Origin of the sequence: Paracoccus tibetensis (assembly GCF_900102505.1) — a bacterium.
GTDB lineage: Bacteria > Pseudomonadota > Alphaproteobacteria > Rhodobacterales > Rhodobacteraceae > Paracoccus > Paracoccus tibetensis.
The window spans coordinates 223,360-335,797 of the sequence record NZ_FMVT01000004.1; the positions used below are offsets into that span (position 1 = coordinate 223,360).

Annotated in this window: 103 protein-coding genes, 2 tRNA genes and 1 riboswitch (2 of these 106 running past the window's edge); of the genes, 45 read left to right on the forward strand and 60 right to left on the reverse strand. The window is 68.7% G+C overall.

What is annotated here, in order from left to right:
- From modB to BLP73_RS07325, 9 genes are all read right to left on the reverse strand, one after another.
- Positions 1-448 carry the 5' portion of a molybdate ABC transporter permease subunit gene (gene modB / locus BLP73_RS07285; RefSeq protein WP_090741849.1) on the reverse strand. The gene continues 221 nt to the left of window position 1, outside the view, so only the first 448 of its 669 coding nucleotides appear in the window; the start codon lies at positions 446-448; the stop codon falls past the left edge of the window.
- 3 nt (positions 449-451) lie between these two features.
- Complete coding sequence (gene modA, locus BLP73_RS07290) at positions 452-1,234, reverse strand: molybdate ABC transporter substrate-binding protein (protein WP_090741851.1); 783 nt, start codon at positions 1,232-1,234, stop codon at positions 452-454.
- Between the two features lie 86 nt (positions 1,235-1,320).
- A complete protein-coding gene (locus BLP73_RS07295) occupies positions 1,321-1,704 on the reverse strand; it encodes a GtrA family protein (RefSeq protein WP_175453271.1) in 384 nt (127 codons plus the stop codon).
- A gap of 7 nt (positions 1,705-1,711) precedes the next feature.
- Positions 1,712-2,827, reverse strand: a complete 1,116-nt coding sequence (locus tag BLP73_RS07300) for a glycosyltransferase family 2 protein (RefSeq protein WP_090741855.1) — start codon at positions 2,825-2,827, stop codon at positions 1,712-1,714.
- A gap of 14 nt (positions 2,828-2,841) precedes the next feature.
- The gene (locus BLP73_RS07305; RefSeq protein ID WP_090741858.1) at positions 2,842-4,047 is read right to left on the reverse strand and encodes a glycosyltransferase family 87 protein; all 1,206 of its coding nucleotides are present in this window, start codon (positions 4,045-4,047) and stop codon (positions 2,842-2,844) included.
- A gap of 81 nt (positions 4,048-4,128) precedes the next feature.
- Complete coding sequence (locus BLP73_RS07310; RefSeq protein WP_090741860.1) at positions 4,129-7,263, reverse strand: efflux RND transporter permease subunit; 3,135 nt, start codon at positions 7,261-7,263, stop codon at positions 4,129-4,131.
- 10 nt (positions 7,264-7,273) lie between these two features.
- Positions 7,274-8,473: an efflux RND transporter periplasmic adaptor subunit gene (locus BLP73_RS07315; protein ID WP_090741861.1), complete on the reverse strand. Its 1,200-nt coding sequence runs from the start codon at positions 8,471-8,473 to the stop codon at positions 7,274-7,276.
- A gap of 175 nt (positions 8,474-8,648) precedes the next feature.
- Positions 8,649-8,723: transfer RNA gene (locus BLP73_RS07320), tRNA-Val, on the reverse strand.
- 12 nt (positions 8,724-8,735) lie between these two features.
- Positions 8,736-9,326 carry a histidine phosphatase family protein gene (locus BLP73_RS07325; protein ID WP_090741862.1) on the reverse strand — a complete coding sequence of 197 codons (591 nt, stop codon included), beginning with the start codon at positions 9,324-9,326 and terminating at the stop codon, positions 8,736-8,738.
- A 209-nt stretch (positions 9,327-9,535) separates the two neighbouring features.
- On the opposite strand from BLP73_RS07325, the gene BLP73_RS07330 reads away from it, so the two are divergent.
- Together BLP73_RS07330 and BLP73_RS07335 are read left to right on the forward strand one after the other, a co-directional pair.
- Positions 9,536-10,546, forward strand: a complete 1,011-nt coding sequence (locus tag BLP73_RS07330) for a S8 family serine peptidase (RefSeq protein WP_090741864.1) — start codon at positions 9,536-9,538, stop codon at positions 10,544-10,546.
- Positions 10,547-10,562: 16 nt separating this feature from the next.
- Positions 10,563-11,153, forward strand: a complete 591-nt coding sequence (locus BLP73_RS07335) for a hypothetical protein (RefSeq protein ID WP_139165910.1) — start codon at positions 10,563-10,565, stop codon at positions 11,151-11,153.
- Between the two features lie 14 nt (positions 11,154-11,167).
- Here the strand turns inward: BLP73_RS07335 and BLP73_RS07340 are convergent.
- The 8 genes from BLP73_RS07340 to BLP73_RS07375 form a co-directional block, all read right to left on the reverse strand.
- Positions 11,168-11,241 (reverse strand) — tRNA-Gly (locus BLP73_RS07340).
- Positions 11,242-11,284: 43 nt separating this feature from the next.
- Positions 11,285-11,707 carry a DUF1489 family protein gene (locus BLP73_RS07345; protein ID WP_090741868.1) on the reverse strand — a complete coding sequence of 141 codons (423 nt, stop codon included), beginning with the start codon at positions 11,705-11,707 and terminating at the stop codon, positions 11,285-11,287.
- A gap of 96 nt (positions 11,708-11,803) precedes the next feature.
- Positions 11,804-13,138, reverse strand: a complete 1,335-nt coding sequence (tig, locus tag BLP73_RS07350; RefSeq protein WP_090742137.1) for a trigger factor — start codon at positions 13,136-13,138, stop codon at positions 11,804-11,806.
- A 113-nt stretch (positions 13,139-13,251) separates the two neighbouring features.
- Complete coding sequence (locus BLP73_RS07355; RefSeq protein ID WP_090741870.1) at positions 13,252-14,022, reverse strand: SDR family NAD(P)-dependent oxidoreductase; 771 nt, start codon at positions 14,020-14,022, stop codon at positions 13,252-13,254.
- A gap of 82 nt (positions 14,023-14,104) precedes the next feature.
- Positions 14,105-14,467 (reverse strand): HIRAN domain-containing protein, encoded by a 363-nt coding sequence (locus BLP73_RS07360; protein ID WP_245686583.1) that lies wholly within the window; start codon positions 14,465-14,467, stop codon positions 14,105-14,107.
- Positions 14,464-15,291: a manganese catalase family protein gene (locus BLP73_RS07365; protein WP_090741873.1), complete on the reverse strand. Its 828-nt coding sequence runs from the start codon at positions 15,289-15,291 to the stop codon at positions 14,464-14,466. The genes BLP73_RS07360 and BLP73_RS07365 overlap by 4 nt, the downstream gene beginning before the upstream one ends.
- 132 nt (positions 15,292-15,423) lie before the next feature.
- Complete coding sequence (locus tag BLP73_RS07370; protein ID WP_245686584.1) at positions 15,424-16,449, reverse strand: Gfo/Idh/MocA family protein; 1,026 nt, start codon at positions 16,447-16,449, stop codon at positions 15,424-15,426.
- Complete coding sequence (locus tag BLP73_RS07375; protein WP_090742144.1) at positions 16,440-17,408, reverse strand: MDR/zinc-dependent alcohol dehydrogenase-like family protein; 969 nt, start codon at positions 17,406-17,408, stop codon at positions 16,440-16,442. Before BLP73_RS07375 ends, BLP73_RS07370 begins: the two co-directional genes overlap by 10 nt.
- A 224-nt stretch (positions 17,409-17,632) precedes the next feature.
- On the opposite strand from BLP73_RS07375, the gene BLP73_RS07380 reads away from it, so the two are divergent.
- Genes BLP73_RS07380 through BLP73_RS07410 form a run of 7 tightly spaced genes read left to right on the forward strand, consistent with a single transcriptional unit; the run spans position 17,633 to position 26,153 of the window.
- Positions 17,633-18,739, forward strand: a complete 1,107-nt coding sequence (locus BLP73_RS07380) for an NAD-dependent epimerase/dehydratase family protein (protein ID WP_090741876.1) — start codon at positions 17,633-17,635, stop codon at positions 18,737-18,739.
- Positions 18,736-20,730 (forward strand): NAD-dependent epimerase/dehydratase family protein, encoded by a 1,995-nt coding sequence (locus tag BLP73_RS07385; RefSeq protein ID WP_090741878.1) that lies wholly within the window; start codon positions 18,736-18,738, stop codon positions 20,728-20,730. Before BLP73_RS07380 ends, BLP73_RS07385 begins: the two co-directional genes overlap by 4 nt.
- The gene (locus BLP73_RS07390; RefSeq protein WP_245686585.1) at positions 20,727-21,815 is read left to right on the forward strand and encodes a glycosyltransferase family 4 protein; all 1,089 of its coding nucleotides are present in this window, start codon (positions 20,727-20,729) and stop codon (positions 21,813-21,815) included. The genes BLP73_RS07385 and BLP73_RS07390 overlap by 4 nt, the downstream gene beginning before the upstream one ends.
- A gap of 5 nt (positions 21,816-21,820) precedes the next feature.
- Positions 21,821-22,930 carry a CgeB family protein gene (locus BLP73_RS07395; protein WP_090741880.1) on the forward strand — a complete coding sequence of 370 codons (1,110 nt, stop codon included), beginning with the start codon at positions 21,821-21,823 and terminating at the stop codon, positions 22,928-22,930.
- Complete coding sequence (locus BLP73_RS07400) at positions 22,927-24,042, forward strand: CgeB family protein (RefSeq protein ID WP_090741882.1); 1,116 nt, start codon at positions 22,927-22,929, stop codon at positions 24,040-24,042. The genes BLP73_RS07395 and BLP73_RS07400 overlap by 4 nt, the downstream gene beginning before the upstream one ends.
- Positions 24,039-25,133: a CgeB family protein gene (locus tag BLP73_RS07405; protein ID WP_090741884.1), complete on the forward strand. Its 1,095-nt coding sequence runs from the start codon at positions 24,039-24,041 to the stop codon at positions 25,131-25,133. Before BLP73_RS07400 ends, BLP73_RS07405 begins: the two co-directional genes overlap by 4 nt.
- Positions 25,134-25,142: 9 nt before the next feature.
- A complete protein-coding gene (locus BLP73_RS07410; protein WP_245686586.1) occupies positions 25,143-26,153 on the forward strand; it encodes a UDP-glucuronic acid decarboxylase family protein in 1,011 nt (336 codons plus the stop codon).
- Positions 26,154-26,240: 87 nt separating this feature from the next.
- Here the strand turns inward: BLP73_RS07410 and BLP73_RS07415 are convergent, their stop codons facing one another.
- Both BLP73_RS07415 and BLP73_RS07420 read right to left on the reverse strand, forming a co-directional pair.
- Complete coding sequence (locus BLP73_RS07415; RefSeq protein ID WP_090741887.1) at positions 26,241-26,474, reverse strand: SMc00767 family acetate metabolism repressor; 234 nt, start codon at positions 26,472-26,474, stop codon at positions 26,241-26,243.
- Positions 26,475-26,545: 71 nt separating this feature from the next.
- On the reverse strand, positions 26,546-28,165 hold the full coding sequence (locus BLP73_RS07420) for an isocitrate lyase (protein WP_090741889.1): 1,620 nt from the start codon (positions 28,163-28,165) through the stop codon (positions 26,546-26,548).
- Between the two features lie 250 nt (positions 28,166-28,415).
- On the opposite strand from BLP73_RS07420, the gene BLP73_RS07425 reads away from it, so the two are divergent.
- The gene (locus BLP73_RS07425; RefSeq protein ID WP_090741891.1) at positions 28,416-29,852 is read left to right on the forward strand and encodes a helix-turn-helix domain-containing protein; all 1,437 of its coding nucleotides are present in this window, start codon (positions 28,416-28,418) and stop codon (positions 29,850-29,852) included.
- A 174-nt stretch (positions 29,853-30,026) separates the two neighbouring features.
- Positions 30,027-30,836 (forward strand): hypothetical protein, encoded by an 810-nt coding sequence (locus BLP73_RS07430; RefSeq protein ID WP_090741893.1) that lies wholly within the window; start codon positions 30,027-30,029, stop codon positions 30,834-30,836.
- A gap of 57 nt (positions 30,837-30,893) precedes the next feature.
- On the opposite strand, the gene BLP73_RS07435 is transcribed toward BLP73_RS07430, so the two are convergent.
- The 12 genes from BLP73_RS07435 to BLP73_RS07490 all read right to left on the reverse strand — a co-directional run bounded on the left by BLP73_RS07435 (position 30,894) and on the right by BLP73_RS07490 (position 43,116).
- Entirely contained in the window at positions 30,894-31,529 is a 636-nt protein-coding gene (locus BLP73_RS07435; RefSeq protein WP_090741895.1) for a phosphoribosylanthranilate isomerase, read from the reverse strand.
- A 1-nt stretch (position 31,530) separates the two neighbouring features.
- Positions 31,531-31,956 carry a LapA family protein gene (locus BLP73_RS07440; RefSeq protein ID WP_090741898.1) on the reverse strand — a complete coding sequence of 142 codons (426 nt, stop codon included), beginning with the start codon at positions 31,954-31,956 and terminating at the stop codon, positions 31,531-31,533.
- Positions 31,957-32,014: 58 nt separating this feature from the next.
- Positions 32,015-32,299, reverse strand: a complete 285-nt coding sequence (ihfB, locus tag BLP73_RS07445; protein WP_090741900.1) for an integration host factor subunit beta — start codon at positions 32,297-32,299, stop codon at positions 32,015-32,017.
- A gap of 231 nt (positions 32,300-32,530) precedes the next feature.
- Positions 32,531-34,210 (reverse strand): 30S ribosomal protein S1, encoded by a 1,680-nt coding sequence (gene rpsA, locus BLP73_RS07450; RefSeq protein ID WP_090741902.1) that lies wholly within the window; start codon positions 34,208-34,210, stop codon positions 32,531-32,533.
- Positions 34,211-34,397: 187 nt separating this feature from the next.
- On the reverse strand, positions 34,398-35,189 hold the full coding sequence (locus BLP73_RS07455; RefSeq protein WP_090741904.1) for a metallophosphoesterase family protein: 792 nt from the start codon (positions 35,187-35,189) through the stop codon (positions 34,398-34,400).
- A 3-nt stretch (positions 35,190-35,192) separates the two neighbouring features.
- On the reverse strand, positions 35,193-36,143 hold the full coding sequence (locus BLP73_RS07460; protein ID WP_090741906.1) for a diacylglycerol/lipid kinase family protein: 951 nt from the start codon (positions 36,141-36,143) through the stop codon (positions 35,193-35,195).
- 60 nt (positions 36,144-36,203) lie between these two features.
- Positions 36,204-36,404 (reverse strand): formate dehydrogenase subunit delta, encoded by a 201-nt coding sequence (locus BLP73_RS07465; protein WP_090741908.1) that lies wholly within the window; start codon positions 36,402-36,404, stop codon positions 36,204-36,206.
- Positions 36,394-37,218, reverse strand: a complete 825-nt coding sequence (gene fdhD, locus BLP73_RS07470; RefSeq protein ID WP_090741910.1) for a formate dehydrogenase accessory sulfurtransferase FdhD — start codon at positions 37,216-37,218, stop codon at positions 36,394-36,396. The genes BLP73_RS07465 and fdhD overlap by 11 nt, the downstream gene beginning before the upstream one ends.
- Complete coding sequence (fdhF, locus tag BLP73_RS07475) at positions 37,215-40,169, reverse strand: formate dehydrogenase subunit alpha (RefSeq protein WP_090741912.1); 2,955 nt, start codon at positions 40,167-40,169, stop codon at positions 37,215-37,217. The genes fdhD and fdhF overlap by 4 nt, the downstream gene beginning before the upstream one ends.
- A complete protein-coding gene (locus tag BLP73_RS07480) occupies positions 40,166-41,683 on the reverse strand; it encodes a formate dehydrogenase beta subunit (protein WP_090741914.1) in 1,518 nt (505 codons plus the stop codon). Before BLP73_RS07480 ends, fdhF begins: the two co-directional genes overlap by 4 nt.
- A complete protein-coding gene (locus tag BLP73_RS07485) occupies positions 41,680-42,147 on the reverse strand; it encodes a formate dehydrogenase subunit gamma (protein ID WP_090741916.1) in 468 nt (155 codons plus the stop codon). The genes BLP73_RS07480 and BLP73_RS07485 overlap by 4 nt, the downstream gene beginning before the upstream one ends.
- Before the next feature lie 84 nt (positions 42,148-42,231).
- Positions 42,232-43,116 carry a LysR family transcriptional regulator gene (locus BLP73_RS07490; protein ID WP_090741918.1) on the reverse strand — a complete coding sequence of 295 codons (885 nt, stop codon included), beginning with the start codon at positions 43,114-43,116 and terminating at the stop codon, positions 42,232-42,234.
- A gap of 79 nt (positions 43,117-43,195) precedes the next feature.
- Between BLP73_RS07490 and BLP73_RS07495 the strand changes: the two genes are divergently transcribed.
- Together BLP73_RS07495 and BLP73_RS07500 are read left to right on the forward strand one after the other, a co-directional pair.
- Positions 43,196-43,879 carry a GntR family transcriptional regulator gene (locus tag BLP73_RS07495; RefSeq protein ID WP_090741920.1) on the forward strand — a complete coding sequence of 228 codons (684 nt, stop codon included), beginning with the start codon at positions 43,196-43,198 and terminating at the stop codon, positions 43,877-43,879.
- A gap of 17 nt (positions 43,880-43,896) precedes the next feature.
- A complete protein-coding gene (locus BLP73_RS07500) occupies positions 43,897-44,802 on the forward strand; it encodes a sugar kinase (RefSeq protein ID WP_090741923.1) in 906 nt (301 codons plus the stop codon).
- 15 nt (positions 44,803-44,817) lie between these two features.
- On the opposite strand, the gene BLP73_RS07505 is transcribed toward BLP73_RS07500, so the two are convergent.
- The 4 genes from BLP73_RS07505 to recA all read right to left on the reverse strand — a co-directional run bounded on the left by BLP73_RS07505 (position 44,818) and on the right by recA (position 49,919).
- A complete protein-coding gene (locus BLP73_RS07505) occupies positions 44,818-45,612 on the reverse strand; it encodes a class II glutamine amidotransferase (protein ID WP_090741925.1) in 795 nt (264 codons plus the stop codon).
- 63 nt (positions 45,613-45,675) lie between these two features.
- Positions 45,676-45,975, reverse strand: coding sequence for a DUF1330 domain-containing protein (locus tag BLP73_RS07510; RefSeq protein ID WP_090741927.1), 300 nt, complete (start codon positions 45,973-45,975; stop codon positions 45,676-45,678).
- Positions 45,972-48,629 (reverse strand): alanine--tRNA ligase, encoded by a 2,658-nt coding sequence (gene alaS / locus BLP73_RS07515; RefSeq protein ID WP_090741929.1) that lies wholly within the window; start codon positions 48,627-48,629, stop codon positions 45,972-45,974. Before alaS ends, BLP73_RS07510 begins: the two co-directional genes overlap by 4 nt.
- A 219-nt stretch (positions 48,630-48,848) precedes the next feature.
- The gene (recA, locus tag BLP73_RS07520; RefSeq protein ID WP_090741931.1) at positions 48,849-49,919 is read right to left on the reverse strand and encodes a recombinase RecA; all 1,071 of its coding nucleotides are present in this window, start codon (positions 49,917-49,919) and stop codon (positions 48,849-48,851) included.
- 234 nt (positions 49,920-50,153) lie between these two features.
- On the opposite strand from recA, the gene BLP73_RS07525 reads away from it, so the two are divergent.
- Positions 50,154-50,738 carry a hypothetical protein gene (locus BLP73_RS07525; protein WP_090741933.1) on the forward strand — a complete coding sequence of 195 codons (585 nt, stop codon included), beginning with the start codon at positions 50,154-50,156 and terminating at the stop codon, positions 50,736-50,738.
- A 92-nt stretch (positions 50,739-50,830) separates the two neighbouring features.
- Here the strand turns inward: BLP73_RS07525 and BLP73_RS07530 are convergent, their stop codons facing one another.
- The 5 genes from BLP73_RS07530 to BLP73_RS07550 all read right to left on the reverse strand — a co-directional run bounded on the left by BLP73_RS07530 (position 50,831) and on the right by BLP73_RS07550 (position 57,909).
- On the reverse strand, positions 50,831-52,969 hold the full coding sequence (locus tag BLP73_RS07530) for a hybrid sensor histidine kinase/response regulator (protein ID WP_245686587.1): 2,139 nt from the start codon (positions 52,967-52,969) through the stop codon (positions 50,831-50,833).
- Between the two features lie 80 nt (positions 52,970-53,049).
- Positions 53,050-54,201, reverse strand: coding sequence for an RsmB/NOP family class I SAM-dependent RNA methyltransferase (locus tag BLP73_RS07535; RefSeq protein WP_090741937.1), 1,152 nt, complete (start codon positions 54,199-54,201; stop codon positions 53,050-53,052).
- A gap of 77 nt (positions 54,202-54,278) precedes the next feature.
- Complete coding sequence (locus BLP73_RS07540) at positions 54,279-54,593, reverse strand: hypothetical protein (RefSeq protein WP_139165911.1); 315 nt, start codon at positions 54,591-54,593, stop codon at positions 54,279-54,281.
- Positions 54,590-57,175, reverse strand: coding sequence for a cytochrome c oxidase subunit I (gene ctaD / locus BLP73_RS07545; protein WP_175453272.1), 2,586 nt, complete (start codon positions 57,173-57,175; stop codon positions 54,590-54,592). Before ctaD ends, BLP73_RS07540 begins: the two co-directional genes overlap by 4 nt.
- Complete coding sequence (locus tag BLP73_RS07550) at positions 57,172-57,909, reverse strand: cytochrome c oxidase subunit II (RefSeq protein WP_217630651.1); 738 nt, start codon at positions 57,907-57,909, stop codon at positions 57,172-57,174. The genes ctaD and BLP73_RS07550 overlap by 4 nt, the downstream gene beginning before the upstream one ends.
- Here BLP73_RS07550 and BLP73_RS07555 point away from each other — a divergent pair.
- Positions 57,883-58,401 (forward strand): DUF2231 domain-containing protein, encoded by a 519-nt coding sequence (locus BLP73_RS07555; protein ID WP_090742161.1) that lies wholly within the window; start codon positions 57,883-57,885, stop codon positions 58,399-58,401. The genes BLP73_RS07550 and BLP73_RS07555 overlap by 27 nt on opposite strands.
- Positions 58,402-58,427: 26 nt before the next feature.
- On the opposite strand, the gene BLP73_RS07560 is transcribed toward BLP73_RS07555, so the two are convergent.
- Both BLP73_RS07560 and BLP73_RS07565 read right to left on the reverse strand, forming a co-directional pair.
- On the reverse strand, positions 58,428-58,928 hold the full coding sequence (locus BLP73_RS07560) for a CopD family protein (protein ID WP_090741941.1): 501 nt from the start codon (positions 58,926-58,928) through the stop codon (positions 58,428-58,430).
- Complete coding sequence (locus tag BLP73_RS07565; protein ID WP_245686588.1) at positions 58,925-59,650, reverse strand: cytochrome c oxidase assembly protein; 726 nt, start codon at positions 59,648-59,650, stop codon at positions 58,925-58,927. The genes BLP73_RS07560 and BLP73_RS07565 overlap by 4 nt, the downstream gene beginning before the upstream one ends.
- A 142-nt stretch (positions 59,651-59,792) precedes the next feature.
- Here BLP73_RS07565 and BLP73_RS07570 point away from each other — a divergent pair, with 142 nt between their 5' ends.
- Entirely contained in the window at positions 59,793-61,205 is a 1,413-nt protein-coding gene (locus BLP73_RS07570; RefSeq protein ID WP_175453273.1) for a ferredoxin reductase family protein, read from the forward strand.
- Positions 61,206-61,391: 186 nt separating this feature from the next.
- Here BLP73_RS07570 and BLP73_RS07575 read toward each other — a convergent pair whose 3' ends face one another.
- Positions 61,392-63,101, reverse strand: coding sequence for a catalase (locus BLP73_RS07575; protein ID WP_175453274.1), 1,710 nt, complete (start codon positions 63,099-63,101; stop codon positions 61,392-61,394).
- Positions 63,102-63,235: 134 nt separating this feature from the next.
- Here BLP73_RS07575 and BLP73_RS07580 point away from each other — a divergent pair, with 134 nt between their 5' ends.
- The 4 genes from BLP73_RS07580 to BLP73_RS07595 all read left to right on the forward strand — a co-directional run bounded on the left by BLP73_RS07580 (position 63,236) and on the right by BLP73_RS07595 (position 68,731).
- Entirely contained in the window at positions 63,236-63,565 is a 330-nt protein-coding gene (locus tag BLP73_RS07580) for a DUF3140 domain-containing protein (protein ID WP_090741948.1), read from the forward strand.
- A 201-nt stretch (positions 63,566-63,766) separates the two neighbouring features.
- Positions 63,767-67,018, forward strand: coding sequence for a Hint domain-containing protein (locus tag BLP73_RS19915; protein ID WP_217630652.1), 3,252 nt, complete (start codon positions 63,767-63,769; stop codon positions 67,016-67,018).
- Positions 67,019-67,178: 160 nt separating this feature from the next.
- A complete protein-coding gene (locus BLP73_RS07590) occupies positions 67,179-67,595 on the forward strand; it encodes a CopG family transcriptional regulator (protein WP_090741952.1) in 417 nt (138 codons plus the stop codon).
- Between the two features lie 26 nt (positions 67,596-67,621).
- On the forward strand, positions 67,622-68,731 hold the full coding sequence (locus BLP73_RS07595; RefSeq protein WP_090741954.1) for an extracellular catalytic domain type 1 short-chain-length polyhydroxyalkanoate depolymerase: 1,110 nt from the start codon (positions 67,622-67,624) through the stop codon (positions 68,729-68,731).
- A gap of 30 nt (positions 68,732-68,761) precedes the next feature.
- On the opposite strand, the gene BLP73_RS07600 is transcribed toward BLP73_RS07595, so the two are convergent.
- Positions 68,762-68,980 (reverse strand): hypothetical protein, encoded by a 219-nt coding sequence (locus BLP73_RS07600; protein ID WP_090741957.1) that lies wholly within the window; start codon positions 68,978-68,980, stop codon positions 68,762-68,764.
- Positions 68,981-69,125: 145 nt separating this feature from the next.
- Between BLP73_RS07600 and BLP73_RS07605 the strand changes: the two genes are divergently transcribed.
- A complete protein-coding gene (locus BLP73_RS07605; protein ID WP_245686589.1) occupies positions 69,126-70,433 on the forward strand; it encodes a DUF2254 domain-containing protein in 1,308 nt (435 codons plus the stop codon).
- 34 nt (positions 70,434-70,467) lie between these two features.
- Positions 70,468-70,650 carry a CsbD family protein gene (locus BLP73_RS07610; protein ID WP_090741959.1) on the forward strand — a complete coding sequence of 61 codons (183 nt, stop codon included), beginning with the start codon at positions 70,468-70,470 and terminating at the stop codon, positions 70,648-70,650.
- Positions 70,651-70,717: 67 nt separating this feature from the next.
- Here the strand turns inward: BLP73_RS07610 and BLP73_RS07615 are convergent, their stop codons facing one another.
- The 7 genes from BLP73_RS07615 to gntA all read right to left on the reverse strand — a co-directional run bounded on the left by BLP73_RS07615 (position 70,718) and on the right by gntA (position 77,766).
- Positions 70,718-71,713: an ABC transporter ATP-binding protein gene (locus BLP73_RS07615; RefSeq protein ID WP_090741961.1), complete on the reverse strand. Its 996-nt coding sequence runs from the start codon at positions 71,711-71,713 to the stop codon at positions 70,718-70,720.
- 2 nt (positions 71,714-71,715) lie between these two features.
- Complete coding sequence (locus BLP73_RS07620; RefSeq protein ID WP_090741963.1) at positions 71,716-72,690, reverse strand: ABC transporter ATP-binding protein; 975 nt, start codon at positions 72,688-72,690, stop codon at positions 71,716-71,718.
- A gap of 4 nt (positions 72,691-72,694) precedes the next feature.
- Entirely contained in the window at positions 72,695-73,672 is a 978-nt protein-coding gene (locus BLP73_RS07625) for an ABC transporter permease (protein ID WP_090741965.1), read from the reverse strand.
- 3 nt (positions 73,673-73,675) lie between these two features.
- Positions 73,676-74,656, reverse strand: a complete 981-nt coding sequence (locus tag BLP73_RS07630) for an ABC transporter permease (RefSeq protein ID WP_090741968.1) — start codon at positions 74,654-74,656, stop codon at positions 73,676-73,678.
- 76 nt (positions 74,657-74,732) lie between these two features.
- Positions 74,733-76,316, reverse strand: coding sequence for an ABC transporter substrate-binding protein (locus BLP73_RS07635; RefSeq protein WP_090741970.1), 1,584 nt, complete (start codon positions 76,314-76,316; stop codon positions 74,733-74,735).
- Between the two features lie 168 nt (positions 76,317-76,484).
- Positions 76,485-77,087: a DUF1989 domain-containing protein gene (locus BLP73_RS07640; protein WP_090741973.1), complete on the reverse strand. Its 603-nt coding sequence runs from the start codon at positions 77,085-77,087 to the stop codon at positions 76,485-76,487.
- Positions 77,074-77,766: a guanitoxin biosynthesis heme-dependent pre-guanitoxin N-hydroxylase GntA gene (gene gntA / locus BLP73_RS07645; RefSeq protein ID WP_090741976.1), complete on the reverse strand. Its 693-nt coding sequence runs from the start codon at positions 77,764-77,766 to the stop codon at positions 77,074-77,076. Before gntA ends, BLP73_RS07640 begins: the two co-directional genes overlap by 14 nt.
- Before the next feature lie 175 nt (positions 77,767-77,941).
- On the opposite strand from gntA, the gene BLP73_RS07650 reads away from it, so the two are divergent.
- The gene (locus tag BLP73_RS07650; protein WP_090741977.1) at positions 77,942-80,206 is read left to right on the forward strand and encodes an MHYT domain-containing protein; all 2,265 of its coding nucleotides are present in this window, start codon (positions 77,942-77,944) and stop codon (positions 80,204-80,206) included.
- A gap of 213 nt (positions 80,207-80,419) precedes the next feature.
- Here BLP73_RS07650 and BLP73_RS07655 read toward each other — a convergent pair whose 3' ends face one another.
- Positions 80,420-81,712, reverse strand: coding sequence for an NAD(P)H-dependent oxidoreductase (locus tag BLP73_RS07655; protein ID WP_090741980.1), 1,293 nt, complete (start codon positions 81,710-81,712; stop codon positions 80,420-80,422).
- A gap of 176 nt (positions 81,713-81,888) precedes the next feature.
- Between BLP73_RS07655 and BLP73_RS07660 the strand changes: the two genes are divergently transcribed.
- The gene (locus tag BLP73_RS07660; RefSeq protein WP_245686590.1) at positions 81,889-82,632 is read left to right on the forward strand and encodes an SDR family oxidoreductase; all 744 of its coding nucleotides are present in this window, start codon (positions 81,889-81,891) and stop codon (positions 82,630-82,632) included.
- 188 nt (positions 82,633-82,820) lie between these two features.
- Here the strand turns inward: BLP73_RS07660 and BLP73_RS19585 are convergent, their stop codons facing one another.
- Positions 82,821-83,126, reverse strand: a complete 306-nt coding sequence (locus BLP73_RS19585) for a hypothetical protein (protein WP_217630653.1) — start codon at positions 83,124-83,126, stop codon at positions 82,821-82,823.
- 151 nt (positions 83,127-83,277) lie between these two features.
- Here BLP73_RS19585 and sciP point away from each other — a divergent pair, with 151 nt between their 5' ends.
- The 3 genes from sciP to BLP73_RS07675 all read left to right on the forward strand — a co-directional run bounded on the left by sciP (position 83,278) and on the right by BLP73_RS07675 (position 85,306).
- Positions 83,278-83,586, forward strand: coding sequence for a CtrA inhibitor SciP (gene sciP / locus BLP73_RS07665; protein ID WP_090741987.1), 309 nt, complete (start codon positions 83,278-83,280; stop codon positions 83,584-83,586).
- A 199-nt stretch (positions 83,587-83,785) separates the two neighbouring features.
- Positions 83,786-84,808, forward strand: a complete 1,023-nt coding sequence (locus BLP73_RS07670) for a peptidoglycan-binding domain-containing protein (RefSeq protein WP_175453276.1) — start codon at positions 83,786-83,788, stop codon at positions 84,806-84,808.
- Positions 84,809-85,048: 240 nt separating this feature from the next.
- Entirely contained in the window at positions 85,049-85,306 is a 258-nt protein-coding gene (locus BLP73_RS07675; RefSeq protein WP_090741993.1) for a Rossmann-fold NAD(P)-binding domain-containing protein, read from the forward strand.
- An 84-nt stretch (positions 85,307-85,390) separates the two neighbouring features.
- Here BLP73_RS07675 and BLP73_RS07680 read toward each other — a convergent pair whose 3' ends face one another.
- Positions 85,391-86,056, reverse strand: coding sequence for a GntR family transcriptional regulator (locus BLP73_RS07680; RefSeq protein WP_090741997.1), 666 nt, complete (start codon positions 86,054-86,056; stop codon positions 85,391-85,393).
- Between the two features lie 72 nt (positions 86,057-86,128).
- Between BLP73_RS07680 and BLP73_RS07685 the strand changes: the two genes are divergently transcribed.
- On the forward strand, positions 86,129-87,205 hold the full coding sequence (locus BLP73_RS07685; RefSeq protein ID WP_090742000.1) for an AbrB family transcriptional regulator: 1,077 nt from the start codon (positions 86,129-86,131) through the stop codon (positions 87,203-87,205).
- Positions 87,206-87,525: 320 nt separating this feature from the next.
- Here the strand turns inward: BLP73_RS07685 and BLP73_RS07690 are convergent, their stop codons facing one another.
- Complete coding sequence (locus tag BLP73_RS07690) at positions 87,526-89,544, reverse strand: prolyl oligopeptidase family serine peptidase (protein ID WP_175453277.1); 2,019 nt, start codon at positions 89,542-89,544, stop codon at positions 87,526-87,528.
- 204 nt (positions 89,545-89,748) lie between these two features.
- Positions 89,749-89,963: riboswitch (cobalamin riboswitch) on the forward strand.
- Positions 89,964-90,112: 149 nt separating this feature from the next.
- Between BLP73_RS07690 and BLP73_RS19590 the strand changes: the two genes are divergently transcribed.
- The 4 genes from BLP73_RS19590 (at position 90,113) to BLP73_RS07705 (ending at position 95,312) form a co-directional block, all read left to right on the forward strand.
- The gene (locus tag BLP73_RS19590; RefSeq protein ID WP_217630654.1) at positions 90,113-91,114 is read left to right on the forward strand and encodes an ABC transporter substrate-binding protein; all 1,002 of its coding nucleotides are present in this window, start codon (positions 90,113-90,115) and stop codon (positions 91,112-91,114) included.
- Positions 91,111-92,166, forward strand: a complete 1,056-nt coding sequence (locus tag BLP73_RS07695) for a FecCD family ABC transporter permease (protein ID WP_217630655.1) — start codon at positions 91,111-91,113, stop codon at positions 92,164-92,166. The genes BLP73_RS19590 and BLP73_RS07695 overlap by 4 nt, the downstream gene beginning before the upstream one ends.
- The gene (locus tag BLP73_RS07700; RefSeq protein ID WP_090742009.1) at positions 92,163-92,924 is read left to right on the forward strand and encodes an ABC transporter ATP-binding protein; all 762 of its coding nucleotides are present in this window, start codon (positions 92,163-92,165) and stop codon (positions 92,922-92,924) included. Before BLP73_RS07695 ends, BLP73_RS07700 begins: the two co-directional genes overlap by 4 nt.
- A 234-nt stretch (positions 92,925-93,158) precedes the next feature.
- Positions 93,159-95,312: a TonB-dependent receptor gene (locus BLP73_RS07705; protein WP_217630656.1), complete on the forward strand. Its 2,154-nt coding sequence runs from the start codon at positions 93,159-93,161 to the stop codon at positions 95,310-95,312.
- A 67-nt stretch (positions 95,313-95,379) separates the two neighbouring features.
- Here BLP73_RS07705 and BLP73_RS07710 read toward each other — a convergent pair whose 3' ends face one another.
- The 4 genes from BLP73_RS07710 to BLP73_RS07725 are packed head-to-tail and all read right to left on the reverse strand — an operon-like array spanning position 95,380 to position 98,936.
- On the reverse strand, positions 95,380-96,138 hold the full coding sequence (locus tag BLP73_RS07710; RefSeq protein WP_090742016.1) for an iron ABC transporter ATP-binding protein: 759 nt from the start codon (positions 96,136-96,138) through the stop codon (positions 95,380-95,382).
- Complete coding sequence (locus BLP73_RS07715; protein WP_090742018.1) at positions 96,135-97,088, reverse strand: iron chelate uptake ABC transporter family permease subunit; 954 nt, start codon at positions 97,086-97,088, stop codon at positions 96,135-96,137. Before BLP73_RS07715 ends, BLP73_RS07710 begins: the two co-directional genes overlap by 4 nt.
- On the reverse strand, positions 97,081-98,034 hold the full coding sequence (locus BLP73_RS07720; protein WP_090742021.1) for an iron chelate uptake ABC transporter family permease subunit: 954 nt from the start codon (positions 98,032-98,034) through the stop codon (positions 97,081-97,083). The genes BLP73_RS07715 and BLP73_RS07720 overlap by 8 nt, the downstream gene beginning before the upstream one ends.
- Positions 98,034-98,936 (reverse strand): siderophore ABC transporter substrate-binding protein, encoded by a 903-nt coding sequence (locus tag BLP73_RS07725; RefSeq protein WP_090742024.1) that lies wholly within the window; start codon positions 98,934-98,936, stop codon positions 98,034-98,036. The genes BLP73_RS07720 and BLP73_RS07725 overlap by 1 nt, the downstream gene beginning before the upstream one ends.
- A gap of 155 nt (positions 98,937-99,091) precedes the next feature.
- Between BLP73_RS07725 and BLP73_RS07730 the strand changes: the two genes are divergently transcribed.
- The 4 genes from BLP73_RS07730 (at position 99,092) to BLP73_RS07745 (ending at position 102,244) form a co-directional block, all read left to right on the forward strand.
- Complete coding sequence (locus BLP73_RS07730) at positions 99,092-99,376, forward strand: DUF2218 domain-containing protein (RefSeq protein WP_090742170.1); 285 nt, start codon at positions 99,092-99,094, stop codon at positions 99,374-99,376.
- Positions 99,377-99,619: 243 nt separating this feature from the next.
- Positions 99,620-100,357 carry an acrylate utilization transcriptional regulator AcuR gene (gene acuR, locus BLP73_RS07735; protein ID WP_090742027.1) on the forward strand — a complete coding sequence of 246 codons (738 nt, stop codon included), beginning with the start codon at positions 99,620-99,622 and terminating at the stop codon, positions 100,355-100,357.
- Positions 100,290-101,282 carry an acrylyl-CoA reductase (NADPH) gene (acuI, locus tag BLP73_RS07740; protein ID WP_090742173.1) on the forward strand — a complete coding sequence of 331 codons (993 nt, stop codon included), beginning with the start codon at positions 100,290-100,292 and terminating at the stop codon, positions 101,280-101,282. Before acuR ends, acuI begins: the two co-directional genes overlap by 68 nt.
- Positions 101,279-102,244, forward strand: a complete 966-nt coding sequence (locus BLP73_RS07745; RefSeq protein WP_090742029.1) for an NAD(P)-dependent oxidoreductase — start codon at positions 101,279-101,281, stop codon at positions 102,242-102,244. Before acuI ends, BLP73_RS07745 begins: the two co-directional genes overlap by 4 nt.
- Here BLP73_RS07745 and BLP73_RS07750 read toward each other — a convergent pair.
- Positions 102,241-103,302, reverse strand: coding sequence for a LacI family DNA-binding transcriptional regulator (locus tag BLP73_RS07750; protein WP_090742032.1), 1,062 nt, complete (start codon positions 103,300-103,302; stop codon positions 102,241-102,243). The genes BLP73_RS07745 and BLP73_RS07750 overlap by 4 nt on opposite strands.
- 139 nt (positions 103,303-103,441) lie before the next feature.
- On the opposite strand from BLP73_RS07750, the gene BLP73_RS07755 reads away from it, so the two are divergent.
- The 9 genes in view from BLP73_RS07755 to BLP73_RS07795 are tightly spaced (at most 53 nt apart) and all read left to right on the forward strand, a layout consistent with a single transcriptional unit that may run on beyond the window.
- Entirely contained in the window at positions 103,442-104,515 is a 1,074-nt protein-coding gene (locus BLP73_RS07755) for a CoA transferase (protein WP_090742036.1), read from the forward strand.
- A complete protein-coding gene (locus tag BLP73_RS07760; protein ID WP_090742039.1) occupies positions 104,512-105,765 on the forward strand; it encodes a CaiB/BaiF CoA transferase family protein in 1,254 nt (417 codons plus the stop codon). Before BLP73_RS07755 ends, BLP73_RS07760 begins: the two co-directional genes overlap by 4 nt.
- Positions 105,762-106,589, forward strand: coding sequence for a hypothetical protein (locus tag BLP73_RS07765; RefSeq protein WP_139165912.1), 828 nt, complete (start codon positions 105,762-105,764; stop codon positions 106,587-106,589). The genes BLP73_RS07760 and BLP73_RS07765 overlap by 4 nt, the downstream gene beginning before the upstream one ends.
- Before the next feature lie 53 nt (positions 106,590-106,642).
- Positions 106,643-107,800 (forward strand): mandelate racemase/muconate lactonizing enzyme family protein, encoded by a 1,158-nt coding sequence (locus BLP73_RS07770; RefSeq protein ID WP_090742046.1) that lies wholly within the window; start codon positions 106,643-106,645, stop codon positions 107,798-107,800.
- A 27-nt stretch (positions 107,801-107,827) separates the two neighbouring features.
- A complete protein-coding gene (locus BLP73_RS07775) occupies positions 107,828-109,420 on the forward strand; it encodes an ABC transporter substrate-binding protein (protein ID WP_090742050.1) in 1,593 nt (530 codons plus the stop codon).
- Between the two features lie 11 nt (positions 109,421-109,431).
- Positions 109,432-110,367, forward strand: a complete 936-nt coding sequence (locus tag BLP73_RS07780; protein ID WP_090742053.1) for an ABC transporter permease — start codon at positions 109,432-109,434, stop codon at positions 110,365-110,367.
- Positions 110,367-111,239 (forward strand): ABC transporter permease, encoded by an 873-nt coding sequence (locus BLP73_RS07785; RefSeq protein WP_090742056.1) that lies wholly within the window; start codon positions 110,367-110,369, stop codon positions 111,237-111,239. Before BLP73_RS07780 ends, BLP73_RS07785 begins: the two co-directional genes overlap by 1 nt.
- Positions 111,239-112,231: an ABC transporter ATP-binding protein gene (locus BLP73_RS07790; protein ID WP_090742059.1), complete on the forward strand. Its 993-nt coding sequence runs from the start codon at positions 111,239-111,241 to the stop codon at positions 112,229-112,231. Before BLP73_RS07785 ends, BLP73_RS07790 begins: the two co-directional genes overlap by 1 nt.
- A protein-coding gene (locus BLP73_RS07795) for an ABC transporter ATP-binding protein (RefSeq protein ID WP_090742062.1) crosses the window boundary here: on the forward strand, positions 112,228-112,438 show its start. Its footprint extends 833 nt past the window's final position; the window shows 211 of its 1,044 coding nt (coding positions 1-211); the start codon lies at positions 112,228-112,230; the stop codon falls past the right edge of the window. Before BLP73_RS07790 ends, BLP73_RS07795 begins: the two co-directional genes overlap by 4 nt.

Sequence of the window (112,438 nt, forward strand, 5' to 3'; positions counted from 1 at the left end):
GGACCATCGCCGTCATCACTCCCGGCCAGGCCAGGGGCAGCTCGATGTGCCACAGCGCCCGCAGCGGGGACATGCCGCAGCAGGCGGCGGCCTCGCGCACCTCGGGCGGGATGGCCTGGAAGCCCCGCTGCGCGGGCTGGATGGCGAAGGGGAGGTTGAAGATCACCGAGGCGAGGACCAGCCCCTCGAAGCTGAACACCAGCGGCCGGCCGACCAGCCCCTGCCACAGATCGCCGAAGGGCGCGCCGCGGCCGAAGGCCAGCAGCAGGTAGAAGCCGAAGACCGTCGGCGGCAGCACCAGCGGCAGCATCACCAGCGCCTCGACCACTCCCTTGCCGGCGAAGCGGCGATAGGCCAGCAGGCGCCCCACCAGCACCGAGACCGGCAGCAGCAGCGCCACCGTCCAGCCCGCCAGACGCAGCGACAGCCCAAGCGCGGTCCAGTCCATGCCTCAGCCGCCCGCCGGCAGCGAGAAGCCGTAGCGGTCCATGATCTCGCGGGCGGCGGGGGTCAGTATGTAGGCGTAGAAGGCCTCGGCCACCTCGCCCGCGCCCTCCAGCAGGACCATACGCTGGCGCAGGGGCTGGTGCCACTCCTCGGGGATCAGCGCGAACTCACCTTGCGCCGCGATCTGGGGGGCGAGGGCCAGCGAATGGGCGATGATGCCGCCATCGGCATTGCCGGACAGCGCGAACTGCGCCGCCTGCGAGACATTCTCGCCCAGAACCAGATGCGGCTGGACCCCCTCCCACAGCCCCCGGTGCTGCAACGCTTCCTTCGCGCGCAGCCCGTAGGGGGCGTGTTCGGGATTGGCGATGGCGAAGCGGCCGAGCGTGCCCGCCTCAAGCGCCGCCGCGAGGCTGTCGAGACGGCCATCGGCGGCCAGAGGTCCGTCATGGGGCACCATCACGCCGATCCGCCCGATCCCGTAGAGCGTGCCCTCCGTCGGCACGATCCCGTCGCGGTGCAGGTCCAGGATGAACTGCTCGTCGGCGGCCATGAAGATCTGGAACGGCGCGCCCGCGCGGATCTGGCGGGCGAAGTTGCCCGTCGAGCCGAGCGACAGGCGCACGGACATGCCCGTCTCCTCGGTGAAGCGGGCGGCGATCTCCTCGATGGCGAATTGCAGGTCCGAGGCCGCGGCGACCACCGGGGCGTCCTCCTGCGCCTGCGCGCTGACGCCTGCGCTGCCCAAGGCAAGAAGCGCCGAAAAAAGGATCGCCGGCAACCGCATGGAGCCTCCTTCTGGAAAAGGTCCCGCCATAAGCGCCCAAGGGCGCGGATGGTGCAAGCGTTATCTCCGCCCGAAGATAACGCCGCCTAGCGGCCGTCGAAGACCCAGAAGCGGTTGACGACGAAGCTGAGCGCCGGGACCAGCAGCACCGCCAGCACGAAACCCGCCCGATAGCCGAGGCCCAGCAGGTCGAGGCTGACCGCCATGACCGCGACATTCGCGCCGAAGCCGAGCGCCAGCGAGGCCGCGAAGCGCAGCATCTGGCGCGGCCCGTGGCGGCTGCGCGCGGGAAAGACCCAGAGGGACTGGCCCAGATAGGTGACACTGAGCGCGCCGAGGAAGGCCGCGCCGTTGGCGGCGGTAGGCGGCAGGCCGCCGGCCTCGACCAGCAGCGTCAGCAGCGCGAAATGCACCATCGTCGCCGCAAGGCCGACGGCGCCGAAGCGCAGCAACTCGCGCCGCAGCGGCATGGGGGCGTCAGTCTGCCGTGGCCGACAGCCGCGGCGCCGTCTCATGTGCCGGAACGGCGCCGCCGAGGCCGAGGCGCTCGCGGACGAGGTAGATGGGGCGCTGCTTGGACTCGATGTAGAGCCGGCCCAGATACTCGCCGATGATGCCGAGCGAGATCAGCTGCACCGCCCCCAGCATCAGCACCACCGCCATCAGCGAGGCGTAGCCCGGCACGTCGCGCCCGAAGAGCAGCGTCTGCAGCACGATGGTCAGCGTGTAGAGCATCGAGATCAGCGCCACGATCCCGCCGGCATAGGTCCAGACCCTAAGCGGCATGGTCGAGAAGCTGGTGACCCCGTCCAGCGCGAAGTTCCACAGCTTCCAGTAGCTGAACTTGGTGCTGCCCACGGCGCGGCTTGGGCGGGCATAGGGCACGCCGATGCTGCGGAAGCCGACCCAGGCAAAGATGCCCTTCATGAAGCGGTTGCGCTCGCGCAGCTGCAAGGTAGCGTCCAGCGCAGGACGCGAGAGCAGGCGGAAATCGCCCACGTTCGGCTCGATCTTCATCGGCGAGAGGCGGTTGAAGAGCGCGTAGAACATGCCGGCCGAACCGCTTTTCGCGGCGGTGTCGGCGCCGCGATCGGTGCGGCGGCCGTAGACGACGTCGTAGCCCTCGCGCCAGAGGCGCACGAACTCGGCCAGCAGCTCGGGCGGGTCCTGCAGGTCCACGTCCATGGGCACCACCGCGTCCCCGCTGGCAGCCTCGAGCCCGGCGGTCAGCGCCGCCTCCTTGCCGAAGTTGCGCGTCAGGCGCAGCAGGCAGACGGCCGGATCGCGCAGATGCGCGGCCTCGATGACCCGCGCGGTGCCGTCGCTCGAGCCGTCGTCGACGAAGACGATCTCGTGCGTCAGCCCTTCGATGCCAGCCAGCACCGCGGCGGTGCGGGCGAGGAACGGGGCGATCGCGTCCTCCTCGTTCAGGACCGGCACGACCAGCGACAGCTTCTGCAGCGGCGGGCCGGCCGCGGCCGGCGAGGGCGGGGCGGCCACTGCATCGTGGCGCGCCAGCGGCTCGGCCCGGGCGGGGCGGCGCACCGCGGCGGCGAAGGCGGGGTCGCGGCGGACGGGAAGGTGATGACGCATTCCGAAACCTCCTGTCAGATGGGCGCGGCCGCGCGGGGCGCGCGCGCGGTCGCAGGCTTGCGGCAGAGCCGCAGGTAGAGGCCGAGCAGCGCCAGCAGCGCCAGTTCCCGGCTGCGCGCCGCCGGCGCAAGATCGAGCGCCTGCCACACGCGCTGCGGGAAGAAGATCACCGCCGCCAGCAGGCAGAGCAGCACCAGCACGCCCGGCCGCCCGCGCGCCACCGTCAGCAGGGGCGCCGCGATGACGGCGACCGGCGCCAGGTCGTAGTCATGCGCGAACAGCATCAGGAACGAGATGACGAGGACGGCATTCACCAGCCAGATCTCGTCATAGCGGCGGCGCATCAGATAGAGGCCGATGAGCGCCGCAACGCCCGCCGGCAGCAGCGAGGGCGCTGGCAGGCCCAGTCCGGCCAGCAGGCTCCGCAGGCCGAAGACGTGGCGGAAGGTCACAGTGTTGAAGCCGGTGCTCTGGTATTCGTGCAGCGTCGCGGCCCATGCGAGCCACGAGCCGGCAAGACCGCCCGTCGCGATGGGCCAGGCCGAGGCGGCCAGCGTCGCGCCGGCGGCGGCCGCCAGCAGAAGCCAGCGCCGATCCAGAAGGAACCACAGCCCGACGAGAAAGGCGATCTGCGGCTTGAAGGCGCTGAGGCCGAGAAGCACGCCCGCCAGAACGTCCATTCGCCGATGCGCGCAGAGCCAGGCGCCATAGACCAGCGCCGCCGCGATCAGCGTCGTCTGCCCCATCCAGAACACATGCGCGGTGAAGGGATTGCCGACCAGCACGGCGATGGTGACCAGGACGAGCAGCCGGTCCCGCCCGTCCCCCGCGGCCGCGACGGCCGCCCGGACGAAGAGCGCCAGGCCCGCCAGGGCCATCAGGTTCAGCAGCCCGATCAGCAGGTCGGCCCGCGCTGGCGACCCGCTGCCGAGGATGGCGGCCAGCGGGAAGGCGTTCGGCGGATAGGCGAAGCTGTCCGAGGCGACGCCCAGCAGCGCCAGCATCGCTGCCTTGAACGTCTCCAGATCGTAGGGGCTGGCCCCCTGCAGCCAGACGGCGCCAGCGCCGTAGAGATAGCGCATGTCATGGGCGAAGACCGAGCCGCCCCGGCCGACACCCAGGATCCCGAACAGCACCAGCGCGCCAAGCGCCGCCGTCAGGAACAGCAGCGCGAGGGGCAGGCCGGGGAACCGCGGGCTCCGGGTGACGGGCGCGTCCATGAACGCCTCACACTCAACTTCAGCGAGTGTACGACATTTCCCGGCCCCCGCGTAGCGATTCGCGCGGGGCGGCGTCCGGCCTCAGGCCGTGGCCGCGCCCGCCTGCTGCCGGCGCGCCGCCTTCTGCGCGCGCCGCTCGTCTCGGCGGATGCGGCGGCGGCCGTCCCAGGCCAGCAGCGTCGGGGTCAGCAGAAGCGTCACCGCCGTCGCGACGAAGAGGCCGCCGGCGATTCCCGTGGACAGCTGGATCCAGAACTGCCCCGACGGCGCGCCGAAGTAGAGGTCGCGCCCGGTGAAGTCGATGGTCATGCCCAGCACCATCGGCAGAAGACCGATGACGGTGGTTCCCGCCGTCAGGATCACCGGCCGGAAGCGCTCGCCCGCGGCGCGGCGCGCGGCCTTGTCGGGACCCAGCCCGTTGCCGCGATGCTCGTTGTAGGCGTCGATCAGCACGATGTTGTTGTTCACCACCACCCCGGCCAGCGCCATGATCCCGATGCCGCTCATCACGATCGAGAAGGGCTCCTGCCGGATCATCAGGCCCAGGAAGACACCGGCAATCGAGAAGATGATCGCGGTCAGGATCAGGAAGGCCTGGTAGAAGCTGTTCATCTGGATCAGCAGGATGGTGAACATCAGGAACAGCGCGACGAAGAAGGCGCCGACGAGGAAGGTCATCGCCTCCTGCTGGTCCTCGATCTCGCCGCCGAAGCTGACCTCGACCTCGTCGGGCAGCTCGAGCTGGGCGATGGCCTGCTCGACCCGCGTCAGCTCGGCCTGAAGGGTCGAGCCGGGCGCAAGCTCGGCCGACAGCGTCTGCGTCTCGCGCGCCGCGATGCGGGTGATGGCCGCGGGCGCCGGCGCCGGCACGATCTGCACCACGTTCGAGATCGGCACCTGGCCCTGCCGCACCGCGACGCGCAGGTTGCTGAGGTTCTCGAGGTTCCGCTGCTCGGGCGGGTAGCGCAGCGCGATGTCCACCTCCTCGTCGGCGAAATCGGGCAGGTAGGTGCCAAGGTTCACGCCGTTCGTCAGCAGCTGCACGGCCGTGCCGATGGTGTCCATGTCGACGCCGTAGCGGGCCGCCTCCTCGCGGTCGACCACCAGCCGGATCTCGGGGTTGGGGCGCGGCGTGTCGTTGGCGATGTCGACGAAGGTGCCCTGCTCGACCATCAGCCGCTCGATGGCCTCGGCCGCCGCCTGCAGCGTGGCCCGGTTGTTCGAGGACACCTCGATCTGCACCGGGCGCGAGGCTGCCGGCCCCTGCGCCGCCGCCTCGACCTGGATGCCGAGGCCCGGCACCTCGGCCGTCAGCGCGCGCATCTGGTCGATGATCTCGCCCGAGCGGGCGCGGGTCTGCCAGTCAGTGAACTCGACCTGGATCTGCCCGATCACGTCGCTCGAGAGGCTCGAGCGCACCCGCTCCTCGACCGAGCCGATGGTGCGGGCATAGACGCTGTCGATGCCGGGCAGGCCGATCAGCCGCTGCTCGACCAGCCGCACCAGCTGATCGGATTCCTGCACCGCGAGGTTGCCGTTGGCCGAGATCTGCACCTGCGCCCGCTCGGCATCCGTCGTCGGGAAGAAGTCGACCCCGCGGCCGAAGATCGAATAGGCGTAGAAGCAGGACAGCAGCCCCAGGATCGCCAGGCCGAGCGTGGCGCCCGGCCGCTGGATCGTCCAACCCGAGAAGCGGTTCATGACCGAGGGAACCTCGGCATCGCCGTCGTCGGTCACCATGCCGCCGCCGCCGCCGCCCAGCACGGTGCCGGTGACCGGCACGAAGATCAGCGCCATCGCCAGCGACATCAGCAGCGTCGCGATCATGGTGGCGGGCAGGTAGAACATGAACTGCCCCGCGAGGCCGGGCCAGAAGAGCAGCGGGAAGAACACGGCGAGCGTGGTCGCGGTGGAGGCGGTGATCGGCCAGGCCATGCGCTGCGCGGCCATGCGGAAGGCGTCGAACTTGCTGTGGCCCTTGGCGATCAGCCGCTCGCCCAGCTCGACCACGACGATGGCGCCGTCGACGAGCATTCCGACGACCAGGATCAGCGCGAAGAGGACGATGACGTTCAGCGTGAAGCCGAGCGCCCAGATGATGAGGATGCCGCCGAGGAACGAGCCGGGGATCGCGACCGCGACCAGCAGCGAGGCGCGCACGCCCAGAAAGAGGACCGTGACCAGCATCACCAGCACGACGGCGGCGATGACGTTGTTCTGCAGGTCCGACAGCAGGTCCTGCATCTCGATCGACTGGTCGTTCATGAAGTCGACCTGCACCTGCGCTGGCCAGTCGCGCGAGGCTGCCTGCACCTCGGAGCGGACGGCGGCGACCGTGTCGATGATGTTGGCGCCGGCCGACTTGCGCACGTCGATGGCCAGCGCGGGCTGGCCGTCGATGCGGGCGAAGCTGGTCGGGTCCTTGAAGGTCTGGCGCACCTCGGCCACGTCCTGCACGCGCAGGACCGTCGGCCCGCTGACGAGGACGGGGATCGACATCACCTCGTCCAGCCGCACGACGGTGCCCGGGATCGAGACGCCAAGCCGCCCTGCCCCGGTGTCGAAGCTGCCGACGGCGATCAGCTGGTTGTTGGCCTGCACCGCCTGCGCCAGCTGGTTGGGCGAGATGCCGTAGGTTTCCATCGCCAGCGGGTCGATCAGCACTTCCAGCTGGTCCGCGCGGTCGCCGGTCAGGTCGGCCTGCAGGACGCCGCTGACCGTCTCGATCCGGTCCGACAGCTGGCGGCCGAGGCGGATCAGCTCGCGCTCGGGCACCTGGCCCGACAGGGCGACGGTCAGGATCGGGAACATCGACATGTCGATCTCGCGCACGAACGGCCCGTCCGCGCCGGGCGGCAGGTCGGGCTGCGCGTCATCGACCGCGTCCTTGACCGATTGCAGCGCGCTGTCCTGGTCGAAGCCCGGCCGGAACTCGAGCTGGATCGAGGCGAAGCCCTCGCTGGCGCTCGTCTGCATCCGCCGCAGCCCGTCGAGCGAGTTGACCTGCCGCTCGATCGGCTCGGCCAGCAGCTTGCCGGCATCCTCGGCGCTGACGCCGCTATAGGTCACGTTGACGATGAAGATCGGGATGTCGACTTCGGGCATCGACTCCTTCGGGATGGTGACATAGGCGAAGAACCCCGAGAGGATCAGCGCCACCATCACCAGGACGACCGTCCTTGCCCGAGAGAATGCCGCCGCGATCATCCCGTTCATCACCCGCTCCTCAGTTCAGGTCCGCCGGCGTCGCGCCCTGCGCCACGCCGCCGGCCGTGGCCGCCCCCAGCATCTCGGCCGCCTCGGCCTCCAGCGGCACCGCGCCCGCGTCGGGCGATGGACTGCCGCCCAGCACGTTGCGGAACTCTTCGGGCGTCTCGCTGACCCGGGCCTTCTGCCCGTCGTTCAGCGCGCCCTGCGAGATGGTCACGATCCGCGCCTCCTCGGGTAGGCCGCTGGCCCAGATCGCCTCGGCGCGCGCCTGCACGATCTCGATGGGGGCGAAGCGCAGCGTCTCGCCGTCCGCATCGACAATGATCACCCCGATCCGGCCGGCGTCGTCCAGCCGCACCAGCGCGGGCGAGATGCGATGCGCCCGCTGCGGCTGCATCGCCAGCGAAATCTGCGCCGAAAGGCCGGCGGGGATCGCGTTGTCGGGGTTCGGGATCTCCAGCTCGACGCGGAAGGTGCGCGTCTCGGCCATCGCGACCGGAGAGATGAAGCGCACGACCGCCTCGGCCTCGCGCCCGCCCTGGAAAGTGACCTCGGCCGTCTGGCCCAGCTGGACCGAGGTGATCTCGGACTGCCGCACGTCCACCTCGGCGATCAGCGGGTCGTTGTTCACGATCTCCAGGATCTCGCCGCCGGCCTGCACGAAGCTGCCGATGTCGGCATGGATGGTGCTGACGGTGCCGGTGATCGGCGCGCCGAGCAAGGTGTTCTCCAGCTCCAGCTCGGCCGCGCGCAGTCCGGCGCGGGCCGCCTCGAGCGCGGCAAAGCGCGACTGCACCTCGGCCTCGGAGGTCACGCCCCGCTCGCGCAGCTGCCGCGCCGCCTCGTAGTCCCGCTCGGCCGAACGCAGCTCGGCCTCGGCCCGCGCGACGCCGGCCTGCCGGTCGTCGGCCGACAGCCGCGCCAGCTGCTCGCCCCGTTCGACCTCGGTGCCCTGCCGCACCACCTCCTCGACGATGCCGCTGATGCGCGCGCGCAGGACCGAGGTCTGGTTCGGCACGATGTTGCCATAGAGGACGACCCTCGGCTCGACCACCTCGGCCCGGCTGAGGCTGGCGGCGACATGGGGAATGGGGGCCGCGACCTGCTCGGGCTCCGCGGGGGGCTGGCGGTTCAGCATCCCGCCGCCGATCCAGAACACCAGAAGGCCCAGGATCGCCAGGAACACCAGCGTCGAAAGGGAGAAAAATCGTGACATCCAAATTCACATTCAGGTTCGGAACGGCACGGGACAGGCCGGCGGGACGGCCGGTCGCTGGCATCAATGCCTCGGGGTTGCGCCAGACATGGCAAGTCGCGAGGCAAAGTCAACGGGCCGCGCGCGCTGACGTGACTTCCACCTCGGCGCGCATGGCGCGTCGGACCCGGGGATATGGTGGCCCGTGAGAGATTCGAACTCCCGACCGGCCCGGTGTAAACGGGACGCTCTACCACTGAGCTAACGGGCCCCGGCCCACGCGTTAAAGCGCGAAACCGCCGCCATTGGCAAGCCCGTTCGGCGGCTCCAGCAGCAGGCTGCGACCGTCCCTGACGGCAAGCACCGCGCCTTGCGCCAACGGCGCCTCGTGCAGGCGCGCGACGCCCGCTTCGGTGGCAACTGCCCAGATCATTCGCAGCGTGATCCCGTGTCCGACCAGCAGCGCCGGGCCCTGCAGCTCGGAGAGGAAGCTGCGGCACCTGGCCGCAAGCGCTGCGAAGCCCTCGCCCCCGGGGCAGCGGTCGTACCAGCCAAGCCCGCGCTCCGCGAAGAGCGCGGGATGGGCGATGTGCAGATCGGACATCGCGCAGCCCGTGAAGGCGCCGACATCGACCTCGGCCAGGCGGGCGTCGGTACGAAAGCCCGCCGCGCCGAAGAGCAGCCGGGCGGTCGCGACCGCGCGCCCCTGCGGACTGCTGAACCGCGTCCCCGGCAGGGCCCGCACCAGGTCCGCAAGCGCAAGCGCCTGCGCCCGTCCCTGCGCGGTCAGCGGCGAATCCAGCCGGCCCTGCAGCCGCCCTTCGCGGTTCCACCGGGTCTCGCCGTGCCGTATCAGGTAGAGATCGGGCAGCACCGTGCCATCCTGTCGCCATTCGTCCCGCTGCCTGTTCGTGAATGTGAAGGGAAAAGGCAAGCATCGGCAGGTGACCGCCTACAACCTGATGTGGTAGAAGATGTGCGCGCCACACGTCATCCGGGATTCTGCTCGGAGGATGACATGCCCGGCGCAACGCCGTCCCGCCTGCGCCTGCCCCCATCGCCCCTCACCGCAAGCTCGCCCTCATGCTCCAGAAGACCCGCCCCTTCGCTGCACTCGCCGCCGCTGCGGCCCTTATCGCCGCCGTTGCCGGAGGCGCGCGCGCCGAAGGGCTGAGCTTCGCCCCGGCCCTGCGGGATGTTGCGACCGTCGTCCCGGCCAGCACCACCGCCCTGCGCCTGCCGGGCGCGGTGACGCTGCGGCCGGCCGTCACGCCGGTCTACCGGCGCTGGATGAGCCCCGAGATCCGCACCGCCTGGAACGCCGGCTTCCGGGGCCAGAACACGCGCATCGTGGTGGTGGACGATTTCACCAGCAGCGACCGCTTCTCGGGCAATTTCGGTGCGGGCGAGACCAACCGCCGCCACGGATACTGGGTGCGGCAGCAGGCCGGCATGATCGCCCCCGCGGCCGAGTTTCGCACGCTCGACTACTACTCGAACGAGCGGGTGACGGCGCGGAGCACCGGCCTCACCGTCGTCAATCTCAGCTACGGGATCTTCGGCCGCCCCGGCATGCCCATCATCGAGAGCGAGCTTCCGCCGCAGGAACGGTCGATCATCCGCCACGCGCGCCTCGGCACGGCGGTCGTGGTGCAGGCGGCCGGAAATGACGGCGTCGCGGTCGGGACGATGGAGCCGGGCGGAGATGTCGACTACCTCTCGCTCGCGCTGATCGGCAAGCAGTCCGCCATTTTCGTGGGCGCGCTGGACCGGAACGGGACCGTCACCAACAAGGCGCGAATCGAGAGCTATTCGAACCGCGCGGGCGGACGGCGCGCCGTGCAGGACCGATTCCTCATGGTGGGGGTGCGGGACGACGTGACGGGCCTCGCCGGAACCTCCTTCGCCGCGCCGATCGTCAGCGGCTACGCGGCCGTTCTGGGCAGCAAGTTCCGCGGGGCATCGGCCACGCAGATCAGCAACCGGCTGCTGAACACCGCCCGCACCGACACGATCCGCAACTACCGCCGGGACGTGCATGGGCGCGGCGAGGCCAGCATCGGCCGTGCCATCGCGCCCTCGCGCATCGACTGACGCGATGGGCCGGCGGATGCCGCGGCCGCTCGGCGCGCTGCCGGCCCGGCTGGTGCTGGGCGCGGTGCTGGCCGCGGCGCCGGCGGTCCTGCCGCATCCGGCTGCGGCCGAATTCCTCGACCACAGCCACCTTCTGGACCTCAGTGACGGCTCGGACCGGGCGGCCCGCGTCCGCACCGCCAGCCGCGGCGGCTACGCGCTGTCGGACGGCCGCCCGATCCGCCTGCGCGACTGGTACGAGCCCGGACTGCCCGACCTGACGCTGCGCCTGATGACCGAGATGTCGGATGGCGTCGGCATCACCTGGGGCGTCTCGACCGGCGAGACGGGCCGGAAATACCGCATCGCCCCGGCCCTGCATCTGGGTTTCGTGCTGCAGGACGAGCTGTTCGAGAACGCGCTGCTGACCTTCAGCGGCTCGGCCCTTCTGGGCGGCGATCTGACCGAACGCTCCTGCATGGGCGATTACGGCGAGTTCGGCGCGATGGCCGTCAACTGCCGCCTGGCCGCGACCATCCTGCCGCCGGAGGAGACGCTGGACTACCTGCTCGACCGCAGCGGCTGGCACAGCAGCTGGCTGGCGGTGCAATTCGAATACAAGTTCTGAAAGGGGGAAGATGCTGGAGCGGGTGAAGGGAATCGAACCCTCGTCGTAAGCTTGGGAAGCTTCTGCTCTACCATTGAGCTACACCCGCGTGCGTTCCGACCTAGCGGATGGCGCGCAGAGCGTCAAGCGGCTCAGCGCAGCCCCATCTGCGCCAGCGCGGCGGCCACGGCTGGGGGCAGCGACGCCTCGGCCTCGCGCCCCTTGGGCAGGTCGGGTGGCGCGTCGGCCTGGTCCAGATAGCGCCAGCCCTGGAAGGGGCGGCGCGGGACGGCGGCGACCCGCACCAGGTCGCGGTCGAGAACGAGGCCGCAGCGCAGGATGCCGTCGCCCCCCTCGACGCGGTCCAGTCCGAGGATGCGCTGCCGGGCCAGCATCACCCCCTTGAAGACCCAGTAGATCGAGCCGCCCTCCAGCAGCTCGGCCTCGCGCTTGGGCCACATCCGGGTGACGTGCAGCGCGGGGGCGGCGCCAAAGCGCTGCGCCTGCCAGGCGGCAAGGTCCTCGGGGCGCTCGGCGCCCACGCAGAGCTTCATCAGGTTCAGGATTTTCGTCATCGGCACCCACCTAATGCCGGGCCGGCCCGGCATCAAGCCGCGCATGAAAAAGGGGCCGCGATGTCGCGGCCCCTGTCGTCGATCGGAAGCGGGCGATCAGAGCTCGTCGAGCTTCTCGACCGCCTTCTCCAGCTCTTCCTTAGTCACGGTCTTTTCCTCGACCTTCGCCTGCGCGGCGATGTGGTCGATGACCTTGTCCTCGAAGATCGGCGCGCGGAGCTGCTGCTGGGCGCCCTGGTTCTGCTGGATGAACTCGAAGAACTGCCGCTCCTGGCCCGGATACTGGCGAGCGGCGCGCAGGACGGCCTGCGTCATCTCCTGGTCGGTCACCGTCACCTCGGCCTTCTGGCCGATCTCGGCCAGCAGCAGGCCAAGGCGCACGCGGCGCTCGGCCAGCTTCTTGTGCTCGTCCGTCGGCTCGATATTGCCGTGGTTGTGGTCGTGAACCTCGGGGTTCTCCTCGTGCCACAGCTGGTGCGCGATCTGGCTGGCCTCGGCCTCGACCAGGGCATCGGGCAGGTCGAACTTCACCTTCTCGTCCAGCTGGTCGAGGAGGCTGCGCTTCATCACCTGGCGCGCGGCGCCGGCATATTCCTGCTCGAGACGGTCCGAGATCTGCTTCTTCAGACCGTCCAGGTCCTCGGCGCCGAACTTCTTGGCCAGCTCGTCGTCAATCTCGGCGGCCTTCGGCGCCTTCACGGCCTTGACCTTGCACTCGAAGGTCGCGGCCTTGCCGGCCAGGTGCGGGGCGCCGTATTCCTCGGGGAAGTTCACCTCGACCTTGATCTCGTCATCGGCCTTGGCGCCGACCAGCTGGTCCTCGAAGCCGGGGATGAAGCTGTTCGAGCCCAGGACCAGCGGGTAGTCCTCTGCCTCGCCACCCTCGAAGGCCTCGCCGTCGACGAAGCCCTTGAAGTCGATCACGACCTGGTCACCGTCCTTGGCCTTGGAGCCCTTGCGGCGGTCTTCGAAGCTCTGCGCCGACTTCGCCAGGTTCTCCAGCGCCTCGGTCACGGCGGCTTCCTCGGCCGGGACGGTCAGTTTCTCGAGGCTCAGCTCGGACAGGTCGATCTCGGGGATCGGCGGCAGCGCCTCGTAGGAGACGTTGACGACGACGTCATCGCCCTCTTTCCAGGTCTCGCCGTTCTCCATCTCGACCTTGGGCTGCAGGGCCGGGCGATCGCCCGACTCCTCCAGATGCTTGCGCAGCGCGCCGTCGATGGCGTCCTGCATCGCATCGCCCATGATCCGCTGGCCGAACTGCTTCTTCAGCATCGCCATCGGGACCTTGCCCTTGCGGAAGCCCTTCATCTCGACCTCGGGCTGCGCCTCTTTCAGCTTGGCATCGACCGTGGCGGCCAGATCCGCGGCGGGCAGGGTGAACTGGTAGCCCCGCTTCAGACCTTCGTTCCGGGTTTCCTTGACCTGCATCATCGTCCTCATAGCAAGAAGGGCCGCCGATGGTCGGCGGCCTGAAAATTTCCCCGGTTCTAGTCGCCGGGCGCCCGCCCTGCAAGCAGATAGACGGCGCGCCCCTTGGCGGCTCAGTGCCGGGGTCGGGCCATGACGCGGTGCAGCTCTGCTGTCATGCCGTCGGTCATCAGATGCGTGCCGGCCTGCATCGCCTTGCCCTTCCAGCCGCTGACCACCTCGGCCTTGCCCTTCATCATGGCGCGGTAGCCGGCGCCGGCGACGGTCATGGGATCGTCCTTCGGTCCCTGCCCCATCAGCGTCTTGTCCATGCCCGAGCGCGGGAAGAAAGGCGTGTCCACCGGCCCCGGCGCGAGGTTGGTGACGGTGACGCCCGTGCCCATCACCTCGTGGTGCAGCGCGCGGGCGAGCATGTTCACATAGGCCTTGCTGGCGTTGTAGACCGCTTGGTTCGGCCCCGGCATCCGACCCGCGATCGAGCCTGTCATCAGGATGCGGCCATGCCCGCGCGCCAGCATCCGGCGCAGGATGCGGTGGACGAGGACCGTGGTGCCAACAACGTTGGTGCCGACAAGATTCACGATGTCCACCTCGTCCTGATCGGCGAAATGGCCGACGCGGCCGTGCCCGGCATTGGCAAAGAGGAGGTCCGGGCAGCGGCCGCCAAGAGCGGTCATCAGCTTGTCGATCCCGTCCTCGTCGGACAGGTCGGCGTGCAGCGTCTCGACCTGCACGCCGGTCATCTCCAGCGCCTCGGGATGCTCGATTTCGCTGCTCTGCGAGACCAGCAGCAGGTCATGCCCGTCCGAGGCCGCGATCTGCGCAAGGCAGCGGCCGATGCCGCTGGAAGCGCCGGTCACCAGCGCGAGCTTGTCATGGGCCATGCTGGCCTCCGTTCTTGGGAATGGGATGTGGGCGCCGCGCCGGGGAAGCCGGCGCGGCGCGAGGATCAGCCGCAGGCGCGGATCAGCCGAGGGTCAGGAAGACCCGCAGGCGGCCGCCGGGTGCGGCTTCGGCATGGGCCGGAGCGCCTTGGTCCATCAGCCGGGACAGCACAGCCGCGCGCGCCGGCGGCACGACGCCGACCCGCTGGCCGGCCTCGGTCTCGACGGCGATGGCGGCGGGATCGAAGGCGCGCGACGGATCGCGCCGCAGCACCAGGCGCTGGCCCGGCGTCGGGCGGAAGCTGCGGTCCGGGTTGGCGAGATGCGTGGTCAGCACCTCGACCGGCTCGGCCCGCCCCCGCGCGAGCGCGGCACTCGGCAGGACAGCGGCGGCGGGAACCCCCGCCAGCGCCAGCGTGCCGAGGACCTGCCGCCGCCCGATCATTCCATCTGCTCGGACTGGGCGCCGCTGTTGGGACGCGCGGAACCAAGGTCCGGCTCCTCACCCATCGGCTCATGCGCGCGGGTGGTGAACTCGCCCTTGCCGTCGATCGAGGTGCCTTCGGACCAGCGACCTGCGACCGGCTCGGAGCCGTCGGCCTGGAAGCCCAGGAAGGCGTAGTTGAAGTCCTGGTTCTCTTCCTCCTGCGGGAAGCTGTTGGGGATCGGGAAGACGCCCTCGGCGCCGCCCAGCTCTTCCAGCGCGGCCAGGAACTGGTTCTGGTGCATGGTGTCGCGGGCGATCAGGAAGGCCAGCATCTCGCGCATGCCGGGATCGGTCGTCATGTTGTAGAGCCGCACAGCCAGGATGCGGCCGGTCGACTCGGCGGTGACGTTGGCGTGCATGTCGGCGGCGATGTTGCCGCTGGCATAGATGTGGGACATGTTGAAGGGCACGCCGTCGCTGTCGATCGGCATGGCCGAGAGGCCGGCGGACAGCAGGTTCTTCAGGTTGATCCCGCCGAGGATCGCGCCCGCGACCGGATCGGCGGCAGCCTCTTCCTGCATGGACAGCGGCGCCCCTTCCAGGTTCATCGCGACGGCCGTGGCCAGCATCTCGATATGACCCAGTTCCTCGGCCGCGGTGTTCATCAGCAATTCGCGGAAGCGCGCGTCGCCCCGGGCGCCGCAGGCTTGGAAGAAGTACTGCATCGCGACGCGGATCTCGCCCTCGACGCCGCCGATGGCCTGCTGAAGGGCACGGGCGAAGAGCGGGTCGGGGGTCTCGACGCGCACGGGGAATTGCAGTCGGTTGTCGACATAGAACATGGAAGGATGCCTCCGGGGTTTGGCTGTGACCGAGTTGCCTCGTCGGCGCTCTGAACCGCGATAGACCTGCTATGTTCCCGACGCTTGACAGCAGGCGGATGTCCGGCGGTTGCCCGCCGGACATCCGCCTGCTCAGAGGCCGGCCTTGCGGTAGATCGCGTCCAGCACCTCGGCCAGCGCCGTCAGCCGCTCGGCCTCGGGGTCGAACCCGGCCCCGCCTGCAAGGCGGTGGGCCCAGTCCACGGCGGCGCGCCCGCCCCAATCGTCCGGCGGCGCGGCGATCTGGCGCCGGCTCGTGCCGTCATGGCGCCAGGCGCCGAAGTCGAAGAACGAGCCGTCGATATTGGCCACGCGCCCGCCGGCGGCAGTGCCATGCGCCTCCATCCCGATCACCGCGTCCTGCCCCGCCGGCAGGTTCCACGAGCAGGCGAGGCGGATCACCGTCCCGTCCGCGGTCTCGAGCGTGGCCGAGACGTAATCCTCGACCTCGTGGCGCGGGTCCTCCAGCGGGCGGCCGCCGCGGCGGGCATGGGCGGCGACGACCTCGATGCCGGTCGGCTCGAGGCACCAGAGCGCCATGTCCACCAGATGGATGCCGAGGTCGATCAGGCAGCCGCCCCCGGACAGGGCGCGGTCGCGGAACCACGGCTTGTCGGGGCCATAGGCATTGTGGAAGGTCAGGTCGAGCGCGTGGACAGCGCCCAGCTCGCCGCCGCGGATCTGCTCGCGCAGGGCGATGAAGGCCGCGGCATGGCGATAGCTGAGATCGGTGGCCAGCAGCCGGTCCGCCGTCCGCGCCGCCTCGACCACCGCCCCCGTCTCGGCGCCGCTGCGGCCAAGGGGCTTCTGGCAGAAGACCGCCGCCCCCGCCTGAAGCGCCGCGATCGATTGCCCGGCATGCAGGGCCGAGGGCGTGGCGATCACCACCCCGTCCGGCTGCGTCTCCAGCACCGCCTCCAGCGCGTGACCGGTCGCCGCGCCCGGCACGAGGCTGGCCGCCGCCTCGACCGAGGACGGGTCGGGATCGGCCAGCGCGACGATCTCGATCCCGCCGGCCTCGGCCATCGCCTGCATCCGGTGACGCCCAATCCAGCCGAGGCCAAGGAACCCGATGCGGGGGCGGTCCAGCGCCGCCTGCGGCTTCGCCATCAGCTGCATGAGATCAGCGCCTTCACGAAATTGCCCGGCTTGTCGCGGGTGGCGTCCAGCGCGGCGCCCAGCTCCTCTAGCGGGAAGACCTGAGAATAGAGCGGACTAGGGTCCAGTCGGCCCGCGGCGATGGCGGCGACCGCCTCGCGCATGCCGCGGCGCACGACCTCGGGGTCGCGCTCATGGGCGTTGATCACGTCCATGCCTTTCCAGTTCCACATCTGCATGTTGACCTGCCGCGGCCCGTCCTGGTGATAGCCGCCGATCACCAGCCGGCCCCCGTCGCGCACCAGCTCGGCGGCCAGGTCCAGCGGCCATTGCTTGCCGACGACCTCGATCACCACGTCGCAGAGCTTCTCGCCGGTCAGGCGCTTGACGTCCTCGATGATCCGCCAGTGATCGTCCATCACGACCGTCTCGGCCGCGCCCATGCGGCGCGCCAGCTCCAGCGAGCTCTCCCGACGCGAGATCGCGATGACCCGCGCCCCGGCATCCGCCGCCTGCCGCACCAGAAGCGCGCCCAGGAAACCGATGCCGATGACCGCCACCGTGTCGCCCGGCCGCACCGCGCTGCGGTGGAAGACGTTGATGGCGCAGCCCAAGGGCTCGGCCGGGACCGGCTGGCCGTCCAGCTCGCGCGGCAGCGGGATCACGTCGGCGGCGGGAACGCAGTCATGGGTGGCAAAGCCGTGCTGGCCCGCGAAGGCGACGCGCTGGCCGAGGCTGACGCCCTCGACACCCTCGCCGAGCGCGTCGATGCGGCCCCACCCCTCGTGGCCGAGCGCGCCGGGCGCCAGCGGGAATTCCAGCCAGTCCGGCCCGGCCCAAGGCCCCAGGTTCGAGGCGCAGACGCCGCAGCCCTCGAGCGCGATCCGCACCTGCCCCGGGCCGGGGCTGCAAGGGGCGGTCGGCACGATCTGCACCTTACCCGGCGCCACGATCCGGGCCGCGCGCGGCCCCTGTCGCATGGCAAGATCCTGCGGCCAAGCGGTCGGGCTGGCATCGTTCATCGACTGTCTCCGGCTGTTTTTTGCTAATGTTTCAGGCCCTGAACAAGAAGCTGGAACAAATGTTCCCGACGCAGGTTCAGCGGCCCGGATGATGTCAAAGATGACATTGAAGAAGCGGGACCGGCCGGGGCGCGGCACGGCCGCGCGGGCCGCGGGTCCATCATGAAGGGGAAAGGGGACAGATGACAAAGGTTCTTATCACGGGCGGCGGCGGCTTCATCGGGCGCCATGTGGCCGAGGAACTGCTGGAGGCCGGCCACGAGGTCGTGCTCTACGACGCGATGATCGACCAGGTCCATGCGGGGACCGAGGTGAAGCTGCCCGAGGGCGCGCGGCTGGTGCGCGGCGACATGCGCGAGGCCGAGAAGCTGGAAGGCGCGCTCAAGGGCTGCGAGGCGGTGCTGCATCTGGCGGCCGAGGTCGGGGTCGGGCAGTCCATGTACGAGATCGCGCGCTATGTTGGCGCGAATGATCTGGGCACCGCGGTCCTGCTGGAGGCCATCGCCAAGCACCCCGTGAAGAAGCTGGTCGTCGCCTCCTCGATGAGCGTCTATGGCGAGGGCTACTACCGCACCCCTTCGGGCCAAGTGAACGAGACCGTGCGCCGCAACGTGGCCGACCTGCGCGCCGGCCGGTGGGAGCCGGTGACCGAGAACGGCGTCGCGTTGATCCCGGTCGCGACGACCGAGAGCAAGCGGGTCGACCTCGCCTCGATCTACGCGCTGACGAAATACCAGCAGGAACAGGCCGTGCTGATCTTCGGCAAGGCCTATGACATCCCCTCGGTCGCGCTGCGCCTCTTCAACGTCTTCGGCGCCGGGCAGGCGCTGTCGAACCCCTACACGGGCGTTCTGGCGAACTTCGCCTCACGCATCGCCAACGGGCAGGCGCCGACGATCTTCGAGGATGGCGAGCAGAAGCGCGACTTCGTCCATGTGCGCGACGTCGCCCGCGCCTTCCGCCTGGCGCTGGAAAGCGACGCTGCGGCGGGTCATGTGATCAATGTCGGCTCCGGCAACGCCTATACGATCAGCGACGTCGCCCGGCTTCTGGCTAAGGCGATGGACGCCGAGCACCTGCAGCCCGAGATCCTGGGCAAGTTCCGCGCCGGCGACATCCGCAACTGCTTTGCCGACATCGGCAAGGCCCGCGCGCTGCTGAGCTTCGAGCCGCAGCACCGCCTGGAGGACAGCCTCGGGCCCTTCGTCGATTGGGTCCGGCAGTCGCCCTCGACCGACAATGGCAGCCGGATGCGCCAGCAGCTCGAAGAGCGGGGACTGGTCACATGAGCCGCGGCTTCGGCTTCGTCGAGTGGTTTCGCCCCGGCGACCATGACCGGGTCGAGGCGCTTCTGCCCGGCCTCGTCGCCTCGGGCGCGACCCATCTGCGCACGCATGTCAGCTGGGCTGAATACCACGCGACCGGCGGGCAGGAATGGTTCGACTGGCTGCTGCCGCGCCTTGCCCGCGACCTCGAGCTGCTGCCCTGCGTCCACTACACCCCGCCCTCGCTCTCGCGCACCGGCCGCAGCTCCGGTGCGCCGAAGGTGCTCAAGGACTACGCCGATTTCCTCGACATCCTGCTCACGCGGCACGGCCAGCACTTCACCCATGTCGAGCTGTGGAACGAGCCGAACAATCTGTTGGACTGGGATTGGCGCGAGGACCCCGAGTTCGATCTGTTCTGCGAAATGGTGGGCGGCGCCGCCTACTGGGTCCAGAAGCGCGGCTGGAAGACCGTCCTCGGCGGGCCGGCGCCCTTCGATCCCTACTGGCTGAACCTGATGGGCGAGCGCGGCGTGCTGGGCGTTTCCGACGTCGTCGGCTTCCACGGCTTTCCCGGCACCTGGGACAGCGAGGCCGCCAGCTGGCAGGGCTGGGACATGCACCTGGGCGAGATGCGCCGCATCCTCGATCGCCACAATGCCAAGGCCCGCATCTGGATCACCGAGACCGGCTATTCCACATGGCGCCGCGACGAGATGGAGCAGGCGCGCCGCTTCGTCCACTCGCTGCAAGCCCCGGCGGATCGCGTCTACTGGTACGCCTGGTCGGACGTGCCAGCGCATGTCGCCGTGCAGGAGGGGCTGTGGTTCGACCCGCGGCACTATCACCTCGGCGCAGTGACCGAGGACGGCCAGCCGAAGCTGCTGGGCCGCGTCCTCGCCGAAGGCGGGGTCGAGCGCCTGCGCGAACTGACCGCCCTCGCCGCCCCCGCACGGATCGGAACCGAGATCAGCACCCTCATCACCGGCGGGGCGGGGTTCATCGGCGCGAATCTGGCCGATGCGCTGATGAGCGAAGGGCAGCAGGTGACGGTGCTGGACAATCTCAGCCGGCCGGGGGTCGAGCGGAACCTGCGCTGGCTCGCCGGCCGCCACGGCGACAAGCTGCGCGCGATCCCCGCCGACCTGCGCGATCCGACCGCGCTGAAGGGCGCCGTGGCGGGGGCCGAGGCGGTCTTCCACCTTGCCGCGCAGACGGCCGTGACCACCAGCCTGACGGCCCCGGTCGAGGATTTCGAGGTGAACGCCCGCGGCACGCTGGACCTGCTGGAAGCCGTGCGGGCAACGGGCCGCAAGCTGCCGGTGATCTTCGCCTCGACCAACAAGGTCTACGGCGCCCTGGCCGATCTTCAGGTCGCCGAGACCGACACCCGCTGCGGCCCGACCGACAACCTGATCGCCGCGCATGGCGTCGACGAGACGCGGCCGCTGGACTTCTGCACGCCCTACGGCTGCTCGAAGGGCGTCGCGGATCAGTATGTGCTGGACTACGCCAAGAGCTACGGCATCCCGGCGGCGGTCCTGCGGATGAGCTGCATCTACGGCCCCCGCCAGTTCGGGACCGAGGATCAGGGCTGGGTCGCCCATTTCCTGATCCGCGCGCTGGAGGGCCGGCCGGTGACCGTCTTCGGCACCGGCCGCCAGGTCCGCGACGTGCTGCATGTCCATGACGCGGTCGCGGCCTATCGCGCGCTGCTGGGGCGCATCGACACGCTATCGGGCCGAGCCTTCAACCTTGGTGGCGGCCCAGACAATTCGGTCAGCCTCGGAGAGGTGCTGGACGAGATTTGGGACATCACCGGCAAGCCGGTGCAGATCGACCGCTCGGACTGGCGGCAGGGCGATCAGCCCTGGTTCGTCGCCGACACCCGCGCGCTGGAGGCCGCGACCGGCTGGAAGGCCAGCATCGGCTGGCGCGCCGGCCTGCGCGATCTGGCCGAATGGCTCGCGGCCGAGCGGAACCTGCCGCTGCGGGCGCAAAGGAAGCTGGCATGAAGGTGCTGATGACGCTCGACGCCGTCGGGGGGGTCTGGCGCTACGCGCTGGACCTGGCCTCGGGGCTGACGGCGCGCGGGGTGCGGGTGGTGCTGGCGGGTCTCGGGCCTCAGCCTTCGGCTGAGCAGTTGGCCGAGGCCCGCGCCATCGCGCCGCTGGAATGGGGCGAGGCGCCGCTGGACTGGATGGCGGGGGCGCCGGATGAACTGGCCAGTGTCGCGCCTTGGATCGACGGGCTTGCCACGAAGCACGGGGTGGATCTTCTGCACCTGAACCTGCCGACGCAGGCGGTGGGGCTGCGCTGCGGCCTGCCGGTGCTGACGGTCTCCCATTCCTGCCTTGCCACCTGGTTCGCCGCCGTCCGGGGCACCGCCGTGCCGCAGGACATGGCGTGGCAGGCCGCCCTGACCGCCGAAGGGCTCGCCGCCGCCGACCTGATCGTGGCGCCGACCCGCGCCCATGCCGAGGCCGTCACCGCCGCCTACGGCATGACCAGCCCCATCGAGGTCGTCCACAACAGCAGCCAGGTGCCCCTGCCCCGCAGCGCCCGCGCGGCCGAGATTGTCGCCGTCGGCCGCTGGTGGGACGACGGCAAGAACGGCGCCGCTCTGAATGCGGCCGCCGAGGGCTGCGCTTGGCCGGTCACCCTCCTCGGCGCCACCGACGGCCCGAACGGCGCCCGGATCGCGCTGAACCACGCCCGCGCCGGCGGCTCCCTGCCCCATCCGCAGGTCATGGCGCGCATCTGCCGCGCCGGCATCTTCTGCGCCCCCTCGCTCTACGAGCCCTTCGGCCTTTCGGTGCTGGAGGCCGCCCGCGCCGCCACGCCCCTCGTGCTGGCCGACATCCCCGTCTTCCGCGAGCTGTGGGACGGCGCGGCGGTCTTCATGGACCCGCGCAATCCCGCCGCCCTCCGAGCCGCGCTGAACGGTGTCGCGAAGGACGGCGCCCTGCGCGCCCGCCTCGGGGCCGCGGCCGAGCAGCGCGCGAACCGCTACCAGCCCCAGACCCAACATGCCGCGATGCTGCGGCTCTACCGCCAGCTCGCCTCTCAAGGCGCGCGAGCACTGACCCCGGCAGGATGACCCCCATGCGATTTCTCTTCTACACCCACTCGCTCGTCTCGGACTGGAACCATGGCAACGCCCATTTCCTGCGCGGCGTGATGCGGGCCCTGAACGCGAAGGGCCACGAGACGCTGGCGCTAGAGCCGGAAGACAGCTGGAGCCGCCAGAACCTGATCGCCGATGGCGGGCAGGCCGCGCTCAACGCCTTCGCCGCCGACTTTCCCGACCTGCGCTGGCAGAGCTACCCCGAGGATCACGACCACGACGCCGCGCTGGACGCTGCCGACGTCGTGATCGTCCACGAATGGACCCCGCCCGCGCTGGTCGCCCGCATCGGCCGCGCCCGACGCAGGGGCGGCCGCTTCACGCTGCTGTTCCACGACACCCACCACCGCGCCGTCAGCACGGCCGAAGACATCGCCGGCATGGACCTTGACGGCTATGACGGCGTGCTGGCCTTTGGCGAAGCGCTGCGGCAGCGTTACCTCGATGCGGGCTGGGGCCGGCAGGTCTTCACCTGGCACGAGGCCGCCGACACCTCGATCTTCCGCCCCCTGCCCCAGATCACGCCCGAGCGCGACCTCATCTGGGTCGGTAACTGGGGCGACGGCGAGCGCAGCGACGAGCTGGAGAGCTTCCTGATTCGCCCCGTCGAGGCGCTCGGCCTCTCCGCCACCGTCCACGGCGTGCGCTACCCGGACCATGCGCTGGACCGCCTGCGGCAGGCCGGCATCGACTATCGCGGCTGGTTGGCGAATGCCCGCGTGCCCGAGGTCTTCGCCCGTCACCGCGTCACCGTTCATGTCCCGCGCCGCCCCTATGTCACCGCCCTGCCCGGCATCCCGACCATCCGCCCCTTCGAGGCGCTCGCCTGCGGCATCCCGCTGATCAGCGCGCCGTGGGAGGATGCAGAAGGGTTGTTCCGTCCCGGTGACATCCGCTTCGTGTCGAGCGGCGACCAGATGCGCCAGGCCCTGCGCCTGATGCTGGACGACCGCGCCGCCGCCGCCGAACAGGCCGCACGCGGGCTGGAGACGATCCGCGCCCGCCACAGCTGCACCCACCGCGCCGAGGAACTGCTGGACATCCTCACCCGCCTCGCCGCCCCGGCCCTCAAGGAGGTCACCGCATGACCCGCGTCGCCTTCTACGGATCGAGCCTTCTTTCCTCCTACTGGAACGGCGCGGCGACCTATTACCGCGGCATCATCAAGGCGATGGCCGCACAGGGCTACCGCGTGACCTTCCACGAACCCGACGCCTTCGACCGCCAGTCCCATCGCGACATCGAGGTGCCGGACTGGGCCGAGGTGAACGTCTGGCCCGCCACGCCCGAGGGTCTTGCGGCCGCCGCGGCGCAGGCGGCGGATGCCGACATCGTCGTGAAAGCCTCGGGCGTCGGCTATGCCGACGACGAGATCCTGCGCCAAGTGATGGCCGCCGCCCGCCCCGACGCGCTGCGGATCTTCTGGGACGTGGACGCCCCGGCGACCCTTGCCGAGATGCGGCAGAACCCGAACGACGCGCTGCGCCGGATGCTGCCGGACCTGGACCTGATCCTGACCTATGGCGGCGGCGATCCGGTGATCCGCGCCTATCGCGAGCTGGGCGCGCGGGACTGCGTGCCGGTCTACAACGCGCTCGACCCCGCGACCCACCATCCCGCCCCGCCGCAGCCGCGCTTCCAGGCGGACCTCGGCTTTCTCGCCAACCGCCTGCCCGACCGCGAGGCGCGGGTGGCCGAGTTCTTCCTGCGCCCTGCGAGCGCCCTGCCGGGCCGGCAGTTCATCCTCGGCGGCTCGGGCTGGCAGCCCGAGCATCTGCCGGGCAACATCCGCTGCCTCGGCCATGTCCGCACAGGCGATCACAACGCCTTCAACTGCACACCCCGGGCGGTGCTGAACGTCGCCCGCGACTCGATGGCCGCGACCGGCTTTTCCCCCGCCACCCGCGTCTTCGAGGCGGCGGGCGCGGGCGGCTGCCTCATCACCGACTACTGGGAGGGCATCGAGCTGTTCCTGAAGCCGGACGAAGAGGTGCTCGTGGCCCGCGACGGCCAAGATGTGGCCGATTTCCTGACCAACCTGCCGCCCGAGCGCTTCGGCCAGATCGGCCAGGCCGCCCTGCGCCGCGTTCTGGCCGAGCACACCTACGACCGCCGCGCCGAGCAGTTGCACAGGGTCCTGACCGACGCCGCCGCCAAGGCCAAGGCCGCCGCGCCCCTCCGCAGCGAGGTGGCGCTGTGAGCGGCGAGATCGTGATCTTCGGCCTGTCGCTGAGCTCGTCTTGGGGCAACGGCCACGCCACCACCTTCCGCGCCCTGCTGCGCGGGCTCCATGCCGAAGGCCGGCGCGTCCTGTTCCTGGAACGGCGCCAGCCGTGGTATCAGGAGAACCAGGACCTCGCCGATCCCGACTTCTGCGAGCTGCGCTTCTACGACGAGATCCCCGAGGCGCTGGCCCGCTACCGGGACCGGCTGGAGGATGCCGAGGCGGTGATCGTCGGCTCCTACGTCCCCGAGGGCCAGCGCCTGATCGACGCACTGGACCGGCTGCCGCTGCGGCAGCTCTGCTTCTACGACATCGACACGCCGGTCACGATGGACCTGCTGGACAAGGGCGACGAGACCCATCTCGCCCGCCGCCAGATGCCGCGGTTCGATGCCTACTTCTCCTTCTCGGGCGGCAAGGTGCTGGACCGGCTGCGCGAGGTCTATGGAACCCCGAACCCGCAGCCCCTCTACTGCGCGGTGGACGAGGGCGCCTACCAGCCGATGGAGGTGCCGAGCCGGTGGGATCTCGGCTATCTGGGCACCTACAGCCCCGACCGCCAGCCCGGCCTTGAGGCCCTGCTGATCGAGCCGGCCCGCCGCCTGCCGCAGATGCGCTTCGTTGTCGCGGGCTCGATGTTCCCCGGCGACATCGAATGGCCCGAGAATGTCGAGCGGATCGAGCATCTGCCCCCGGCCCAACACGCCGAGTTCTACAACGCGCAGCGCTTCACCCTGAACATCACCCGCGCTGCGATGCGGCGCCTCGGCTGGTCGCCCTCGGTGCGCCTGTTCGAGGCGGCGGCCTGCGGCACCCCGATCATCTCGGACCGCTGGCAGGGGCTGGACGAACTGCTGCCCGAGGACCGCGCCGTCCTTATCGCCGACGGCCCCGATCAGGTGGTGGAGGCGCTGACCGCCCTGCCCGAAACGCGGCGGCAGGCCCTCGCGGCCGAGGCGCGGCGCATCGTTCTTTCGGGCCACACCGGCCGCGCCCGCGCGCGCGAGCTGGCGACGCAACTGGCGCTTGGCGCCCAATCCGCCCCGGCGGCAATCAGTGCAGGATAGGACCATCCCATGCAGCAGATGACGACGTTCAAGAACAGCATCCTCGTCGCGGGCGGCGCGGGCTTCATCGGCTCGCATCTCTGCGAGACGCTGCTCTACCAAGGCCACCGGGTGATCTGCGTGGACAGCTTCCTGTCCGGCCGCCGCGAAAACGTGGAGCCGCTGGAGAACCACCCCGGCTTCACCCTGATCGAGCAGGACATCACCAATCCTGTGACCATCCGCGGCCCGCTGGACCGGGTCTACAACCTCGCCTGCGCGGCCTCGCCCCCGCAATACCAGGCCGATCCGACGCATACGATGATGACCTGCGTGGTCGGGACCGGGCACCTGCTGAAACTGGCCGAGAAGACCGGGGCACGCTACCTGCAGGCCTCGACCTCCGAGGTCTATGGCGATCCCGAGGCCCATCCGCAGCGCGAGGACTACTGGGGCAACGTCAACTGCACCGGCCCCCGCGCCTGCTATGACGAGGGCAAGCGTGCCGCCGAAAGCATGTGCTTCGACTCGCTCCGGGCCGGCAACGCCGATGTGCGGGTGGCGCGGATCTTTAACACCTACGGCCCGCAGATGCGCCCCGACGACGGTCGGATCGTGTCTAACCTGATCTGCCAGGCCCTTGAGGACAAGCCGATGACCATCTACGGCGACGGGATGCAGACGCGGTCCTTCTGCTATGTCAGCGACCTCGTGCGCGGCCTCATGGCGCTGATGGAGGTGCGGGACGCGCCGGACGGGGCGGTGAACCTCGGCAATCCGGGCGAGTTCACCATCCTCGAGCTGGCCGAGCTGATCCGCGAGATGGTGCCGGGCACCGCGCGGCCGGTCTTCAAGCCGCTGCCGAAGGACGATCCCAAGCGCCGCCAGCCGGACATCACCCGCGCCGGAACGCTGCTGGGCTGGTCCCCCGAAGTGCCGCTGCGCGAGGGGCTGGCCAAGACCATCCCCTGGTTCGCGACGCAGGTGCAGGCGCCGGTTCCGCGCAAGCGTGCCGCCGTTCCGGCGCTGGCCGCCCGCTGAACACAAAAATCCGGCCCCGCGCATCGCGTCGGGGCCGGACTTCGTCTTGCCTTGCTCTGCCGTCCCGGCGCGCTGCCGGGCGCGGGCTCAGTCCTGCTTCGAGACATCCCGGATCGTCGGCACGATCTGGTCGCCCCAGGCACCGGCGCCGTTGTGATGGCGCGAGACCCGGATCAGCTCGACCGAGATCCCCTCGGCGACGGCGCGCTGGACCGCCTCGTTGACGCGGTGGACCGCATCGGCGACGCGGTGGATGGCGCGGGTCTGTGCATCCGTCTCAGGACGTTCGACGCGGGTGAACTCGGTGGCTTGGTCGTTCATGGTGTCCTCCTCGGGGGTTCTCGCTCAGGGCGTTGGGGTGCCCCTGCCGGCGGTCGGCAGGGGCGTCGTTATCATTCGGCGGCGAACTGGTTCATGGTGTTGGCATGACCGCCGGCCTTCAGCGCGCGCTCGCCGGCGACCATCTCCTTGAAGGTGTCGCCGAGGTCCGAGCCGACCTCGTGCTGGTGCTTGACCGCCGAGATGCCGCGGCGGATCTCCTGCCGCTGGACGGTGGCGACATAGGCCAGCATCTTGTCCTCTCCGAAGTAGCCATGCGACAGCTCGTCCACCGACTTCGCGGTCAGGTGGAAGGTCGGCAGCGTGATCAGGTTGTGGAACACGCCTGCCTTGGTCGAGATGTCGTGCTGGAAGCGGCGCAGACGGTCGTCGGCCTCGCGCCCCAGATCGGTCTCGTCATAGTCGGCCTTCATCAGCTCGTTGCCGGCCGGGTAGTCGGTCTCGGCGATCTTGCCCTCCTTGATCCACTGGTCGCGGACCTGTTTGCGAAGGTTCAGCGTCCAGTTGAAGCTGGGCGAGTTGTTGTAGGTGAGCTTCGCGTTCGGAACCTCGCGCTTGATCTCGTTCACCATGCCGGCGATCTCGTCGACATTGGGCGTGTCCGTCTCGATCCACAGCAGGTCGGCGCCGCCCTGGGTCAGCGAGGCGATGCAGTCCTCGATCACGCGCTGCCGGCCCGAGCCCTCCTGGAAGGGGAAGAGACCGTTCGGCAGGCGCGCCGGGCGGACGAACTGGCCGTCGCGATAGAGCGCCAGTTCGCCGTCCTTCATCGGGTTGGCGTCGGTGATGGCTTCCGTCTTCAGCCACTTGATGTATTCGGCGGCCAGATCGCCCGGATGCTGGCTGACCGGCACCTTCTGCGTCAGGCCCGCGCCGAGGCTGTCCGTGCGGGCGACGATGACGCCCTCATCGACGCCCAGCTCCTCGAAGGCCAGGCGGCAGGCGCGCAGCTTCTCGATGAAGTCTTCCCGCGGCACCGTGACCTTGCCGTCCTGGTGGCCGCACTGCTTGGCGTCCGAGACCTGGTTCTCGATCTGCAGGCAACAGGCGCCGGCCTTGATCAGCTCCTTCGCCAGAAGATAGGTTGCGTGCTCGTTGCCGAAGCCGGCGTCGATATCGGCGATGATCGGCACGACATGCGTCTCGAAATTGTCGATCGCCTCGATCGCGGCGCGTTCGGCGGCGCTGTCGCCGGCCTTGCGGGCGGCCTTGAGATCCTTGAACAGATCGTTCATCGCGACCTCGTCCGCTTGGCGCAGCGAGGTGTAGATCTCCTGGATCAGGTCGGCGACGGCGGTCTTCTCGTGCATGGACTGGTCGGGCAGATGGCCCCACCGGTTGCGAAGGCCGGCGACCATCCAGCCGGACAGGTAGACATAGGCGCGTTTGGTGGTGCCGCGCAGGCGCTTGACCGACTTGATCATCTGCTGGGCATGGAAGCCCGACCAGCAGCCGAGCGATTGCGTCGACAGCGTCGGGTCGGCGTCATAGGCGGCCATGTCCTCGCGCATGACCTTCGCCATGGCGCGGGCGATGTCCAGATGCGTGTCGAACGTGTTCTGCAGCTTCAGCTGGACGATGTCGTCCACGGTGACGCCGCCCGGCGTCTGGCCGGAGGGATAGCGCGCTTCGGCCTCGGAGCGGAGTTCGGCGTAGGTCTTGCGGTTTGCCATGTCGGTCCTCGTTCGTCAGGATATGGAAGGTCGGTCGGTAAGGCGCATGGCCCACCGGGAAAGGTGCCGGATTGTCGGAAAGGGTCAGGTCGGGCTGCTGTCTGGTGTCATCCGCGTCTCCCTGCGCTGCGGCTGCATCCGGTTCCTGATGTCACTCTAGTAATGTAATGCTGTGGGCGCATTATAAGTTTGAAATGAATGGGTGCGGCCGTAAGTATTGTCACATCCTAACAGGCGGATCTGTAACATCATGGCCAAGCGCATCCAGAAGCTGATGATCGGCCGGCGCCTCAAGGTGCTGCGCAAATCGCTTGGACTGACACAGGCGCAGCTGGCCGACCAGCTGGACGTCTCGGCCAGCTACATCACCCTGATCGAGGCCGACCAGCGTCCCGCCTCGGCGAACCTCCTGCTGCGGCTGGCGCAGGTCTACGACATGAACATCGGGGAACTCGCGCCTGAGATGGACGCGCAGCTTGCATCCGACTTCGAGGCGGCGCTGAAGGACCCGGCGCTGGAGCTGGCCGCCCTGCCCCGGTCCGAGATCGAGGCCGCGCTGCAGGCCTCGCCCCAGATCGCGGCGGCGGTCGTGCGCCTGCACGGCAAGCTGACCGAGGCGCGGATGCGCGATCAGGCGCCTGACAATCCCTTCACCGACCGCGCCAAGGTCGAGGCCATCGGAGAGGTCTCCCGCCCCGACGAGCGGGTGCGCGACTGGCTTTATGCCACCGACAATTACATGGATGCCGTGGACCGCGCGGCCGAGCAGCTGGCCTTCGACATGGCCCTGCACCGCGAGGAGCCGCATCTGGCGCTGACCGACCGCATGTCGCGCCACGGCATCCGCGTCCGCATCCTGCCGGCCGAGGTGATGGGCGGGGCGCTGCGCCGCTTCGATCCGCACCGCAAGGAGCTGATGCTGTCCGAGCTGCTGGGCCAGGCGAGCCGCCGCTTCCAGATCGGCGTGCTGATCGCGCGGCTGGAATACGAGGCGCTGATCGAGGCGCAGATCGACGCGGCGGGCTTCAAGGACGCCGACACCCGCAGCCTCGCCCGCGTCAGTCTGGCGAACTACTTCTCGGCGGCTCTCCAGATGCCCTATGCCCGCTTCCTCGCCGCCTGTGAGCAGGAGCGCTACGATGTCGAGCTGATATCACACCGCTTCGGCGCCTCCTACGAGCAGACCGCGCATCGGATGGCGACCCTCCAGCGCCCCAACGCGCGTGGCATCCCGTTCTTCTTCGTCCGCATCGACCGGGCGGGGAACGTGTCGAAGCGCTTCAGCGCCGGGCGCTTTCCCTTTTCGCGCTTCGGAGGGACCTGCCCGCTCTGGAACATCCATTCCGCCTTCGAGGCGCCCGAGCGCGTTCACACCCAGATCATCCGCATGCCCGAGGGCGCCAGCTACTTCTCGATCGCGCGCACGGTGATGCGGGCGGGCGGCACCCATGCCGCGCCGGCGCAGCGGCTGGCCATCGGGCTCGGCTGCGACGTCTCCTATGCCGCGCGGCTGGTCTATGCCGACCGCATCAACCTGGACCGGGCCGAGCCGACCGACATCGGGCTGAACTGCTATCTCTGCGAGCGGCAGAATTGCGGCTCGCGCGCGCAGCCGCCGATCAACCGCCGCCTTGCGATCAACGAGCGGGAGCGCAGCCTCGCCCTCTTCCGCTTCGAGGGGGAATAGCGGGAAATCGCGCGCGCGCAGACCGTTAGGTCCGGCTGCTCTCGAAGATGCTCCAGAAGGCTGACGCATCCGTGTCCGCGAGCGGGGAACATCGCCCGCCTCTCTCCGTTGTTCGGCCCAGACACCGGAGCCAAGCGCCCCGGCCGTCCGACCCGAAACAGGAGGAAACAGACGATGACTGACCGCAAGATCATGACGAGCGCCGCTGCCATCTTTGCCGCGACCTTCGCCACGGCCTCGCTGGCCCAGGACGCCCTGACCAATCCCGAGCCGGGCCTTGGCGCCGATGGCGGCCAAGTGCAGATGGACACCTCGCCCGAGGCCGGCGGCCTCGGCGGCGGCGAAATGGACACAACCGGCACCGGCACGGGCGTCGGAACGGGCGTTGACGCGACCACCGGCGCGGGCGTCGGCGGCGAGACGGGCGTCGGCACCACCGACATGACCGACGGCGCCGGCACGGGCACCGTGGGCGGGAATACCGGCACGATGACCGAAGGGCAGACGACGCCTCCGGCCGGTGACATGGGCACGACCGGCGCGGCCGGAGAGATGGGCACCACCGGCGCGGCCGGTGCGGGCATGGATGCGGGCGCGACGGGCGCGGGCGCGACCGGAACGGCCGGCGCCGCGGGCGACATGGGTGCCGGCGGCCAGGGCGACTGGACCTATGGCTCGCTGATCTCGGGCATGCGCACCGGCGCCGACTTCTCGGCCGAGCTGGAGGGCATCGACGAAACGGCCGACATCCAGATCGTCCGCCTCAGCTCATTCCAGGGTGCGGCGGCCGAGAACGCGCAGGGTTTCGACCAGGCGCTGACGGACAATGAAGCGGCGCTGACCACCGGCCGCGACGCTGTGCGCGGGAACACGCAGATCACCGAGGCGCTGGAAGCCGAGGAGTTCGACGCCGACGACGTCGTGATGGTGCGTCGCAGTGCGGAAGGCGCGGTCGAGGTGATCGTAGACGACCGCGAAAGCTGATCGCGCTCCCTGACAGGCAGAAGGGCCGTCCTGCATCCGCAGGGCGGCCCTTTCCGTTCAGCCTCGGGCGGCGGTGATGAAGCTGCGGATCAGGTCCTTGTCCTTGACGCCCGGCGCCGCCTCGACCCCCGAGCTGACGTCGACGCCGGGCGCGCGGGTCAGGCGCACGGCCTCGGCGACATTGTCCGGCGTCAGACCGCCCGCCAGCAGCCAGGGCCGCAGCCAGCGCCGCCCCTGCAGGAGCCGCCAGTCGAAGGCGAGGCCGTTGCCGCCCGGAAGCGCCGCGCCTGGCGCAGGCTTGGCATCGACCAGCAGCAGGTCCGCAACGAGGCTATAATCCGTCAGCTGGCCCAGATCCTCAGGGCCGGAGATGCCGACGGCCTTCATCACGGGCAGGCCGGTGCGGGCCTTGATCGCGGCGACGCGGACCGGATCCTCATGTCCGTGAAGCTGGATGATGTCCAGGGGAACGACGGCCAGAACCTCGTCCAGAATCGCGTCATCCGGGTCCACGAAAAGTCCCACCTGCGCCACGCCGACCGGCACGTGCAGCGACAGGGCCGCCGCATCGGCGGGCGTCACGGCACGGGGCGAGCGGGGAAAGAAGACGAAGCCGACATAGCGCGCGCCGGCCTCGGCAGCCAGCGCGACATGGGCAGGCTCGCGCAGCCCGCAGATCTTGACGTCGGTCACCTCAGCGCGGCGCAGGCAGGCCGGCGGCCGCGTCGGACGGTGCCACAGGGCGCGCGGCCGCGGGTTGCGCGGGCTTGGTGCTCGGCTCGTCGAGGATCGCCAGCACGTCGTCCGTGGGCGCGGCGTGCCGTTCGCGCAGATGGCCGACCTCGGATTCCAGGCGCGCGACCTCGGCCCGGCGGGCGCTGGCCTCGCGGCGGATATGGGCCTCGCGCAGCCATTCCCAGATGAGGCCCGCCAGCATCCCGAAGGCGATGGAGACCAGGATGACCAGGAACAGCGGCAGCTCGACGCTGTATTCGCCGCCGAGGTAGCGGCCGATATTGGCCGGGAACAGCGCCAGCGTCACCAGGCCGCGATTGGCCAGCGCGATGGCGACCAGCAGCAGCGCCAGGACGACCACGAAGAAAAGACGGAGAAAGCGCATCACGACTCCTTGCTTGCCGGCGCGGTAAAGGGCGGCCGGCCGCCTGCTTCTACGACGCTCACGCGTCCCCGTTCAACCGGTCACGCAGCAGCTTGCCGGTCTTGAAGAAGGGCACGTGCTTCTCCTCGACCTCGACCGAGTCCCCGGTCCGCGGGTTGCGCCCGGTGCGCGAGTCGCGCTTCTTGACCGAGAACGCCCCGAAGCCGCGCAGCTCGACCCGATCGCCGCGCGCCATGGCGTCGATGATCTCTTCGAGCACCGTGTTCACGATGCGCTCGACATCGCGCCGGAACAGGTGCGGGTTCTCGTCTGCGATCTTCTGGATCAGTTCGGATCGGATCATGCTTCTTCCCCAAGATGAACGGGCCGCGGGCAAACCCTGCGCCTGTCGCGGGGTCGGGGGCGGGACGCCAAAAACGGCCCCCATATCGCGCAACGCGCAGCGGAAGTCACTGGTTTCACAGGGTTGCCAGCTTTACATAAGCCGTGCAAGGCGGCAGGTGCGGGCCTGCCAAAAAAATGGCCCGCCCCGCGTTTGCGGGACGGGCCAAGGTCGATCGGGCCGAGGCCGCGATCAGCTGTTGCGGTTCAGTGCCGCACCCAGGATGTCGCCAAGCGAGGCGCCCGAATCCGAGCTGCCGTACTGGTCGATCGCTTCCTTCTCTTCCGCGATCTCGCGGGCCTTGATCGACAGGCCGAGACGGCGGGTCTTGGTGTCCACGTTGGTGACGCGGGCATCGACCTTGTCGCCGACCTGGAAGCGCTCGGGGCGCTGGTCCTGACGGTCGCGGGCCAGGTCGCTGCGGCGGATGAAGGACTTGACGCCGTTGTACTCGACCTCGATCCCGCCTTCCTCGATCGCCGTCACCTCGACGGTGACGACCGAGCCACGCTTCACGCCGTCAACGGCTTCGGCCATGTGCTCGTTCTCGAGCGACTTGATCGACAAGCTGATGCGCTCTTTCTCGACATCCACGTCCTGCACGACGGCCTTGACGGTGTCGCCCTTGCGGAAGTCCTGGATCGCATCCTCGCCGCGGGCATCCCACGAGATGTCCGACAGGTGGACCATGCCGTCGATGTCGCCTTCGAGGCCGACGAACAGACCGAACTCGGTGATGTTCTTGACCTCGCCCTCGATGACGGTGCCGGTCGGGTGCGTCTCGGCGAAGACCTCCCACGGGTTGCGCATGGTCTGCTTGAGACCAAGCGACACGCGGCGCTTCTGCTCGTCGATCTCCAGCACCATCACGTCGACCTCTTGCGAGGTGGACACGATCTTGCCCGGATGGACGTTCTTCTTGGTCCAGCTCATTTCCGAGACGTGGACCAGACCCTCGACGCCGGCTTCCAGCTCCACGAAGGCGCCGTAGTCGGTGATGTTGGTCACGCGGCCCTGGTGGACCGAGCCGATCGGGAACTTGTCGGCGACCGTATCCCACGGATCGGCCTGCAGCTGTTTCATGCCGAGGCTGATGCGGTGGCTGTCCTTGTTGATCTTGATGACCTGGACCTTGACGGTCTCGCCGATCGCCAGGATCTCGGATGGGTGGTTGACGCGGCGCCAGGCCATGTCGGTGACGTGCAGCAGGCCGTCAACGCCGCCCAGATCCACGAACGCACCGTATTCGGTGATGTTCTTCACGACGCCGTCGACCGTCTGACCTTCGGTCAGGTTGGCGATGACCTCGGCGCGCTGTTCGGCGCGGCTCTCTTCCAGGATGGCGCGGCGCGAGACGACGATGTTGCCCCGGCGGCGGTCCATCTTCAGGATCTGGAACGGCTGCTTCAGACCCATCAGCGGGCCGGCGTCGCGCACGGGGCGCACATCGACTTGGCTGCCGGGCAGGAAGGCCACGGCGCCGCCCAGGTCGACCGTGAAGCCGCCCTTGACGCGGCCGAAGATGGCGCCCTCGACGCGCTCCTCGTCCGAATAAGCTTTCTCGAGGCGGTCCCAGGCTTCCTCGCGGCGGGCTTTCTCGCGCGAGATGCTGGCTTCACCGCGGGCGTTCTCGACGCGGTCCAGATAGACCTCGACCTCGTCGCCGACCTGGATGTTCGGCTCTTCGCCCGGGTTTGCGAATTCCTTCAGATCGACGCGGCCTTCCATCTTGTAGCCGACGTCGATGATGGCCTGGCCCGCCTCGATGGCGATGACCCGGCCCTTGACCACCGAACCTTCGTCCGGTGTGTCGATTTCGAGGCTTTCGTTCAGGAGGGCCTCGAATTCCTCCATGGTCGCTTTAGCGCACATGCGTGATCAGTTTCCTTTGTGTCTGTTTTCTGGCCATGCGGTTGGCTCCGCCGGTCTTTATGGTGCCGTTCAGGGCAACGACAAAAGGCCGGAGCGTGCTGCCCGACCTGTCCGCTGGCGGCCCGCCAGGACCGGTTGCCCGAGTGACTGGCGCCCCCATAGCGGCAAACGCCGGGAAACTCAACGCCTAAACGCGCCGCCAGACGCCGGTGGCGCGGCTGTAGCGCGCGATCTCCGGCTCTTGCCAGGCGGCCGCCTCCATCGGGGCGGTGTGGCGCTGCAATTCAAGCTCGGTGCGATCGATCGACAGCAGCGCGAACTCGTTCTGCACGTCGCTGAGCCGCGCGCAGAGCGCGGTGCCCGTCTGGATCTGCAGAAGGCGCGGGTAGAGGCCGGTCTCCAGCAGCTCGTCTGCCGCCCAACGGTGCAGATGGCCCGAGAGGATGACATGCACCCCCGCCGCCTCCAGCCGCCCGAGCGCCTCGTGCGCGCGGCGCGCCGGCCGCTTGTCGACCCGCGGCAGCTGCTGGAGCGGGTGGTGCAGCGCGACGATGTTCGTGCCGAGCGGGTCGAGCCCCCGCTCCAGCCGCGCGATCTCGCCCGTGCGAATCTTGCCGCGCTGCCAGGCATAGGGATCGGCGCTGTTGACGGCCATGACGCGGGTCTGGCCCGCCCGCGCCTCGGGGCGCAGCACGGGCGAGATCCGCTGCCGCCAGGCCGCGAAGGGCCAGAAGAGCCGCGCGAGCGGGTTCAGCACCGGCAGATCGTGATTGCCCGGCATCACGATGGTCGGCGCCTTGATCCGGTCGAGGAAGGCGCGCCCTTGCGCCAGCTGCCCGGGCAGCGCGCGATGGGTCAGATCGCCCGTCACCACCACGAGGTCCGGCGCAAGCGCCTCGAGGCGCGCCAGGAGCGGCTCCACCAGCGCCTCGCGGTGAAAGCCGAAATGCAGGTCGGTCAGGTGCAGGATTCGCGTCACGGCCTAGACGTCCGCCGTCTTGCTGACCCCGTCCCGCGGCCGCAGGACGCGCAGCCCGCCATGCCGCACCTGCAGCCGGAACGGGCTGGTCAGGGCCGTCTTCTCGCCGTCATGGGCGACGAGCTGGCGGCGGCGCGGCGTCTCGATCTGCAGCTCGTCCGTGCTGATGAGGTCGAAATCGCTGTCCTTGGCGCTGTGCCCGAAGGCCAGCCGCACGGCCGAGCGCATCAGCGGCAACGGCTTCTTCGCCTTCGCGATCAGCACGGCGAACTGCCCGGCACGGATGGCGTCCGCGCCGTCGAGACCGAAGCTGTCCATCTGGTAGGCGCTGCGCGCGATGAAGACCAGCGCGCTGGTGAAGGTGCGGCTCTCGCCGTCCACCCGCGCCACGAGCTGCATCGGCTGGCGCAGGCGCCGCAGCGCCACCAGCACCGACCAGTAGGCCGCCAGCCGCGAGCGGCCCCACCGCTTGTAGATCCCCTCGCGCGTCTTCAGGATCTGCGGATAGGCGCCGAGGCTGATGTTGTTGAGGAAGATCAGGCCGTTGACATCCCCGACATCGACAGGCTCGAGCCTGCCGTCGCGCAGCGTCTCGAGCGCATCCTCGATCGTCTCGCCGACGCCCAGATCGCGCGCGAAGTAGTTGAAGGTGCCGCCCGGCAGAACGCCCATCGCCACATCCGTGCCGGCCAGCGCGCCTGCGACGGCCGATTGGGTGCCGTCGCCGCCGGCCGCGACGACCAGATCGAAACCCTCGCCCGCCACCTCGCGGGCAAGGTCCGGCAGGTCGCTGCCGCGCTGGCTCTGGCGCAGGGTGAAGCTGGCGCAATGGGGGGCAAGATCGGCCTGAAGCTGCTCGGCCAGCTGGCGGTGCTTCTTCTTGCCCGAGCCACGGTTCATGATGACGCAGACCCGGGCCTTGCCCAGATCGAACGCCTCGGTCTTGTCCTGCATCTGTGTCCCCCGATCGCTCTGCCAGAACACCCGACAGCCCCCGGAGGTTTCATCGCGCCCTCAGAGCCTGCGGGCGGCGGCCTCGACCGAGGGCTTTAAGCCGCCGCCGCCAGCCTCGATGTAGCTCAGCAGCTGCGCGCGCATCCGCGGCTCCCAGAAATCCGAGAGATGGCCGGCGATCTTCTCGGCGGGATCGCCGGGCTGGCTGTCGAAGAAGGTGGCGATCTGGTTGGCCATGGCGACCATTTTCTCAGGCGACATCAGGAACCTCTGACGGGATTCTGTGAGAGTGGGTGAAGACATCGAAGCTGCCTTGGCGCGCGAAGGCGGCGACGGTGATGCCGGCACTGTCGGCCAGCCGCAACGCATGGGCAGTCGGCGCCGAGACCGCGATGAGGATGCCGGCCCCGGCCATCGCGCATTTCTGCACCATGTCCATCGAGACGCGGCTCGTCAGCACGAAAGCGCCGCCCGAGGCCGCGATCCCCTGCCGCGCCATCGCCCCGATCAGCTTGTCGAGCGCGTTGTGCCGCCCGACATCCTCGCGCGCCAGCACGACACCCCGGCCGGGCAGCAGGAAGCCCGCGGCATGGACCGCGCGGGACCGGTCGTGCAGCGGCTGCCAGACGCGCAGCGCCTCGGTCGCGTGGATGACCTGCCCTGCCTCGAGCACCGGGCCGGCGGGCGCGCGGTTCGGCAGCGCCCGAAGCACCTCGTCGAGGCTGTCGATGCCGCAGAGCCCGCAACCGACCGGGCCGGCCATGAAGCGGCGGCGCGCGGCCAGCGCCTCGGCGCGGTCCTCCTCGAGCCACATCTGCGCCTCGATCCCGCTCGGATGGGGCAGAACCTCCAGCCGCCTGATCTGCTCGGGCCGCGCCACGATCCCCTCGGTCAGCGAGAAGCCGACGGCGAAATCCTCCAGATCGCAGGGCGAGGCCATCATCACCGCCTGCGTCGAGCCGCCATAGACCAGCGCCACCGGCACCTCCTCGGCCAGTTCGCGCGTGACGGCGACATGGCTGCCCGGCCGGTGGTGACCGGCCGGGACCGCGATCACGGGCGGCGGCAGGCTCATTCCGCGGCCGGCAGGATCCGGCGCGCCTGCACGGCCTGTGCGGCATATTCCTCCTGCCAGTGGGACGGCCCGTTCGAGGGCGTGACCTGCACCGCCGTCACCTTGTATTCCGGGCAGTTCGTCGCCCAGTCCGAGAAGTCGGTGGTGACGACGTTGGCCTGCGTCGCCGGGTGGTGGAAGGTCGTGTAGACGACGCCGGGCGAGACCCGGTCCGTGATCCTGACCCGCAGCGTCGTCTCGCCCGCCCGGCTGGCGAGGCGCACCCAGTCCCCCTCGGTGACGCCCCGGTTCTCGGCGTCATGGGGGTGCATCTCCAGAAGGTCCTCGGGATGCCAGACCACGTTCTCGGTCCGCCGCGTCTGCGCGCCGACATTGTATTGCGACAGGATCCGGCCCGTCGTCAGCAGCAGCGGGAAGCGCGGCCCCGTGCGCTCGTCGGTCGCGACATATTCGGTGATGATGAAATGGCCGCGGCCCGAGCGGAAGCCGTCCACATGCATCAAGGGCGTGCCCTCGGGCGCGCTCTCGTCGCAGGGCCATTGCACCGAGCCCAGAACCTCCAGCCGCTCGTAGCTGACGCCCGCAAAGCTGGGGGTGGTGGCGGCGATCTCGTCCATGATCTGCGAGGGATGGGTGTAGTGCCAGCCCGGCCGCCCCTGCGCCTTCAGAAGCGCATTGGCCAGCATCTGCGTGACCTCCCAGTCCTCGAAGCCGTTGCGCGGCGCCATCACGCGGCGGACGCGGTTGATGCGCCGTTCGGCATTCGTGAAGGTGCCGTCCTTCTCGAGGAAGGTCGAGCCCGGCAGGAAGACATGGGCGTAGTTCGCCGTCTCGTTCAGGAACAGGTCATGGACGATCACGCATTCCATCGACCGAAGGCCGGCCGCGACGTGATGCGTGTCGGGGTCCGACTGCAGGATGTCCTCGCCCTGGCAATAGAGGCCCTTGAACGTCCCCTCGACCGCCGCATCCAGCATGTTCGGGATGCGCAGGCCCGGCTCGGGGTCGATCTCGACGCCCCAGGCCTGTTCGAAGATCGCGCGCACGTCGGGCAGCTTCACGTGGCGATAGCCCGGCAGCTCGTGCGGGAAGCTGCCCATGTCGCAGGCCCCCTGCACGTTGTTCTGCCCGCGCAGCGGGTTCACCCCCACGCCCGGCCGGCCGATGTTGCCGGTCAGCATCGCGAGATTCGCGATGGCCATGACAGTGGTCGAGCCCTGGCTGTGCTCGGTCACGCCGAGGCCGTAATAGATCGCCCCGTTCCCGCCCGTCGCGAAGAGGCGTGCCGCAGCGCGCAGCTCGGCCGCGGGCACGCCGGTCAGCATCTCGGTCGCCTCGGGGGCGTGGCGCGGGTCGCGGATGAATTCGGCATAGTGCTGGAACTCGTCCCAATCGCAGCGCTCGCGGATATAGGCCTCGTCCATCAGCCCTTCGGTCACGATGACATGGGCCATCGCGCTGACCACGGCGACGTTGGTGCCGGGCCGCAGGGGCAGGTGATGGGCGGCCTCGACATGGGCCGAGCGTACGATGTCGGTGCGGCGCGGGTCCACGACGATGAGTTTCGCGCCCTGGCGCAGTCGCTTCTTGAGGCGGCTGGCAAAGACCGGGTGCCCGTCCGTCGGGTTGGCGCCGATGATCAGCACCACGTCCGTCTCCTCGACGCTGTCGAAGTCCTGCGTGCCGGCCGAGGTGCCGAAGGTCTTGCCGAGGCCGTAGCCGGTGGGCGAGTGGCAGACGCGGGCGCAGGTGTCGGTGTTGTTGTTGCCGAAGACAGCGCGGGTCAGCTTCTGGACGAGGTAGGTCTCCTCGTTCGTGCAGCGCGACGAGGTGATGACCCCGACCGAGCGGCGGCCGTGCTTCTCCTGGATCGCCTGCATGCGGCCAGCGGCAAAGGTCAGCGCTTCGTCCCATTCGACCTCGCGCCAGGGGTCCTCGATCCGCTCGCGGATCATCGGCTTCAGGATGCGGTCCTTGTGGGCGGCATAGCCATAGGCGAAGCGGCCCTTGACGCAGCTGTGGCCGCGGTTGGCCTTGCCGTGCTTCCACGGGACCATGCGGACCAGCTGGTCGCCGTTCAGCTCGGCCTTGAAGCTGCAGCCGACGCCGCAATAGGCGCAGGTGGTGATGACCGAGCGCGTGGGCGTGCCAAGCTCGGCCACGGACTTCTCCTGCAGCGTGGCGGTCGGACAGGCCTGCACGCAGGCGCCGCAGCTGACGCAGTCCGAGGTCAGGAAGTCGTCCGCCCCTGCCCCGGCCTTGACGCGGCTGTCGAAGCCCCGCCCCTCGATCGTCAGCGCGAAGGTGCCCTGCACCTCTTCGCAGGCGCGCACGCAGCGCGAGCAGACGATGCACTTGCTGGGGTCGTAGGAGAAATAGGGGTTGCTGTCGTCCTTGGGGATGTATTGCGCATTGCCCGGTCCGGCTTGCAGCTTGGCCTCGGACTGGCTGCGGGCGCCGATGCCCTTGGGGTCGAAATGGTTGGCGCCCGGCGTGTAGCGCACGTCGCGCAGACCCACCTGCCCCGCCGCGTCCTGCAATTCGCAATCGCCATTGGCCGCGCAGGTCAGGCAGTCCAGCGGGTGGTCGCTGATGTAAAGCTCCATCACCCCGCGGCGGATGCGGCGGACCTTCTCGGACTGGGTGCGGACGATCATGCCCTCGGCCACCGGGGTGGTGCAGGAAGCGGGCGTGCCGCGCCGCCCCTCGATCTCGACGACGCAGAGGCGGCAGGAGCCGAAGGCCTCCATGTTGTCGCTGGCACACAGCTTCGGGACGCTGATGCCCGCGAGGTAGGAGGCGCGCATGACCGAGGTGCCCTCGGGGACCGTGACCGCGACCCCGTCCACCGTCAGCGAGACCGGCGCGCCGTGGCGGGCCGGGGTGCCGAGGTCGCGGTCGTCGGTGATATCCTCGCCGGGGCGGTGCGTGGGGATGATGAAGTCCTTCATTCCGCTGCCTCTTTCTGGGTCGCGAAGTCGTCCGGGAACTGCGTCAGCGCGGACATGACCGGATAGGGGGTGAAGCCGCCGAGCGCGCAGAGCGAGCCGTCCTTCATCGTCTCGCAAAGGTCGGTCAGCAGGGGGATGGCGCTCGCGTCGCCGGCAGCGATGCGGTCGATCGTCTCGACCCCGCGCACCGCGCCGATCCGGCAGGGGGTGCATTTGCCGCAGCTTTCCACGGCGCAGAACTCCATCGCGAAGCGCGCCATCTGCAGCATGTCGGCGCTGTCGTCGAAGACCACGAGCCCGGCATGGCCAATGAGCCCGCCCGCCGCGTCGAAATCCTCATAGCCGAGAGGGGTGTCGAACTTGTGGACCGGCATGTAGGCGCCGAGCGGCCCGCCGACCTGCACCGCCTTCACCGGGGGTCCGGTCGCCGTGCCGCCCGCGATGTCGTTCACCACCTCGCCAAGCGACATGCCGAAGGCGGTCTCGAACAGCCCGCCGCGTGCCACGTTCCCGGCGATCTGCAGCGTCACCGTCCCGCGCGACCGGCCGAGGCCGAAATCGGCATAGGCTTGCGCGCCCTTCTCGAAGATCACCGGGACCGTGGCCAGCGAGATCACGTTGTTGACCACCGTCGGCTTGCCGAGGAAGCCCTCCAGCGCCGGCAGCGGAGGTTTCGCGCGCACCGTGCCGCGCTTGCCCTCGAGGCTGTTCAGAAGGCTGGTTTCCTCGCCGCAGACATAGGCGCCGGCGCCCTTGCGGATCTGCATGTCGAAGGCGCGGCCGCTGCCCAGAACGTCTGGGCCCAGCAGCCCGCGCTGGCGGGCGATCTTCATCGCCGCCTCCATCACCCGGATCGCATCGGGATACTCGCTGCGGAGGTAGACATAGCCGCGCGTCGCCCCGACGCCGAGGCCGGCAATCGCCATGCCCTCGATCAGGGTGAACGGGTCGCCCTCCATGATCATCCGGTCGGCGAAAGTGCCGCTGTCGCCCTCGTCGGCGTTGCAGACGATGTATTTCTGGTCCGCGGCGGCATTCGCCACGGTCTGCCACTTGATGCCGGTCGGGAATCCCGCGCCGCCCCGACCACGCAGCCCGCTGGCGGTGACCTCGGCGACGATGCCGCCCGGTTCCATCGCGATGGCGCGGCGCAGGCCGGCGAGGCCGCCATGGGCCTCGTAATCATCGAGGTCCAGCGGGTCGATCAGCCCGCAGCGGGCGAAGGTCAGCCGGGTCTGGCGGGCGAAGAAGGGGATTCGCTCGACCGGGCCGAGCGTCTCGAAGCCGCCATCCAGCAGCGCCGGCACATCCTCGGGCGTCACGGGCCCGTAAGCGAGGCGCCGGCCGTCCTTCTCGATCTCGACCAGGGGCTCGAGCCAGACCATCCCGCGGCTGCCGTTGCGGATGAGTTGCACGTCGAGGCCGCGCGCCGCCGCCTCGCGGGCGACCGCCTCGGCCACCGCATCCGCACCGAGGGCCTTGGCGGCGCTGTCCAGGGGAACGAAGATCTTCATGCCCGCACCTCGCGGGCCAGCCGCTCGGCCGTCGCGCGGCCGATCACCCGGTCGCCGATCATGGCGGCGGGCGCGCAGGCGCAAATGCCGAGGCAGTAGACCGGCTCGACCGTCACCGCGCCGTCGGCGGTGGTGCCGTGCCAGTCGACGCCGAGCCGGGCCAGCGTCTCGGCCGCGACACCTGCCCCGCCCATGGACTGGCAGGCCTCGGCCCGGCAGATCTTCAGCACCTGCCGCCCGGCGGGGTGGTCGCGGAAGTCGTGGTAGAAGCTGATCACCCCATGCACCTCGGCCTTGCCGAGGTTGAGGATGTCGGCCAGCACCGGCACCGCCTCCTGCGGAACATGGCCCCAGACCTCCTGCACCCGGTGAAGCATGGGCAGAAGCGGTCCCTCGAGGGAGATGAGGGGGGCCACGACCTCGCGGATCTCGTCCGCGGTCGGGGCTGGCGACTGTTCAAGCATGGCTGGCCTTTCGACGTGCTAGACCGCCATTACACAGGCTGCTCGTTCCGAAATCAATATCGCCGTCCCGTTGGCCGATAGGATTCATCTATCGACCAGCCGCCGCGCCTCGCCCAGAAGCGCGTCCAGCACGGGCGTGTGCGGCTCTCGCCATGGCGCGATGAGGCCCACCTGATAGGCGCCGCCGCGTCCCTCGAGGGCGATCAGGCGCAGCGGCTTGCCCTCGGCCAGGAAGCTCGCGATGCCCTGCGGCAGGATCGTCAGCCAGCCGCCCTCCAGCACATGCGCCGCCAGAACCACGGTCGAGTTCGACTCGACCGCCGCCTGCGTGGTCACGCCCGCCTCGCTGAGCGTGCGGTCGATGATGCGGCGGTTCTGCATGTCCGCCGACAGAAGGCACAGGCGCTGCCCTTCCAGCGCGCTCCAAGGCAGGCGCGTGGCCGCCGCCAGCGGGTGATCCTCGCGTGCCAAGAGCACGTAGCGCTCGTCATAGAGGGGCACGCTGCTGACGCGGCCGAGCGGCTCGTTGTCGAGGTAGCTGATGCCGGCGTCCACATCGAGATCCTCGATCATCTGGAGGATCTCGACCGAGCTCCGCGACAGGATGGTGAAGCCGACATTGGGATGGGCGGCGCCGAAGCGGGCGCTGATCCGCGCGGCCCAGGTCAGCGCCGTCGGGATCACCGCGATCCTCAGCCGCCCCGACAGGCCATGCCGCACCGCCCGCATCTCCTCGCGCAGCTGGCGGCTGTCGCCGACGATGCGCCGCGCCCAGACCAGCGCCGCCTGCCCCTCGGGCGTCAGCCCGCCGAAGCGGCTGCCGCGGAAGATCAGCAGGACGCCCAGCTGCTCTTCCAGCTGCTTGATGCCGGCCGACAACGTGGGCTGCGTGACCCCGAGCGTCTGCGCGGCGCGGCCGAAATGCCGCTCCTTCGCCACGGCCAGGAACATCTCGAGCTTGTCGATCATCGCGGCATCAGGCCCCGCCGCCGCACGGGCGTCAAGCCGCCGTCTTTACTTGTATGGAAGTTCGCGCTAGCCACGGCTCATGGCCGACGACCCCGCCCCCTTGCCCCTTCCCCGCAGCGCCTCCACGGCGCAGCAGGTGCATGACTGGCTTTACAGCTGCGTCCTGCGCGGCGATCTGCTGCCCGGCCAGCGGCTGTCGGAAACCGAAATCGCGGCGCGCGTGGGGCTCTCGCGCCAGCCGGTGCGCGAGGCCTTCATCCGGCTGGCCGAGAACGGCCTCGCCGAGATCCGCCCGCAGCGCGGCACCTATATCGGCCGCATCTCGATGCGCGCCGTCCTGTCGGCCCGGCTGATCCGCGAGGCCGTCGAGAGCGACCTGGCGCGCCGTGTGGCCGGGCTGCGGCCGGACCTGTCGGCCCTGCACGCGCAGATCGCCGCGCAGCAGATGGCCCACGCGGCGGAGGACGTGCCCGCCTTCATCGAGGCCGACGACCGTTTCCACGCCGCGATGGCCGAGGCCGCCGGCGCGCCGGAGGTCTGGCAGGACCTGGATCGGCTAAAGGCGCAGATGAACCGCCTGCGCCACTTGTCGATGCGCGTCTTCGACCGGGCCGCGACCATGGCCCAGCACCGCGCGATCCTGGAAGCGCTGGAGGCGGGCGATGCGGGCGCCGCCGAGGCGGCCGTGCGGGCGCATCTTCGCCAGATGCTGGACGAGCTGCCGCAGATGGCGGCGGCGCATCCCGCGTATTTCACCGACTGATCCGGAAGGCAGGCCTCATGAACCGCATCCTCTGCATCGGCGAAGCCATGGTCGAGCTGTCCCAGGCCCCGCAACAAGGCCTCTGGCGGCTTGGCATCGCGGGCGACACGCTGAACACCGCCTGGTACCTGCGCCGCCTGCTGCCGGCAGACTGGCAGGTCGGCTACATGACGCGGGTCGGCACGGGCGAGTTCTCGCAGAAGGCGCTGGACTTCATGGCAGCCGAAGGGCTCGACACGCGCCACATCGTGCGCGAGGCGGATCGCGAGATCGGCCTCTATGCGATCAACCTCAAGGACGGCGAGCGCAGCTTCTCCTACTGGCGCGAGACCTCGGCGGCCCGGCGGCTGGCCGATGACGAGGCGCCGCTGGCGGAGGCGCTTGGCGGCTGCGGCGTCGCCTACTTCTCCGGAATCACACTGGCGATCCTGCCGCCCGAGGGACGCGCCCGCCTGCTGGCGGCGCTGGCGAGGGCGCGGGCGGCCGGCACGGTGGTCGTGTTCGACACGAACCTGCGCCCGAGGCTCTGGTCCGACACGGCCACAATGTGCCGCGAGATCGAGGCCGCGGCGGCGGGTGCGGATCTCGTCCTGCCCAGCTTCGACGACGAGCGGACGCATTTCGCGGACGCATCGCCCGAGGACACGGCGGCGCGCTACCTGCGCGGCGGCGCGGCTCAGGTCGTCGTCAAGAACGGCGGCGGCGCAATCCATTTCGCGGGCCGGGACGGCAGCGGCTGTGTCGACGACCTCCCTCCGGAGACGCCCGTGGACACGACCGCCGCCGGCGACAGCTTCAACGCCGGGTACCTGGCGGCCCGGCTGAAGGGCGCGAAGTGCGAGGCCGCGATCCGCGCCGGTCACGACCTCAGCCGGCGCGTGATCCGGCATCCGGGGGCTCTGGTGCGCGAGGCGCTGGCCTGACGGGCAGCCCGCCGCTCAGGCGGCCTCGACCAGATCGACGGTGACGAAGGGCCGGATGGTGACGCGCCCCGCCTCGAAGATGCAGAAGCTGTCCGGCGGCACCTCCAGCCAGTCGCCCTGGTCCGTCTCAAGCGGCTCGGAGACGACCGCCCAGCCCTGACGCGTGTCGGACCAGCGGTGGTAGAGCGAGGGCGCGTGGTCGTCGCTGGCGTGGCGCAGCGCATAGAGCCGCTGCCCGTCCGAGAAGGCGCAGGTCGCGCGCACATGCGGCGCGCTGCCCCGCCGCAGCGCCAGCCGGGTCATGCGGGCGATGGCGCGGGCCATGGCGCCCTGCGGGTCCTCGTCCAGCCCCTCGCCCAGGGCGATCAGGAACAGCGCCTCGCTGTCCGTCGCGCCCTTGCGATGCTCGTAGAAGGCGTCGGGGATCAGCTGCTCGGCATCGCGGCGATAGGCGTCATAGCCGCCGAACTGGCCGTTATGCATGAAGGACCAGCGCCCGACGGCGAAGGGGTGGCAGTTGTTGCGGCTGGTCGCGGTCCCGGTCGAGGCGCGCACATGCGCCATGAACAGCGGCGAGCGGACCTGGCTGACGATGCTGCGCAGGTTCGGATCGGACCAAGCGGGCAGGATGTCGCGGTAGAGCCCCGGCTCGGGACGCTCGCCGTACCAGGCCAGCCCGAACCCGTCCGCGTTTACCGGCGTGTGGCAGCGCAGCGCCCCCTGCGCCTGCCGGATCAGCGAATGCGCCGGCCGGCTGACGATATCCTCGATGAAGATAGGCTCGCCCGTATAGGCCGCCCAACGGCACATGATGCTGCCCTCGCCTCAGACTGCTTTTGTGTCAGTCCTAGCACAAAGGTATGAAGGCTTCATCTATTCTGTGGGAGGGGGCGTCTCTTCCACGATCACGAGATCGCGCTCGCTCGCCCCTTTGGCATGGGCCAGCGCGGCCTGGTAGGCGCTGCTCTCGTAGCAGGCAATCGCCGCATCGAAGCTGGGAAAGCGCGCGACCACATTGCGCGGCCGCTCGTTCCCCTCCATCTGCCGGAAGCGCCCGCCGCGGGCGAGGAAGACCCCGCCATGCGCGGCGATGGCCGGCCCCGCCTCGGCCGCGTAACGGCCATAGGCGTCGGGGTCGGTGACGGTCACATGGGCAATCCAGAGGGCGGTCATGCGCTTTCCTCGATCATTTTGCGGGCATCGTTGAAGGCAGTCTCGGCGGCTTCCAGGCTGGGCGCCCCGCCCTGCGCACGGTCGGGCCGGCCGCCGCCGCCCTTGCCGCCAAGCGCGGCGGTCGCGGTCTGAACCAGCGCCACCGCGCTGATCCGCCCGGTCAGATCCGGCGTCACCCCGGCCGCGACGGTGGCCTTGCCGCCATCTTCGGCCAGTACAAGCACCACCCCGCTGCCCAGCTGCGCCTTCATCTCGTCGACCAGCGCGCCCAGCTCCTTGCCGCCCACGCCCTCGACCTGGCGGCCGATGAACTTCAGCCCGCCGATCTCCTGCGCCTCGGAGGCGCCGCCGCCGCCCATGGCCAGCTGCCGCTTAAGCTGCGCGACCTCGTTGGCGAGCGCCTTGCGCTCATCGGCCAGCGCGCGCACGCGGTTCACGACCTCCGAGGATTGCGCCTTGAGGATGCCCGCGATCTCACCTAGCTTCCGGTCCGCCTCGCGCAGATGGTCCAGCGCGGCCTGCCCCGTCAGCGCCTCGATCCGCCGCACCCCAGCGCTGGAGGCGCTGTCGCCCAGAATCGCAAAGGCCCCGATCTCGCCTGTCCGGCCGACATGCGTGCCGCCGCACAGCTCAAGCGAATAGGTCGCCTTGTCGGCGCCCTTGCCGCTACCGTCCTGCCGGCCCATCGAAACGACCCGCACCTCGTCGCCATACTTCTCGCCGAACAGCGCCTGCGCCCCAAGCGCGCGCGCATCGTCCGGCGTCATGATCCGCGTCTCGACCGTGCTGTTCTGGCGGATATAGCCGTTCACCTCGGCCTCGATCGCCGACAGCTCCTCGGCCGTGACGGCATGGTTGTGGCTGAAGTCGAAGCGCAGCCGGTCGGGCGCGTTGAGGCTGCCCCGCTGCGCGACGTGATCGCCAAGCGCGTGCCGCAGCGCCTCGTGCAGAAGGTGCGTCGCCGAGTGGTTCGCCCGGATCGCCCCGCGCCGCGCGTGATCCACCGCCAGCTGCGCGCCCTGCCCGCGCTGGATCTGGCCCTCGGTGACCTCGGCGATGTGGATGAAGACCCCCGCGACCTTCTTCGTGTCGGTCACCCGCGCCAGCCCCGTCTCGGTGCGGATCGAACCCGTGTCCCCGACCTGCCCGCCGCTTTCGGCATAGAAGGGCGACTGGTTCACCACGATGCTGACCTTGGTGCCGGCCCCTGCCTCGCCCGCATCCGCGCCATCGACGACCAGCGCCAAGACCTGGCCTTCGGCCTCCTCGGTGTCATAGCCGAGGAACTCGGTCGCGCCGTGCTTCTCGGCCAGCTCGAACCAGATCGTCGCGTCCGCCGCCTCGCCCGAGCCGGACCAGGCCGCCCGCGCCATCCGCTTCTGCTCGGCCATGGCCGCGTCGAAGCCGGCCGTGTCCACGCCCCGGCCCTTCTCGCGCAGCGCATCCTGCGTCAGGTCCAGCGGGAAGCCGTAGGTGTCGTAAAGCTTGAACGCCGCCTCTCCCGGCAGATCGCTGCCGTCGGGCAGGCCCGACAGCTCGTCCTCCAGCAGCCGCAGCCCGCGGTCCAACGTCTGGCGAAAGCGCGTCTCCTCGCTGCGCAGCGTCTCCTCGATCATCGCCTGCGCCCGGGTCAGTTCAGGGTATGCCGTCCCCATCTGCCGCACCAGCGCCGGCACCAGCTTGTGCATCACCGGATCCTGCGCCCCCAGCATATGCGTATGCCGCATCGCGCGCCGCATGATCCGCCGCAGCACGTAACCACGCCCCTCGTTGCTGGGCATCACCCCGTCCGCGATCAGGAAGCTGGTCGAGCGCAGGTGATCCGCGATCACCCGGTGATGCACCTTGTGCGGCCCATCGGGATCGGCGCTGGTCGCATGCGCGCTGGCCTCGATCAGCGACCGCATGAGGTCCGTGTCATAGTTGTCGTGCTTGCCCTGCAAGAGCGCGCCGATCCGCTCCAGCCCCATGCCGGTGTCGATAGACTGCATGTCCAGCGCCCGCATCGAGCCGTCCTCGAACTGCTCGTTCTGCATGAAGACAAGGTTCCAGATCTCGATGAAGCGGTCGCCATCCTCCTCGGCACTGCCCGGAGGGCCGCCCCAGATCTTGTCGCCATGATCGAAGAAGATCTCGGTGCAGGGCCCGCAGGGGCCGGTCGGGCCCATCTGCCAGAAGTTGTCGCTGGTCGGGATCCGAATGATGCGGTCATCCGACAGCCCCGCGACCTTCTTCCAGATCTCGGCCGCCTCGTCATCGGTATGATAGACGGTGACCAGCAGCCGGTCCCTCGGAATGTCGAAATCGCGGGTCAGCAGTTCCCAAGCGAAGGGAATCGCCTCGGTCTTGAAGTAATCGCCGAAGCTGAAATTGCCCAGCATCTCAAAAAAGGTATGGTGCCGCGCCGTGTAGCCGACATTGTCCAGGTCGTTGTGCTTGCCGCCTGCGCGGACGCATTTCTGCGCCGTCGTCGCACGGTTGTAGTCGCGCGTCTCGACGCCGGTGAACAGATTCTTGAACTGCACCATGCCCGAGTTGGTGAACATCAGCGTCGGGTCGTTGCGCGGCACCAGCGGGCTGCTCTCGACGACGCGGTGGCCGTTCTTCTCGAAGTAACCAAGGAAAGTCGAGCGGATGTCGTTCAGGCTGGGCATGTCGGGCCTTCGTCGCAAGAGTGCCATCTCCGGCCGGGCCGGGCTGCCCGATGGTTTACGCGCGCCCCGCCGCACTGTCCAGCAATCCGCCGCGCCCCATCTTCTGTGCCGAAATATCCCGGGGAGGCCGCGCCCGCGGCCGGGGCGGAGCCCCCAGGAAAAGGAAACGCGCGGAGGCTCCGCCTCCGCGCTCATTTCTCTTACCGCCCGCGGGCAGGATCATTCCTCGGTCAGCGCCTCGTCCTCGCCGCCCGCGACCGCGAATTCCAGCCCGTGGCTCGCCCGGATTTTGTCCTCGATCGCCATGGCCACGTCCTGCCGGTCGCGCAGGAACTGCTTGGCGTTCTCGCGCCCCTGGCCGATCCGCTCGTCGCCATAGGAATACCAGGCGCCCGACTTTTCGACGACGCCCGCCTTGACCCCGAGGTCGATCAGCTCGCCGACCTTGCTGATGCCCTCGCCGTACATGATGTCGAACTCGACCTGCCGGAACGGGGGCGCGACCTTGTTCTTGACGACCTTCACCCGCGTCGCGTTGCCGATGACCTCGTCGCGGTCCTTCACCGCGCCCGTGCGGCGGATGTCCAGACGCACCGAGGCATAGAACTTCAGCGCGTTGCCGCCCGTCGTCGTCTCGGGGTTGCCGAACATCACGCCGATCTTCATGCGGATCTGGTTGATGAAGATCACCATGCAGTTGCTGCGCCCGATCGAGGCGGTCAGCTTGCGCATGGCTTGGCTCATCAGCCGGGCCTGGCTGCCCATCTGCATGTCGCCCATGTCGCCCTCGATCTCGGATTTCGGCGTCAGCGCCGCCACCGAGTCGACGACGACCAAGCTCACCGCGCCCGAGCGAACCAGCGTGTCCACGATCTCCAGCGCCTGCTCGCCCGTGTCGGGCTGGCTGATCAGCAACTCGTCCAGGTTCACGCCCAGCTTGCGCGCATATTGCGGGTCCAGCGCATGCTCGGCATCGACGAAGGCGCAGACGCCGCCCTTCTTCTGCTCCTCGGCCACGACATGCAGCGTTAGCGTCGTCTTGCCCGAGCTTTCCGGCCCGAAGATCTCGATGATGCGGCCCTTCGGAAGCCCGCCGATCCCAAGCGCGATGTCGAGGCCGAGCGAGCCAGTCGAGGTCGCCTCGATCTCGGCCACCGGGTTGTCCTTGCCCAGCTTCATGATCGAGCCCTTGCCGAACTGCCGCTCGATCTGCGCCAGGGCGCTGTCGAGGGCCTTCTGCTTGTCCGCCGCGCGTTTGTCCGTCATGTCGAAGATGCTCGCCTGTGCCATGTGCTTTCCCGTTATTGTTTCACAGCAGGCCGCCCGGGGCAATCGACGCGGCGCTGCAAGTGTTCCTGCCTTGTTCTCACCTAGATGCGCCATGACGGGCCGCTTTTCAAGAAGCTTCACCACCCTGCGCGAATCATCTTCGTCCAGCTTTCTCGCCCTCCGGTTAAGAATTCGTTTACTTGCTCGCCCGCGGCCTCTATCCAGCCTCCTGCGACGGCGGCAGGACGGGTCATCATGCTGATTTTCTGGGACGAGGGGCTGGTCTTCCTGGCGACGCCCAAGGCCGGTTCGACGGCGGTCGAGATGGCGCTCGAATCGCTCGCCTCGGCCGCGCTTCTCCGTCCCGCGGCGCTCAAGCACACCAGCATCGGCAGCTATGCCCGTCATGTCGGACCATGGCTGAGCGCGCAGACCGGCCGCAGCTTCACCACCGTCGCGCTGATGCGCGAGCCGGTGGACTGGCTGCGCAGCTGGTATCGCTTCAAGCTGCGCGACGACCAGGACGAGCCGTTCCAGTCGCCCGAGATGGCCAGCTTCCCGGACTTCGCCGCACGCTACGCCGCGCCCGAAGGCCCCGGCCAGCTCGGGATCGGCAGCCAGCGGGCCTTCCTCGTGGACGGTGGCGCGCGGGTGGACCGGATCTTCCGCTACGAGGATATGGACCAGTTCGTGGAATTCCTCGAGAACCGGCTCGACTGCGCCATCGAGCTGCCGCGGATCAACGTGCCCCCGAGCGTGGATGTCCACCTGGAGTCCGAGGCCGAGGCGCGCCTGCGCCTCTGCCTCGCGGAGGACCTCGCTCTCTACTCGAGCCTCTGATCGCCCGTTCTTGTGAGAGCAACGGCACCCCGACCGAACTGCAGGAGCCAGCCCGACACTGGCAGCCAGCTGGCCGCTGCGGCCGCAACGCGCTAGTGCAGTTGCCGCGCGGGCTCCTGCCGCGGCTGCGGCATGTCGCTGCTGGCGAGCCGGTCCTCGACCAGCTGTGCAAGCTCGGCCAGGGTGAAGGGCTTGGAGAGGAAGGCCGAGTTGGCGATTGGCGCCCGGCCCTCGGTGAAGATGTCCTCGGTATAGCCCGACATGAAGATGACGCCGGCCTGAGGGCGGCTCTTGGGGGCCTCGCGCACCCAGCTCGGCCCGTCGAGACCCGGCATCACCACATCCGTCACGAAGAGGTCGATCCGCAGCGCGGGATCGCGCAGGATCTCCAGCGCCGCTTCGGCCGAGTCGGCCTCCAGCACCTCGTAACCCTTGAGCTTGAGGGCACGCGCCGCGAAGGCGCGTACGGGGGCTTCGTCCTCGACCAGAAGGAGGCGCGGCGTCTCGGCCGGTTCCGGACGCGCCGCAGGACGCGGCGCCGCGACGGGCGCGGCCGGCAGGGCCGCGACGGGCTCGGCATGATGGGCCGGGAAGTAGAGCGAGAAGCAGGTCCCCTGCCCCGGCATGCTGTCGCAGAAGATGTAGCCCCCCGTCTGCTTCACGATGCCGTAGGCCGTCGAGAGGCCAAGGCCGGTGCCCTCGCCGGTGCGCTTGGTCGTGAAGAACGGCTCGAAGATCTTCGACAGGATCTCGGGCGGGATGCCGCAGCCCTGGTCGGTGACGGTGATGCGGACGTAGTCCCCCGCCGGCAGCGTGACGCGGTCGCGCGGCAGCGGTGCGTTCAGCCGCTGGTTCTCGGTCCGCACGCAGATCTCGCCGCCCTCGGGCATGGCGTCGCGGGCATTGACGACGAGGTTCATGATCACCTGCTCGAGCTGGCGCTTGTCGGCGCGGATGGGGCGGAGCTTGGGGTCATGGGTGATGCGCAGGCCGATGCGCTCGCCCACCAGGCGGTTGAGCAGATGCGTCAGGTCGGCCAGCGTGTCGCGCAGGTCCAGCGGCTCGAGCTGCAGCGTCTGCTTGCGCGAGAAGGCGAGCAGCTGGCCCACCAGCGCGGCGGCCCGGTTCGCGTTCTGGCTGATCTGGTCGAGATCGGCATAGTCGGGATCGCCTTTGTCGCGGCGCAGCATCAGCAGGTCGCAATGGCCCCGGATCGCGGTGAGCAGGTTGTTGAAGTCATGCGCCACGCCCCCCGCCAGCTGGCCGATGGCCTGCATCTTCTGGCTCTGCACGAACTGCGCCTCGAGCGTCTTCAGGGCGCTGATGTCGGTCAGCACGGCGATCAGCGCGTCGTCCGTCTTGGGGTCCACGGCCAGCGCGACCTGGTAGTGGCGATCCCGGCTTTCCGGGCCGCGCGGGCCGGGCTGGCGCAGGCGCAGCATCTCGGTGCGGGACTCGGCGCGGCCCTCGGCGATTTCGGTGATCCAGTCCGTCAGCGCCCGCCCCGGCCCCTCGAAGAGCGCGCCGAGATGGACATCCTGCGGCTCAAGCTCCAACCGACCGTCGAAGAGCCGGCGGGCGGCGGCGTTCGCTTGGTGAATGCGCCCATCGGTGCCAAGGCGCAGCAGCGGGACAGGCAGCGCCTCGAACTCGTCGCCGGCGCCATCGGCGGCAGCCTCGTCCGCGGATGCGAAGGCAGGCTCTGCCCCCGATGGCAGCAGCGCCCAGATCTGCACCGAGCCGTCGGCCGCGCAGCTGAGGGACAGCGTCTCGCCCTGGTTCAGCGCCAGTTCGGCGGTGCCGACGCGTTCCGCGCGGCGCAGCAGATGCGCCGCCTCGTGTTCGGCATCGGCCCGCAGACGGCCGAGAACGTCGAGGATGGTGCCCGAACTCGCCGCCTGGAAACGCTGGTCGGCGGCCAGGTTCTGAAAGAGGATCCGCCCCTCGTCATCGCAGAGCCAGACCGCCTCGGGCGCGTCTGCCAGCTCGGACCGCAGCGCGGCCACCGCCTTGCGCGTCCGCGCCAGCCGGAGCCGCTGCGACAGAGCCACGGCGCCGCCGAGCAGATACCATGCCAGCGCCACGGTCGCCGCAATCACGGCCGCGGTCCCGTAGCCGCTGGCCGGCACCACCAGCAGCAGCACCGACCCCACAACCATCGGCAGGACCAGCAGCGGCACCGCCGCAACCGCCCCGCGCGGCAACCCGATCTGTTCGTCCCAATGTGCCATCCGATTCGCCTTTCTGGCCAAGACCTCACGCGCAGATTGCAGACTGCCGGTTAATCCTGGGTTAAGGCGGGGGCGGCGGTTCATGGCTGGCGTTGCAGAAGCGCCAGGAAGAAGCCGTCGCTGGCTTCGAGCGGCGTCCAGAGCCGCCTGTCGCGCAGGGCGAAGCCGGGGATGCGGTGCAGGAAGGTCTCGATCTGCCGGTCGTTCTCGTCGGCAAGAACCGAGCAGGTCATGTAGGCGAGGTGCCCGCCCGGCGCCACGCGCGGCGCCGCCGCGTCGAGGATGCGGGCCTGAAGCTCCAGCAGCTCAGCCAGGGCAGCGGGCGTCAGGCGCCACTTTGCGTCGGGATTGCGCCGCCAGGTTCCGCTGCCCGAGCAGGGCACGTCGGTCACGACCAGCTCGAAGGCGCCCTTCGGTCGTGGCATCAGCTGGATCGCGGCCCCCGCGCGGGCGGCGCGGGCAGGCAGATCTGCCATGCGCTGCGCCAGCGCGTCATGGGCGAAGATGCGCGCCGCCGGCTCTCTCGCCGCGAGGGCGAGCGACTTGCCACCCCCACCCGCGCAGTAGTCCAGCACGCGGGCGCCCGGGGACAACGTCGGCACGGCCGAGGCCAGTTGGGCCGAGAGGTCCTGCAACTCGACCAGCCCGTCGCGATACGCCACCGAGCGCGACAGCCGGCGCTCGCCTTCGGTGACGCGCAAGGCCGAAGGAAGAAGTGGAGAGACTTCGGTAGCGATCCCCTCGGCGGCCAGCGCGGCAGCAGCGGCGTCCGGCGCCCCTCGGGCGATGTTGACCCGCAGCCAGACGGGCGCGCGCGCGCGCATCGCATGGGCCACCTCGGCCGCCGCGGGACCGAGCGAGGCCTGCCAGAGCGGCCGCAGCCAGTCCGGCAGATCGTCCGGCAGGATGCAGGGTGCAGTCGCGGCCCGCTCGGCCTCGCTGAGCGGCGCCGGGGCGTGGCCCTCGCCGGTGAAGAGCCGAGCGGGGTCCTCGCCCAACGCCCGGAGCGTGCCAAGAACGAGGCCGCGGCCGCTGAGCGCGCCGCCGAGCGCCGCCAGAGAATCCCGTTGCCGCAGCGCGTCGAAGACCAGGTCCCGGACGGCGGCGCGATCGCCCGAGCCGGCGAAGCGGCTGGCGCGGGACCAGCGCAGCAGCGCCTGCTCGGCCGGCGCGCCCGCCAGAACCCGGTCGAGCACCTCGATGGCCGCGGCGAGCCGTGCGCCCGGCGTCATCCTGCTGCCCCTCTGCCTGTTCGTTCCTGCATCCGCGCCTCCTGTCCGACGGGACTAGCATGGCGGTGCGGGCTCCCTCAATGCGGGATGCAGCTCGAGGTGACGACAACCGGGAAGAGCGTGTAGGCGCTGGAGACGAGGCCGATCCAGGCGCCCATCACGATCAGGCGGCGGCGGCGCCCCTCGCCCTCGGGCAGGATGCGGAGCAGCAGGAGATGCAGGCCGAGGCCCAGCAGCCAGGCCGACCACATCGCCAGGTGGTGCCAGTCGGTGAAAAGGACGGGCCGCTCGTTCCAGCCGAGGCTGCATCCGACGCCGTGCAGCCCGTAGACGACGCTGAAGAGGACGCCCCACAGGATCGGGGCGGCCAGCGCCCGGGCGAGCCACATCATGACAGCACCTCGAGCAGCGCGACCGTGCCGAGCGCCGCGGCCGAGGTCGCCAGCCACCAGCCCTGGAAGAGCTGCCACGCCGGCGCCGCGCCACGCCGCGACAGGCTGATGCGCCCCTGGCGGAAGTCCATCACCGTCCGCAGCGCCAGCATCACGGCGATGACCCCGTGCACGACCGCGTAGCCGAGGATCGCGCCCCTGAGCGCGTCGCGTGCATGGCGGCGCGGATCGTCGAGGCCCGCCGCCAGCACGCCCAGCAGCCCGAGGGCGATAAGGCCGCAGACGAGGCCCGCCAGCGCCCAGCTGCTGCCCGCGGGCGCGGCGCGCAGCCGCTCGGCCCGCATCGCGGCCCAGCTGCCGACCGCCATCAGGGCCAGCGCGGCAAGCGCCGCCAGCAGCAGCGGGCCATGGGCCAGCCCGCTCGGCGGTGCCGGCCAGCCGGGCGCGACGACGCCGAGGAACCCGACCCCGAAGAGAAGCGAGCCGAAGAGCGCTCCATCGGCCAGGAGCAGCGCCAGCGCCCCGGTATAGGCCAGCGTATTGCGCGTCTGGTAGTGCAGCGGCAGCTGGATGCCCGGCGCGACCTCGATCCGGCCCCGGTCATGGGTCACGCCCATGATCCCGCCCCACCGCCAGGCCATGATCAGCGTCGCCGCGATGCCCAGCAGCGCCAGCCAGTACTGGCCGGCCAGCATCATGCCGAAGAAGCTGCCGATCGCGGCCGAGGTGGCGATGGGCAGCGCCGTGCTGGTCGCCAGAACCGCGACATGGTCCGGCCGTCCGCTTCCGGGATCGACGACCAGCGTCTCGCGGTCGCCGCGGGGCGCGCCGGGCAGCAGCCCCTCGCCCCGCGCCAACGGCAGAAGCGCGCCGGCATCCGGCTGACGCGGCCCGGGCAGCGAGGCGAAGTTGTACGAGGGCGCGGGCAGCGGCATCGCCCATTCATGCGTCGGCGCGTCCCACGGATTGCGCCAGCTGCGCCGCCCAAAGAGCCACTGCATGATGATGTCGAAGGCGAAGAGCGCGAAGCCTGCCGACATGACCATCCCGAAGATCGAGGAGGTGAGGTTCAGCCACTCCCATTCGGGGTTGTCGGGATAGACCGCGACGCGGCGCGGCATGCCCAGAAGGCCCGTCAGATGCATGATGAAGAAGGTGCCGTGAAAGCCGATGAGGATCAGCCAGAAGGCGCTCTCGCCCAGGCCGCGGATGCGCCAGCGCCCGCAGATCAGCGGCATCCAGTAGGTCACCGCGGCCAGCATCGGGAAGACGAAGCCGCCGATCAGGACGTAGTGCAGGTGCGCCACCACGAAATGCGTGTCATGGGCCTGCCAGTTGAACGGCACCATCGCCAGCATGACCCCGGTCAGCCCGCCCATCACGAAGGTCGCGAAGAAGCCCATCACGTAGAGCATCGGCAGGCGCAGCTGCACCTGGCCCATCCACATCGTCCCGATCCAAGCGAAGATCTGCACCGCCGTCGGCACCACGACCAGCGCCGAGGCGGCCGAGAAGAAGGCCAGCGCCATGTGCGGGATGCCGACCGTGAACATGTGGTGGACCCAGAGGCCGAAGGACAGGAAGACCAGCCCGATGACTGCCGCGACCAGCGCGCCGTAGCCGAGGATCGTGGTCCGGCTGAGGACCGGGATAATCGTCGAAAGCGCGCCGGCGGCCGGCAGGAAGATGATGTAGACCTCGGGATGGCCGAAGAGCCAGAAGAGATGCTGCCACAGCATCGGATCGCCGCCGCGGGCGACGTCGAAGAAGGGCCAGTCGAAGGCGCGCTGCACCTCGAGCAGGATCGAGCCGAGGATCAGCGGCGGAAAGCCCACCAGCATCATCACGGCGGTGCCCAGAAGATACCACGCCATCAGCGGCATCTTCGTCAGCGGCATGCCCGGCGCGCGGCAGCGGAGGATGGTCACGGTGATCTCGACCGCGGCGGCCATCGCGCTGATCTCGACGAAGGTGACGCCCAGGAGCCAGACATCGGCATTCACGCCCGGCGTGTAGGTCTTGTCGGTCAGCGGCACATACATGAACCAGCCGCCGTTCGGCGCCACGCCGAAGACCAGCGACAGCACGATGATCGCGCCGCCGAAGAAATAGCACCAGTAGCCGAGCGCGCTGAGCCGCGGGAAGGCCATGTCCCGCGCCCCGAGGATCTTCGGCAGCAGCCACAGCGCCAGCCCCTCGAGCAGGGGGATGGCGAAGAGGAACATCATGATGCTGCCGTGCATCGTGAAGATCTGGTTGTAGAGCGCGACGTCGAGAAAGTCGCCCTCGCGCGTGGCCAGCTGCGCCCGGATCAGCATCGCCAACACGCCGCCGATGGCGAAGAAGACGAAGGAGGTGACCATGAAGCGCAGGCCGATCGTGCCGTGGTTCACCGAGGTGAAAAAGCCCGCCCAGCCCGGCGCGTCCCGCCAGACGCGATCCAGTTCCCGGTGCAGGTGCAGCGCCCGCTGCGGCGGGTTCGCGGCGATGTCGATCCCGTGCGCGCGGATCTCGGCTTCGGAACGCGGTTTGGTGGAACGCGGGCCGGTCGCGGCGGTCTGCGGCAGGCTGGCATCGCTCATGGCTGGGCGTCCTCGATGATGTATTCGCTCATGTCGGGCATCGGTGCCGCGGGGTCGTAGGCGATGACGGTGAACCGCATGAAGGGATGGCCGACGCCGCAGAACTCGGCGCAGAGGCCCTCGTAGGTGCCGGGGGCATCCGCGCGCAGGCGGTGGACGTTCACATGCCCCGGAACCGCGTCCATCTTGCCGCCGAGCTGCGGGACCCAGAAGCTGTGGATCACGTCCTCGGACGAGATGAAGACGTCGAAGCTGCTGCCGGCCGGCACGAAGAGCGTGGTCTCAGTGCGGACTGGTTGGCCGTCCGGGCCGGGCTGCACGAACTCCCAGTCCCACCGCGCCGCATGGGCCTCGACCCGCAGCGCGTCGTCGGCACGCGCCAGCATCCGCTCGCCGATCCAGAGCGAGAAGCCGACGAGGATCGTCAGCACCGGCAGCGAGAAGCCGAGCCCCCAGCCCCAGATCCAGAACCGCTCGCCGCGGCCGCTGCCGGCGCGGGCGCGGATCGCCAGGACCAGCATGACGCAGATCATCAGCGTGATCAGTCCGCCGCCGATCAGCATCCCCCAGAGCAGCCGTGCGGCATCCTCGGCCGCCGGACCCGAGGGGCTCAGCGTGCTCAGCGGCCCCTCGCAAGCCGCCAGAAGCGGAACCGCCAGCGCCGCCGCAGTCTTGTGCTGGCAGAACCGCCGCAGAAGGAACCGCGCATGCGTGAGAAACGCAGCTGGAAGCAACGCCGCCGCCTGTCCGACCCGATCGAGGAACATGTCGCCTTCAACGACACCGAGACGAAGATCGCCCTGAACGGCCACCCGATCCATGCGATGATGGTCGCCTTCCCGATCACGCTGGCCTTCTCGACCTTCGGCGCCGACCTGTTCTACTGGTGGACGGCCGACGCCTTCTGGCCGCGCGTCGCGCTGTGGGCGGCGGGCTTCGCCTTCCTGATGGGCGTTCTGGCCGGCATCTCGGGCACGATCGAGCTGTTGATGGTGCCGGGCATCCGCATCCGGTCGGCCAGCTGGACTCATTTCATCCTCGCGGTCATGCTGCTGTCCGTCCTCGGGCTGAACTGGGGCTTCCGCCTGGCCAATGCCGAGGACGCGGTGCTGCCCTACGGGATCCTGATCTCGGCCCTCGCCGCGGCGATGACCGGCATCACCGGCTGGCACGGCGGCAAGCTGGTCTTCGACTACCACATCGGCACGCAGTCGCGCCCCGAATAGGGCGCCACCGGACAGGGCCCACGCGCTCATTGCTGGCCCCGCGGGGCCAGCAGGAACTCGGGCATGAACTCGGCGGTCCATGACAGATCGGGCTTGGCGAGGACCAGCCACAACACCCCAACCATCAGCGGCACGCCCAGCATCAGCGCCCAGACCGGCGACGGCAGGTGGTGCAGGCTGCGCTTCTCGGCCGAGGTCAGGATCAGGTGACCGATCCAGGCATGGACCAGGGCCATCCCCGAGACCAGCGCCAGCTTCAGCGCGAACCACAAATCGAACACCTCTTCGGCGAAGATCAGCCCCGTGCCCGAGGCGATGGCGATGATCGCGGCCGGCGTCGCGAAGGCGATGTAGCCGTAATGCGTGATCAGCCGGAACTCGATGTAGCGTGCCTGGGCCTTCTGGTCGCCCGTCTGGTGGCGCCAGGTGCTGCCGTAGAAATGCAGCAGCAGCGGCAGCGCGATCAGCGCCGCGCACCAGCAGAACATCGCCCCCAGATGCAGGAACTTCAGCCCCGCGACGATCATGCGGCGAAGCTCCGGCGCCAGCCGAGATGCAGCATGGCAAAGCCGATCACCGCCACCGGCAGGAAGCCCGGCACCCACATGACAAGCCCCGCGAGCTGCTGGTCCGCCAGCGGATCAAGGCCCCAGGCCGCCGCGCCCTCAACATGCTGGATGTAGAGAAGCCGCGGCGAGAAGGTCAGGATGGCGCCGACGAACCCCATGACCGCCGCGAAGCCGCCGATGAGGACAGCGCGCTGCAGCGCCTCCTGCCCGTCCGCGCCGGGGCGCAGGACGGCGGACCAGAAGGCCCAGGCCGGCAGCAGCATCGCCAATTGCAGCGCCCAGTAGACGAGGTCCGAGCCCCAGGCCGCCGCATAGACCTGCGGCAGGTGCCAGGCCACCATCGCCGCCGTGACCGCGGCAAGCGACAGCCCCGCCGGCAGGCGCGGCAGCAGGGGCAGCGCGTGGGCCAGGGCCGGCGCGGCGAGCGTCAGGATCAGCACGTGATGGGCCGCCCGCGCCGAGAACAGGGCCACCGTCAGCGCGCAGAGCGGCGAGGCGAAGGCGATCGCCACCGCCGCCCATCCCGCGCCTGCGGCCAGCCGCCGATCCGGCGCGGTGCGGGCCAGCAGCAGAGCGCCGAAGCCCGCCAGCGCCAGCAGCAGCAGCGGGTCGAGATTCCAGCTGCGCCACAGGTCCTGCGGCAGGGGGGCCGGGCCGCAATAGGGCAGGCTCTGGTTCATCATCGTTGTCCCTCTTGTCCGGGCAGCCGTCTCGCTTCAGGTCCGGTGCCGGGGCATGCTGCACCCCAACCTCCTGATGCGCCGACGGTTCCCGCACGTGGCACCATCGCGGAACCCCTGCCCCGGCGTCGCGTTCGGGCACATGCCCCCGTCGACGCCCCTTCCCGCCCGTGACGCCGCCGCGCCGCCCGCGGCTCATGTCCGGCCGTCGGACCGGCCGCTTGCCGTCAGGCTGCGCGCCGCGGCGCTGCTGGCGCTGGCGGCGCTGGCGGTCGCGCTGCCCTTCGCCGTGATCCTGGCCGGCGATCCGCCCGAGGCCCGCGGCTTCACCCGGGACTTCGCCTATGCGCTCGGCTTCGCCGCGCTGGCGCTGGCGGGGATGCAGTTCGCGCTGACCGGCCGTCTGAAGCCCCTGCTGCACCCCTTCGGCGCCGACATCGTGGTGGTCTTCCACCGCTTCCTCAGCTGGGGCGCCGTCGGGCTGATGCTGGGCCATTTCGGGATGTTCTACATCTGGCACCAGGACGATCTGGGCAGCCTCAGCCCGCTGACCGCCGCGCCCTACATGACCGCGGGCCGCGTCGCCCTGGGCTGCTTTGTCGTCCTGATCGTCAGTTCCGAGTTCCGCAAGCGGCTGAAGCTCGACTACCTCTGGTGGCGACGGCTGCACGTGGCGCTGGCGGTCATCGGCTTCGGCGCCGCGATCTGGCACGTGCTGGGCGCGGGGCACTTCACCGGCCGGGACGAGACGCGCGCGCTGTGGCTGGCGGTGACGCTGGTCTGGCTGCTGCTGCTTGCGTGGACGCGGCTCGGCCGGCCCCTGCGGCAGTGGTTCAACCCCTGGCGCGTGACCGAGAACCGCGACGAGGGCAGCGGCATCCGCACTCTGGTGCTCGAGCCGCAGGGTCGGCCGCTCCGCGGCTGGCGGCCGGGACAGTTCGCCTGGCTCGCCGTCGGCAACTCGCCCTTCGGCTTTCGCGAGCATCCCTTCACCATCTCGACCGCGCCGGACCGCGGACCGCAGATCTCGTTCTCGATCAAGCCGCTCGGGGATGACAGCAAGCGCCTGTCCCGGACGCCGGTCGGCGCCAGGGCCTATGTCGACGGCCCTTACGGCGTCTTCACCATCGACCGGGAGATCGACGCCGAAGGTTTCGTGATGATCGCCGGCGGCGTCGGCGTGACGCCCGTCATCGCCAACCTGCGCGCGCTGCATGCGCGGGGCGATCCGCGGCCGGTGATCCTGCTCTATGCCAATGAGACCTGGGACGAGGTCGCCTTCCGCGACGAGCTGTCGCGCATGTCCTCCGAAATGGACCTGCGCGTCGTCCATATCATCGCCGAGCCGCCCGAGGACTGGCCGCCCGAGGGTCATCTGACCGAAGCGGGGATGATCGACGAGGCGCTCCTGAAGCGCCTCCTGCCGCCCGAGAGCCGCGACTGGCCGCACATGATGTGCGGCCCTGCGCCGATGCTGGCGGCGGCGCGGTCGGCGCTGCTGCGGATGGGCGTTCCGGCCGGCCGCATCGACAGCGAAATCTTCGAGATGGTCTGACCGATGCGCCCCCTCCTCGCCCGCCTCCTCGCCGCTGCCCTGGTCCTTCTGGCCGTGGGCCTTGCCCTGGCCTTCGCCCTGCTGCTGCCTGCCGCGTCCTGATCCGGATCGCGGGCCTCTGTGCGCATGAACGAAAGCGGCCGGCGCCTGCGCGCCGGCCGCTTCCATGCAGTCATGAGGGTGCGGTTACTCCGCCGCCTCGCGATGCGTCTCGGGCAGCTGCCCGGCCAGCACCTCCTCGGCCTTCGCCTGACGGTTCGGGACCGAGCTGGTCCACTGGCCCCAGACCTCGCCGTCGATCTTGTCGCCGTTCGAGCCGAGCTTCGAGAGGCGGCGCTGGTCTTCGTCGGTCAGCACCTGGTTCGGCAGCGGCGCCATGCCGGCGACATCCTTGGCCGAGACGCCGATGATCTCGCCCACGCGGCGGCCGTAATCGTCATGGATCATCAGGAAGTGCCAGATCATGCGCTCCTGCACGTCGCGCTGACACTGGCCCAGCATCTCGCCCATTGTCTTGATCAGGTCGTCCCGCTCCCAGTCCATCATGGTGCAGAAGCGCGCCCGTGCCTGGACATAGTCGTTGCGCCGCTCCAGCACCGACTGCGTGAGGTGGCCGGTGACCTCGGGCGGGTTGTTCGGCTGGCGCTCGGCCTCGCGCAGGCCGTTGTGGATCGAGGGCTCGTAGTTCACCGAGGGGTTCTGGCCCGGCGCCTTGTCGCGGTAGAAGGACATCTGCCCGCCCGACTGGTTCGTCGCCACCTGCCCGCTCTTGGGCTGGTTCACCGGCAGTTGCAGGTAGTTCGGCCCCACCCGGTAGCGCTGCGTGTCCGAATAGGAGAAGGTGCGCCCCACCAGCATCTTGTCGTCCGAGAAGTCCAGCCCGTCGACCAGCACGCCCGTCCCCATCGCGATCTGCTCGTTCTCGTTGAAGAAGTCCTCGACGTTGCGGTTCAGCGTCATCACGCCGACATGGCGCAGCGGGAAGTCCTTTTCCGGCCAGACCTTCGTGTCGTCCAGCGGGTCCCAGTCCAGCTCGGGATGCTCATGGTCCTCCATGATCTGCACGAACATGTCCCATTGCGGGAAATTGCCCATCTCGATCGCGGTGAAGAGATCCTTGGACGCCGAGCCGAGATCCTGGCCCTGCACCTTCGCTGCCTCCTCACCCGTCAGGCTGGCAACGCCCTGGCGTGGGTGGAAGTGGTACTTGACGATGACCGTGCCGCCCTCGGCGTTCACCATCTTGTAGGTGTTGACGCCGAAGCCCTCCATGTGGCGATAGCTGGCCGGGATGCCGCGCGGGCTGAAGAGATGCGTCAGCATGTGCATCGACTCGGGCGTCTGGCTCATGAAGTCGAAGATGCGGTTCGGTTCCTGCCGGAAGGTCACCGGATCGGGCTTGAGCGAATGGATCACGTCCGGGAACTTGATCGCGTCGCGGATGAAGAACACCGCGAGGTTGTTGCCAACGAGGTCCCAGTTGCCGTCCTCGGTGTAGAACTTCACCGCAAAGCCGCGCGGGTCGCGCGCCGTCTCGGAACTGTCGCGCCCGCCGATCACGGTCGAGAAGCGGATCGCCAGCGGCGTCTTCTTGCCCTGCTCCTGGAAGAGCTTGGCGCGGGTGTATTTCGATGCCGGCTCGTCGCCGATCATGCCGGTGGCCTCGAATTCACCGTAGCACACAAAGCCGCGGGCATGGACCACGCGCTCGGGGATGCGCTCGCGGTCGAAATGGCTGATCTTTTCCAGGAAGTGGTAGTTCTCCAGCGTCGCCGGGCCGCGCGGGCCGACCGTGCGCTGCGACTGGTTGTTTCCGACGGGGTGTCCCTGCCGGGTCGTCAGCACGCCATCGGCGCGCGCCGCCGGACGCATGGCGTCGTCGCTTCTGTCTGTCATGGTATGGCCTCCAAAGTCTTTGGCACAGGCCCAAGACCACAGGCGCCGTTTTGTTCCCCGATATGTCTGCGTCATTGCCCCGCAGCCCGGAACCCATCGCAGCTTCGTCATGTTCCCGGTCAAAGGAGGACACGATGAAATCCCATGACGAAATCTGGTCCGAGTGGCAGGACCTGGTGAACATGCCGCCCTCGGCCCTGAAGAAATGGCTGGAGAGCGACGAGAGCCAGAGCGTCGGCGATACCGGCGGCAACGGCGAGAGCACCGGCCACAAGTCCGGCAAGCGCATCCTGGAGATCAAGGGGAAGAAGAAAACCGACCTCGACGACGAGGACTGGGCCCACATGGGCAAGGTCGTGGGCTACATCAAGCGCCACCTCGCACAGGGCGGCCCCGAGAAGGAAAAGGAGCACAGCGACTGGCGCTACTCGCTGATGAACTGGGGCCACGACCCGCTCGGATAGACCTGCCTCCAGAACCCACGACCTGCCTCTGCGGCGGCGGCACGAACGGCCGCCGCCGCTTGCGTTTTGCGCGACAGGATCTTGGCTAACGGATTGTATTTTAATCACTCTCCGCAAGAGGCGACTCGAGCGCTCTGGTAGAAGCGGCGTTGGCGACACCCGCCAATGGACCGTTCACCGAGCCGCGCCGAGGAGCTCTCCGTGCCCTATATCCACGACCTGATCGAGCTGTCGGGCATCGCCAGCAACACCGTCTACAGCGCGGCAAACGGCACCATCCGGGGCGTCATCGACGGCGCGACCTACACGGGCGACAACGACAACACGCTGACCACCATCGTCGAGCTGAACGACACCAAGAGCAGCACGCGCTACCTGACGATCAACGGCGTGAATTACCGGATCACGCTCGCCGTGCCTGGCGGCAGCGCGAATCCGGTCACGCTGACGAGCGCGTCGGGCGCGGTGACCAATGTCAGCGGCGATGGCCACACCTCGCAGATCGCCTTCATCCGCGCCGATCCGGTCTCGGGGACCGGCCCCACGCGCTACTTCGCGGTGCTGGACGACAGCGTCGGCAACCTCAACATCGCCACGCTCCAGACCCGGACGCTGGATTTCGATCCGGCCGGCAGCGACGTGAAGATCAACGTCAGCGCCAACAACGACATCACCACCGAGGCCGGCGACCGCCAGGTTGGCACGGCCGGCCCTGACCTGCTGAACGGCGGCGGGGGGAACGACTCGCTCTGGGGCCTCGACGGCAACGACACCCTGAACGGCGGGACGGGCAACGACTCGCTCTATGGCGGTGCGGGGAACGACGTCCTGGATGGCGGGGACGGCCATGATTGGCTCGAGGGGAACGAGGGCAACGACACGCTGTTCGGCGGTGCGGGCAACGACATGCTGATCGGGGGCATCGGCAACGACAGCATGCGCGGAGACGCAGGCGACGATTCTCTGGAAGGAGGCGACGGCAACGACACGCTGAACGGCAATGGCGGCAACGACACGCTGCGGGGCGGGACGGGAGAGGACAGCCTCGACGGCGGCCTCGGCAACGACCTTCTCTACGGCGACGAGGGCAACGACACGCTGCGTGGGGGCGGCGGGCTCGACACGCTCATGGGCGGCATCGGCGACGACCTCCTCGACGGCGAGGCGGACAACGACACGCTGGACGGAGGCGACGGCAACGACACCCTGCGCGGCGGGGACGGCAACGACCTGCTGACCGGCGGCGCGGGCAGCGACCTGATCGAGGGCGGGCCGGGCGACGATTCCGCCTCGGGCGGGACCGGCAACGACACGATCTATGGCGGCGACGGCAACGACACGCTGAACGGAGAGAACGACGACGACGTCCTCTTTGGCGAAGGCGGGAACGACCGCCTGTCGGGCGGGGCCGGCAATGACATGCTGGACGGCGGGGACGGTTTCGACACCCTGCTCGGCGGCAGCGGCGACGACCGCCTGCTGGGCGGGCTCGGCAACGACCTGCTGGTCGGCGGCGACGGCAACGATCTGCTGGAAGGGGGCGACGGCGACGACACGCTCTATGGCGACGATGCCGGCGACACGCGCGCGCCGAATGGCGGAAACGACAACCTTCAGGGTGGCGCCGGCAACGATGTCATCTATGGCGGCGGCGGGCGCGACTACATCCTGGGCGGCGACGGCAACGACACGATCGACGGCGGGGCGGATGAAGATGCCATCTGGGGCGGGAACGGCGACGACGTCATCTCGGGCGGCGACGGGAACGACTACATCGAGGGCAATGCCGGCCATGACACGATCTCTGGCGAGGGCGGGGACGACCAGCTGATCGGCAACGAAGGCAACGACTTTCTCGACGGCGGCGACGGCAACGATTTCTTGGTCGGCGGCATCGGGAACGACACGCTCATCGGCGGGACGGGCAACGACCACCTCCTGGGCGGAGAGGGCGATGATACCCTGAAGGGAGGCGACGGGACCGACCATCTGGACGGCGGGTCGGGGAACGACAGCCTTGAAGGAGGCGCCGGCAAGGACACGCTCAGCGGCGGCGAGGGGCAGGACACGCTCGACGGCGGCGAGGACGACGATCAGCTCTCTGGCGGCGGCGGCGATGACAGCCTCTCGGGCGGTGACGGCAACGACTACATCGATGGCGGCGACGGCCACGACATCGCGGACGGAGGCGCCGGCAACGACACCCTGATCGGCGGCGCCGGCAACGACACGCTCAGCGGCGGCGCGGGCAACGACCGCCTGTCCGGGGGGGCGGACAACGACCAGCTGAACGGCGGCGAGGGGAACGACACGCTGGACGGGGGCGCGGGCGACGACACGCTGTCCGGCGACGGCGGCGACGATGCGCTTTACGGCGGTGACGGCAACGACAAGCTGCTGGGCGGCAACGGCCGGGACAGCCTGGAGGGCGGCAAGGGGCACGACCGGCTGGACGGCGGCGCCGGCGACGACCTGCTCGACGGCGGCGCGGGCAGCGACACGCTGACGGGCGGCGCGGGCAACGACGTCTTCCGCTACACGCCCGACGGCAGCGTCGACACGATCACCGACTTCAACTTCGGCAACACCGGCGCCCTGAACGACAAGAACGCCGCGAACAACGACTTCATCGACCTCAGCCCCTATTACCACAAGCTCTCGGACCTGCGCGCCGACTTCAACGATGACGGCATCCTCAACCAGTCTAACACCAAGGACATGAAGGGCCGGCCCGTCACCTATGACGGCCGCAGCTCGCTGCTGGTGGACGGACAGGGCGGCATCCAGTTCCTGGACGTCACGTGGCGGGACTTCACGTCCGAGAACACCGGCGTGCCCTGCTTCGTCCGCGGCAGCCGGATCATGACCGCGGCGGGCGAGGTGCCGGTCCAGGACCTCGTGCCGGGGGATCTGGTGATGACGCTGGACGAAGGTCCGCAGCCGCTGCTCTGGACCGGCCACCGCGCCCTGACCGAGGCCGAGCTGCGCGCAAGTCCGCATCTGGCGCCGAACACCATCGCGGCGGGGGCGCTCGGCGAGGGACTGCCGCGGCGCGATCTGACCGTCTCGCCGCAGCACCGCGTCCTGGTGCGCTCGCGCATCGCGCAGCGCATGTTCGGACGGCCCGAGGTGCTGGTGGCGGCCAAGCATCTTCTCGGCGCCGCGGGCGTGACGGTCGCCGCGCGGCCGGGTCCGGTCGAGTACTGGCACATCATGTTCGACAGCCACCAGATCGTCCTCTCCGAAGGCGCGACGACCGAAAGCCTGTTCGTCGGCCCCGAGGCGCTCAAGTCCTTGAGCGAGGCCAGCCGGCGCGAGATCATCGAATTGCTGCCCCAGCTGCGCGACGGGCTTCCGGCGCCGGCCCGGCCGCTGGTCGGCGGCCGCCCAGCCCGCTCGCTTGTCGCCCGGCACATGAAGAACGCGGTCGCCCTGTGCGAGGCGTCCGTCTGACGCGGCACGTGCCGGCAGGGCCGACATCACCTCGGTGACCTGATCCCTTTGGCGCGTTTGCAGATCGGCGGTCGATCTCGCTGATCCTTTTGCAGCACCTCCCTTGCGTATCTCCGAACGGCAGCCATATACCATCCATGTGGATGGCATGAGGCAGGTGATGGCAGAGATCACGCAGTTGCGCGACCGGCAGCCCGAGAGCGAGAAGATCACGATCAACCTCGGCTTCGTCGACCTGGGCCGGATCGACCTGCTGGTGCGCGAGGGGTTCTACTCGAACCGCAGCGACTTCATCAGGACGGCGATCCGCAGGCAGTTCGACACGCATGGCGAGGCCGTGGACCGCTCGATCGAGCGGCACATGATGGAGCTTGGCCTGCGCGAATTTACCCGGACCGAACTGGAGCAGGCCCGCGCGGCCGGCGAGACGCTGCATGTCAGGGTCGTGGGCCTCGCGCGCATCGCCGGCGACGTCACACCCGAGCTGGCCCGCGCCACCATCGGCTCGATCACTGTTCTCGGCGCCCTTCAGGCCTCGGCGGACATAAAGAAGGCATTGGCCGACCGCATCACCTGATGGCGGATCGCGAAAGGAAGATACAAATGATCGATCTCAAAGCAGGCGCCTGGCGCAAGGCAATGGGCAACGCGCAGCTGGCCTCGGCCAATGACCTCGTTGCGCAGACGCTGGCGCGGCATGGCCTCGCCTCTCCCCTGCCCTCCGGGACTGCGGCGCCCCTGTCGCCTCGCCCGCTCGGCGAGGCCGGCGGCGGCACGATAGCCTCGGCGCTCGCCGGCCTTGCCGGGCGCATGGGTCGGCCCGCGGCCGCGCCGGACCCCCTGCCCGATGGCGCCAGCTTCGCCGAGGACAGCTTCACCTGCCCGGCCGGCACCCGCCGCTACCGGACCTACGTTCCCGCCTCTGCGAAGGACGGCGTGACCGGGCTGGTCGTCATGCTGCACGGCTGCACCCAGAACCCCGAAGATTTCGCGGCCGGCACGGGCATGAACCAGCTGGCCGAGGCGCATCGCTTCATCGTCGTCTATCCCGCGCAATCGCGGGGCGACAACGCGCAGTCCTGCTGGAACTGGTTCAGCCGCGGCGACCAGCGGCGCGACCGGGGCGAGCCCGCGATCATCGCCGGGATCACCCGCTCGGTCATGGAACGCCACGCGGTGCCGCCGCAGCAGGTCTTCGTCGCGGGCCTCTCGGCAGGGGCCGCGATGGCGGTCATCCTGGGCGCGGCCTATCCCGAACTCTTCCACGCCGTCGGTGCCCATTCTGGCCTGCCGCTCGGGGCGGCCAAGGACGTGCCCTCGGCCTTCGCGGCCATGGCGGGCCAAGTCACGGATGCAGGTTCGGGCGGGCCGGCGGTCCGCACCATCGTCTTCCACGGCTCGGCCGATGCCACCGTGCATCCCCAGAACGGCGAGCGCATCGCCCGCCACGCCATCGACAACGGCCCCCGCGAGAGCCTGCAAACCAAAAGCAGCGGCTCTGCCGGCGGCCGGTCCTACCGCCGCTGCGTCACCCATGGCGAAGGAACCGGTGGTGGCGACACCGGCGGGGCGCCTTCGGTCGAGCATTGGCTGATCGATGGGATGGGCCATGCCTGGTCCGGGGGCAAGCCGGCCGGCAGCTACACGGACCCCAAGGGTCCCGATGCCAGCGCGGAGATGGTGCGCTTCTTCTTTGGCGAAGCCCCCCGCTGAAGGGGGCTTCGGCCGGGCCGATGCCGACCCTTACTTGTTGGTGCGGCCCTGCTGGTTCGGATCGATGCCGCCCGCGGGGGTGGCGTCGTTCTTGACGTCGCCCTCGAAGGTGGTCTCGCCCTCGATCGGCGGCTCGTTCGTCATTGCAAAGCGGCCCTTGGACCGTCCGATGCCGGGATCGTCCTTCAGGTTGTCGCGCAGGTCCAGGCCGACCTCCGTATCCGACTTCGGCTGCTTGCTGCTGCTCATGCTGCGTCCTCCTTGCGGGTCCATGAGCAAGGCCAACCGCCCGCGCGCCCCGTTGTTCCGCCGCAGCCTGGCCTCGATGCCGCACGTGATGCATCGACCTGCCGCGCCGCGGCGTTGAGGGCGAGGCTCAGGCGAAGGGGACGGGATGCTGACGAAATGGAACTGGCTCATGGCCCGGCTTGGGCGCCAGCTGTGGTTCCGGGCCACGCTGATGGGGCTTCTGGGCATCGCCACCGCGGCGGCGGGCACCATGGCGGACCGCTTCCTGCCCGACAGCTGGGCGCTCGAGATGGGCTCGGATGCGGTGGACAACATCCTGACGATCCTCGCCTCCTCGATGCTGGCGGTGACGACCTTTTCGCTGACGACGCTGACGAGCGCGCTTGGCGATGCCACCTCGAATGCCAGCCCGCGGGCGACGCGGCTGCTGATGCAGGACGGTGTCACGCAGAACGTCCTGTCGACCTTCGTCGGCGCCTTCCTCTTCAGCATCGTCGGCATCGTCGTCCTGCAGGCGCAGGCCTATGGTGAGCGCGGGCGCGCGGTGCTGTTCTTCGTGACCATCCTCGTGCTGGCGCTGGTCGTCGTGTCGCTGCTGCGATGGATCGACCACCTGATCAAGCTGGGGCGGGTCGGCGAGACGGCGCAGCGCGTGCAGACCATCGCCCGCAGCACGCTGAAGGCTCGCAAGGAGGCGCCGGGCCTTGGCGGTAAGCTGCGCCCGCCCGGACAGCCCATGCCGACGCTGGCCCGGCGCGTGGCTGCGACCGGCATCGGCTACATCATCCATATCGACATGCAGCTGATCGAGAAGGCCGCGGCCGAGCGCGACCTGCGCGTGGACCTGGCGACGCTGCCCGGCAGCTATGTCCATCCCGGCGCGACGCTGGCCTATGTCAGCGGCGCGACGGACGAGGCGCTGGAGGACTGCATCCGCGCGGCCTGCGCCATCTCGGTCAGCCGCGACTACGATCAGGACCCGCGCTTCGGCATCCTTGTCCTGTCCGAAATCGGCTCGCGCGCCCTCTCGCCCGGCATCAACGACCCCGGCACCGCCATCGACATGATCGCCCGGATCACCGAGCTGCTGGCCTTCTGGGCCGAGGGCGAGGTCGAGCAGGCGGACGTCCGCTATCCCCATGTCCATGTCCCGATGCTGAACAGCGCCGATCTTCTGGAGGACGGCTTCGCGGCGATCGCGCGGGACGGGGCCGGCGTCATCGAGGTGCAGATGCGGCTTCAGAAGGCGCTCGGAGCGCTCATGGGAATGGGCGATGACAGCTTCCGCAGCGCCGCGCGTACGCAATCCCGGCTGGCCTTCGCGCGGGCCGAGAAGGCGCTGACGCTGCCCGAGGAGGTGGAGCGTCTGGCCGCGCTTCTTCCCCCGCGCGACGCTGATGACCTGCAGGGCAAGGCGGATAACGCGGAACCCCAGGCCGTGGATGACCGTTGACTTGCAACAGAAACGAAACCGACAGGAGTTCAAAATGGGTGAGATGACCGACAAGGCGAAGGCTGCGGGCAACAAGGCCATGGGCAGCGTGAAAGACGGTATCGGCGATATGACGGACAACAAGGACCTGCAGGCCGAGGGCAAGGCGCAGAAGGCCAAGGGCTCGGCGCAGGACGTGTCCGGCACCGTCAAGGGCAAGCTCGGCAACGACATCTGATTGCCTCGAGCTTCGCAGGAAGGCCCCGCTTCGGCGGGGCCTTCTTCGTTTGCAAGCCATGCTTCCCTCAGATGCGCCCTTCCTCGACCGCATGGCAGGCGGCGGCCTGCACGCCGCGGCGGGTGAGGCCGGGGATCTCGATCCGGCAGCGCTCGTTCGCGAAGGGGCAGCGGGGATGGAACGGGCAGCCCGGCGGCGGGTCGATCGGGGACGGGATCTCGCCCTCGACCTTCTTGCGGCGGCGGCCGGTCATCTCGATGTCCGGCACCGCGTCCAGCAGCATCCGCGTGTAGGGGTGCTGCGGGGTCGCGAACAGCGCCTCGGCCTCGCCCACCTCGGCCAGGCGGCCGAGGTAGAGGACGCCGATCTCGTCCGCCATGTGCCGCACGACCTGAAGGTTGTGCGAGATGAAGACATAGGTCAGGCCGAACTCGTCCTGCAGGTCGCGCATCAGGTTCAGGATTTGCGCCTGCACCGAGACGTCCAGCGCGCTGGTCGGCTCGTCGCAGACGATGAACTCGGGATTGGCCGCCAAGGCGCGCGCGATAGCGATGCGCTGGCGTTGCCCGCCCGAGAACTGGTGCGGGAACTTGATCCCGTCCTCGGGCGAAAGGCCGACCAGCGTCAGCAGCTCGCCCACGCGGATGCGGCGGGCGCGGTCGTTCATCGTCTTCTCGAAGACGCGCAGCGGCTCGGCGATGATGTCCACGACGCGCCAGCGCGGGTTGAGGCTGGCTAGCGGATCCTGGAAGATCATCTGGAACCTGCGGCGCAGGCGGCGCGCCTCGGCCCCGCGCAGTCCGCGGGCCAGCGAGGTGCCGTCGAAGACGATCTCGCCCTCGGTCGGCTCCAGAAGGCCCACGATCAGCCGGGCGATGGTAGACTTGCCCGAGCCGCTTTCGCCGACCAGCGCAAAGGTCTTGCCCTTGGCGACGGTGAAGCTGACATCCTTCACCGCGTTCACATAGACCTTGTCCTTGCCCTCGATCTTGCGGTTGAGCCAAGGGGCCGAGACGTCGAAGCGTCGCGACAGGTGGCGGACGTCCAGAAGGGTGTCGCTCATGCTTAGGTGACCTCCGGGTAGAGCCAGCAGGCGGCGCGGCGGCCGGGTTCGATCTCGGACGCGGCAGGGCGGTGGATGCGGCACTTGTCGAAGACCTTGGGGCAGCGCGGGTTGAAGGCGCAGCCCTGCGGGATCGCGTTGAGGCGCGGCATCGAGCCGGGGATGTGCACCAGCCGGTCGAGGTTCTCGCCCAGCTTCGGGATCGCGCCCATCAGCCCCTGCGAATAGGGATGCTTGGCGTCCTTGATGACGGACGCCACCGGCCCCAGCTCGGCCAGCCGCCCGGCATACATCACCGCGACGCGGTCGGCCGTCTCGGCGATGACTCCCATGTCATGCGTGACCAGCATGATGGCGGCGCCCCGCTCGGCGCAGATCTCCTTCATCACGTCGATGATCTGCGCCTGAACCGAGACGTCCAGCGCGGTCGTCGGCTCGTCCGCGATCACCACCTCGGGGTCGGCACAGAGCGCCAGCGCGATCACCACGCGCTGCCGCATCCCGCCCGAGAACTGGTGCGGGTAGTCGTCGATCCGCCGCGCGGCATCGGGAATGCCGACATCGTCCAGTAGCTTCACGGCGCGCTTGCGGGCGTCGCTTTCGGACAGCGGCAAATGCGTGCGGATCGTCTCGATCAGCTGGCGCGAGATGCGGTAGAGCGGGTTCAGCGAGGTCAGCGGGTCCTGGAAGATCATGCCAATCCGCCGGCCGCGGATCTTGCGCATCTCGTCGGGAGCGAGGTTGTCGATGCGCTTCTCGCCCAGCCAGATCTCGCCCCGGGCGATGCGGCCCGGCGGGTCGATCAGGCCGATGATGGCGGCGCCGGTCATCGATTTGCCGGCGCCGCTTTCGCCGACCACGCCCAGCACCTCGCCGGGCATGATGTCGAAGGTGATGTCCTCAACGGCGGTCAGCAGGCCGCGCCGGGTCGGAAACTCGACCGTGAGGCCGCGAACGGAAAGAACGGGTTTGCTCATGTCCTCACCGCAGCTTGGGGTTCAGCGCGTCACGCAGCCAGTCGCCCAGCAGGTTCACCGACAGGGCCAGCAGGATCAGCGTCAGCGCCGGGAAGAGCAGGATCCACCACTCGCCCGAGAAGAGGAACTGCTGCCCGATGCGGATCAGCGTGCCGAGCGAGGGCTGCGTCGGCGGGACGCCTACGCCGAGGAAGGACAGCGTCGCCTCCTCGATGATCGCGAGCGCGAGGCCGATGGTGCCGATGACCAGCACCGGCCCGAGGACGTTCGGCAGGACGTGGCGCAGTAGGATCAGGAAGGGATGCACCCCCATGATCCGGGCGGCCGAGACGTAGTCCTTCTGCCGCTCGACCATCGTCGCGCCGCGCACGGTCCGGGCAAATTGCGCCCAGTTCGACAGGCCGATGGCGATGATCAGGACCCAGATCGCCATGCTCTCCTGCTGGTTCGGCGGGATCAGGCCGCGGGCGATCCCGAAGATCAGCAGCGCGATCAGGATGCCGGGGAAGGACAGCTGGATGTCGGCGATGCGCATGATGATCCCGTCGATCATCCCGCCATTGTAGCCCGCCACCAGCCCAAGCGAGACGCCGAGCGTGATCGCGAAGGCCGTCGCCATCGCGCCCACGAACAGGCTGATGCGGCTGCCATACATGATCGAGGACAGCACGTCCCTGCCCTGGTTGTCTGTCCCGAGAAGGTAGGTGTTCCCTGTGAACTGGTTCTCGGTCATCGGCGGGGTGAAGCCGTCCATCAGGTTGAGGCTGGCAGGGTTGAACGGGTTGTAGGGCGCGATCCACGGGGCGAGGATCGCCATCAGGATCAGCGACAGCGCGACGACTGTCGCGACGATGGTGACGGGCGAGCGGCGCCAAGAGTAGAAAATGTCGCTGTCGAGCGCCGCCTTGATCCTGCCTTGCGGCTTCGGCGGCACGATGGGCGCGGGGGCCGGTGCGGCTTGGCCTTCGGTTGGGTGTGTCATGGGTTACTTCCCGCTTCCGGCATCGACGCGCAGGCGCGGGTCGACGACGTAGTAAAGAATATCGACGATCAGGTTGATCAGCACGAAGACCAGCGCGATGAACATCAGGTACGCGGCCATCACGGGCACATCGACCACCTGGACCGAGACGATGAACAGCGAGCCGACGCCCGGCCACTGGAAGACGGTCTCCGTCACGATGGCGAAGGCGATGACCGAGCCGAGCTGCAGGCCGGTGATGGTGATGACCGGGACCAGCGTGTTCTTCAGCGCGTGGCCGAAATGGATCGCCCGCTGCGACAACCCGCGGGCGCGGGCGAAGCGGATGTATTCGGTGCGCAGCACCTCCAGCATCTCGGCGCGCACGAGGCGCATGATCAGCGTCAGCTGGAACAGCGACAGCGTGATCGCGGGCAGGACCAGCGAGCGCAGGCCGCTTTCCGTCAGAAGCCCGGTGCGCCAGGCGCCGATCTGCACCGTCTCGCCGCGCCCGAAGGAGGGGAACCAGCCCAGCTCGACCGCGAAGATGTAGATGAGGCCGATCCCGATCAGGAAGGTCGGCAGCGACACCCCGATCAGCGAGACGGCCATCACGAAGCCGGTCAGGAAGCTCTTGGGCTTCAACGCGGTGAAGACGCCGAGCGTCAGCCCGAAAACCATCGCGATGGTGGCCGAGGCGAAGGCCAGCTCAAGCGTCGCGGGCAGGCGCGACAGGATCAGCTCGGTCACCGGCTGCTGGAGGCGGTAGGAGATGCCGAACTCGCCCTGCATCGCGTTGCCGATGAAGCGCAGGAATTGCCAGATGACCGGGTCGTTGAGGCCCAGCCTGTCGCGCATGATCGCCTGATCCTCCAGCCGCGTCTCGACGCCGACCATGCTGGCGATGGGATCGCCGACATAGCGGAAGACGACGAAGGCGATCAGCGCCACGAACAGCATGACCAGCACCGATTGCGCCAGCCTGCGGATGATGAAGGCCAGCATGGGCCATATCCTCTCGAAATAGGGAAACGCCGCGCTTGGGAAGCACCCAAGCGCGGCGGTCCGTCAGGTCGCGCGATCAGTCGGCGAAGGTCAGCGAGGTCAGCAGCGGCTGGTTCTCGGGGTGGACCGGCAGCGTGATGTCGTCGCGCATCGCATAGGCCAGCACCTGGTTGTGGATCGGCAGCAGCACGCGCTCTTCCTTCACGGTCTGCCAGATCTCGGCCACGGTGGCGTCGCGGACTTCCATGTCGGTCTCGGTGCCGAGCGACTGGATCTTCGCGTCCAGCTCGGGGTTCGAGTAGAGCCCGCCGTTATAGGCGCCGTAGCTGCCTTCCTTCGTGTGCACGAGGTCGTTGAAGACATAGGCCGAGTCGAAGGTCGGAACGCCCCAGCCCAGCAGGTAGAAGTCGGTCTGATTGTTGGTGACCAGCGGCGAGTGCTGCGCGACCGGGCGCGAGGCCAGCGTCACGTTAATCCCGATCCGGCCCAGCATGCCGACGACCGCCTGGCTGATCGCCTCGTCGTTGACGTAGCGGTTGTTCGGCGTGTCCAGCGTGACGGTGAAGCCGTTCTCGTAGCCGGCCTCGTTCATCAGCTCCTGCGCGCGCTCCAGATCCACGGCGGGATAGGCGTTCAGCTCCTCGGTCCAGCCGGCGACGAAGGGCGGGTTGGCGACGCCCGTCGGCAGCGCCTGACCGCGCATCACGACCTGCGCGATGGCGTCGCGGTCCACGGCCAGCTCCATCGCCTCGCGCACGCGCGGGTCGTTGAAAGGGTTCGCGTCGGTGACGTTGGACGAGGCCAGCGGCTCTTCCCCGAAGCGGTAGCCGAAATAGATCACGCGGTTCTCGGGGCCGGTCTCGATCTTGACACCCTGCGTCGCCTGCAGCCGCTCGATGTCCTGGACGGGCACGTCCTGCACCAGGTCCACCTCGCCCGACAAGAGCGCCGCGATGCGGGTCGCGTTGTCGGCGATGGGCAGGTAGATGATCTCGGTCACCGCCGGGGTATCCTCGGCCCAGTGGTTCTCGTTCAGCGTCAGGACCGAGCGGACGTCGACCTCGCGCGATTGCAGGATGTAGGGGCCGGTGCCGTTGGTGTTGCGGACGGCGTAGTTGTCCTCGCCCGCGGCATAGTCCTGCACCTCGACCACGTCATTGGCCTCGGACCAGTCCTTGTCCATGATGAAGGTGTTGGTCAGGTTGTTGGGATAGAGCGGCGACGGGCCGGTCATCTGCACCTCGACCGTGTAGTCGTCCACCGCGCGCACCTCGGCCACCTCGACATGCAGCTGGCGCATGTTAGAGGCTTCGGAGCGGGCGCGGTCCAGCGAGAAGACAACGTCCTCGGCCGTGAACTCGGCGCCGTCGTGGAAGGTCACGCCCTCGCGCAGGCGGAACACCCAGACCGTCGGATCGTCCTCCTTCAGCTCCCACTCGGTCGCGAGGCGCGGCTGCAGCGTGCCCTCCTCGTCGCGGTCCACCAGCGTCTCGTAGATATGGTGCGCGAAGTTGTGCGTCACGCCCTGGTTCTGGGAATGGGGGTCAAGCGTCAGCGCGTCCGAGGCGCGGGCCCATCGGATCGTCTCGGCCGAGGCGGTGCCGGCGATCATCGTCGTGGACAGCAGCGCAAGGCCGAGGCGCGTCATCACCTTCTTCATCTCTCTCTCCCTGATCATTGAAGCAGGCCGCCTCGAGGGCAGCCACTTCCACCAGAAGACCCGCTGATGCCCGCCGTTGCAAGTGGCGCGCAGCGGTTCGAGACGTGGCGTCACAACGCCGCCCCCGCCGCGCGCCATCGGGCGCGGATCAGGGCAGCGTTGGCGGCGCTACTCCTGCGGGTGTTGCCCGCCGTCGATGCTGTAGTGGATGGGCTTGAAGCTGCCGCCGTTCGAGGCATAGGCCGAGCAGGCCGTCAGGCCGATGATCAGGTCCATCTCGGCCCGCAGCCGCAGGTGATCGCCCGGCTTGCTGACCGGCGGATCGACCCGCAGCTTGCCGTCCGCCGCGACGGGGACGTTCATGAAGACGTTGAACGCGCAGGGTATCATGTCGGGCTCGACACCGAAGGGCGCCAGCGCCTCGGCGAGATTGCCGAAGCAGCCGCGATGGACCGGCTGGTCGGGGTAGAAGTGGCGGAAGGTCGCCTCGCTGCAGGGCGTCAGCAGGAAGTCGTGCCGCCCTACGCTGTCCTCGACGATCGTCAGCATCACCCGCGAGCGGTTGGACCAGAGCCGCGCGCCCGTCGTCAGGGCGATCGTCTCCTCGTAATCAAAGGTCCGCCCGTTCGAGATCACCTCGCGCACGTCCTCGGCGCTGTAGGCCAGAAGGTCCGAGACCTGCATCCCCTCGGGGTCGATGACCGTCAGCACCTGCCCCCGCGCCAGGCGGAAGGCCGCGCCGCTGCGGGGCGGGATTTCAGTGACGGGCATCGTCGGCCCTCGGGTCGTGGAAGGGGCAGCGCCAGCTGTCGTCGACCAGGCGGCCGCTGTACTGGCGCGCCTCGCTGGTCTCGCCGTGGCGCGCGAGCATCGGGTTGATGCTGCCCGCCAGCGCCTCGTCGCGGCTGAGGATCTTCTCGCGCATCCGCTCGTAGACCCCCTCCTCGCGCAGACGCTCGAACTGGTCGTGCAGGTTGAAGACGAGGGTCGGCCGCGGCATCCGCCGTGCCGGGCGCGAGGCCGCCGGGTGAAGGCCCACGACGAAGAACGCCGCCCCGCCGAAACTCAGCGAGAAGTGCGGGTCCTCGGGATCAAGGCTGACGCTGCTGTCATAGGGCTGCCGCCGGCGGTCGTCGATCTCGGCCAGGGATTGCAGGCGCCCCCACATGGCGGTCTCGAACTGCTCCTCGTCCAGGTCGTCCGGCCCGGCGAAGACAACGGCCAGGCTGCGCAGGCCGGACGGATCTTGCTGATAGTCGCGAACCCAGGCGATCAGCTCGGTATGGATGTGCACGTCGTCCACCGCCATCCGAAGCGAGCGGCAGACCACCGTCTTCAGCGTCCCCCGCGCCATCGCGGACTTCGCCCCGAGGCAGGGAAAGTCCTTGTCCGCAATCGCCGCCATCAGCTCGTCGCTGGCCTGCTGCGCCGTGTCGTCGTCGATCTGCATTGTCTTGACCCACTGCCATCTTGCTCCGCACAACCGCTCGCCGGATGCTGCAGTTCCTTAAATGTTCGTCAGCTGCGCGCACCGGCCGCAGGCCGGAAGGTGCCGTGGCGAAACTTCTCCCTCTTTTCAGATTGCTGATATAACAGGCGCAAGAGTGTCCACCGCAGGAGCGCGAATGCACGGTCACCACAACGAGGCCCTGGTCTTTCTCGCGCTTCTGATCGCCACGGCGACCTCGTACACGGCGCTGGATCTGGCCGGGCGCTTCGGCGCCGCCACGACGCGCCGGGCCCGCGGGGCTTGGCTGGGCGGCGCGGCCTTCTCGCTTGGCGGCGGGATCTGGTCGATGCATTTCGTGGCGATGCTGGCGCACTCGCTGCCGGGCGCGCACGCCTCCTATGGGCTGGGGCTCACGGCGCTGTCCTTCCTGCTGGCCGTCTGCGCGACGGGCGCGGGCTTTGCCATCGTCGTGCACCTGCGCCGGCGCGTGGCGGCGCTGCTGCTCAGCGGGCCGCTGATGGGCTTCGGCATCGCTGCGATGCACTATACCGGCATGGCCGCGCTGCGGGTGCCCATGACCGTCAGCTACGACCCGGCCTGGATCGCGATATCGCTGGTGATCGCCATTGGCGCCGCGACGGCCGCGCTGTGGCTGGCCTTCATGAACACGGGCCTTGTCGAGAAGTTCATCGCCGCGGTGGTCATGGGGGCCGCGATCTCGGGGATGCATTTCTCGGGGATGCGGGCCGCGACGTTCGTGCCGATCCCGGGCGGCGCGCCGCTACAAAGCCGCAGCGTCGATCTGGAGGTGCTGGGCACCGTCATCTCGGTCGTGACCTTCGCGATCCTCTCGCTCGGCCTGCTCGCCGCCGCCACCGACCGCCGCCGCGCGCAGCAGAGCCAGCGCGAGGCCGAGCTGCTGCGCGAGAGCGAAGAGCGCTTCCGCCTGCTCTACCGCCGCACGCCCCTGCCCCTCCACGCGGTCGATCCGAACGACGACATCCTCGATGTCAGCGACGCCTGGCTCGCCCTTCTGGGCTACGGTCGCGACGAGGTGATCGGGCGACCCCTGCGAAGCTTCATGACCCCCGCCTCGGCGCAGGAGCGGGCGGGCTCGACCTGGCCCGCCGTTGCCGAGACGGACGCGCTGCGCGAGGTCCAGGCCGGGCTGGTGACGAAATCAGGCAGGCTGGTCGAGGTCGAGATGACCGGCCGCAGGGAACTGGATGCCGAGGGGCGCTTCGCCTCCTGCATCGAGGGACTTGTCGACGTCACCGCCCGCAAGGAGGCCGAGAACGCGCTGCGGCAGGCGCAGAAGATGGAGGTCCTCGGCCATCTGACCGGCGGCGTGGCGCATGACTTCAACAACCTGCTGGCGATCATCCTCGGCAACCTCGAGCTTCTGCGCAAGCGCGCCGGCGGCGACGAGCGGAGCCGGGAGCTGATCGACCTGGCGATCCAGGGGGTCGAGCGCGGCTCGACGCTGACGCAGCGGATGCTGGCCTTCGCGCGGCGCCAGAGCCTCGATCCGAAGAACATCGACGTGGGCGGGCTGATCCGCGGCATGGCCGGCCTGCTGCAGCGCTCGCTCGGCCCGCATTACGAGCTGCACCTGCCCGAGGCCGAGCAGGTGGCCGTCGCCAACGTGGACGAGAACCAGCTGGAGATGGCGCTGCTGAACCTGATCGTCAACGCGCGCGACGCGATGCCGGCCGGCGGGTCGATCCGCGTCTCGGTCGAGGCCGTGCAGACCCATGGCGCCCCGCAGCAGATCGCGATCCGCGTGCTGGACCACGGCAGCGGCATGGACCCCGAGACCCTGGCCCGCGCGACCGAGCCCTTTTTCACCACCAAGGGCCCGACGAAGGGCACGGGCCTGGGCCTGTCGATGGTGCACGGCTTCGCCGCGCAGTCCGGCGGCAAGCTCTATCTCTCCAGCACGCCCGGCGAAGGAACGCAGGCGACGATGATGCTGCCCGCCGCCCTTGCCCCCGCCCCGGCCGAACCGCGCCAGTCCCTGCCCGAACCCGCGCCGGCCCCCCGCGTCGCGGCGACCGTCCTGGCCGTGGACGACGACATCCTGGTCCTGATGAACACACAGGCGATGCTCGAGGACATGGGCCACCGCGTCCTTGCCGCTCACAGCGGCGACGAGGCGCTGCGCATCCTCGAGCAGGCGCGCGATGTCGATCTGGTCATTACCGACCAGGCCATGCCCCGGATGACCGGGCTGCAGCTGGCCGAGGCGCTGAGGCTTCACCGCCCGGACCTGCCGGTGATCCTGGCCACGGGCTATGCCGAGCTGCCCCCCAACCACGCGAACATCGCCTACCGGCTCGACAAACCCTTCTTCCAGGTGCAGCTGGAACGCGCCGTGGCCGAGGCGCTGCGCGCGGCGCCCGACCCCAACGTCATCCCCTTCCGCCTTCCCGCAGGCTAGGGACAGGACGCATCTCACAGCGGGATGCCGTCGCCTTTGCTTGGTTGATGGCCCTGCTGCACGAGCTATCCGCGCCATGAAGCGCCGCCGCGGGAATCCCAGCGAGTTTATCTTCGGCTCGACGCGGCCCCTGCCACGATACCCGCGCTCAGTTCCACCAGCGTTCTCGTCCCCGAGCGCATCTCGTGCAGCGCCGACTTGGCTGCTGGTTGTTCACGCCAGCATGGCTTGGCGGAGGACGACACCGCGTCGCGCCGGGTCAAGAGCAACGTCGGCCATGCGAAGCACCTCACCCGCAGAGATATTGCGCAAGAGCGCGACGTCATGTGCCAGACCGATGGGCAGCAGCGCCTCTGCTCGGCTGCGCGCGGCGGGCACGGCTCGTCCGTGAACTGTCCAGCCTCCTTCACCATCGAGCCTCTCACCCTTGCGCAGCGGGCGTTTGGCCACCGCGACCGCGTCGCCGCGCCACTCCCGGCTCTGCCCGGTAGCTTCGCCCCGCAAGGCGACCGAGAGAACCGAGATCGACAATTCCAGCCCTATCAGGTGGAAGGGCTTGTACATTGCGGCATAGCGCCCGCTGCTATCGGTGGGCAGGCCATACTGGCGGAAGCACTGGGCCGCATAATCGTTGGGTGCGCGCAGCACCACATACACACCCCACCGCAAATCGCGAAAGACCGGACGCCCGTCCCGTTCGAGCGACGAGACAACCTCCACCATCCCGTCGCGGTCGAGAAGCCCACCCAGCTCGCGCGGGCGCAGCACATGTGCCAGATCGTCCACGCCGCAGGGTGGGAATGCCAGTCCGTCTTCAGGCAGATCAAGGCCGCACGCGTTGGAGATGGCCGCAGCTTCGATCGCGGACTTGGTGCCATCCAGAAACGAGTTGAACATTTGCGGGTTCATCCCCGCCGCACGCGCATCTTCGGACGTAAGACCATAATGCGTCCAGACATCGTCAGGCGTGACTTGATGGTAGCTGGGCAGATACTTGGTGCCCTTGCCGGCAGCGGCGACTTCGAAGCCCGCGGCGCGCGCCCAGTCCACCATCTCGCTCACCAGTGCCGGCTGATCGCCATACGCCATCGAACAGACCACGCCTGCCGCACGCGCCTGCGCCGCAAGTTGCGGCCCGGCGAGCACATCGGCCTCGACATTGACGAGCACCACGTTGCGGCCGGCCGCGATGGCGGCTTCCGCGTGCCGAATGCCCGCTTCCGGGTTGCCCGTCGCCTCGATCACGACATCGACCTCGGCGCGCGCGGCGGCGTTGCCGTCATCGGTGAAGCGCGTGGCTGCAATCAGATCGTCGCTCCAGCCGACGGTGCGACAGGCGGCGCGCGCATTGTCGGGGTTCAGGTCGGCGATGATCGCGACCTCGAGCCCGGAGATCGTCGGAACCTGCGCCAGAAACATCGAGCCGAACTTGCCCGCCCCGATCAGCGCCGCACGAACGGGCCGTCCTGCGGCCGCGCGTTCGGCGGCCAATCGCGAGAGGTTCATGCTCGTTCCCTCCGTTCCTGCAGGACTCTTCCGTCCCTTGATCCAATGTGCCAAGGATAACCGCAATGGCGCAATGCCATTCGCCTCAAGCCCGAGCGACGCCGGTGTCCCGCGGCATCGACGCCTCTGCCCAGGGAGGTGGCTGCCCTTTCGCGTCCGCCCCGAAGGAGACACCCGTGAGCGATCCAAGGTCCATCATCATCACCGGCGCAGGCAGCGGCATCGGTCGCGCCACCGCCCGGCGGTTCCTCGAGGCAGGCTGGCGCGTGGGGCTTCTTGGCCGGCGCGAGGACAAGCTGGTCGAGACCGCAGAGGCCGCGGAGGCGGCGCTGATCCTGCCCTGCGACGTCACCGATGCCGCAGCGGTCGATGCAAGCTTCGACCGCGCGGTTACGGCCTGGGGACGGATCGACACGCTTTTCAACAATGCCGGCGGCGGCCTGACCTCATCGACCCCGGACGAGATCGACCCGGACGATTTCCGCGCGGTCATCGACGTCAACGTCATCGGCGTCTTCAACTGCGCCCGCGCCGCCTTTGCAAGGATGAGGGCGCAGACCCCGCCTGGCGGACGGATCATCAACAACGGCTCTATCTCGGCGCACGCCCCGCGTCCCGGATCCATCGCCTATACGGCCTCCAAGCACGCGGTCACGGGGATCACCCGGACGATCTCGCTGGACGGGCGGCCGTTCAACATCGCCTGCGGGCAGATCGACATCGGCAATGCCATCACCGAAATGACGGCGAGCATGCAGCAGGGTGTCCTGCAGGCAGACGGGTCGATCAAGCCAGAGCCGGTCATGGATGTCGCCATCGTGGCCGATGCGGTGCTGCGGATGGCCAGCCTTCCCGAGGGCGCGAACATGCAGTTCGTGACCGTGATGGCGACCAACATGCCCTTCATCGGGCGCGGGTGAAGATGCTGGGTGATACAAGGCCTCTACGCCGTGATCACCCCACGATTCCTCACAAGTCGGGTCGGAAAGTGACATCATCGACAACACCATTGGTGTTTGCCTTGGAAGACGCCGTGTCGACGGTCAGGAAACGCACGTGATCAACCTGAAGTCACAGCGACTCGATCATACGCAACCTGTGCGAAAAGTCAGGTTTCCAATCGCACAGACCTCAGCTTAGTAAAGCGTGTACATTTTTCGAGAGTTGGATCTTTTCCATGTGCCACAAGCAGCAGCAAGCCGACCTTCGCCCAAGCGTCTCGGCAAAGGACCTGATGATGATCTTGTCCGCCATCGGCGCGTACGCGCACAACACGGAATACCGCGATCTGCGTGATCGGCTGCAGCATCAGGCGGTCACTTGGGGTGTCGTCAGGGCCTCCTGAACCTGGTCCGGACGCAACTCCGAGGATCATCAGACGGCCGGACAGCAACAAGATGATCGGCTTGCGCAAGCGCGGATGGTGAACGACGCACCATACCGGGCCGGCTTAGCATCCCTGATGTTACGGGGTTGAGCTTCCGACAAAAGAATATCGCGATTGGGCTAACCGTCGTCCTGCGCCGGTCAGAAGAAGCCATTCTACGTGGTGTAAGAGGTGTGACTTGTATCTGAAAAAGGCCAATGGTCCCCGCTCCGTGACCCTTGATAACGGACGCATCCTGAGCGTCTCGGATCTTCCGAATGCGGACACCCGATGGGTGGCCAGCCGGAAGGAAACGGTCGTCTTGGCCGTGACGCACGGGCTGATCAGCCGGGACGAGGCGCTCAAGCGCTACCAACTCTCCGTTGAGGAATACGATGGATGGTGCCGCGCGAGAACCGCTAGCGGAAGAGCCGCATTGAAGGTCACCACGTTGCAGCGGTACAGGGAGCCGCGTGTCGACTTGGTCCCAAGAGATAGCGCTCGATAGCCCGCCGATCCGGGAAAGCGCCTCGCCTTCTCTCTTCTCGCGCTTCCAGATCAGCCCTTGCCGAAGCGCGATTACATGATCTGCACTCGCTTGATCACATGTTCCGCGCAACTGGAACCTGTCGCCAGCTTCGTGGATTTCTCCAAGCTGACGTTCGGTGTCAGGCTTCCCATGTGCAACGCCGTAGCAGGAGGACATGATGGCTCAGCGCATTTCCGTTCTCGCGATCGTCGCGAGCCTGATCTCGATCACCGGCCAGCCAAGCCAGGCCGAGCCAGACCTGGGCGAGGTTGTCGGCACCATTGCAAGAACCATTCTGGAGCAACAGCAGGGCGCACACGAGCGGGCACTGTGGGATGGAGTGGTCGCCAATGGGTCTGCGGCGGCCTATCGGCAGTATCTGGACACCTATCCGGAAGGTCCGAATGCTCAGGCTGCACGGGATCAACTGGCAAGGCTGGAGGCCGCGACTGCGGCAGAGACCCGCGCAGCGCAATCAGAGTTGCGGCTAGGCTTGGCGCGGGAGGACCGTGTCGCCGTCCAGCGAAGGCTCGCAGCAGGCGGCTATTACACGGCCGGCATCGACGGTGCCTTCGGGGCCGGGACGCGGCGCGCGATAACGGCATGGCAGAGGGCAAACGGGTTTGGCCCGACCGGCTATCTGGACCAGAGGCAGCTGCCTCTGCTTCTCGACCGGGCGGATGCACGGCCTGCTGCTCCAGCGCCTGCGGCTGATGTTGCTGCCACGTCGGCTGCACAGGCAGAGCTCAACCTCGGACTGACGCGCGCGCAACGTGTGCAGATACAGCACGATCTCATCGACCTTGGCTATGACCCCAAGGGAGCGGACGGTCTATTTGGCACCGGAACACGTGAGGCCATCAGGGCCTGGCAGCGCAATACGGGTCAGGGCGCAACCGGCTACATGACTGCAGCGATGATCAGCGCGCTTCGGGCGGATGCCGAAGCTCGCGGGTCAGAGGCATCAGTCGACCGAGCCGCGGCCGTTGACGAAGACCTGCTCGGCCTGACGCGTGCCGAGCGCACGAGGGTCCAGCAGCGGCTCATCAGCCTCGGTTACCTGAGGGGCCAGGCTGACGGTGTGTTCGGCTCGACAACGCGAAGCGCCATTGGTCGATGGCAAGGGGACAACGGACTGGCCGAGACGGGCTATCTGACTGCAGAACAGGTGAGAACCCTGCAAGAGCAAGCACGCATCTGACGTAACCTAGACATTTTGGATCTACGGGTCGCGGAGTGTCGTCGATGAGTCATGACTGCCACTCTTGTGTGAGCCAAGACAGACAGCCAAGCGCCGTCTCAAAAAGGCGCGTTCGATCGACTTTAGCTAACGCAACCATATAAGTCGAATGCGTGGAAAGACTTGCTCCAGCATCAGGTGAAGCGTGGTGACCAGGTGCCACATGCGCCAGAACCGAGATGAGCTGATTAGACCATAGTAATGACGTTGCAGATCGTGGATCTTGATGACCACGCCGATGTCGCGTGCAGCTATTCAGATTGGCCCGAGGGCGACACCGTTAGGGTCGTGGATGAATCGACGCCGGCCCGCTCCGCGCAGGCAAAGACGCTGGCGCCTTCCAACATCATTTGCGTGATGCGCGAGCGGACGCCGCTGGACGCTCCGCTGATCGAGGCGCTGACGCGGCTCAAGCTAATCGTCACGACAGGCGCCCGGAACCTGTCCATCGGCATCTAAGCTGCTGCTGCACAGGTGTCCTCATCTGCGGCACGGCCCGAGCGGCGCCACGCTGAGGGCTGCGCTGCCCGTTTGCGGCGCGGTTCATTCGTCCTCCAGCGGGATCTCGCGGCCGCGCATTCCCCGGACGCGGGCGTTCAGCGCCGCCTCGACATGGGCGCGCATGGCGGCCTCGGCCCGGTCGCCGTCATGGGCGGCGATGGCGTCGATGACGGCGCGATGCTCGATGGAGGCGGATTCGTGGCGCTCGCTCTCCGATAGCGTCGTGGGACCGAGGATCAGCAGCGTCTTTTGCAGCGCGATCATGGTCTTGACGAGGAAGCGGTTGCGGGCGGCGTCCAAAAGCGTGCGGTGGAACTGGCGGTTCAGCTCTTGCGCCGCAGTGCCGGGCTCGGCGTAGGCCAGCGCCTCGTTGATCTCGGTCAGCTCGCGCAACTCGACTTGGCTCGCCATGCGCGCCGCCAGCCGCGCGGCCGTGCCTTCCAGCACCGAGCGCATCTCGTAAAGCTCGATCACCTCAACATAGTCGAGGTTGCGGATCGTCGCCCCCTGCCGCGCCTGATGGGACACCAGCCCGTCCGCCTCCAGCTGCCGGATCGCCTCGCGCACTGGGGTGCGCGAGATGCCGAGCCGCTCGGCCAGTTCCGTTTCCCGCAGCCGGGCGCCGGGCAGAAGCTGGCCGGCGCGGATTTCGGCCAGAAGCCGGCGATAGGCCGACTGGCCCTGCGGTCCCTCCGTTTCGTCGCCCATGCCGCCTCCAGATCCCTCTTGCATCCGGCTGCATACAGTCGGATACAAAGACCGTCAAGCACGGAGAGACCCATGACCCGATCCGCCCCCAACAGGATCGACCCACTGCCGCGGCTCGGGACGCTGGCCTTGGCGCTGGCGGGAGCGTCGGTGTTTCGCGCGCTTGGCCTGCCGCTGCCGTTCCTGTTCGGGCCGATGGCATTCTGCTTGGCCGCGGCGCTTCTGGGGGCGCGGCTGAAGGGGCTGGGGCAGATCTCCGTCGCGGCGCGCACGATCCTAGGCGTCGCCGTCGGCGCGTCGATCACGCCCGAGGTGGTGAGCCAGATCCCCCAGATGGCGATGAGCGTCGCGCTTGTGCCGCTTTACGTCGGCATCATCGGGCTGATCGGGGTGCCGTTCTTCCGCCGGCTCGGCTTCGATCCGGCGACCTCGTATTACGCGGCCATGCCCGGCGGGCTGCAGGACATGGTGATCTTCGGGCAGGAGGCGGGGGCCGATGTGCGTGCCCTGTCGCTGATCCATGCGACGCGGGTTGCGGTGTTGGTGACGCTGGCGCCGGTGATCCTCGTCTGGCTTTATGATGCGCCGCTGTCGGGCGCGATGGGCGCGCCGCTGCGGGGGTTCGCACTGGACCAGCTCGCGTGGATGGTTCTGGCCGCGCTGGTCGGCTGGAAGGGGGGCGAGCGCATCGGCCTCTTCGGCGCCTCGATCCTGGGGCCGATGATCACCACCGCGGCCCTGTCGATGGCCGGGATCATCACGCAGCGTCCCCCGGCCGAGGCGATCATGCTGGCGCAGCTGTTCATCGGGATCGGGATCGGCGTGCAATATGTCGGCGTCACCCTGCGAGAGCTGCGCGTCTTTGTCCTGTCGGGTCTCGCCTTCGTGCTGATCCTGGCCGTGCTCGCCGCCGCCTTCACCGAATTCGTGGTCCTGACCGGCCTCGCGCGCCCGCTGGAGGGCTTCCTGGCCTTCGCACCGGGCGGACAGGCCGAGCTGACCGTCATGGCCATCGTCGTCGGCGCCGATCTGGGCTTCGTCGTGCTACACCACCTGACACGGATCGTCGTCGTCATCACCGGCGCGCCCGTCATCGCAAGGCTGGTCGGCGTGAAGCCCGCTCCGCGTCCCGCCAAGTCACATCGATGATGGGCAAGGCACGACCCAGTTCAGCCTCCTGATCCTCGACGGCAACGGCATCAGCCCCGGGATCACCGATTCAATGGCGGTCGTGCTGGAGGCCGTGCAAGGCCGTCTTGGCCTGCAGCTGCGGCTGGAGCCTACCACGGTCGGGTTGCGCACGCTGGCGGCGCAGGAGCGCGGACGATGCAGTCCTGTGGCGGGGGAGCAATAGCAGCGACACGTCCCGTAGGATTGACTGATCTAAGAAAGCTGCAGTGCAGCGAGTGCCGGAGGTCGACCGACCGTTGCGAGTTGCGGGTTCGTGCTGCGCCTGCGTCCGCTGCCGATCACGGCTTCGCCAGCATCCTCCGGAAGAACGCCGCAGAAAGTGCAAAATCGGTCGCCGCGCGATCACTTGTCTCGCCGACGCCATGCCCGCCGGTGTCGCTGGTGCGGAGCATCACGTCCTGCCCCGCCTCCTTCAGCCTCTGGGCGAAGCGGCGGGCGTGGGCGGGGTCTACACGATCGTCATGGGCAGGCGCGTTGATCAGGATCGGCGGATAGATGATCTCCGCGCGCGGCCGGACCTGGTGAAGGGGCGAGTAGCCGCTCAGGTAGGCGGCGTCTTCCTCGGTGTCCGGATCTCCGTATTCCTCGATCCAGGCCGCCCCCGCCTCGTAGAGGTGAAAACGCAGCATGTCCGTGACCGGAACGTCCGCCTTGATGGCGCCCCAGTCTCGGGGGTAGCGCGTGGCCATGACGGCGGCCAGCAACCCGCCATTGGACCCGCCGACGAAGCCGACCCCACCCGGAGGCGCGATCCCGCGAGCCACCAGATCCCGCGCCACGGCCACGCAATCCTCGAAGGACTTCGGGCGGTTCTCCCTCATGGCCTGCTGGTGCCACGAGGGGCCGAACTCGCCCCCTCCGCGGATATGGGCGACCGCCACGCCGATCCCCTTCTCGAGGAGCGCGGGGCCGTCGAACTTCTGGTAATGTGCCGAGATGGCGATCCCGTACCCGCCATAGGCCTGCACCACGACCGGGACAGGGACCCGCGCCGCCTCGCGCGGCAGGACGAGGTGGTAGGGCACCTGCGTGCCATCCGCCGAGGTGGCCTCGACCAGTCGCGCCTCCATGCCGGAGGCGTCGAAGGACGGCTTCGAGCGGGCAACCAGCTCAGGCTGCGGCGCATCATCAAGCGCGTCCAGATCGATCCGGTAGAGGCTGGGCGGCAGAAGCGGACCGTCGGCCCAGATGTTGAGGCGCATGTCGCGGTCATCGTCGGCATCGGGGTCGACGGCGTGCCAAAGGATTGCGATATTCGAGGCTTCCTCGGGCAGCGGCAACTCGCGGATATCCCCCTCGGGCTCGCGCAGGTCGAGGACTCGCAGCCAAGGCCGCAGGTCATCATGGCCAGTCAGCACGAGCCAGTCGCGAGACAGCAGAAGCTCATCGGTGCTGCTGCGCGGGCGCGGTGCGAAGATGACCCGCTCCAGGGGTGGACCGTCGAAGCGCCGCAGGATGACGCTGCCGGCCGGATGATCGCCGTCTTCCAGCGGCTCCCACACGACGAAGCGATCATTCGCGATCTTCGGCGACAGCCGCGGCAGATCGAGGGTGACGCGCTGCCCGTGCATCTCGACGGCGAGGGTGCTCGACCGGATCGTGTGCGAGATTCGCAGCAGGAGCGGGCCGCCCTTCTTGCCGAGCGCGCGTCCGGCACCGGCGTCCACGTCATCCTGGGCGGCCTCGTGGATCACCGGCGCGTCCTCCAGCGCGGTGCCACGCCTCCAGGACCTGACCGTCCGCGGCCAGCCAGAGCGCGTCGCATGTTCGGGACTCGTTGCCGCGAACACCAGCAAGGTCTCCGGACCGTCCCAAGCGAGCCACTGCCGGGCGGGCGGCGTCTCGAAGCCGCCGGCGACGAAATCCTTTGCGTGCAGATCGAACTCGCGCCCCACAAGCACGTCCGAGCCATCGACCGACAGCATCATCATGGCGCCGCCCCCGCCCGACCGTCCGATCGGGCCGCGCCAGGCCCATTCCTTGCCGGTGTCGCGGCAATAGGCGTCGAGATCGAAGACCGGCTCCCACGGCGCGTCGGGCGCGGGCGTCAGATGCTCGGGTATCCTCCGCCAGAGGCCGCGCGGATGATCCGCGTTCTGGTGGAAGTCATAGAGGTAGCCGCCCCTTTTCCCGCAGACGAAGAGCTTGTCGTCATCCTCGAGGATCGCCCTGAGGCGCTGCTGGTCAGCCTCGAACAGATCGTCATGCAGGCGCCGGGCCACCTCGGCGTTGCCCTCGGCGACAAGCGCCTTCGACCGCGGAGCTTCGGGATCTTCCAGGTCCAGATCGTCGGGCATCGCAACCATCCTTGGCAGTTACTCGCGGTGAGAATGGCTGGCGAAGGAGGAACTTCATAGCTGAAACTGGCGCGGCACTGAAGCGCATTGGTCCGGATCGCTGCGCGTCGCGGTCGTCCGGCAGATCATTCAAAGTGGGATAAGCTCGATCCCGACCCATACGGGTCGCCGTGCCGGGCTCCATTGACCCTCGCGCCATTTGCAAGCATGACGGTCCGCGATGGTTCCCGGACCGGCCACGCCGGATCGGGTGAAAAGGGAACGTGGTGCGGTGTAGCCATCAGGCGCCAAGTCCACGACTGCCCCCGCAACTGTAAGCGGTGAGCCGATCCCATGATGCCACTGGCGCGCCGGCGCCGGGAAGGCGGGGGAGGCGACGATCCGCAAGTCAGGAGACCTGCCATCATGACCGAAACCGACCCGGGCGGGGTGCCCCGGAGAATGACCGCATGTGCCGCGATCCGGCAGTGATCTAGCCCGACCGCGAGACGCGTCAGAGCCGGGAACGCGCCCTGCTCGTGCCGATGCGCCTTCTTCTGCCCCGTTCTTCGCATGATGAAGGACGACCATGAACCATCTGACCTTGACCGCGCTTCTGGCGATGACGGCGACCGCCGCCTCGGCCGCGCCGACCGCCTATCCGCTGACCGTCGACAATTGCGGACACGCGCTTAGCTTCCCGCAGCGCCCCGACAACGTGGTCTCGATCGGCCAGGCCGCGACCGAAATCCTCTACGCCCTGGGCCAGGCTGACCGCATGGCGGGGACGTCCCTGTGGTTCAACGCCGTGCTGCCTCGGTTCGAGGAGCAGAATGCCCGTGTCGCACGCATCAGCGACAACGCGCCCAGCTTCGAGGCGGTGCTCGCCAGGCGTCCCGGCTTCGTGCCGACCATGTTCGAATGGATGATCGGCGCAGAAGGCGCCGTCGGCACGCGCGCGCACTTCGCAGAATTCGGCGTTCCGGCCTATGTCATGCCCACCGACTGCGAAGGCAAGGACAACCTCGTCGGCGCGGATGGCACGCGCCTCGCGCCCTTCGACATCCAGACCTTGTGGGACAGCATCGACCAGATGGCCCTGATCATGGACGCGCAGGAGGCGGGGGACGCTCTGGTCGCTGACCTCAAGGCCCGAGAGGCGGCCGTTGCCGGTCGCGCTGCCGCGATGAAGCTCGAGGACGCCTCGGCCGCGGTGTGGTTCTCGTCCGCCGATCTGCAGCTTGATCCCTTCATGGCCGGTGGGATGGGCGTTCCCGCCTGGATGCTGGAACGGCTCGGCCTTCGCAATGTCGTCACCACGGACGAGGAATGGCCCTCCGTCGGATGGGAGACGATTGCGCGCGCCGATCCTTCGGTCCTCGTGATCGCGCGCATGGACCGCCGCCGTTTCCCGGCGGACGATCACGAAGAGAAGCTGCGCTTCCTGAGGTCCGATCCGGTGACCAGCCGGATGACCGCCGTCCGGGAGGGCCGGATCGTGATCCTCGATGCCGAGGCGATGCATGCCGGCATTCGCCTGATCGACGGCCTCGAGGCGCTGGCGGAAGCCATGGAAGGGCTGTCCAGATGAGCGCGCAGGTGGATGTCGCGGCCGCCCGGCCGCCGCGGCTGCCGGGCTGGCTGTGGGCGGCGGCCTTGGTCGTGGCGGCGCCGCTCATCGGGGCGGCCCTGGGCGAGACGCCGATCCCGCTCGACACGGTGTGGCGGTCGCTGGCCAACCAGATCTGGGGCGCCGGCTATCCGGTGGACCCGATCGACCAGGGGATCGTCTGGTCCTACCGGCTGCCGCGTGCCTTGGTCGCGGGGGCCTGCGGCGCGGGGCTGGCGATCGCCGGCCTCGTCCTGCAGACGCTGCTGCGCAACGCCTTGGCAGACCCCTACCTGCTGGGCATCTCGGCCGGAGCCTCGACCGGCGCGGTGCTGGTCGCCGTGGCAGGGCTGGGCGCGGCCGTCCTGCCGATGTCGGCGGGGGCGCTTCTGGGCGCGCTGGCCGCCTTTGCGCTGGTCGCTGGCCTTTCGCGGCTGGCAGGTGGCGGGCCGACGGCGCGGGGCGCGGCGCAGATCGTGCTGGCCGGCATCGCCGGCTCTCAGCTCTTCAACGCGCTGACCAGCTTCATCATCGCGCGCTCCGCCAGTGCCGAGCAGGCGCGGGGCATCATGTTCTGGCTGCTGGGCAACCTGTCCGGCGTCCGGTGGGACGACGTGGGCCTGGCGGTCGCCGCTGCCGCGACGGCCCTCGGCGCGGCGATGTGGCATGTCCGCTCGCTCGACGCCTTCACCTTCGGCACCGAGTCCGCGGCCTCGCTCGGGGTGCCGGTCCGGCGGGTGCAGGGTGTCCTGATCCTCGCGACGGCGGCGGCGACGGCTGTCCTCGTGTCGATCACCGGAGCCATTGGCTTCGTCGGGCTTGTCGTGCCTCACGCGGCGCGGCTGCTGGTCGGCAGCGGGCACGCGCGCCTGGTGCCGGCCTCGGCGCTGATCGGGATGGTCTTCCTGATCGCGGCCGACGTGATCGCGCGGATGCTGGTGCCGGGCCAGACCCTGCCGATCGGCGTGGTGACGGCACTGGTCGGGGCACCGGCCTTCGCCATCATCCTGATCCGCGCAAGGCGCATGCCGTGACGCTGGAGGCGATCGACCTCGGCTTCCGCCTGCGCGGCCGCGACCTGCTGGACGGCGTCAGCCTTGCGCTGGCGCCCGGAGAGGTGCTGGGCCTCGTCGGCCCGAACGGCTCGGGCAAGTCCACGCTCCTGCGCCTCATTGCCGGGCTGACGCGCCCCGCCCGAGGCTGCGTCCGCCTTGACGGGGCGCCAATGGCGACCATGCCGCAGCGCCAGATCGCCCGGCGGATCGCGCTGGTCGCGCAAAGCGCCGAGACATCCGACCGCATCACCGTCCGCGACGCGGTCGCCTTGGGGCGCACCCCGTGGCTGGATGCCCTGCGCCCGTGGTCGGCCGAGGACGATGCCCATGTCGCCCGCGCCCTCCGGCGAGTCGATCTGGCCCATCTCGCCCATCGCGACTGGTCGACCCTGTCGGGCGGCGAGCGTCAGCGCGCCCACATCGCCCGCGCCCTGGCGCAGGACCCGCAGATCCTGCTGCTGGACGAGCCGACCAACCATCTCGACATCCGCCACCAGTTGTCGATCCTGAGCCTTGTGGGCGATCTAGGCCTCTCGGTCGTGGTCGCGCTGCACGACCTGAACCAGGCGATGCGCTGCGACAGGCTTGCCGTCCTGCAGGGCGGGCGGCTGCAGGCGCTCGGGCCACCGGACGAGATCCTGGATGCGGCGCTGCTGGCGCGAGTCTTCGGCGTGCGCGCAACCACCCTGATCGACCCGGAGGACGGCAGCCGCGTCATGCGCTTCCTGCCCTTCTGATCATGCGGCGCCACATCGCCGCGAATGCCGTCTTGCCCGCGTCCGTGGCCGCTGCCTTCTGACGCGAAGGCAGACGAGGTGCAGACAACAGGATTGAAGCCGCGCGATCTGACGTGTATCCGCGCCTCATCCTAACCGAAGCAAGCTGACGGACTGTCTCCGCGCTAGCCAAGTCACATCTTGAGCTGGAGCCTGTTGATGTCTTCCTCTTATCCGTCCTTGTGTTCCCTGCCCTTGTGCGCCTCGCTTGCCGCGCTCGGCCCGGCCGTCCTGTCCGCGCAGGAACTTCCGGTTCTTCTTGATGAGATCACGCTGGAGGCCGTGGCCCAGACCGGGACCATCGCCGCGCCGGCGCAGCCATATCCCGGCGGGCAGGTCTCGACCCGCGCCCGGATCGGCGCGCTCGGCGATCTGGACGTGCAGACGGCGCCCTTCCGCGCCACCGCCGTCACGGAAGAGCTGATCCGCAACCAGCAGGCCCGGACCCTGGCGGACGTGACGCGCAACGAGCCCTCGATCCGGCAGGACGCGCCCAGCTTCAGCGAGCGCGACTCGTTCTTCATCCGCGGCTTCTCGGTGCCGAACCTCGACACGCTTTACGACGGTCTGCCCTACATCGCGAACCCGCGGCGCAGCGCGCTGGAGGGGATCGAGCGCGTCGATCTGCTGATGGGGCCGACCGCGCTGGTCAATGGCGGCGTCGGCCGGGTCGGCGGGACGATCAACATGATCCCCAAGCGCGCCGAAGACGCAGATCTGACGCGCCTGACCACCGGCGTCGCCTCGGACAGCCAGGTCTGGTCGCACCTGGACATGGGCCGCCGCTTCGGCCCGCTGAAGGAGTGGGGTGTGCGGGGCAACCTGTCCTGGCGCGGCGGAGACACCGCGCTGGACGGCAACAGCACCGAGGTGGGTGTCGGCACGCTCGGCCTCGACTACCGCGGCGAGCGGCTTCGGGCGACGCTGGATCTCAATGCCGGCAAGCAGAACCTCGACGCGCCGACCTCGCTCTTCAACGCGGTGGCGCCGGGCGTGCCGGTGCCCGAGGCTCCGGACGGGCGCGTCAATACCGCGAACCCCTTCGAGTTCCACGACAGCGAGCACCGCATGGCGGCGGGCCGCGTCGAATACGACATCGCCCCCTCGACCACGATCTACGGCGCCTTCGGAGCCAGCCGCTATCGCGAGGACTTCCTCAGCTCGAACTACACGATCACCGCGCCGAATGGCGACGCGATCAACGAGCTGGGCTTCAACCCGCAGGAGATCGAGGGCCGCGCGGCCGAAATCGGCCTTCGGACCGAGGTGATGACCGGCGGGCTCAGCCACCGCATCAGCCTGTCCGCCGCCTATGCGCTGAACCGCAACAACCGGGGCGAGTTCAACCCGCGGCTGCTGGGCTTTCCGACCCTGCCGACCAACATCTACGACCCGGTCTATCTGCCCGGCGCGCCGGACCTGTCGGGCCTGCCGACCTCGGACGGGCTGATCCCCTTTGCCGACCTGCGCAGCCGCTCGGTCGCGCTGTCGGACACGGTCTCACTGCCCGGCAACCGGGTGCAGGTCACCTTCGGCGGCCGCTGGCAGGAGATCCGCATACAGGGCTTCAACACCCGGCCCGGCAACCCGGACGCCCCGGTGGGCGCGCGGAACTATCTCTACGAGGACAGCGCCTTTACGCCGGCGCTTGCGGCTTCATGGCAGGTGCGCGACGGGCTGAACCTTTACGCGAACTATGTCGAGGCGCTGACCGAGGGGCCGACCGCGCCGCTGGTCGCAGAGAACGCGGGCGAGCTGTTCCCCGCGGTGGTCAACCGCCAGCGCGAGATCGGGATGAAGTATGACCTCGGCACCGTGACGCTTGGCGCGAGCCTCTTCGAGATCCGTCAGCCGAACGGCATCACCGACCCGGCCACGAACGTCTTCTCGCTCTCCGGCCAGCAGCGCAATCGCGGGCTGGAATTGTCGGCGGCGGGCGCGCCGATCGACGGGCTGCGGCTGCTGGGCGGCATCACCCTGTTGGACGCCGAGCTGCGCCGCACCCAAGGGGGCGCCTTCGACGGCAACGACGTGCCGGGCGTGCCGCGCACGGCCGCGAGCCTTTACGCCGAATATGACCTGCCGCAGGTCAAGGGCCTGACGCTGAACGGGCGGGTGCTGCATGGCGGATCGACCTGGTATGACCAGGCGAACACGCAAAAGGTCGCAGGCTGGACGCGGCTCGATCTCGGGGCGCGCTACGCCTTCGCCGCGCAGGGTCGCGAGATCGAGCTGCGCGCGAATGTCGAGAACGTGCTGGACGAGGCCTACTGGTCAAGCTCGGCCCGCGGCTTCCTCGCAGCCGGCGCGCCGCGGACATACGCGATTTCCGCGTCGATGCGCTTCTGAGCCGCGGCAGGCCGCCCGGTCGCCGCGTGCGATCGGGCGGCCTTTCTTGTCGGCGTGCGAGGCGACCTCAGGCGTGGTGCAGCACCAAGGGACGCCCGTGGTGCTGCCCGACCCGGATCGACGCGTCATAGAGCGCCGACAGCACCTCTTCCGTCAGCACCTCGGCCGGAGCGCCTGTGGCGAAGATCCGCCCGTCCTTCATCGCGACGACATGATCGGCCCAGGCCGCCGCATAGTTGATCTCGTGCACCACCATCGCGACGCTGCGGCCCCCGTCCGCGACCAGCCCCCGCAGCCGCACCATCAGCGCCCGCGCATGTGACATGTCGAGATTGTTCAGCGGCTCGTCCAGCAGCAGCCAGGGCGTGTCCTGGGCGAAGGCCATCGCAATATGGGCCCGCTGCGCCTGCCCGCCCGACACCTCGTCGAGGAAGCGCCCGGCAAGCGGCGTCAGGGCAAAGGCGTCCAGCGCCTCGGCCACCCGCGCGTGATCATCCGCGGAGGGGCGGCCTTGGTGATGCGGCCAGCGGCCGAAGCCGACCAGTTCCGAAAGGCGAAGGCGGCTGGCGATGGCCGTCTGCTGCCCGAGGATCGCCATCACCCGCGCCAGGCAGCCCGTCGGACATCGCGCCACGTCGTGCTCGTCCACCGTGATGCGCCCCGCCTGCAACGGCTCGAGCCGGCCGATCAGGCGCAGCAGCGTCGACTTGCCGGCCCCGTTCGGACCGATCAAAGCAGTCAGCCTTCCCTCGGGCAGGCTCGTGCTGATGTCCCGGAGGATCTGCGCCGTGCCGATGTGGTGGCTCACGCCCTCGATCTGGATCATCGGATGCGCCCTTTCAGCAGAAGATAGAGGAAGAACAACCCGCCCGCGAATTCGACCACGACCGAGAGGGTCGCGGCCTGCCCCAGCTGGCGCTCGAAAAGCCACTGGCCGCCGACCAGCAGGCAGGCCGCGATCAGCGCCGCCGCGGGCAGCAGCACCCTGTGCCGCGCCGTCCGCGCCAAGGCATGCGCCAGCCCGGCCACGATCAGCCCGAAGAACGCCACCGGCCCGACCAGCGCCGTCGAGACCGCCACCAGCGCCGAGACCAGCGCAAGCGCCGCCAGCACCAGCGCCTGATGCCGCAGCCCAAGCGAGACCGCCGCGTCCCGCCCAAGCGCCAGCACGTCGAGCCGCGGCGCCATCCGCAGCGCCAGCCCCACCGCCAGGGCGGTCACGGCGGCGGCGATGGGCAGTAGATCCGCGTTCACCCGGTTGAAGCTGGCGAAGCTGACGGACTGGACCACGGCGAACTCGCTCGGGTCCATGATCCGGCCGAGGAAACCGGCCATGGCGCGGAACATCACCCCGAGGATTACACCGGTCAGGATCATGCGCGGAACGTCCCGGCCACCCCGCGCCAGTAGCGTTCCGAAGAGCAGGCAAGCCAGCGCCGTCATCACCGCAACCTCCGAGAGGAACTTGCCCCCCGCCGGCAGCCCGGCATAGGCGGCGGTGCCGAAGCTCGCGACGAGCGTCGTCTGGATCAGCACGTAAAGCGCGTCGAACCCCATGATCGAGGGGGTCAGCACCCGGTTCGCCGCCACCGTCTGAAACAGCACCGTCGCCACCGCCACCGCCGCGCCGACGATGACCAGCGCCGCCAGTTTGCCCGCCCTGAGCCCCAGAACGAAGCCGCGATTGCCGGCGCCGAGCCCCTGCAGCATCCACAGCGCCGACAGCGCCGCGAGAAGCGCGACCAGCCCGGCCAGCATCCACCCCGACCTATCCATGGGAGGGCCTCTTGTGCAGCAGCCACAGGAACAGCCCTGCGCCGAGGACTCCCAGGATCAGCCCCGCCGGCAGCTCGTAAGGATGGATCGCGAGCCGCCCGATCAGGTCGCAGGCCAGCACCAGCAGCGCCCCCGCCAGCGCCACGACGGGCAGCGAGGCCCGCAGGTTGTCCCCCATGATGCGCGAGACGAGGTTCGGCACCACCAGCCCGACGAAGGGGATCATCCCCACCGTCGTCACCACCATCGCCGTCACCACCGACACGACCAGCAGCCCGAGCCGCATGACCGCCGCCGTCGACAGCCCCAGCCCCGTCGCCACCTGCTGGCCAAGCGCCAGGATCACGAAGCGGTCGGCTGCCAGCCACGCCAGCCCCGCCGCGAGGCCGGCAATCCAGAGCAGCTCGTAGCGACCGGCGATGACGCCCGAGAACTCGCCGCTATAGAGCCAGGCGCCGACATACTGCATCAGGTCCGTCTGCCAGCCGATGAAGGTCACGACCGCGCCCAGAACGCCCGACAGCACCAGCCCGGCGATGGGCACCAGCATCACTTCACGCGGGGGAAGGCGGCGGATCACCGTGACGAACAGCGCCGTCGTGGCCATCGCGCCCAAGGCTGCCGCACCCATTCGAAGCCACAGCGCGCTGGTCGGTGCAAGGATGGTGATCGCCAGCAGGCCCAACGCCGCGCCCTCGGCCGTGCCCGAGGTGTCGGGACCGACGAAGCGGTTCCTGACCAGCACCTGGATCAGCACCCCCGCCACCGACAGCGCTGCACCTGTCAGCGTCACGGCCAAGGTCCGCGGCAGGCGCGATTCCAGCAGCACCAGCATGGCCTGCGGGTCGCGGAAGATGCCGCGCAGATCCACGTTGGCGGCGCCGACGGTCAGGCTCGCCAGCATCAGCGCCGCCAGCGCCATCGACAGGGCCGGCACCAGCCGCATCAGCTGGGGTCGGCGGCCGAGAACGCGTCCGTCAACTGGCCCATCAGCAGGCTCATCGCCGAGTAGCCGCCGGCCGAGATATAGGCCGCGCCGGGGTCCAGATAGACGACCTGTCCTCGCGTCCAGGCCGCCGTGCCCTCGACCAGCGCCGAGCGCAGCGTTGCCTCCGCTCCCTGCCCGTCCTCGCCGATGGCCGCGCCGCGATCCACCACGAAGAGCCAGTCGGGGTTTACCTCGGCGATGAACTCGTGCGTGATCGCCTGACCGTGGGTGGCGTGGTCGAGGCCCGGCGCGGCCTCCTCCAGCCCCGCCGCCTCGAAGATCCAGCCGAAGCGCGAGCCCTTGCCATAGGCCGACATGCGGGTGCCGTTGGTCAGCACGATCAGCGCCCGCCCCTGCCCCTCGGCTGCCTCGCGCAGCGCGGCGAGCTGCGCATCGAGCGAGGCGTTCAGCTCGGCCGCCTCGCCCGCCTTGCCGAAGATTGCGCCGTAGCCGTCGATCCGCGCGCGGGCATCGGACAGAAGATCGGGGCCGAAGGTCATGTCGATGGCCGGCGCCACCTGCGAGACCGCTGCAAGCTGCGTCGACGAGCGCCCGCCGACCACGATCAGGTCCGGCGCAAGACCTGCCAGCGCTTCCAGATCCGGCTCGAAGAGCGTGCCGACGCGGGCGGCATCCTGCACCTGCGCGCGCAATGCGGGGACGGTGACGTTCTCGATCGTCCCTGCCGGCTGGACGCCCAGCGCCAGCAGGCTGTCCAGCGCGGCCATGTCGTAGACCGCCACCGTGCGCGGCGCGTCAGGCAACGTCACCTCTCCTTGCGCGGTGCCGACGGTGATCTCGGCTGCGGCTGGCGCGACAAGGGCGGCCACGGTCAGACTGGACAGAAGAAGACGGCGCATCAGGTGCTCCTTTGTACGAGTTTCGCCGAGGCTTAGCGCGACGTTCCGCTGGCAACAAGAATAGCTTTCTATTTTTGTCAACATCTGCGACGGCTGTTTGAGGGACTCACGGCGGGTGCCTTGGCGCCTGCTTGCAACGACACTTGGAGCTCAAGATGAAGACGAACGCGATCTTCCCGACCGCCCGCCCGGCTGCCCTGCGCGGCACGATGGCCAAGCATTTCAGCCACAAGATTTCGGTGACGGACGCCGCCACCCGCGCCGAGTTCCGCTTTGACGACGGTCTCGCGACGCTCGCTGAAGTGCCGGAAGGGCTGGCGCTGACGGTCGAGGCGGCCGATGCCGCTACGCAGGTGCAGCTTCAGGATGTGCTGGAGAGACACCTCCTGCGCTTCGCCCATCGCGAGGCCCCGGCCCCGCTGGTCTGGTCCCCAGCCTGACCGGAGCCAGGCGCGGCGGAGATCGCTGCTACAATCAATGCCGGGGCGCCGCTTCATCGACGCCATCGGACGGCGGGCCTCTCCCTTCGTATCGGTGGCATCTGCATGAATGCGCACCGTCCGCTTGTCGCACCGTGCAGCAGAGCGCAGTGCCTGCGCCGAACATCGCAGTGGAAGCTGATCGTTCGTTGGTGGACGCCCAGAAGCTGTTGCATTTCGAGACGATCGGTCTAGAAATTATCCATGATCTCTCCGGCGACGAACGAGAACCAGAAGCATGGCCGACGTGGTCGTCCTGCCCGCTCGCAGGCGACGCTTCAGGACATGCGTCGTTCGGTGGTAGAAGCAGGTGTCGAAGCGCTGTCCGAGCACGGATATGTCGCAGCGGGCTTGGACGGGCTCTTGCGGCGCACGAGTATTCCGAAAGGCTCCTTCTACAGCCTGTTCCCGAGCAAGGAAGCGTTCGGACTGAGCGTGCTGTCAGCCTATAGCACCTATTTCGACCGCAAGCTGGATCGCCATCTTCTTTCGGACGAACGTCGACCTCTGGAGCGGCTTGCCGCCTTCGTGGAGGATGCAAAAGCCGGGATGACACGCCATGACTTCCGGCGCGGATGTGTCGTTGGAAATCTCGGCCAGGATATCCAGTCGCTGCCGTCGAGCTTCCGCGATGCCTTGCGCAACGTTCTGGCGGGCTGGGAGGACCGGGTCGCCGCCTGTCTGCGCGATGCGCAGCAGGCTGGTGAAACATCGCGCGATGCCGATCCTGCCGAGCAGGCGCGCGTCTTCTGGATCGGTTGGGAAGGCGCTGTTCTGCGCGCGAGGCTCGAGCGCAGCACCGCTCCGCTGGATTGCTTCGCGCGGCATTTTCTTGTGGCGGTCGCTGCATCATCGACAAAAACGGGAGTTGGGAATGTTCAAGGCAATCTTGATCGAGAAGACGGGCGACGAGACAGATGCGAAGCTGGTCGATCTGGATGAGGCGCAACTGCCGCAGGGCGATGTCACGGTTCGCGTTGCCTACTCGACGTTGAACTACAAAGATTCCTTGGCGATCACCGGCAGCGGCCCCGTCGTGCGCAGCTTCCCGATGGTTCCCGGCATCGATCTTGCCGGCGTCGTCGAGGCGTCGGACAACCCGGCCTACAGCCCCGGGGACAAGGTCGTGTTGAACGGGTGGGGCGTTGGCGAGAAGCATTGGGGCGGGCTGGCGGAGCGGGCTCGGCTGAATGGCGACTGGCTGGTACCGCTGGAGCCGGCGTTCACCCTGCGGCAGGCAGCGGCGATAGGCACGGCCGGTTACACGGCCATGCTGTGTGTGATGGCGCTGGAGCGCGGCGGGGTCACGCCTGAGCAAGGCGAGGTATTGGTTACGGGTGCGGCTGGCGGAGTCGGCAGCGTCGCTGTCGCTCTTCTGTCACGACTTGGCTATCGCGTTGCTGCAATGACCGGGCGCCCCGAGGAACGCGACTTTCTGACCTCGCTCGGGGCGGTCGAGATTGTTGACCGGGCCGAATATGCCGAAGCCGGCAAACCCCTCAGCCGCGAGCGTTGGGCCGGCGCCGTCGACGTCGCGGGGGGGCATGTTCTTGCCAATGTCTGCGCGGCGATGCGCTACGGCGGGACAGTTGCGGCCTGCGGACTGGCCGCGAGCATGTCGCTGCCTACCTCGGTCGCCCCGTTCATCCTCCGCGGCATCACCTTGGCGGGTGTCGACAGTGTCATGTGCCCGCGCCCGCGGCGCCTTGAAGCATGGGGGCGACTGGCACGCGATCTTGACCCGGCCAAGCTCGAGGCCCTGACCAGTGAGATCCCGTTGGAGGAGGTAATCCCCACCGCTCGAAAGATGATGGCCGGGCAGGTGCGCGGCCGACTTGTCGTTCCGGTCCTGGGCGCAGAATCGTGACCGAGGATGATGGCAAGCTCCTGATCCTGCACCAGCATCCGCCGGAAGCTGTCGCTTCGCTGGAGGCAGTGGCGGGCGGACAGGCCAGGCTTCGCGCGGTGCCTCCCGCCAGTCCATTCGGCGGGCCGGATGCCGATGCCCTGCTGACGTTTCCAGCGGCGATGCGCGGAATAGGTCCCGACACCCCTCGCCCCACCGGCTGGCCGTGGCAGCTCAGGTGGGTGCATTTCGGCTCGACCGGCATCGACCGAATGCCGCGCTGGCTGCTGGAGCCAGAGTTGGTGACCGTCTCGCGCGGGGCGCAGGCCGATGCCATCGCGGAATACGTGGTGATGATGGCGCTCGCGTTCGAAAAGCGCCTGCCGCAGATCCTGGCGCATAGCCCGGCTGCATGGGCGCAACCCCCGCTTGGGGGCTTGAGCGGTAGAACAGTTGGTCTTCTGGGCTTCGGCGAGATCGGGCGCGCGGTGGCCGCACGGCTGGTGCCCTTCGGCGTCCGCCTGATCGCTCATCGCCGTCACGGAGCCCGAACGGGCTGTCCCAAAGTCAGTGCTGTCACTTTCGATGAGTTGCTTGCAGAAAGCGATCACTTGGTGATCTGCACGCCGCTGACGGATGAGACACGGGGAATGATCGACAAGAGCGCGCTCGCCGCGATGCATCGTGGCGCGCACCTCATCAACGTCGCGCGCGGCGCGATCATCGATACCGACGCGCTGCGCGAGGCGCTGGACGAAGATCGTCTTGCGATGGCCAGCCTTGATGTGGCCGTGCCCGAACCGCCGCCTGAGGATCACTGGCTCTACACCCATCCCCGCGTCCGGCTGACCGGGCATGTGTCCCATTCCGGACCGCTCACGCGTCAGCGTGGGCAGGACATCCTCGCTCGAAATCTTCGGGCGTTCCTTCAGGGGCGTGCCGAAGACATGCACGGGGTTGTTTCCCGCGAAGCAGGCTACTAGCGCTTCGCCGGCCCGGTGGTCGCGCGCACCACAAGATCCCCTCGGACGAGGTGCTTGCGCACGCCCTCACGACCCTCGCGGATTTGCTGAAGCAGCTCGATCGCTTCATCGACGATCTGCGGAACATCATGGTGCACGGTTGTCAATTGAACGCCTGGCCAAGAGGCCATGTCGATATTGTCGAAACCCACGACCGACACGTCGCCTGGAACGCTCAGCCCACCGCTCCAGGCCAACGCATCCAGACCGCCGATCGCCAGCCGATCGGTGGCATAGAAGATCGCCTCAGGGCGAGCCGCCAGGACGGCCCGGGTCTCTTCGAACCCAGCCTGATGCGTGAACTCCCGCCCGCCCTCACGGCCGCATAGCACCATGCCCAGTTCGGCCACGCGACGCACGAATGCCTGCTCGCGTTCGGCACTGACCGCCGAGCTCTCGGGCCCTCCGACGAAGGCCACACGTCTCAAGCCAAGTTCATAAAGGTGATCGGCCACCAGCGACGAGGCCGAGTTGTCGCAGCGCACGCTCGCGATTGCCATGTCAGGGATGTCGCGGTTCATCAGGATGACCTGCCGCCCATCCGCCGCCCATTTCGCCACGGACATGTGCGAGATCCGACCGGAGATGACGATGACCGTATCGATGTTGTACTGACGCAGCACGGCAAGCTGGTCGCCGGCGTCCGCCCCGGCTTGCAGGTTGAAGAGAAGCGGGTGAATGTCCAGCTCCTGCATCCGAACAGACAGGCGATCCAGCATGTCGATGTAGACCGGGCTGGTGAAATCTGCCGTCACCACCCCGACGATGCTGCTGGCGCGACGCGACAGGAAGCTCGCGATGACGTTTGGCCGGTAGCCCAGCCTTTCGGCCTGATCGAGAACGAAGGCGCGCGTCTTGGGCGAGACGCTGGTTCCTTTCGAGAACGCGCGTGATACCGTGGACTGACTGACGCCGATAAGATCGGCAAGATCGCGTGCGGTCAGCGCCGGGCGCGCGGCCTGTCGCTGTTGGCCGGGCGACGGCTGCTCCTCCGCCTCTGGGCGGCCGATTTTCTCCATCCTCTCCTCCGCTCCGTCAGCCTCTTACTTAACCCGTTTCGTGCGCAGCACCATGCGAATTGTCACCTGCCGCCTCGCGTCCTCATTTGAGTTTGCATCCGGATGCAATACTGCCTAGCCTAGCTTCAGGAGGAGCTCAATGATCACTGCACTGGAACGTTTCCGAGTCATCGACCTGTCTGAAACCGTAGCGGGCCAATTCTGCTGCCGGCTGATGGCCGATTACGGCGCCAGCGTAACGCTGATCGAGCCGGCGGAAGGTTCGGCACTGCGTTGCCAGGCGCCGATGGCGATGAGCGGCGACTCGCTTGTCTTTCGCCACCTGAACCACGGGAAGATACTGCATCGGCTGCGCTCCGGAGCCACGTCGTCAGAGCTTGCCGAACTTGCGGCGGAGGCCGACCTGGCAGTGGTGCCGGCAGGTTTCGATGCCGACGCGATCCGCAGCGTCAACGGAGACTGCGTCATAGTGGAGGTTTCGGACTTCGGCACAGACGGGCCGTACAAGGACTGGCAGGGGGGCGAGATGATCGTGCAGGCGCTGTCCGGCATGATGAACAATAACGGTGAGGCAGGGCGTCCTCCGTTGTTCGGGACCGGGCAGCGCGCTGCCTATGCCGCCGGGCTTGCAGCCTACATCTCCGCCATTGCCCTGTTGCTGGCGCGAGATAAGGGCGGCGCGACGCGCCATGCCTCGGTGGATGTCGCCGAGACGGCGGCCGCGATGAGCTTTCCCTATGTCTTGCAGCACGCCTATAACGGCACCGACAGGCGGCGCGGTGATCAAGAGATCCCGGCCGGGCAGGTGCTGTGCCGGGGAACCTGGGTCTGCATCTGGGTCTATCCGTTCCGCTTTTCAGCGATGTGCCGCACGCTGGGCCTAGAGTGCCTGATCGACGATCCGCGCTTTGCCGAACCCGTTACACGGACTCGGAACTGGGCGGCGCTGTTCGATGAGATCCAGGAGGCGCTGGTCGACCGAGACGCCGAAGAGGTCGTGCGCCACCTCCAAGACGCACAAGTGATCGCCGCTTGCGCCTATCGGTCCTCGGAGCTTGCGCAGAACCCGCATCTTGAAGCTCGGGGCTTCTGGGAGACCGTTCGAATGGAGGGGGCAGAGGTGCAGGTCCTCGGACGACCCTTCCGAATGTCGCGCGCACCGCAACAACTTGCGACGGAAGACGAGCCTGGCGCGCGGAAGGTGGCGGGATGAGCCGACCTCTTGAAGGACTCCGCGTGATCGAGCTCACGACGGCTTGGGCCGGCCCGATGGCAGGCCGAATCCTGGCGTGGCTCGGGGCCGATGTTACGCATGTCGAGTCCCCGACGCGCACCAATTCCTGGCGCCAGAACAAGGGTGAGCCGAGCCCGGTCTGCTATCCTGACCTTGATCCCGGCGCGCGCAAGTACGACCGGACCTTTTTGTTCAACTCGCAGAACCTCAACAAAAGATCGCTGGTGATCGACCTGAAGAAGCCCGAGGGTTTGGCCGCCATGCGCGCCCTGATCTGCGCCAGCGACGTGCTGCTGTGCAACTTCCGGGGCGGGATGCTGAAACGGCTCGGACTGGATCACGCGACGCTTAGCGAGGACAACCCCGGTCTTATCGTGGTCGAGATGCCTGCCTACGGCCTCGAAGGGCCGCATTCCAGCTATGCCGCGCTTGGGCCAACGATGGAGATGGCGGCAGGGATGTCCGCGATGATTTCCTATCCCGGCGGCAAGCCGACGGTCACTGGCCCGTCATACATGGACCCGATCGGAGGCTTCAACGCCGCCGCCGCCGTGCTGACGGCGCTTGTCAGCCGCAACGCGACAGGGCTTGGCCAGCATGTCGAGGTGCCGCAGGTCGAAGCAGCGATGCAGCTTATCGGCCCGGAACTGCTGGCAGCGGCGGAGCAGGGAAGCGAGCCGGTGCCGGACGGCAATCGGGTGGCCCACGCCTGCCCGCACGACTGTTACCCGACAGCGGGCGAGGATGAGTGGATCGCACTCGCTGTCGAAACCGACGCACAATGGCAGGCGCTGGCGCGGCAAATGCAGCGCCCGGATTTGGCCAGAGATGACAGCCTGCGCCATCTGACGGGACGGAAGGCGGCCATCGCGCGCATCGATCAGGCTCTGGCAGATTGGACGCGCGGGCAGGACAAGCACGCGCTGGCTGCGCGACTTCAGGCCGCCGGCGTTCCAGCCGCGCCGGTGAACACGCCGCGCGATCTGGCTGCCTCGCCCTATCTGAGGGCACGGGGGTTCTTTTCGACGGTGACGCATCCGCTTGCCGGCACACATCCCTATCCGGGCCTGCCCTTCCATCTCGGTCCGGCGCCAGCCGACCGCCCTGCCCCCTGCTTCGGCGCCGACAATGCGCATCTTCTGAGCGAGGTGCTGGGCATGGACGCGGCTACGATCGCGCGCCTTCACGCCGCGCGCGTCATCGCCGACACACCGGACGCAGAGGCATGAGCATGACCTTCCCTGCTCGCATCGAGGTCGAGGCCCTGCTGGACGACCACCCCCGCTACAAAGGCAGCATCCACGAGGATTCGGTGGCGCAGCGCATGGGCTATCGGTCGGCTCTGCTGCCAGGCGCGTTTGTCTATACCTATGCGGCACGTCTCGCCGTCTCTGCCTGGGGGATGGACTGGGTCGAGCGCGGCGCCATTTCCACCCGGTTCCGGCGGCCCGTCTTCAACGGCGACCTGCTGACCATTGCCGCACAAAGCGCCGAACCTGACGGCAGCCACAGGCTGACGGTGACGAACCAGCTGGGGGAGGAGGTTGTGACCGGCACCCTCGGCGCACCTGCGCACGAAACGCCGCAAGCAGACCTGATCTTCCAACCGCATCGCGACACGCGCGAGGCGATCGACGCCGCCCGGATGCGCCCCGGCACGCGGTTCAACACGTCCGAGCGCGTTCTGACGGCCGATGATCTTGCCGCGTCGCGCCGCGCGATGGCCGAAACCCATCCAGTGTTCCTGCAGAATGACGTCGCCCATCCCGGCTGCCTTGTACGGCTGACGATGGATGACGTCTTGCGCAGCTTCATCCTTCCGATGCCGCCGATCTTTACCGCCGTCGAAACGCGCCACTACTGTGCCGTCAGGCCCGGCGACCGCGTCAGCACCTCGGCCGTGGCCACCGAAGTCTTCGAAAGCGGCGGCAAGCACTACTTCGTCAGCGACGAGTACCTCGTTCTTGACGGCGACCGGCTCGCGGCCCGTCACCGCCGGACAAACCTGTTCCAGATCGACCCCGCTCCCACTGAGGCTCGCGCCACGAACTAAGTATTGCATCCGGATGCAATCCTGTTAGCGTCGAAGATGGAGGAGAAGACAAGATGCCGGCCACCAGCGCCACGACAGACAACGCGGGCCCGCCCCCTGCCCCCGTCACCATCACGCAGGTCGAGACGCTTCGGATCGCTTGGGCCGCCGAAGACGCGCCCGGACGTCGCAGCGCATTGGTTCGGGTGACGGCAAGCGATGGCACGGAAGGTTACGGCGAGGCCTCGCCCATGCTGGGCGGCGAGCATTCTCTCGGCATCATCGACCGGGACATCGCGCCGGATCTGATCGGCGCCAGCCCGTTCGACACATCGGTCATTCACGACCGGCTGCTGCACAAGCTCATCAAGCTCGGACCCGAGGGCGCCGCGACCGGGGCGCTTGCCGCCGTCGATATCGCGCTCTGGGACATGAAGGGCAAGATCCTGGGCCTGCCGATCCATGCCCTTCTGGGTGGGGCGTGGCGCCGGCAGATCCCCTTCTACGCCTCGATCGGCGGCAATGCCCGGCGCAGCGCGGACGCGATGCTGCACGAGGTCGAGGCGCGGCTGACGGCCGAGCAGCCGGCGGCCATCAAGATCCGGTGGGACGGCGACCGCACGCAGCAGGACGCGGACATTCCCGGCGACATCGCGAAGGCCCGCGCAGTGCGCGAGCTGGTCGGGCCGGACCTGCCGCTCGCCTTCGACGCCAACAACCTCTACAGCGTCGCCGGCGCGATCCGGGTCGGCCGCGCGCTCGAGGAGCTGGGCTATGCCTGGTTCGAGGAGCCGGTCCAGCATTACGACATCCACGGTATGGGAGAGGTCGCGCGCAAGCTGGACATCACCGTCTCGGCCGGCGAGCAGTCCTACACGCTGAACGCGGTCGCCGACCTGATCCGGGCCGGCGTGCGGATGGTGCAGCCCGACATCATCAAGATGGGCGGGATCACCGGGCTGATGCGCTGCTACGCGCTGGCCCAGGCCCACGGGGTCGAGATCGTGCCCCACCAGACGCAGCCCGTCATCGGCCACCTCGCAAACCTGCATGTGGTGGCGACGCAGATGCACATGACGCGGCCGGCCGAATATGCCGATCCGTCCGGACGGATGGACGGCGGCTTTCTGAACCCGCCGAGGCCGAGGAACGGGGTCTTCGAGCTGACCGACGATCCGGGACTTGGACTAACGGTCGATGCGCCCGCTTTGGAGGGGCGGCGCATCGGCTGAGAACGAACAACAAGGGAGGAGACAACAATGAGACTGCATCGCAGAAGACTGCTCCAGGTTGGCGCGCTCGGCATGGCCGGCAGCTTGCTGTCCGCGCCCGCGCTCTGGGCGCAGAACAGCAGCAACGTCATCCGCATCGCCGTGTCCGCCGGCGGGCCGCGCAGCGTCGATCCCAACCAGACGACGCAGGGCGCCGACAACTGGTCAACCGAGCAGATGTTCGAGCAGCTGGTCCGCCCCCGCGACGGCCAGTTCGCCACGACCGACGACGAATACGTCCCGACGCTGGCGACAAGCTGGGAGGCCTCGGATGACGGGCTGACCTGGGTGTTCCAGATCCGGCAGGGCGTGCAGTTCCACAAGGGCTTTGGCGAGATGACGGCCGAGGACGTCGTCCACAGCTTCAACCGCGCCCGCTTCGACGGCGTGAACACCGCAGTCATGGGCAACATTGCCGACGTGCAGGCATCGGGCGATTACGAGGTGACCTTCACCCTGACCGGCCCCGATCCGCTGTTCCTCGGTTCGACCGTGTTCCAGAACGGCGCCTCGATCGTCTCCAAGCGCGCCGAAGAGGAGAAGGGCGAGGGCTTCAACACCGACTCCATCGGCACCGGCCCCTATCAATTGGACCGCTTCGACATCGAGAACGGCGTCTTCCTCAGCAGGTTCGAGGATTACTGGGACGGCCCCGCCAACATCGAGCGGGTCGAGTGCCTCTACATCGCCGACACGACGGCGCAGACGCTGGCGCTGATCTCGGGCGATGTAGACATCATCGAGGCGGTGCGCGCGCCAGGTTGGGTCGACCAGATCCGCCAGCGCGACAGCTCGCTGCTGGTGGACATGACCAATCCCGGCTCGTTCATGACGCTGCACTTCAACCTGAACGTCGCGCCCTTCGACAACCCGCTCGTGCGCAAGGCGATTGCAACTTCGATCAGCTCCGAGATCGTGGCGAATGCCATGGCGCCTATGGGCCAGCCGACCTTCACGCTGTCCCCGCCGGAATATCCCACCGGATGGGCGCATGACGAGCTGCCCGAGGAGCTGCGCTATGACCACGATCCCGAAGCCGCGCGCGAGCTGCTGCGCGAGGCGGGCTTCCCGAACGGGATCGAGTTCACCGCGAATACCAGCCAGCGCGAGGATTACCGCTCGTCCATGCTGATCGTGCAGGAGCTGATGCGCGCGTCGGGCATCAACATGCGGCTGAACATCATGGACCACTCGGCCTATCACGGCTCGAACCGGCAGGACCAGAACACGCTGGCGCTGCACGCCGCCAGCTTCCCGCCGGTCGCGCTGGACTACATGATGCGCTACCTCTCGACCGGCGCCGAGGTGAAGCCGGACGGCAGCGGCGGGACCAACTATTCCCATTACGGCATCACCATCCCCGGCGTTGACGACGAGCTGGCCGCCATGCAGCGCGCCACCACGATGGAGGAATATACCGAGATCGGCCGCGGCATCGAGCTGAAGCTGCAAGAGGATCTGCCCGTCATGGGGCTGATGACGCTTGGCTTCACGGCGATCCGCAACCCGCGGGTCGACCTCGGCTACGAGGTCGAAAGCGGCTACGCCCGCTGGCGCTTCCACCGCGCCACCAAAGCGTAAGGCGGGCGCGCATGGCACGGTACATCCTCGTCCGGGTGCTGGATTCGATCCCGACGATCCTTCTGGTCCTGACGCTGGTCTTTCTGGCCATGCGCATCCTGCCGGGCGATCCGGCGCTTGCGGTGCTGGGCGACAACGCCCATCCCGAAACCATCGCCCGCTTCCGCGAGCAGTTCGGGCTGAACGATCCGCTCTGGCTGCAATACCTCAACTTCCTGCGCGACGTGTTCACCTTCGACTTCGGCAATTCGCTGGTGAAGAATGCGCCGGTCGCCACGCTGATCGCGAACAACCTGCCCTACACGCTGGAGCTGACGCTGGCGGCGATGGTGATCGGGATCACCTTCGGCATCCCGCTTGGCGTCATGGCCGCCGTGCGGCGCAACAAGTGGCAGGACAACGGCTTTCGCGTCTTCTCGCTGGTCGGTTATGCGGTGCCCGACTTCTATCTGGGCGCGGTGCTGCTGCTGACCTTCTCGCTCAGCCTCGGCTGGTTTCCGATCAACGGCGCGGGGACCGACTTCGCCAGCCGCATGCACCACATCGTGCTGCCTGCGCTGACGCTGGCCATGCTGAAGATGGCCTTCATCGGCCGCCTGACCCGCACCTCGCTGCTGGAGGTGCTGGGCCGCGACTATGTCCGCACCGCCCGCGCCAAGGGCGCCAGCGAGCGGCGCGTGGTCTACCGCCACGGGCTGCGGAACGCGCTGCTGCCGCTGTCGACTGGGCTCGGCCTGTCGATCCTGTCCACCCTCTCGGGCTCAGTCGCAGTCGAGCTGGTCTTCAACCGCCCCGGCATCGGCCGCCTTCTGATCGAGGCCATCACCGAGCGTGACTACCCCGTCATCCAGGCCGGGGTCGTCGTCTTCGCCTCGGTCGTGGTGATCGTGAACCTTCTCATGGATCTGGTCTACGTGGCCGTCGATCCCCGCATCCGGGTGCAGTGATGGCCACCATCGAACAGGACTTCGCCCCGCCCGAGCCCGGCCTGTCGCAGCGCCTGCGCCGCGTCTTCTTCGGCCGCACCGCCACCGTCATCGCGACGATCACCGTGGCGCTGTTCATCTTCGTCGCGGCCTTTGCCCCTTGGCTGGCGCCCTACGATCCGATGGCGCAGAGCTTCATCTCGATCAACAAACCGCCCTCTTGGGAGCATTGGCTGGGCACGGACCAGTTCGGGCGGGACGTGCTGTCGCGGATGATCTGGGGCTCGCGCAACTCGCTGATCTTCGGCTTCCTGTCGCCGGTGCTGGCGGCGCTGATCGGCGGCACTCTCGGAGTGCTGTCGGGCTATTTCGGCGGCATCCTCGACCGGATCGTGACGCGGCTGGTGGACATGCTGCTGTCCTTCCCCGAGCTGCTGCTGGCAATCCTGGTCGCCGCCGCGCTCGGCGGAGGCTTCTGGAACGTCGTCGCGGTGCTGACCGTCGCCTTCACCCCCGGCTTCGCCCGCGTCGCCCGCGCAACCACGCTGTCCGTCAAGCAAGAGCCCTATATCGAATCCGCCATCGCCGCCGGCGTCCGGACGCCCGTGATCATCCTGCGCCATGTCGTGCCGAACATCATGGCGCCCATCGTCGTGCTGATGACCCTTTGGGCCGCGTCCTCGATCCGGCTGGAGGCGACGCTGAGCTTTCTCGGCATCGGCACGCAGCCCCCTGCCCCAAGCTGGGGCAACATCATCCGCGAGGGGCTGGCCAACATCTTCGCGACCTCGTGGCCGATCATCGCGGGGGGCCTTGCGATCACCATCGTCGTGCTGGCGATCAGCATCATCGGTGACCAGGTGCGCGACGAACTTGATCCGGAGATCAACTGATGAGCGCGCCGCTTCTGAACGTCCAGGGCCTCTGCGTCGAGTTCGGCCCTAAGGCCGCCCCGATCCGCGTCATCAACGACGTGAACCTGCGGGTCGATCCGGGCGAGGCCGTGGGCATCGTCGGCGAATCCGGGTCCGGCAAGTCGATCACCTCGCTGTCGATCCTGCGCCTTGTGCCCGAGCCGCCAAGCCGCATCGCCGCCGGCAGCATCACCTTCGAGGGCCGCGACCTTCTGGCGATGCCGAAATCGCAGCTGCGCCACATGCGCGGCCGCGACATCGCCATGATCTTCCAGGAACCCATGAGCTCGCTGAACCCGGTCATGACGGTCGAGGCGCAGATCGGCGAGGCGATCATGCTGCACGAGCGGATGTCTCGCGCCGAGCGCCGTGCCCGCGTGATCCAGCTGCTGCGCCTCGTCGGCATCCCGGACCCTGAAAGCCGGCTAAAGGCCTATCCGCACCAGTTCTCGGGCGGGATGCGGCAGCGGGTGATGATCGCCATCGCCGTCGCCTGCAACCCGAAGCTGCTCATCGCCGACGAGCCAACGACCGCGCTGGATGTCACCATCCAGGCGCAGGTGCTGGACCTGATGAAGGACGTGCGCGAGAAACTGAACACGGCGATCCTGCTGATCTCGCACGATCTGGGCGTCATCGCCGAGGTCTGCGAGCGGGTGCTGGTCATGTATGCCGGCCATGTGGTCGAGGACGCCGACATCCGCTCGCTCTTCGAGAACCCGAAGCATCCTTATACGCGGGGGCTTCTGCGCGCGGTGCCCTCGCTGACGGACGAACGCTCGCGCCTCTACCAGATCCCCGGCTCGGTTCCGCAGGCAGGCAGCATCAAGCAGGGCTGCCCCTTCTACGCCCGCTGTGATCTGCGCCAGAACATCTGCGCGCAGACCATGCCCGCCATGTCGCGGCATTCGAGTAGCCATCAAGCCGCCTGCTGGGTCACCCAAAATTTGTCAGAGGTGCGGTCCGCATGAACCAGCCGATCATTCAGGCCGAGAATGTCGGCAAGATTTTTCCCGGTGGTGGTGGCGGGCTGTGGCGGCCCGCGCCGCCGGACGTGCGCGCCGTCGACGGGGTAAGCTTCGAGATGACCCGCGGCGAAACCTTGGCCGTTGTCGGTGAAAGCGGTTGCGGGAAATCCACGCTCGGCCGCCTCTTGCTGCGGCTGATCGAGCCCAGTT

Excerpts from the sequence above, each read along its gene's own strand:
- BLP73_RS07710 (WP_090742016.1), bottom strand. The coding sequence starts at position 96,138 with ATGATCCAGATCGAGGGCGTGAGCCACCACATCGGCACGGCGCAGATC.
- BLP73_RS19590 (WP_217630654.1), top strand. The coding sequence starts at position 90,113 with ATGAACCATCTGACCTTGACCGCGCTTCTGGCGATGACGGCGACCGCC.
- BLP73_RS07755 (WP_090742036.1), top strand. The coding sequence starts at position 103,442 with ATGATCACTGCACTGGAACGTTTCCGAGTCATCGACCTGTCTGAAACC.
- BLP73_RS07600 (WP_090741957.1), bottom strand. The coding sequence starts at position 68,980 with ATGAGCAGCAGCAAGCAGCCGAAGTCGGATACGGAGGTCGGCCTGGAC.
- BLP73_RS07775 (WP_090742050.1), top strand. The coding sequence starts at position 107,828 with ATGAGACTGCATCGCAGAAGACTGCTCCAGGTTGGCGCGCTCGGCATG.
- BLP73_RS07355 (WP_090741870.1), bottom strand. The coding sequence starts at position 14,022 with ATGGCCCATGACAAGCTCGCGCTGGTGACCGGCGCTTCCAGCGGCATC.
- BLP73_RS07370 (WP_245686584.1), bottom strand. The coding sequence starts at position 16,449 with ATGCAGCTGATGGCGAAGCCGCAGGCGGCGCTGGACCGCCCCCGCATC.
- BLP73_RS07625 (WP_090741965.1), bottom strand. The coding sequence starts at position 73,672 with ATGACACACCCAACCGAAGGCCAAGCCGCACCGGCCCCCGCGCCCATC.
- BLP73_RS07670 (WP_175453276.1), top strand. The coding sequence starts at position 83,786 with ATGGCTCAGCGCATTTCCGTTCTCGCGATCGTCGCGAGCCTGATCTCG.
- BLP73_RS07685 (WP_090742000.1), top strand. The coding sequence starts at position 86,129 with ATGACCCGATCCGCCCCCAACAGGATCGACCCACTGCCGCGGCTCGGG.
- BLP73_RS07400 (WP_090741882.1), top strand. The coding sequence starts at position 22,927 with ATGACCCGCGTCGCCTTCTACGGATCGAGCCTTCTTTCCTCCTACTGG.
- BLP73_RS07720 (WP_090742021.1), bottom strand. The coding sequence starts at position 98,034 with ATGCGGCTGGTGCCGGCCCTGTCGATGGCGCTGGCGGCGCTGATGCTG.
- BLP73_RS07335 (WP_139165910.1), top strand. The coding sequence starts at position 10,563 with ATGCCGCGGCCGCTCGGCGCGCTGCCGGCCCGGCTGGTGCTGGGCGCG.
- BLP73_RS07560 (WP_090741941.1), bottom strand. The coding sequence starts at position 58,928 with ATGATCGTCGCGGGGCTGAAGTTCCTGCATCTGGGGGCGATGTTCTGC.
- recA (WP_090741931.1), bottom strand. The coding sequence starts at position 49,919 with ATGGCACAGGCGAGCATCTTCGACATGACGGACAAACGCGCGGCGGAC.
- BLP73_RS07695 (WP_217630655.1), top strand. The coding sequence starts at position 91,111 with ATGAGCGCGCAGGTGGATGTCGCGGCCGCCCGGCCGCCGCGGCTGCCG.
- BLP73_RS07310 (WP_090741860.1), bottom strand. The coding sequence starts at position 7,263 with ATGAACGGGATGATCGCGGCGGCATTCTCTCGGGCAAGGACGGTCGTC.
- BLP73_RS07785 (WP_090742056.1), top strand. The coding sequence starts at position 110,367 with ATGGCCACCATCGAACAGGACTTCGCCCCGCCCGAGCCCGGCCTGTCG.
- BLP73_RS07495 (WP_090741920.1), top strand. The coding sequence starts at position 43,196 with ATGGCCGACGACCCCGCCCCCTTGCCCCTTCCCCGCAGCGCCTCCACG.
- BLP73_RS07525 (WP_090741933.1), top strand. The coding sequence starts at position 50,154 with ATGCTGATTTTCTGGGACGAGGGGCTGGTCTTCCTGGCGACGCCCAAG.
- BLP73_RS07365 (WP_090741873.1), bottom strand. The coding sequence starts at position 15,291 with ATGTTCTATGTCGACAACCGACTGCAATTCCCCGTGCGCGTCGAGACC.
- BLP73_RS07725 (WP_090742024.1), bottom strand. The coding sequence starts at position 98,936 with ATGCGCCGTCTTCTTCTGTCCAGTCTGACCGTGGCCGCCCTTGTCGCG.
- tig (WP_090742137.1), bottom strand. The coding sequence starts at position 13,138 with ATGCAGGTCAAGGAAACCCGGAACGAAGGTCTGAAGCGGGGCTACCAG.
- BLP73_RS07415 (WP_090741887.1), bottom strand. The coding sequence starts at position 26,474 with ATGAACGACCAAGCCACCGAGTTCACCCGCGTCGAACGTCCTGAGACG.
- BLP73_RS07490 (WP_090741918.1), bottom strand. The coding sequence starts at position 43,116 with ATGATCGACAAGCTCGAGATGTTCCTGGCCGTGGCGAAGGAGCGGCAT.
- BLP73_RS07345 (WP_090741868.1), bottom strand. The coding sequence starts at position 11,707 with ATGACGAAAATCCTGAACCTGATGAAGCTCTGCGTGGGCGCCGAGCGC.
- BLP73_RS07425 (WP_090741891.1), top strand. The coding sequence starts at position 28,416 with ATGGCCAAGCGCATCCAGAAGCTGATGATCGGCCGGCGCCTCAAGGTG.
- BLP73_RS07540 (WP_139165911.1), bottom strand. The coding sequence starts at position 54,593 with ATGATGTGGCTCGCCCGGGCGCTGGCCGCCCCGATCCTGTGGGGCGTC.
- modA (WP_090741851.1), bottom strand. The coding sequence starts at position 1,234 with ATGCGGTTGCCGGCGATCCTTTTTTCGGCGCTTCTTGCCTTGGGCAGC.
- BLP73_RS07635 (WP_090741970.1), bottom strand. The coding sequence starts at position 76,316 with ATGAAGAAGGTGATGACGCGCCTCGGCCTTGCGCTGCTGTCCACGACG.
- BLP73_RS07410 (WP_245686586.1), top strand. The coding sequence starts at position 25,143 with ATGCAGCAGATGACGACGTTCAAGAACAGCATCCTCGTCGCGGGCGGC.
- BLP73_RS07790 (WP_090742059.1), top strand. The coding sequence starts at position 111,239 with ATGAGCGCGCCGCTTCTGAACGTCCAGGGCCTCTGCGTCGAGTTCGGC.
- BLP73_RS07655 (WP_090741980.1), bottom strand. The coding sequence starts at position 81,712 with ATGAACCTCTCGCGATTGGCCGCCGAACGCGCGGCCGCAGGACGGCCC.
- BLP73_RS07780 (WP_090742053.1), top strand. The coding sequence starts at position 109,432 with ATGGCACGGTACATCCTCGTCCGGGTGCTGGATTCGATCCCGACGATC.
- BLP73_RS07675 (WP_090741993.1), top strand. The coding sequence starts at position 85,049 with ATGACGTTGCAGATCGTGGATCTTGATGACCACGCCGATGTCGCGTGC.
- BLP73_RS07575 (WP_175453274.1), bottom strand. The coding sequence starts at position 63,101 with ATGACAGACAGAAGCGACGACGCCATGCGTCCGGCGGCGCGCGCCGAT.
- BLP73_RS07650 (WP_090741977.1), top strand. The coding sequence starts at position 77,942 with ATGCACGGTCACCACAACGAGGCCCTGGTCTTTCTCGCGCTTCTGATC.
- BLP73_RS07770 (WP_090742046.1), top strand. The coding sequence starts at position 106,643 with ATGCCGGCCACCAGCGCCACGACAGACAACGCGGGCCCGCCCCCTGCC.
- BLP73_RS07330 (WP_090741864.1), top strand. The coding sequence starts at position 9,536 with ATGCTCCAGAAGACCCGCCCCTTCGCTGCACTCGCCGCCGCTGCGGCC.
- BLP73_RS07680 (WP_090741997.1), bottom strand. The coding sequence starts at position 86,056 with ATGGGCGACGAAACGGAGGGACCGCAGGGCCAGTCGGCCTATCGCCGG.
- BLP73_RS07610 (WP_090741959.1), top strand. The coding sequence starts at position 70,468 with ATGGGTGAGATGACCGACAAGGCGAAGGCTGCGGGCAACAAGGCCATG.
- gntA (WP_090741976.1), bottom strand. The coding sequence starts at position 77,766 with ATGCAGATCGACGACGACACGGCGCAGCAGGCCAGCGACGAGCTGATG.
- BLP73_RS07460 (WP_090741906.1), bottom strand. The coding sequence starts at position 36,143 with ATGCAGGACAAGACCGAGGCGTTCGATCTGGGCAAGGCCCGGGTCTGC.
- BLP73_RS07500 (WP_090741923.1), top strand. The coding sequence starts at position 43,897 with ATGAACCGCATCCTCTGCATCGGCGAAGCCATGGTCGAGCTGTCCCAG.
- BLP73_RS07430 (WP_090741893.1), top strand. The coding sequence starts at position 30,027 with ATGACTGACCGCAAGATCATGACGAGCGCCGCTGCCATCTTTGCCGCG.
- fdhD (WP_090741910.1), bottom strand. The coding sequence starts at position 37,218 with ATGAGCCTGCCGCCGCCCGTGATCGCGGTCCCGGCCGGTCACCACCGG.
- BLP73_RS07485 (WP_090741916.1), bottom strand. The coding sequence starts at position 42,147 with ATGCTTGAACAGTCGCCAGCCCCGACCGCGGACGAGATCCGCGAGGTC.
- BLP73_RS07505 (WP_090741925.1), bottom strand. The coding sequence starts at position 45,612 with ATGTGCCGTTGGGCGGCCTATACGGGCGAGCCTATCTTCATCGAGGAT.
- acuI (WP_090742173.1), top strand. The coding sequence starts at position 100,290 with ATGTTCAAGGCAATCTTGATCGAGAAGACGGGCGACGAGACAGATGCG.
- BLP73_RS07565 (WP_245686588.1), bottom strand. The coding sequence starts at position 59,650 with ATGAACCAGAGCCTGCCCTATTGCGGCCCGGCCCCCCTGCCGCAGGAC.
- BLP73_RS07480 (WP_090741914.1), bottom strand. The coding sequence starts at position 41,683 with ATGAAGATCTTCGTTCCCCTGGACAGCGCCGCCAAGGCCCTCGGTGCG.
- BLP73_RS07465 (WP_090741908.1), bottom strand. The coding sequence starts at position 36,404 with ATGTCGCCTGAGAAAATGGTCGCCATGGCCAACCAGATCGCCACCTTC.
- fdhF (WP_090741912.1), bottom strand. The coding sequence starts at position 40,169 with ATGAAGGACTTCATCATCCCCACGCACCGCCCCGGCGAGGATATCACC.
- BLP73_RS07620 (WP_090741963.1), bottom strand. The coding sequence starts at position 72,690 with ATGAGCAAACCCGTTCTTTCCGTTCGCGGCCTCACGGTCGAGTTTCCG.
- ihfB (WP_090741900.1), bottom strand. The coding sequence starts at position 32,299 with ATGATCCGATCCGAACTGATCCAGAAGATCGCAGACGAGAACCCGCAC.
- BLP73_RS07570 (WP_175453273.1), top strand. The coding sequence starts at position 59,793 with ATGCCCCCGTCGACGCCCCTTCCCGCCCGTGACGCCGCCGCGCCGCCC.
- BLP73_RS07305 (WP_090741858.1), bottom strand. The coding sequence starts at position 4,047 with ATGGACGCGCCCGTCACCCGGAGCCCGCGGTTCCCCGGCCTGCCCCTC.
- BLP73_RS07595 (WP_090741954.1), top strand. The coding sequence starts at position 67,622 with ATGATCGATCTCAAAGCAGGCGCCTGGCGCAAGGCAATGGGCAACGCG.
- BLP73_RS07300 (WP_090741855.1), bottom strand. The coding sequence starts at position 2,827 with ATGCGTCATCACCTTCCCGTCCGCCGCGACCCCGCCTTCGCCGCCGCG.
- BLP73_RS07440 (WP_090741898.1), bottom strand. The coding sequence starts at position 31,956 with ATGCGCTTTCTCCGTCTTTTCTTCGTGGTCGTCCTGGCGCTGCTGCTG.
- BLP73_RS07760 (WP_090742039.1), top strand. The coding sequence starts at position 104,512 with ATGAGCCGACCTCTTGAAGGACTCCGCGTGATCGAGCTCACGACGGCT.
- BLP73_RS07605 (WP_245686589.1), top strand. The coding sequence starts at position 69,126 with ATGCTGACGAAATGGAACTGGCTCATGGCCCGGCTTGGGCGCCAGCTG.
- BLP73_RS07765 (WP_139165912.1), top strand. The coding sequence starts at position 105,762 with ATGAGCATGACCTTCCCTGCTCGCATCGAGGTCGAGGCCCTGCTGGAC.
- BLP73_RS07590 (WP_090741952.1), top strand. The coding sequence starts at position 67,179 with ATGGCAGAGATCACGCAGTTGCGCGACCGGCAGCCCGAGAGCGAGAAG.
- BLP73_RS07640 (WP_090741973.1), bottom strand. The coding sequence starts at position 77,087 with ATGCCCGTCACTGAAATCCCGCCCCGCAGCGGCGCGGCCTTCCGCCTG.
- BLP73_RS07530 (WP_245686587.1), bottom strand. The coding sequence starts at position 52,969 with ATGGCACATTGGGACGAACAGATCGGGTTGCCGCGCGGGGCGGTTGCG.
- BLP73_RS07510 (WP_090741927.1), bottom strand. The coding sequence starts at position 45,975 with ATGACCGCCCTCTGGATTGCCCATGTGACCGTCACCGACCCCGACGCC.
- BLP73_RS07580 (WP_090741948.1), top strand. The coding sequence starts at position 63,236 with ATGAAATCCCATGACGAAATCTGGTCCGAGTGGCAGGACCTGGTGAAC.
- BLP73_RS07395 (WP_090741880.1), top strand. The coding sequence starts at position 21,821 with ATGCGATTTCTCTTCTACACCCACTCGCTCGTCTCGGACTGGAACCAT.
- rpsA (WP_090741902.1), bottom strand. The coding sequence starts at position 34,210 with ATGTGCGCTAAAGCGACCATGGAGGAATTCGAGGCCCTCCTGAACGAA.
- BLP73_RS07315 (WP_090741861.1), bottom strand. The coding sequence starts at position 8,473 with ATGTCACGATTTTTCTCCCTTTCGACGCTGGTGTTCCTGGCGATCCTG.
- BLP73_RS07385 (WP_090741878.1), top strand. The coding sequence starts at position 18,736 with ATGAGCCGCGGCTTCGGCTTCGTCGAGTGGTTTCGCCCCGGCGACCAT.
- BLP73_RS07535 (WP_090741937.1), bottom strand. The coding sequence starts at position 54,201 with ATGACGCCGGGCGCACGGCTCGCCGCGGCCATCGAGGTGCTCGACCGG.
- ctaD (WP_175453272.1), bottom strand. The coding sequence starts at position 57,175 with ATGAGCGATGCCAGCCTGCCGCAGACCGCCGCGACCGGCCCGCGTTCC.
- acuR (WP_090742027.1), top strand. The coding sequence starts at position 99,620 with ATGATCTCTCCGGCGACGAACGAGAACCAGAAGCATGGCCGACGTGGT.
- BLP73_RS07420 (WP_090741889.1), bottom strand. The coding sequence starts at position 28,165 with ATGGCAAACCGCAAGACCTACGCCGAACTCCGCTCCGAGGCCGAAGCG.
- BLP73_RS07630 (WP_090741968.1), bottom strand. The coding sequence starts at position 74,656 with ATGCTGGCCTTCATCATCCGCAGGCTGGCGCAATCGGTGCTGGTCATG.
- BLP73_RS07690 (WP_175453277.1), bottom strand. The coding sequence starts at position 89,544 with ATGCCCGACGATCTGGACCTGGAAGATCCCGAAGCTCCGCGGTCGAAG.
- BLP73_RS07375 (WP_090742144.1), bottom strand. The coding sequence starts at position 17,408 with ATGCGACAGGGGCCGCGCGCGGCCCGGATCGTGGCGCCGGGTAAGGTG.
- BLP73_RS07555 (WP_090742161.1), top strand. The coding sequence starts at position 57,883 with ATGCGTGAGAAACGCAGCTGGAAGCAACGCCGCCGCCTGTCCGACCCG.
- BLP73_RS07730 (WP_090742170.1), top strand. The coding sequence starts at position 99,092 with ATGAAGACGAACGCGATCTTCCCGACCGCCCGCCCGGCTGCCCTGCGC.
- BLP73_RS07390 (WP_245686585.1), top strand. The coding sequence starts at position 20,727 with ATGAAGGTGCTGATGACGCTCGACGCCGTCGGGGGGGTCTGGCGCTAC.
- BLP73_RS07715 (WP_090742018.1), bottom strand. The coding sequence starts at position 97,088 with ATGGATAGGTCGGGGTGGATGCTGGCCGGGCTGGTCGCGCTTCTCGCG.
- alaS (WP_090741929.1), bottom strand. The coding sequence starts at position 48,629 with ATGCCCAGCCTGAACGACATCCGCTCGACTTTCCTTGGTTACTTCGAG.
- BLP73_RS07750 (WP_090742032.1), bottom strand. The coding sequence starts at position 103,302 with ATGGAGAAAATCGGCCGCCCAGAGGCGGAGGAGCAGCCGTCGCCCGGC.
- BLP73_RS07360 (WP_245686583.1), bottom strand. The coding sequence starts at position 14,467 with ATGATCGGGCGGCGGCAGGTCCTCGGCACGCTGGCGCTGGCGGGGGTT.
- BLP73_RS07615 (WP_090741961.1), bottom strand. The coding sequence starts at position 71,713 with ATGAGCGACACCCTTCTGGACGTCCGCCACCTGTCGCGACGCTTCGAC.
- BLP73_RS07295 (WP_175453271.1), bottom strand. The coding sequence starts at position 1,704 with ATGCCGCTGCGGCGCGAGTTGCTGCGCTTCGGCGCCGTCGGCCTTGCG.
- BLP73_RS07380 (WP_090741876.1), top strand. The coding sequence starts at position 17,633 with ATGACAAAGGTTCTTATCACGGGCGGCGGCGGCTTCATCGGGCGCCAT.